The organism is Agrobacterium sp. CG674, assembly GCF_053521645.1.
This window is the reverse complement of the sequence record NZ_JBNWDZ010000002.1, coordinates 515750-631092: the sequence shown is the minus strand read 5'-3', so window position 1 is coordinate 631092 and position 115343 is coordinate 515750. Positions and strand designations below refer to the sequence as shown.

General features: G+C 55.9%; 101 protein-coding genes, 1 tRNA gene and 2 pseudogenes (1 of these 104 cut by a window edge). 56 read left to right on the top strand and 48 right to left on the bottom strand.

What is annotated here, in order from left to right:
• Positions 1-317: 317 nt before the first annotated feature.
• The 5 genes from ACQZ51_RS08155 to ACQZ51_RS08135 form a co-directional block, all read right to left on the bottom strand.
• Positions 318-1463 (bottom strand): iron-containing alcohol dehydrogenase, encoded by a 1146-nt coding sequence (locus ACQZ51_RS08155; RefSeq protein ID WP_448776348.1) that lies wholly within the window; start codon positions 1461-1463, stop codon positions 318-320.
• Positions 1460-2848, bottom strand: coding sequence for an aldehyde dehydrogenase family protein (locus ACQZ51_RS08150; RefSeq protein ID WP_448776347.1), 1389 nt, complete (start codon positions 2846-2848; stop codon positions 1460-1462). Before ACQZ51_RS08150 ends, ACQZ51_RS08155 begins: the two co-directional genes overlap by 4 nt.
• Positions 2849-2943: 95 nt before the next feature.
• On the bottom strand, positions 2944-4314 hold the full coding sequence (locus ACQZ51_RS08145) for a glutamine synthetase family protein (protein WP_448776346.1): 1371 nt from the start codon (positions 4312-4314) through the stop codon (positions 2944-2946).
• Positions 4315-4376: 62 nt separating this feature from the next.
• Positions 4377-5891, bottom strand: a complete 1515-nt coding sequence (locus ACQZ51_RS08140; protein WP_448776345.1) for an amino acid permease — start codon at positions 5889-5891, stop codon at positions 4377-4379.
• Between the two features lie 172 nt (positions 5892-6063).
• A complete protein-coding gene (locus ACQZ51_RS08135; RefSeq protein WP_448776635.1) occupies positions 6064-6837 on the bottom strand; it encodes an N-formylglutamate amidohydrolase in 774 nt (257 codons plus the stop codon).
• Between the two features lie 177 nt (positions 6838-7014).
• On the opposite strand from ACQZ51_RS08135, the gene ACQZ51_RS08130 reads away from it, so the two are divergent.
• From ACQZ51_RS08130 to ACQZ51_RS08105, 6 genes are all read left to right on the top strand, one after another.
• Entirely contained in the window at positions 7015-7899 is an 885-nt protein-coding gene (locus ACQZ51_RS08130; RefSeq protein ID WP_448776344.1) for a MurR/RpiR family transcriptional regulator, read from the top strand.
• A gap of 207 nt (positions 7900-8106) precedes the next feature.
• The gene (locus tag ACQZ51_RS08125) at positions 8107-9213 is read left to right on the top strand and encodes an ABC transporter substrate-binding protein (RefSeq protein ID WP_448776343.1); all 1107 of its coding nucleotides are present in this window, start codon (positions 8107-8109) and stop codon (positions 9211-9213) included.
• A gap of 95 nt (positions 9214-9308) precedes the next feature.
• Positions 9309-10199 (top strand): ABC transporter permease, encoded by an 891-nt coding sequence (locus ACQZ51_RS08120; RefSeq protein WP_448776342.1) that lies wholly within the window; start codon positions 9309-9311, stop codon positions 10197-10199.
• A complete protein-coding gene (locus ACQZ51_RS08115) occupies positions 10196-10978 on the top strand; it encodes an ABC transporter permease (RefSeq protein WP_448776341.1) in 783 nt (260 codons plus the stop codon). The genes ACQZ51_RS08120 and ACQZ51_RS08115 overlap by 4 nt, the downstream gene beginning before the upstream one ends.
• An 11-nt stretch (positions 10979-10989) precedes the next feature.
• A complete protein-coding gene (locus tag ACQZ51_RS08110; RefSeq protein WP_448776340.1) occupies positions 10990-12048 on the top strand; it encodes an ABC transporter ATP-binding protein in 1059 nt (352 codons plus the stop codon).
• Between the two features lie 82 nt (positions 12049-12130).
• The gene (locus ACQZ51_RS08105) at positions 12131-13174 is read left to right on the top strand and encodes a zinc-dependent alcohol dehydrogenase family protein (protein WP_448776339.1); all 1044 of its coding nucleotides are present in this window, start codon (positions 12131-12133) and stop codon (positions 13172-13174) included.
• Positions 13175-13301: 127 nt separating this feature from the next.
• Here the strand turns inward: ACQZ51_RS08105 and metH are convergent, their stop codons facing one another.
• Complete coding sequence (gene metH / locus ACQZ51_RS08100; protein WP_448776338.1) at positions 13302-17072, bottom strand: methionine synthase; 3771 nt, start codon at positions 17070-17072, stop codon at positions 13302-13304.
• A 189-nt stretch (positions 17073-17261) separates the two neighbouring features.
• Here metH and ACQZ51_RS08095 point away from each other — a divergent pair, with 189 nt between their 5' ends.
• The gene (locus ACQZ51_RS08095; protein ID WP_448776337.1) at positions 17262-18509 is read left to right on the top strand and encodes an AGE family epimerase/isomerase; all 1248 of its coding nucleotides are present in this window, start codon (positions 17262-17264) and stop codon (positions 18507-18509) included.
• Between the two features lie 102 nt (positions 18510-18611).
• Here ACQZ51_RS08095 and ACQZ51_RS08090 read toward each other — a convergent pair whose 3' ends face one another.
• From ACQZ51_RS08090 to ACQZ51_RS08080, 3 genes are all read right to left on the bottom strand, one after another.
• Positions 18612-19172: a dual specificity protein phosphatase family protein gene (locus ACQZ51_RS08090; protein WP_448776336.1), complete on the bottom strand. Its 561-nt coding sequence runs from the start codon at positions 19170-19172 to the stop codon at positions 18612-18614.
• A gap of 222 nt (positions 19173-19394) precedes the next feature.
• Positions 19395-19847, bottom strand: coding sequence for a hypothetical protein (locus tag ACQZ51_RS08085; RefSeq protein ID WP_448776335.1), 453 nt, complete (start codon positions 19845-19847; stop codon positions 19395-19397).
• 184 nt (positions 19848-20031) lie between these two features.
• Positions 20032-21099 (bottom strand): hypothetical protein, encoded by a 1068-nt coding sequence (locus ACQZ51_RS08080; RefSeq protein ID WP_448776334.1) that lies wholly within the window; start codon positions 21097-21099, stop codon positions 20032-20034.
• A gap of 154 nt (positions 21100-21253) precedes the next feature.
• On the opposite strand from ACQZ51_RS08080, the pseudogene ACQZ51_RS08075 reads away from it, so the two are divergent.
• Positions 21254-21573: pseudogene (locus ACQZ51_RS08075) on the top strand (low molecular weight protein tyrosine phosphatase family protein).
• Between the two features lie 179 nt (positions 21574-21752).
• Here ACQZ51_RS08075 and ACQZ51_RS08070 read toward each other — a convergent pair.
• The gene (locus tag ACQZ51_RS08070; RefSeq protein WP_448776333.1) at positions 21753-22841 is read right to left on the bottom strand and encodes an MBL fold metallo-hydrolase; all 1089 of its coding nucleotides are present in this window, start codon (positions 22839-22841) and stop codon (positions 21753-21755) included.
• An 81-nt stretch (positions 22842-22922) separates the two neighbouring features.
• Between ACQZ51_RS08070 and ACQZ51_RS08065 the strand changes: the two genes are divergently transcribed.
• The gene (locus tag ACQZ51_RS08065; RefSeq protein WP_448776332.1) at positions 22923-23645 is read left to right on the top strand and encodes a hypothetical protein; all 723 of its coding nucleotides are present in this window, start codon (positions 22923-22925) and stop codon (positions 23643-23645) included.
• A gap of 316 nt (positions 23646-23961) precedes the next feature.
• On the opposite strand, the gene ACQZ51_RS08060 is transcribed toward ACQZ51_RS08065, so the two are convergent.
• Positions 23962-25914: an FRG domain-containing protein gene (locus ACQZ51_RS08060; protein ID WP_448776331.1), complete on the bottom strand. Its 1953-nt coding sequence runs from the start codon at positions 25912-25914 to the stop codon at positions 23962-23964.
• A 402-nt stretch (positions 25915-26316) separates the two neighbouring features.
• Here ACQZ51_RS08060 and ACQZ51_RS08055 point away from each other — a divergent pair, with 402 nt between their 5' ends.
• Complete coding sequence (locus ACQZ51_RS08055; protein ID WP_448776330.1) at positions 26317-26952, top strand: recombinase family protein; 636 nt, start codon at positions 26317-26319, stop codon at positions 26950-26952.
• 1116 nt (positions 26953-28068) lie between these two features.
• Here ACQZ51_RS08055 and ACQZ51_RS08050 read toward each other — a convergent pair.
• From ACQZ51_RS08050 to ACQZ51_RS08030, 5 genes and pseudogenes are all read right to left on the bottom strand, one after another.
• Positions 28069-28497 carry a thermonuclease family protein gene (locus ACQZ51_RS08050; protein ID WP_448776329.1) on the bottom strand — a complete coding sequence of 143 codons (429 nt, stop codon included), beginning with the start codon at positions 28495-28497 and terminating at the stop codon, positions 28069-28071.
• A gap of 22 nt (positions 28498-28519) precedes the next feature.
• Positions 28520-29350 (bottom strand): hypothetical protein, encoded by an 831-nt coding sequence (locus ACQZ51_RS08045; RefSeq protein ID WP_448776328.1) that lies wholly within the window; start codon positions 29348-29350, stop codon positions 28520-28522.
• Between the two features lie 269 nt (positions 29351-29619).
• On the bottom strand, positions 29620-31098 hold the full coding sequence (locus ACQZ51_RS08040; RefSeq protein ID WP_448776634.1) for a site-specific integrase: 1479 nt from the start codon (positions 31096-31098) through the stop codon (positions 29620-29622).
• A gap of 24 nt (positions 31099-31122) precedes the next feature.
• A pseudogene (locus ACQZ51_RS08035) lies at positions 31123-31317 on the bottom strand (DUF6538 domain-containing protein); the annotation flags it as partial.
• A gap of 24 nt (positions 31318-31341) precedes the next feature.
• Positions 31342-31417 (bottom strand) — tRNA-Ile (locus tag ACQZ51_RS08030).
• Between the two features lie 185 nt (positions 31418-31602).
• On the opposite strand from ACQZ51_RS08030, the gene ACQZ51_RS08025 reads away from it, so the two are divergent.
• The gene (locus tag ACQZ51_RS08025; RefSeq protein WP_448776327.1) at positions 31603-32340 is read left to right on the top strand and encodes an SIMPL domain-containing protein; all 738 of its coding nucleotides are present in this window, start codon (positions 31603-31605) and stop codon (positions 32338-32340) included.
• Between the two features lie 101 nt (positions 32341-32441).
• Here the strand turns inward: ACQZ51_RS08025 and ACQZ51_RS08020 are convergent, their stop codons facing one another.
• The 3 genes from ACQZ51_RS08020 to ACQZ51_RS08010 all read right to left on the bottom strand — a co-directional run bounded on the left by ACQZ51_RS08020 (position 32442) and on the right by ACQZ51_RS08010 (position 33955).
• On the bottom strand, positions 32442-32783 hold the full coding sequence (locus tag ACQZ51_RS08020) for a hypothetical protein (RefSeq protein ID WP_448776632.1): 342 nt from the start codon (positions 32781-32783) through the stop codon (positions 32442-32444).
• Positions 32784-32923: 140 nt separating this feature from the next.
• Complete coding sequence (locus ACQZ51_RS08015; RefSeq protein ID WP_448776630.1) at positions 32924-33346, bottom strand: secondary thiamine-phosphate synthase enzyme YjbQ; 423 nt, start codon at positions 33344-33346, stop codon at positions 32924-32926.
• Positions 33347-33430: 84 nt separating this feature from the next.
• A complete protein-coding gene (locus ACQZ51_RS08010; RefSeq protein ID WP_448776326.1) occupies positions 33431-33955 on the bottom strand; it encodes a dTDP-4-dehydrorhamnose 3,5-epimerase family protein in 525 nt (174 codons plus the stop codon).
• A 128-nt stretch (positions 33956-34083) separates the two neighbouring features.
• Between ACQZ51_RS08010 and ACQZ51_RS08005 the strand changes: the two genes are divergently transcribed.
• The 4 genes from ACQZ51_RS08005 to ACQZ51_RS07990 are packed head-to-tail and all read left to right on the top strand — an operon-like array spanning position 34084 to position 37295.
• On the top strand, positions 34084-35217 hold the full coding sequence (locus ACQZ51_RS08005) for a DegT/DnrJ/EryC1/StrS family aminotransferase (RefSeq protein ID WP_448776325.1): 1134 nt from the start codon (positions 34084-34086) through the stop codon (positions 35215-35217).
• Positions 35214-35870: a formyltransferase family protein gene (locus ACQZ51_RS08000; RefSeq protein ID WP_448776324.1), complete on the top strand. Its 657-nt coding sequence runs from the start codon at positions 35214-35216 to the stop codon at positions 35868-35870. Before ACQZ51_RS08005 ends, ACQZ51_RS08000 begins: the two co-directional genes overlap by 4 nt.
• 13 nt (positions 35871-35883) lie before the next feature.
• On the top strand, positions 35884-36627 hold the full coding sequence (locus ACQZ51_RS07995) for a WbqC family protein (RefSeq protein WP_448776323.1): 744 nt from the start codon (positions 35884-35886) through the stop codon (positions 36625-36627).
• Entirely contained in the window at positions 36624-37295 is a 672-nt protein-coding gene (locus ACQZ51_RS07990) for a CatB-related O-acetyltransferase (RefSeq protein ID WP_448776322.1), read from the top strand. The genes ACQZ51_RS07995 and ACQZ51_RS07990 overlap by 4 nt, the downstream gene beginning before the upstream one ends.
• Here the strand turns inward: ACQZ51_RS07990 and ACQZ51_RS07985 are convergent.
• Positions 37288-38532 carry a glycosyltransferase family 2 protein gene (locus ACQZ51_RS07985; protein ID WP_448776321.1) on the bottom strand — a complete coding sequence of 415 codons (1245 nt, stop codon included), beginning with the start codon at positions 38530-38532 and terminating at the stop codon, positions 37288-37290. The genes ACQZ51_RS07990 and ACQZ51_RS07985 overlap by 8 nt on opposite strands.
• A gap of 244 nt (positions 38533-38776) precedes the next feature.
• Between ACQZ51_RS07985 and rfbF the strand changes: the two genes are divergently transcribed.
• The 4 genes from rfbF to ACQZ51_RS07965 all read left to right on the top strand — a co-directional run bounded on the left by rfbF (position 38777) and on the right by ACQZ51_RS07965 (position 44838).
• Entirely contained in the window at positions 38777-39544 is a 768-nt protein-coding gene (gene rfbF, locus ACQZ51_RS07980; RefSeq protein ID WP_448776320.1) for a glucose-1-phosphate cytidylyltransferase, read from the top strand.
• A complete protein-coding gene (gene rfbG, locus ACQZ51_RS07975) occupies positions 39541-40611 on the top strand; it encodes a CDP-glucose 4,6-dehydratase (RefSeq protein ID WP_448776319.1) in 1071 nt (356 codons plus the stop codon). Before rfbF ends, rfbG begins: the two co-directional genes overlap by 4 nt.
• Before the next feature lie 4 nt (positions 40612-40615).
• A complete protein-coding gene (locus ACQZ51_RS07970; protein WP_448776318.1) occupies positions 40616-41845 on the top strand; it encodes a methyltransferase domain-containing protein in 1230 nt (409 codons plus the stop codon).
• Positions 41846-42285: 440 nt separating this feature from the next.
• Complete coding sequence (locus ACQZ51_RS07965) at positions 42286-44838, top strand: HWE histidine kinase domain-containing protein (RefSeq protein ID WP_448776317.1); 2553 nt, start codon at positions 42286-42288, stop codon at positions 44836-44838.
• A gap of 6 nt (positions 44839-44844) precedes the next feature.
• Here the strand turns inward: ACQZ51_RS07965 and ACQZ51_RS07960 are convergent, their stop codons facing one another.
• From ACQZ51_RS07960 to ACQZ51_RS07945, 4 genes are all read right to left on the bottom strand, one after another.
• On the bottom strand, positions 44845-45804 hold the full coding sequence (locus ACQZ51_RS07960) for a DUF930 domain-containing protein (protein ID WP_448776316.1): 960 nt from the start codon (positions 45802-45804) through the stop codon (positions 44845-44847).
• A gap of 123 nt (positions 45805-45927) precedes the next feature.
• Positions 45928-47982 (bottom strand): RNA polymerase sigma factor RpoD, encoded by a 2055-nt coding sequence (gene rpoD, locus ACQZ51_RS07955; protein WP_243255383.1) that lies wholly within the window; start codon positions 47980-47982, stop codon positions 45928-45930.
• Positions 47983-48370: 388 nt separating this feature from the next.
• A complete protein-coding gene (dnaG, locus tag ACQZ51_RS07950) occupies positions 48371-50350 on the bottom strand; it encodes a DNA primase (protein WP_448776315.1) in 1980 nt (659 codons plus the stop codon).
• A 324-nt stretch (positions 50351-50674) separates the two neighbouring features.
• Positions 50675-51127, bottom strand: coding sequence for a GatB/YqeY domain-containing protein (locus ACQZ51_RS07945; protein WP_042617262.1), 453 nt, complete (start codon positions 51125-51127; stop codon positions 50675-50677).
• 324 nt (positions 51128-51451) lie between these two features.
• Between ACQZ51_RS07945 and carA the strand changes: the two genes are divergently transcribed.
• Positions 51452-52657, top strand: coding sequence for a glutamine-hydrolyzing carbamoyl-phosphate synthase small subunit (gene carA, locus ACQZ51_RS07940; protein WP_042617750.1), 1206 nt, complete (start codon positions 51452-51454; stop codon positions 52655-52657).
• 39 nt (positions 52658-52696) lie between these two features.
• Here carA and ACQZ51_RS07935 read toward each other — a convergent pair whose 3' ends face one another.
• Positions 52697-54094 (bottom strand): MATE family efflux transporter, encoded by a 1398-nt coding sequence (locus tag ACQZ51_RS07935; protein ID WP_448776314.1) that lies wholly within the window; start codon positions 54092-54094, stop codon positions 52697-52699.
• 320 nt (positions 54095-54414) lie between these two features.
• Between ACQZ51_RS07935 and mcpU the strand changes: the two genes are divergently transcribed.
• Both mcpU and ACQZ51_RS07925 read left to right on the top strand, forming a co-directional pair.
• Positions 54415-56499 (top strand): methyl-accepting chemotaxis protein McpU, encoded by a 2085-nt coding sequence (gene mcpU, locus ACQZ51_RS07930; protein WP_448776313.1) that lies wholly within the window; start codon positions 54415-54417, stop codon positions 56497-56499.
• Between the two features lie 141 nt (positions 56500-56640).
• The gene (locus tag ACQZ51_RS07925) at positions 56641-57120 is read left to right on the top strand and encodes a DUF2938 domain-containing protein (RefSeq protein WP_448776312.1); all 480 of its coding nucleotides are present in this window, start codon (positions 56641-56643) and stop codon (positions 57118-57120) included.
• Positions 57121-57122: 2 nt separating this feature from the next.
• Here the strand turns inward: ACQZ51_RS07925 and ypfJ are convergent, their stop codons facing one another.
• Positions 57123-58016 carry a KPN_02809 family neutral zinc metallopeptidase gene (gene ypfJ, locus ACQZ51_RS07920; RefSeq protein WP_448776311.1) on the bottom strand — a complete coding sequence of 298 codons (894 nt, stop codon included), beginning with the start codon at positions 58014-58016 and terminating at the stop codon, positions 57123-57125.
• A gap of 59 nt (positions 58017-58075) precedes the next feature.
• Positions 58076-58744: a glutathione S-transferase gene (locus ACQZ51_RS07915; protein ID WP_448776310.1), complete on the bottom strand. Its 669-nt coding sequence runs from the start codon at positions 58742-58744 to the stop codon at positions 58076-58078.
• A gap of 258 nt (positions 58745-59002) precedes the next feature.
• Here ACQZ51_RS07915 and carB point away from each other — a divergent pair, with 258 nt between their 5' ends.
• Together carB and ACQZ51_RS07905 are read left to right on the top strand one after the other, a co-directional pair.
• Complete coding sequence (gene carB, locus ACQZ51_RS07910) at positions 59003-62488, top strand: carbamoyl-phosphate synthase large subunit (protein ID WP_448776309.1); 3486 nt, start codon at positions 59003-59005, stop codon at positions 62486-62488.
• 103 nt (positions 62489-62591) lie between these two features.
• Positions 62592-63032: an SRPBCC domain-containing protein gene (locus ACQZ51_RS07905; RefSeq protein ID WP_448776308.1), complete on the top strand. Its 441-nt coding sequence runs from the start codon at positions 62592-62594 to the stop codon at positions 63030-63032.
• Here ACQZ51_RS07905 and ACQZ51_RS07900 read toward each other — a convergent pair.
• Both ACQZ51_RS07900 and ACQZ51_RS07895 read right to left on the bottom strand, forming a co-directional pair.
• Positions 63029-64513 carry a UdgX family uracil-DNA binding protein gene (locus ACQZ51_RS07900; protein WP_448776307.1) on the bottom strand — a complete coding sequence of 495 codons (1485 nt, stop codon included), beginning with the start codon at positions 64511-64513 and terminating at the stop codon, positions 63029-63031. The genes ACQZ51_RS07905 and ACQZ51_RS07900 overlap by 4 nt on opposite strands.
• A complete protein-coding gene (locus ACQZ51_RS07895; protein ID WP_448776306.1) occupies positions 64513-65745 on the bottom strand; it encodes a putative DNA modification/repair radical SAM protein in 1233 nt (410 codons plus the stop codon). Before ACQZ51_RS07895 ends, ACQZ51_RS07900 begins: the two co-directional genes overlap by 1 nt.
• 222 nt (positions 65746-65967) lie before the next feature.
• Between ACQZ51_RS07895 and greA the strand changes: the two genes are divergently transcribed.
• A complete protein-coding gene (greA, locus tag ACQZ51_RS07890; RefSeq protein WP_042617272.1) occupies positions 65968-66444 on the top strand; it encodes a transcription elongation factor GreA in 477 nt (158 codons plus the stop codon).
• Positions 66445-66475: 31 nt separating this feature from the next.
• Positions 66476-67537, top strand: a complete 1062-nt coding sequence (locus ACQZ51_RS07885; RefSeq protein WP_448776305.1) for a glycosyltransferase family 4 protein — start codon at positions 66476-66478, stop codon at positions 67535-67537.
• On the opposite strand, the gene ACQZ51_RS07880 is transcribed toward ACQZ51_RS07885, so the two are convergent.
• Genes ACQZ51_RS07880 through ACQZ51_RS07870 form a run of 3 tightly spaced genes read right to left on the bottom strand, consistent with a single transcriptional unit; the run spans position 67521 to position 70389 of the window.
• Positions 67521-68543, bottom strand: coding sequence for a glycosyltransferase (locus ACQZ51_RS07880; protein ID WP_448776304.1), 1023 nt, complete (start codon positions 68541-68543; stop codon positions 67521-67523). The genes ACQZ51_RS07885 and ACQZ51_RS07880 overlap by 17 nt on opposite strands.
• A complete protein-coding gene (locus ACQZ51_RS07875; protein ID WP_448776303.1) occupies positions 68540-69568 on the bottom strand; it encodes a glycosyltransferase in 1029 nt (342 codons plus the stop codon). The genes ACQZ51_RS07880 and ACQZ51_RS07875 overlap by 4 nt, the downstream gene beginning before the upstream one ends.
• Positions 69568-70389 (bottom strand): glycosyltransferase family 2 protein, encoded by an 822-nt coding sequence (locus ACQZ51_RS07870; protein ID WP_448776302.1) that lies wholly within the window; start codon positions 70387-70389, stop codon positions 69568-69570. The genes ACQZ51_RS07875 and ACQZ51_RS07870 overlap by 1 nt, the downstream gene beginning before the upstream one ends.
• Before the next feature lie 275 nt (positions 70390-70664).
• Between ACQZ51_RS07870 and ACQZ51_RS07865 the strand changes: the two genes are divergently transcribed.
• Positions 70665-71402, top strand: coding sequence for a hypothetical protein (locus ACQZ51_RS07865; protein ID WP_448776301.1), 738 nt, complete (start codon positions 70665-70667; stop codon positions 71400-71402).
• 128 nt (positions 71403-71530) lie between these two features.
• Positions 71531-72556: a glycosyltransferase family 2 protein gene (locus tag ACQZ51_RS07860; protein WP_448776300.1), complete on the top strand. Its 1026-nt coding sequence runs from the start codon at positions 71531-71533 to the stop codon at positions 72554-72556.
• A gap of 6 nt (positions 72557-72562) precedes the next feature.
• On the opposite strand, the gene ACQZ51_RS07855 is transcribed toward ACQZ51_RS07860, so the two are convergent.
• Positions 72563-73030: an Lrp/AsnC family transcriptional regulator gene (locus ACQZ51_RS07855; RefSeq protein WP_192064174.1), complete on the bottom strand. Its 468-nt coding sequence runs from the start codon at positions 73028-73030 to the stop codon at positions 72563-72565.
• 241 nt (positions 73031-73271) lie between these two features.
• Between ACQZ51_RS07855 and trxB the strand changes: the two genes are divergently transcribed.
• The 4 genes from trxB to ACQZ51_RS07835 all read left to right on the top strand — a co-directional run bounded on the left by trxB (position 73272) and on the right by ACQZ51_RS07835 (position 77200).
• On the top strand, positions 73272-74246 hold the full coding sequence (gene trxB / locus ACQZ51_RS07850) for a thioredoxin-disulfide reductase (protein ID WP_448776299.1): 975 nt from the start codon (positions 73272-73274) through the stop codon (positions 74244-74246).
• A gap of 23 nt (positions 74247-74269) precedes the next feature.
• The gene (locus tag ACQZ51_RS07845) at positions 74270-75166 is read left to right on the top strand and encodes a LysR family transcriptional regulator VtlR (protein ID WP_320198555.1); all 897 of its coding nucleotides are present in this window, start codon (positions 74270-74272) and stop codon (positions 75164-75166) included.
• A gap of 582 nt (positions 75167-75748) precedes the next feature.
• Positions 75749-76039: an ArsR/SmtB family transcription factor gene (locus ACQZ51_RS07840; RefSeq protein ID WP_448776298.1), complete on the top strand. Its 291-nt coding sequence runs from the start codon at positions 75749-75751 to the stop codon at positions 76037-76039.
• 48 nt (positions 76040-76087) lie between these two features.
• Positions 76088-77200, top strand: coding sequence for an alkene reductase (locus tag ACQZ51_RS07835; protein ID WP_448776297.1), 1113 nt, complete (start codon positions 76088-76090; stop codon positions 77198-77200).
• A 98-nt stretch (positions 77201-77298) separates the two neighbouring features.
• Here ACQZ51_RS07835 and ACQZ51_RS07830 read toward each other — a convergent pair whose 3' ends face one another.
• Positions 77299-77550 carry a DUF2188 domain-containing protein gene (locus ACQZ51_RS07830; protein ID WP_448776296.1) on the bottom strand — a complete coding sequence of 84 codons (252 nt, stop codon included), beginning with the start codon at positions 77548-77550 and terminating at the stop codon, positions 77299-77301.
• Between the two features lie 187 nt (positions 77551-77737).
• Between ACQZ51_RS07830 and ACQZ51_RS07825 the strand changes: the two genes are divergently transcribed.
• The gene (locus ACQZ51_RS07825) at positions 77738-78853 is read left to right on the top strand and encodes a calcium:proton antiporter (protein WP_448776295.1); all 1116 of its coding nucleotides are present in this window, start codon (positions 77738-77740) and stop codon (positions 78851-78853) included.
• 49 nt (positions 78854-78902) lie between these two features.
• Here the strand turns inward: ACQZ51_RS07825 and ACQZ51_RS07820 are convergent, their stop codons facing one another.
• A complete protein-coding gene (locus ACQZ51_RS07820; protein WP_042617288.1) occupies positions 78903-80105 on the bottom strand; it encodes a pyridoxal phosphate-dependent aminotransferase in 1203 nt (400 codons plus the stop codon).
• A gap of 205 nt (positions 80106-80310) precedes the next feature.
• Here ACQZ51_RS07820 and ACQZ51_RS07815 point away from each other — a divergent pair, with 205 nt between their 5' ends.
• From ACQZ51_RS07815 to ACQZ51_RS07800, 4 genes are all read left to right on the top strand, one after another.
• Positions 80311-81228 (top strand): EAL domain-containing protein, encoded by a 918-nt coding sequence (locus tag ACQZ51_RS07815; RefSeq protein ID WP_448776294.1) that lies wholly within the window; start codon positions 80311-80313, stop codon positions 81226-81228.
• 234 nt (positions 81229-81462) lie between these two features.
• Positions 81463-81735, top strand: coding sequence for a hypothetical protein (locus tag ACQZ51_RS07810; RefSeq protein WP_155398778.1), 273 nt, complete (start codon positions 81463-81465; stop codon positions 81733-81735).
• A gap of 125 nt (positions 81736-81860) precedes the next feature.
• Complete coding sequence (locus ACQZ51_RS07805) at positions 81861-82757, top strand: DMT family transporter (protein ID WP_448776293.1); 897 nt, start codon at positions 81861-81863, stop codon at positions 82755-82757.
• A 447-nt stretch (positions 82758-83204) separates the two neighbouring features.
• Positions 83205-83420, top strand: a complete 216-nt coding sequence (locus ACQZ51_RS07800) for a cold-shock protein (RefSeq protein ID WP_042617292.1) — start codon at positions 83205-83207, stop codon at positions 83418-83420.
• A gap of 155 nt (positions 83421-83575) precedes the next feature.
• Here ACQZ51_RS07800 and ACQZ51_RS07795 read toward each other — a convergent pair whose 3' ends face one another.
• Positions 83576-84220 carry an MBL fold metallo-hydrolase gene (locus ACQZ51_RS07795; protein WP_448776292.1) on the bottom strand — a complete coding sequence of 215 codons (645 nt, stop codon included), beginning with the start codon at positions 84218-84220 and terminating at the stop codon, positions 83576-83578.
• Between the two features lie 188 nt (positions 84221-84408).
• Here ACQZ51_RS07795 and ACQZ51_RS07790 point away from each other — a divergent pair, with 188 nt between their 5' ends.
• The 4 genes from ACQZ51_RS07790 (at position 84409) to ACQZ51_RS07775 (ending at position 87879) form a co-directional block, all read left to right on the top strand.
• On the top strand, positions 84409-85008 hold the full coding sequence (locus tag ACQZ51_RS07790) for a DUF1236 domain-containing protein (RefSeq protein WP_448776291.1): 600 nt from the start codon (positions 84409-84411) through the stop codon (positions 85006-85008).
• 218 nt (positions 85009-85226) lie between these two features.
• Positions 85227-85745 carry a MarR family winged helix-turn-helix transcriptional regulator gene (locus ACQZ51_RS07785; RefSeq protein WP_311272307.1) on the top strand — a complete coding sequence of 173 codons (519 nt, stop codon included), beginning with the start codon at positions 85227-85229 and terminating at the stop codon, positions 85743-85745.
• 1 nt (position 85746) lies between these two features.
• Positions 85747-86460 (top strand): response regulator, encoded by a 714-nt coding sequence (locus tag ACQZ51_RS07780; protein WP_042617296.1) that lies wholly within the window; start codon positions 85747-85749, stop codon positions 86458-86460.
• A 57-nt stretch (positions 86461-86517) separates the two neighbouring features.
• Positions 86518-87879 carry an ATP-binding protein gene (locus ACQZ51_RS07775; protein ID WP_448776290.1) on the top strand — a complete coding sequence of 454 codons (1362 nt, stop codon included), beginning with the start codon at positions 86518-86520 and terminating at the stop codon, positions 87877-87879.
• A gap of 14 nt (positions 87880-87893) precedes the next feature.
• Here the strand turns inward: ACQZ51_RS07775 and ACQZ51_RS07770 are convergent, their stop codons facing one another.
• The 4 genes from ACQZ51_RS07770 to ACQZ51_RS07755 all read right to left on the bottom strand — a co-directional run bounded on the left by ACQZ51_RS07770 (position 87894) and on the right by ACQZ51_RS07755 (position 90286).
• On the bottom strand, positions 87894-88235 hold the full coding sequence (locus tag ACQZ51_RS07770) for a tRNA-binding protein (protein WP_448776289.1): 342 nt from the start codon (positions 88233-88235) through the stop codon (positions 87894-87896).
• Positions 88236-88246: 11 nt separating this feature from the next.
• Positions 88247-89065 (bottom strand): pyrroline-5-carboxylate reductase, encoded by an 819-nt coding sequence (gene proC, locus ACQZ51_RS07765; protein ID WP_448776288.1) that lies wholly within the window; start codon positions 89063-89065, stop codon positions 88247-88249.
• 4 nt (positions 89066-89069) lie between these two features.
• Entirely contained in the window at positions 89070-89570 is a 501-nt protein-coding gene (locus ACQZ51_RS07760) for a YbjN domain-containing protein (RefSeq protein ID WP_448776287.1), read from the bottom strand.
• Positions 89571-90022: 452 nt separating this feature from the next.
• Positions 90023-90286, bottom strand: a complete 264-nt coding sequence (locus ACQZ51_RS07755; RefSeq protein ID WP_042617301.1) for an accessory factor UbiK family protein — start codon at positions 90284-90286, stop codon at positions 90023-90025.
• Between the two features lie 307 nt (positions 90287-90593).
• Here ACQZ51_RS07755 and lgt point away from each other — a divergent pair, with 307 nt between their 5' ends.
• The 6 genes from lgt (at position 90594) to ACQZ51_RS07725 (ending at position 96582) form a co-directional block, all read left to right on the top strand.
• Entirely contained in the window at positions 90594-91403 is an 810-nt protein-coding gene (gene lgt, locus ACQZ51_RS07750; RefSeq protein ID WP_448776628.1) for a prolipoprotein diacylglyceryl transferase, read from the top strand.
• A 15-nt stretch (positions 91404-91418) separates the two neighbouring features.
• The gene (locus ACQZ51_RS07745) at positions 91419-92519 is read left to right on the top strand and encodes a class I SAM-dependent methyltransferase (protein WP_448776286.1); all 1101 of its coding nucleotides are present in this window, start codon (positions 91419-91421) and stop codon (positions 92517-92519) included.
• Between the two features lie 144 nt (positions 92520-92663).
• On the top strand, positions 92664-93458 hold the full coding sequence (pgeF, locus tag ACQZ51_RS07740) for a peptidoglycan editing factor PgeF (protein ID WP_448776285.1): 795 nt from the start codon (positions 92664-92666) through the stop codon (positions 93456-93458).
• 1 nt (position 93459) lies between these two features.
• The gene (locus ACQZ51_RS07735) at positions 93460-94611 is read left to right on the top strand and encodes a M24 family metallopeptidase (RefSeq protein WP_448776284.1); all 1152 of its coding nucleotides are present in this window, start codon (positions 93460-93462) and stop codon (positions 94609-94611) included.
• 85 nt (positions 94612-94696) lie between these two features.
• Positions 94697-95407, top strand: coding sequence for a hypothetical protein (locus tag ACQZ51_RS07730; RefSeq protein WP_448776283.1), 711 nt, complete (start codon positions 94697-94699; stop codon positions 95405-95407).
• A 242-nt stretch (positions 95408-95649) separates the two neighbouring features.
• Positions 95650-96582, top strand: a complete 933-nt coding sequence (locus ACQZ51_RS07725) for a ribose-phosphate pyrophosphokinase (protein ID WP_042617306.1) — start codon at positions 95650-95652, stop codon at positions 96580-96582.
• 82 nt (positions 96583-96664) lie between these two features.
• On the opposite strand, the gene adh is transcribed toward ACQZ51_RS07725, so the two are convergent.
• On the bottom strand, positions 96665-98182 hold the full coding sequence (gene adh, locus ACQZ51_RS07720) for an aldehyde dehydrogenase (RefSeq protein ID WP_042617307.1): 1518 nt from the start codon (positions 98180-98182) through the stop codon (positions 96665-96667).
• A 135-nt stretch (positions 98183-98317) separates the two neighbouring features.
• Positions 98318-99277, bottom strand: a complete 960-nt coding sequence (locus ACQZ51_RS07715) for a helix-turn-helix domain-containing protein (RefSeq protein WP_448776282.1) — start codon at positions 99275-99277, stop codon at positions 98318-98320.
• A gap of 285 nt (positions 99278-99562) precedes the next feature.
• Here ACQZ51_RS07715 and ACQZ51_RS07710 point away from each other — a divergent pair, with 285 nt between their 5' ends.
• From ACQZ51_RS07710 to ACQZ51_RS07675, 8 genes are all read left to right on the top strand, one after another.
• Positions 99563-100177, top strand: a complete 615-nt coding sequence (locus ACQZ51_RS07710; protein WP_448776281.1) for a 50S ribosomal protein L25/general stress protein Ctc — start codon at positions 99563-99565, stop codon at positions 100175-100177.
• Positions 100178-100488: 311 nt separating this feature from the next.
• The gene (locus tag ACQZ51_RS07705) at positions 100489-102879 is read left to right on the top strand and encodes an EAL domain-containing protein (protein ID WP_448776280.1); all 2391 of its coding nucleotides are present in this window, start codon (positions 100489-100491) and stop codon (positions 102877-102879) included.
• 24 nt (positions 102880-102903) lie between these two features.
• Complete coding sequence (locus tag ACQZ51_RS07700) at positions 102904-103620, top strand: substrate-binding periplasmic protein (protein ID WP_448776279.1); 717 nt, start codon at positions 102904-102906, stop codon at positions 103618-103620.
• Positions 103621-103704: 84 nt separating this feature from the next.
• Positions 103705-104421 carry an aminoacyl-tRNA hydrolase gene (gene pth, locus ACQZ51_RS07695; RefSeq protein ID WP_448776278.1) on the top strand — a complete coding sequence of 239 codons (717 nt, stop codon included), beginning with the start codon at positions 103705-103707 and terminating at the stop codon, positions 104419-104421.
• Positions 104422-104540: 119 nt separating this feature from the next.
• Entirely contained in the window at positions 104541-105167 is a 627-nt protein-coding gene (locus ACQZ51_RS07690) for an exopolysaccharide biosynthesis protein (protein ID WP_448776277.1), read from the top strand.
• 116 nt (positions 105168-105283) lie between these two features.
• Entirely contained in the window at positions 105284-106387 is a 1104-nt protein-coding gene (gene ychF / locus ACQZ51_RS07685; RefSeq protein ID WP_448776276.1) for a redox-regulated ATPase YchF, read from the top strand.
• Positions 106388-106542: 155 nt separating this feature from the next.
• Positions 106543-106998, top strand: a complete 456-nt coding sequence (locus ACQZ51_RS07680; protein ID WP_448776275.1) for a MaoC family dehydratase — start codon at positions 106543-106545, stop codon at positions 106996-106998.
• The gene (locus ACQZ51_RS07675; protein ID WP_448776274.1) at positions 106995-107462 is read left to right on the top strand and encodes a MaoC family dehydratase; all 468 of its coding nucleotides are present in this window, start codon (positions 106995-106997) and stop codon (positions 107460-107462) included. Before ACQZ51_RS07680 ends, ACQZ51_RS07675 begins: the two co-directional genes overlap by 4 nt.
• Before the next feature lie 47 nt (positions 107463-107509).
• On the opposite strand, the gene ACQZ51_RS07670 is transcribed toward ACQZ51_RS07675, so the two are convergent.
• From ACQZ51_RS07670 to petA, 4 genes are all read right to left on the bottom strand, one after another.
• Complete coding sequence (locus ACQZ51_RS07670; protein ID WP_042617317.1) at positions 107510-108052, bottom strand: adenine phosphoribosyltransferase; 543 nt, start codon at positions 108050-108052, stop codon at positions 107510-107512.
• 190 nt (positions 108053-108242) lie between these two features.
• Complete coding sequence (locus ACQZ51_RS07665) at positions 108243-109127, bottom strand: cytochrome c1 (RefSeq protein ID WP_448776273.1); 885 nt, start codon at positions 109125-109127, stop codon at positions 108243-108245.
• A 22-nt stretch (positions 109128-109149) separates the two neighbouring features.
• Positions 109150-110433, bottom strand: coding sequence for a cytochrome b (locus tag ACQZ51_RS07660; RefSeq protein ID WP_448776272.1), 1284 nt, complete (start codon positions 110431-110433; stop codon positions 109150-109152).
• A gap of 12 nt (positions 110434-110445) precedes the next feature.
• Positions 110446-111024 (bottom strand): ubiquinol-cytochrome c reductase iron-sulfur subunit, encoded by a 579-nt coding sequence (gene petA, locus ACQZ51_RS07655; RefSeq protein WP_042617320.1) that lies wholly within the window; start codon positions 111022-111024, stop codon positions 110446-110448.
• Between the two features lie 305 nt (positions 111025-111329).
• Between petA and ACQZ51_RS07650 the strand changes: the two genes are divergently transcribed.
• Positions 111330-112265 carry an endonuclease/exonuclease/phosphatase family protein gene (locus ACQZ51_RS07650; RefSeq protein WP_448776271.1) on the top strand — a complete coding sequence of 312 codons (936 nt, stop codon included), beginning with the start codon at positions 111330-111332 and terminating at the stop codon, positions 112263-112265.
• Here ACQZ51_RS07650 and ACQZ51_RS07645 read toward each other — a convergent pair.
• Positions 112262-114139 carry an ABC transporter ATP-binding protein gene (locus ACQZ51_RS07645; RefSeq protein WP_448776270.1) on the bottom strand — a complete coding sequence of 626 codons (1878 nt, stop codon included), beginning with the start codon at positions 114137-114139 and terminating at the stop codon, positions 112262-112264. The genes ACQZ51_RS07650 and ACQZ51_RS07645 overlap by 4 nt on opposite strands.
• Positions 114140-114269: 130 nt before the next feature.
• Positions 114270-115343, bottom strand: the 3' portion of a protein-coding gene (locus ACQZ51_RS07640; RefSeq protein WP_448776269.1) for an ABC transporter ATP-binding protein. The gene runs 783 nt beyond the window's last position; 1074 of the gene's 1857 nt are visible here — the last part of the coding sequence; the start codon falls outside the window, past its right edge — the gene reads right to left on this strand; its stop codon occupies positions 114270-114272.

Sequence of the window (115343 nt, the reverse complement as noted above, 5' to 3'; positions counted from 1 at the left end):
CCCTGCCGCCTTCCCGCCTTGCTTGCCCGAAACCCGTTAATGGAATTTCAGGCAAGTTAGTCGAGCCGACAGGTCCTATCATCTGATGGATAGCCACACGTCTGCAACCAGCCACCACTCTTCGCCTGCCCGCTCATGTCTCGCGATACATGGCGGACAGCGAAGATGCGCAGATTGTAGGCATGGGTCTTTGGGAGATTGAGAAAACTTTTTTATTTTATTTTTGCTGGGGAGAAGACGTGCCTGACGCCGGTCTCTCTCGCCGCATGGGCATAAGCGCCAGCGGGTGCAAAGCACCCGCCAGCAAGGCTCAACCGTTAGAAGCACTCCAGAAACAATGCCTTGGTGTTTTCAGCCGTCATGGCCACGGGGTTGCCGCCGCAGCTTGGGTCTTTGATGGCTTCTGCCGTCAGTTCGTCCACGCGGTCGGGCTTGATGCCGAGTGCGGTCAGGTTTTCCGGAACGCCGAGTTCGTGGCGCAGCTCCAGCACGTAATTGTAGAAACCATCAAAGCCGCCTTCGATGCCGAGATAAGCAGCGGCGCGGGCGATCTTTTCTTCAATTGCCGGGCGGTTGAAGCGCAGAACGGCGGGCATGACGACGGCGTTGGTCATGCCGTGATGGGTGTTGTAAACAGCGCCGATGGGGTGCGAGAGCGCATGGATGGCGCCGAGCCCCTTCTGGAAGGCCACGGCACCCATGGCGGCGGCGGCCATCATGTTGGAGCGGGCTTCGATATCCGTCCCATCCTTGTGGGCGCGCGGCAGGTATTCCTTGACGAGACGCATGCCCTCAAGCGCGATACCGGCGCTCATCGGGTGGAAGAAGGGCGAGGAATAGGCTTCCAGGCAATGGGCAAAGGCATCCATGCCGGTGCCGACCGTGATGGCCTTGGGCATACCGACCGTCAGCTCCGGATCGCAGATCACGACGCCGGGCAGGAATTTCGGATGGAAGATGATCTTCTTCACATGCGTCTTGGAATTGGTGATGACGCTGGCGCGTCCCACTTCCGAGCCTGTGCCTGCGGTGGTGGGCACGGCAACGATGGGCGCGATGCCATCGGAGTTTGCGCGGGTCCACCAGTCACCAACATCCTCGAAATCCCAGACGGGGCGCGTCTGGCCCGCCATGAAGGCAACGGCTTTGCCCAGATCCAGGCCCGAACCGCCGCCGAACGCGACGACGCCATCATGGCCGCCATCCTTGAAGGCTTTCACGCCGGCTTCGAGATTGATCTCGTTGGGGTTGGGATCGACATCGGAAAAGAGAGCGCGACCAAGGCCTGCCTCTTCCAGAATATCCAGTGCGTGGCCGGTGATGGCCATGGTGGCAAGGCCACGGTCTGTGACCAGCAACGGCTTTTTCATGCCCAGCGTCTTGCAGGCCTCGGCCAGTTCCTTGATGCGGCCGCGTCCCATCTTGATCGGGGTTGGATAGCTCCAGTTTGCGACGATGTTCATTTGGTGACTTTCTTCAGATGGTAGGATTTTGGACGGGTCAGGTTCTGGAAGCCGATGACAGAAAGCGAGCCGCCGCGACCGGTATCCTTGACGCCAGTCCAGCACAGAGCGGGGTCGAGATAGTCAGCGCGGTTCATGAACACGGTACCGGTCTCGATCTCGCGGCCAATGCGGCCTGCCCTTGCCGCGTCCTGCGTCCACAGCGATGCGGTCAGGCCGTATTTGCTGTCGTTCATCAGCGCGATGGCTTCGTCGTCGTTCTTGACCTTCATGATGCCAACGGCAGGGCCGAAGGTTTCTTCGGTCATGAACTCCATGGAGTGATCGACATTGACGAGGATCTGCGGCGCGACATAGGCGCTTTCGCCATCATCTGCGGCAAAGAGTTTGGGATCGACCAGCGCCTTCGCGCCCCTGGAAACGGCATCTGCCACCTGCTGGCGCACCACCTTGGCAAAACGCTTGTTGGCCATCGGCCCCAGCGTCGTTTCCTGCTCTAGCGGATTGCCGAGCTTGTAGTTGGACACCCAGGCCACGGACTTTTCAACGAAAGCGTCATACAGCGATTCATTGACATAGATGCGCTCGATACCGCAGCAGCATTGCCCGGAATTGAACGTCGCGCCATCCATCAGCGTATCGACCGCCGCATCCAGATCGGCATCTTCCATGACATAGCCAGGGTCCTTGCCACCGAGCTCCAGACCAAGGCCGGTAAAGGTACCGGCAGCAGCACGCTCGATGGCGCGACCGCCTTCAACGGAGCCGGTGAAATTGACGAAGTTGAACAGGCTTTCGGAAATCAGCGCCGATGTGGTCTGGTGGTCGAGGAAGAGGTTGATGAACACATCCTCCGGCACGCCCGCTTCCACGAAGGCGCGCACCATGCGCTCGCCCACCAGCAGCGTCTGCGCCGCGTGCTTGATGACGACCGTGTTGCCAGCCATAAGCGCGGGCGCGATGGTGTTGATGGCCGTCATATAGGGGTAGTTCCACGGCGCGATAACGAAGACGACGCCATGCGCTTCACGCTCGATGCGGCGTTCGAAATTACCGCTTTCCTCGATGACCAGCGGCGCAAGTGCATCGGCTGCAATTGTCGCAACATAGTTGGAACGTTCATTGAAGCCCTTGAATTCACCGCCGTAACGCACCGGGCGGCCCATCATATGGGCCAGCTCCGGCACGACCTCTGCGGCCATTTCGTTCAGCCGAGCCACGCCTTTCAGCACCAACTGAACGCGATCTTCCAAGGGGCGACGCGCCCATGACTTTTGCGCGGCGCGCACTTTCGATACGGCAGCCCGTGCCGCGTCCAGCGACATCGCCTCGCGCTCGGCATAAACCGAACCGTCGATCGGCGAGATATTCTGGATCATGACCATGATGGTGGTTCTTTCTGTAACTCTAGATCTGTTTTTTTACGCAATTCCTGACGCAAAACCGGTTCCCACTTTTGCTGGAATTGCTCTCGATGTTGTTATGCCCGTTCAAAACCGCGCGCGACTTCCCAATCGGTGATGCGGCGGTCATATTCTTCCTGCTCCCACTTTGCGGCGCGAACATAGTGGTCGACGACATCATCCCCGAAAGCGCCGCGCAGCATCTTTGAACCATTCAGGTGCTCAGTCGCATCGCGCAGCGTTTTGGGGATCTCCCTGATGTTCTTGCCGCCATAGGCATCGCCTTCAAACTGGGCCTCAAGTTCCAACTTGTTTTCGATGCCGTCAAGACCTGCCGCAATAAGGGCCGCCATGGCAAGATGCGGATTGATATCCGACCCGCCAATGCGGCACTCGATGCGGATGCCCTTGCTGTCGGCACCGCAGAGGCGGTAGCCCGCCGTGCGGTTATCCAGGCTCCACACGGCCTTGGTGGGCGCGAATGTGCCAGCCATATAACGCTTGTAGGAGTTGATATAGGGCGCGAGGAAATAGGTCGTCTCGCTGGCATGGGCCAGAAGCCCCGCCACGTAATGGCGCATCATATCCGACATGCCGTATTCGCCGTTTTTATCGAGGAACACGGGCGTCTTGCCATCCAGGCTCCACAGCGACTGGTGGATATGCGAGGAACTGCCAGCGGCATCATAATTCCACTTGGCAAGGAAAGTGACGGCCTTGCCCTTGGACCAGGCGATTTCCTTGCAGGCATTCTTGATGATGGCGTGGCGGTCGGCCATAACAAGCGCATCGGCATAGCGTACATTCAGCTCGACCTGACCGGCGCAGGCTTCGCCCTTGGAATTTTCAATCGGAATACCAGCGGCTTGCAGATTGTTTCTGATAGCCCGCATCACCTCTTCTTCCTTGGTGGTCTGGAAGATGTGGTAGTCCTCGCTATAGGGGCTGGCTGGCTTCAGATCACGGTAGCCACCGGAGCGGGCATTCTCGAAACTCTGGTCGAAGAGGAAGAATTCAAGTTCTGTCGCCATGAAGGCCTTGAGGCCCATGGCCTCCAGCCGCGCGACCTGCTTTTTCAAAATAGCGCGGGGCGAATGCGCCACTTCGGCATGGGTGTGGTGGTCATAGGCATCGCAAAGAACAAGTGCCGTGCCTTCCAGCCACGGCACCCGCCGCAGGGTGGAGAGGTCAGGCTTCAGCGTATAATCGCCATAGCCCTTGTCCCAACCGGCGGATTTGTAACCGGGAACGGTTTCCATCTCCATATCGGTTGCCAGCAGATAGTTGCAGCAATGGGTTTCCTCATAGGCGCTTTCCACGAAGAACTCAGCCTGAAACCGTTTACCCATCAGACGACCCTGCATATCCACGACGCATGCCAGAACCGTGTCTATGCGCCGCTCAGCGACATCCTTTTTCAATTCGTCGAATGTGTAGGTCGTCGTCATGATTTTCTCGTTTCCTGTTGTTCAAATGGGGCGACCGTTGCCGGTCGCCCTTTGGAGTTGGATCAAGCCTTCGATGCCGCCGCGTTGAGTGCGGCCTGCTTGTGCTCCAGTGCAAATTCCTCTTCCGGTGAAAGAATGAGGCGGTGACGCCCGACCAGCGCGAAATAGGCAATCGCGACGGCAAACCACAGCGCAACCCAGATGACGCCCTTGGTGAAATTCGGGTCCTGTACCTGATAGAGCAAGGTTATGACGGCAATGATGATGGTCAGCACAGCACCGGGAATGCCGAGTGGCGAGCGGAATGGCCGCTCGATATCCGGCAGGTTACGGCGCAGCATGATGAAGGAGATGGCCTGCATGATATAAGAGAACATCGCGCCGAACACGGCCATGTTGAGAAGCACGCTACCGATAATGCTGCCGCCCTCAGTCGCACCCAGCGCAAACCAGATGATCATCATCACAGTAAGACCGACGAGGGCGCCTGTGAGCATGGCCACATGCGGCGTCTTGAACCTGGGGTGCGTGACCGACAGAAGCGTTGGGAAATAACCCGCCCGCGAGAGCGAGTAGATCTGGCGACCCTGCGCATAAAGAATGGTGTGGAAGCTGGCGATGAGGCCCGTAAGCGCCACGAAGCCGAGCAGCACAACGCCACCATCACCATAAACAGCCTTGAAACCATCCAGCAACGGCTCCAGCGATGAGCCGAGATGGAACGCGCCGACGCCGGGCAGCGATGGGTTGAGCAGCACGATCATGAAAGCCGAAACCATCAATGTGATGATGCCGAGAATGATGCCCTTGGGCATATCGCGCTTTGGATCAACCGATTCTTCTGCTGCCAGCGGAAGCTGCTCGATGGCGAGAAACAGCCAGACCGCAAAGGGGAGCGAGGCCAGAACGCCGGAAATGCCGAAGGGGAAGAAGGAGCCATTGCCTTCGGGAAGTTCAACCGCCGCACCATCCGGGCCGACGCCGATGTTGAGCGCCCAGCGCGAGAAATCCATGTTGGGGATGGCGCTGATCCAGAAGAACACGAGAACAGCGAGCGAAATCAGCGTGATAACCAGCGTTACCTTAAACGATAGTTCAAGCCCGTAGACGTTCAGCGCGAGGAAGATCGCGTAGAACAGAACCCATAAGAGCGGAGAATAGACGGGATCCAACCCCAAAATGGAGTTCACATAGGCCGTGATGAAGGTGACGATAACGGCGGGGGTGAGAACATATTCGACGTTTTCACATAGCCCGGTGATGAAGCCGCCCCACGGGCCCATGGCCGTGCGGGCAAAGGAATAGGCAGCACCGGTGTGCGGCAATGCCGGGCTCATTTCCGCGATGGAGAATGTGAGCCCCAGATACATGATGGCGATGATGATGCCCGCAACCAGCATGCCGCCCCAGCCGCCGGTGGCAAAGCCGAAGTTCCAGCCGGAAAAATGGCCTGAAATGACCGCACCGACGCCCAGCGCCCAGAGCGACCAGACGCCCGCGTAACGCGAGAGCCCTCTTTTTTCGAAATAGGATGCATCAGCTTTCTTATAGCTGACGCCTGATGATGAACTGTCCATGCCGTTCTCTCCTGATCAAGAAAAACAGGCTGTCAGCCGGAATGGCCGATTTTGCCCCAGTTTCGGCATGATGGGCAAACCCACCGTGCCCTGCACGTCTGCTGTTCCCACGCTGCATTCCGGGCCTCATGGCCTTCTTGTGGATATGCGGCGGTCTTCATTCACCTTTTCCTCATGGGCTGTGCGCGGCGATTGCCTTTTTCAAAAGACCGCTTAGAAAATCGGCAGCAGCCCGCTGCCCCTCCTCATTCTCGATGAGGTCGTTTCGGACCTCGATCATGACGTTCAACAGCCCGCCGGGGAGCGCATGCAGGCGAAGCGTGTGCGTGACACCATCCTGCGGGCCGTAAGGTTCGTTGCGCTCGACCCGGAAATTGCTGGCTTCCGTGTGCTCCAACATCGCATCCACCAGCCGCGCATCGGCATCATGCAAAAGGCCGATTTCCACCTCGCGGTGCTTGCCGTGATAGACGGGGGTGAAGCTGTGCATGGTGACGAGAATGGTCTCGATGCCCGCCTCGCCCTTGGCGTCAATCAGGTCGCGGACGCCGGACTGGAACGGGATATAGAGTGCCGCCGTGCGGGCGAAACGCTCCGCATCATCAAGGGCCAGATTGCCGGGAATATTGTAGATCTCGCTGATGACAGGCATGGCCGAGGCCGATTCCGGCGGGCGATTGCAATCATAAATCAGGCGGGAATAATTCTGGTAGATCAACGTCGCATCCAGACTTTGCGACAGAAGCCTCGCGACAGCCAGTGCGCCGGGGTCCCAGGCAATATGGCTTTTCAGCACATCCTCGCTCAGGCCAAGGGTGCCGTAGCGGGCTGGCATGGCGCAAGATGCATGTTCGCAAACTAGCAGCACACGGCCTGCGCCGTGCGGATTTTCCACGACAACGGGCGCAGGCTCGTCATGTGTGAAAAACGTCTTCTGCACCGTCATGGTGTACCCCGCTGCCAACATCACTGTCCCCCGACAGTTGGGAAAGAATTCTTCACACACGCCGAAGTGTCAAATGATTTTTGAAATATTCTCTTCATTTTTTTGATTGACTCCGCTCGCCCCCCGTATCTTAATCTGCGCTAACAGACCGGCGAAAAGACCGGCTAGGGGAAAAATTTGCACACTTCAGCCGCGACCGTTTCGGACGTTATCCAGGCTCACTACGAGAGCCTGACGCGTGCCGAAAAGCGCTTAGCGGAAAGTCTTCTCGGCAATTACCCGGTTTCGGGCCTTGGCAGCATGACCGTGGTTGCCGAAAATGCCGGCGTCTCGACGCCAACCGTTGCGCGCATGGTGCAGAAGCTCGGCTTCAAGGGCTATCCTGAATTTCAGGCACGGCTGCACCAGGAACTGGACGCCACCATTTCCAACCCGATTACCAAGCATGACCGGTGGGCAAGCAACGCACCGGGCCTGCATATTCTCAACCGCTTTGCCGATGCCATCACCGGAAACTTGCGCGATACGCTGAGCGATCTCGATACGGCATCCTTCGACAATGCCGCAGCCCTTCTGGCCGACAGAAAACGCAGCATCTACTTCGTCGGCGGGCGCATTACCGGGTCCATTGCGGAATATTTCTTCACCCACATGCAGGTCATCCGCCCAAAGACGGCGCTGATGTCATCCAACTCCAGCTCATGGCCGCAATATATGCTGAACATGAATGCGGGCGATGTTCTGGTGATCTTCGATATCAGGCGCTACGAGCAGGATATGGTGACGCTGGCGCAGGTGGCGCATGACAATGACGTGCGTATTCTGCTCTTCACCGACCAGTGGATCTCCCCCGTTTCGCGCTTTGCGGAACACACATTTCGCGTGCGCATAGAGGCGCCCTCGGCCTGGGACAGCTCGGTGGTGACGCTCTTCGTCGTGGAGGCCTTGATCGAGGCGGTGCAGAACAATGGCTGGGATGAGACCCGCAAGCGCATGAATTCGCTGGAAGGCCTGTTCGAACAGACCCGTCTTTTTCGAAAACCGGAAAAAGGGGAAAGCTGAAGACATCGCCAGACCGACACAACGGCGCAATATGGATCATTTATGTCGTTTTTTAAATATCATGGCGACGAATGGGCGCAATGATGGCAAGAAAACGGCAGGGACCATGATGAGGGCAGGATGCCGCCTGAAAAATCCGTCACATAACATTCATGCAACCCACGTATCAGCGTCGCCAGACGCATCGTACACAGAGGAGAACTAACCGTGATCTCGCACAGCCGCCGACTGCTATCGTTGACCACAGCAATGGTCATCGCATCCACCGCGATTGCCTCTGCCGCACCGAGCGCAGAACTCGTTGCAGCCGCCAAGAAGGAAGGCATGCTGACGACCATCGCCCTGCCACACGACTGGTGCGGTTATGGCGACGTCATCGCCTCGTTCAAGGCCAAGTATCCCGAAATTCAGGTCAACGAACTGAACCCGGACGCTGGCTCTGCCGACGAAGTGGAAGCCATCAAGGCCAACAAGGACAATAAGGGTCCACAGGCTCCTGACGTGATCGACGTTGGTCTGGCATTCGGCCCACAGGCCAAAAAGGAAGGTCTTCTGCAGCCTTACAAGGTATCCACATGGGACGAAATTCCTGACAATGTGAAGGATGCCGACGGCCACTGGTACGGCGACTATTACGGTGTCATGTCCATTCTGGTGAACAAGGATCTGGTATCTAATTCGCCGAAGGAATATGCCGATCTGCTCAAGCCGGAATATTCTGGTCAGGTGGCACTTGCAGGTGACCCGCGCGCTTCCAGCCAGGCAATTCTAAGCGTGCTCGCAGCCGGTCTTTCCACCGGAGCCAAGGACGGCAAGGAAGCCGGTGAAGCTGGACTGAAATATTTCGGCGAGCTGAACAAGGCTGGAAACTTCCTACCTGTCATCGGCAAGGCTGGCACCGTAGCACAGGGTGCGACGCCGATCGTCGTGACCTGGGACTACAATGCCTTGTCTTGGGCGAAGACTTTGAATGGCAACCCGCCAACAGAAGTCGTCGTGCCGACAAAGGGCGCGCTGGCCGGTGTCTATGTGCAGGGCATTTCCGCCTACGCACCGCATCCAAACGCTGCAAAGCTGTGGATGGAACACCTTTATTCCGACGAAGGACAGCTGGGCTGGTTGAAGGGCTTCTGCCACCCAATCCGCTTCAACGCTTTGGCCAAGGCCAACAAGATTCCAAAGGATCTGCTGGATGCCCTGCCACCAGCAGCAGCCTATGAAAAGGCAATCTTCCCGACACTCGAAGACTTGGATGCCAACAAGGCTGCCGTCACCGGCGGTTGGGACAAGGTTGTCGGCGCGAACGTGAAGTAACGACCAATACATCTGCCCCGGACTTTTCAAAGTTCGGGGCAGATGGTTTTATACAATGAAAAGACCGCTGTTACAGCGGCGTTCGGGAACGTGGTATGTCATCAAACACTATGGGCGCGCCCCCGCGACCACCAGGACGGTTTCGCCCGAAGCTGGAATGGCTTGGCGTTTTGCCATTTGCAATTTTCATTCTTCTTTTTTTGATCATGCCGACGATGAAGATCGTTCTTGGCGCTTTTCAGAACCCGGACGGCGATTTCACGCTTGAAAACATCGCGGGCCTGTTCACCGAATCCATTCTTTCGGCCTACTGGATTTCCATCAAGATCAGCGTCGCATCCGCGCTGCTCGGCTGTCTCATCGGCTTCGGTGTGGCAACAGCTGTCGTTCTCGGTGGACTTCCACAGAAAATCCGCGCGCCGCTTCTGACATTCTCGGGTGTCGCATCGCAATTTGCTGGCGTGCCATTGGCCTTTGCCTTTATCGCAACGCTTGGGCCTGTCGGCCTCGTCACCGTGTTTTTGAAAACGCAGCTCGGCCTTGATCTTCGCCTGTTGGGCTTCAACATTCTGTCCTTCTGGGGCCTGACCGTTACCTATCTCTTCTTCCAGATCCCGCTGATGATCCTCATCATCACACCAGCCTTGGATGGCCTGAAGCGCGAATGGCGCGAAGCTGCCGAAATCCTCGGTGCCAGCGGCTTCCAGTATTGGCGCATGGTCGCCTTCCCCATCCTGCTGCCCTCCATTCTCGGCACATTCTCGCTGCTGTTTGCCAATGCCTTCGGTGCTGTCGCAACGGCGATTGCGCTGACGGGCTCCTCGCTCAACATCGTGCCCATTCTGCTGTTTGCGCAAATTCGTGGTGACGTGCTGGGCAACCCACATCTCGGTTATGCGCTTGCCTTCGGCATGATCCTCGTGACCTGCATTGCCAACACGCTCTATATCTGGATGCGCACGCGCAGCGAGAGGTGGCTGAAATGAAGCGTATTTTTGCCTGGGGCGCGCTGCTGTTCGGCCTGCTCTACTTCGCCCTGCCGCTGATCGGCATGACGAATTTTTCGCTCAAAATGCGGCGCGGCGAATATTCCTTCGACGCTTACGGCAAGGTGCTGAGTGACCCGCGCTTTCAGGAGACCTTCACCTTTTCGATCATGATGGCACTCTGCACCATCGTCTTCGGCATTCTGCTGGTGGTGCCAACGGCCTATTGGGTGCGGCTGAAACTGCCAGCCCTTCGGCCCGTCATTGAGTTCATCACGCTTTTGCCGCTCGTCATTCCGGCCATCGTCATCGTCTTCGGCTATATCAGGCTTTACAACACCTCCAGCTGGCTGCCACTGACGGGATCGACATCCGGCACCAACCTGCTGTTGATCTTCGGCTATACGACGCTGGCGCTGCCCTATATGTACCGCGCCGTCGATACCGGGCTTCGCACCATCGACATCGCCACGCTCACGGAAGCAGCGCAAAGTCTGGGCGCAGGATGGACCACCATTCTGGCGCGTATCATTCTGCCGAATGTTCTCGTTGCCGTTCTCTCGGGCGCATTCCTCACCTTTGCCATCGTCATCGGTGAATTCACCATGGCAGCGCTTTTGAACCGCCCGGCCTTTGGTCCCTACATGCAATTGCTGGGCGCCAACCGTGCCTATGAGCCCGCCGCGCTCGCCGTTATTTCCTTCGGCATCACATGGGGCTGCCTGGGCCTTATCCAACTCGTCTCGCGCTATCACAAAGGCGCGCCTCCCAAGGCCTGAGGATTTATTTTATGAGCTTTTTGACACTTCAGAACATTAGAAAATCCTTCGGCGCGGTGCAGGTCGTCCATGATTTCAACATGGCCATTGAGCAGGGAGAATTCGTTTCCTTCCTCGGGCCATCGGGTTGCGGCAAGACCACAATCCTGCGCATGATTGCGGGTTTCGAGACGCCAAGCGAAGGCGCCATCACGATCAACGGCAAGAACCAGACGAGCCTGAAACCCAACCAGCGCAATATCGGCATGGTGTTTCAGGCCTATGCCCTATTTCCCAACATGAATGTCTATGAGAACGTGGCCTTCGGCCTCAAGATCGCGGGCAAGCCCAAGGCCGAGATCGATGCCCGCGTGAAAGAAATGCTGGCGCTGATCCACCTCGATCATCTGGCGGACCGCTACCCCTACCAGATGTCTGGCGGGCAGCAGCAGCGCGTGGCGCTGGCACGGGCGCTCGCACCAAAGCCGCAGGTGCTGCTGCTAGATGAGCCGCTTTCGGCGCTGGATGCCAAAATCCGCGTTTCGCTGCGTGAGGAAATCCGCAGCATTCAGCGCAAACTAGGCATTACCACCATTTTCGTAACGCACGATCAGGAAGAGGCGCTGACTATTTCCGACCGCATCGTGGTGATGAATGCCGGACGGGCCGATCAGATCGGATCGCCTTTCGATATCTACAACAAGCCAGCAACGCGGTTCGTGGCGTCCTTCGTCGGCACGCTGAACCTCATCGACGCGACCGTGGTGGATGCCTCCACCAGCACCATTCGGATTGGCGACCAGCAGGTTTCGCTAAAAAAGCCATTGAACAAGGCCGATGGCGAACAGGTGACGGTGGCACTACGCCCCGAAGCTGGGTCGCTGGGCGAGGCCAGCATCGGCGATGTCGCGATATCGGGCCTTGTGACCTCCAGCCACTTCCTCGGCTCGGTCATTCGCACCCGCATGGATGTGGGCGGCGCGACGCTGTCCTTCGATATGTTCAATGATCCCGGCAAGACACCGCCAGCGATTGGCGAGCGCATCACGCTGAAATTTGCATCAGAAGATTTGATGATTGTAGCAGACTGACGCACTGTTTCGGACTGAGAAATCCGGCTAGATCGTTTCCAGCGAAAAGGACGCGATCTCAAGTCGTCTCAGGAGAAAACTCATGCGTGCATTGTTTTACGAAACCTTCGGTGAGGCACCCCGCATAGCCAACCTGGCGGACCCGGAACCGACAGCGGGCGGTGTGGTGGTCGAGGTGAAGGCGACGGGTCTTTGCCGCAGTGATTGGCACGGCTGGATGGGACATGACACCGATATCCAGCTGCCGCATGTGCCGGGGCATGAATTTGCGGGCGTGATTTCAGCTGTCGGTAAAAACGTCATGCGGTTCAAGGTGGGTGATCGCGTCACCGTTCCCTTCGTGTCCGGCTGTGGCCATTGCCAGGAGTGCCGCTCCGGCAACCAGCAGGTTTGCGAAACGCAGTTCCAGCCGGGCTTCACCCATTGGGGCTCCTACGCGGAATATGTCGCGATAGAATACGCCGACCAAAACCTGGTGCATCTGCCAGAAGACATGGGTTTCGATACGGCCGCGAGCCTCGGTTGCCGCTTTGCCACATCCTTCCGCGCCGTGGTTGATCAGGGCCGCTTGAAGGGCGGCGAGTGGCTGGCGGTGCATGGCTGCGGCGGCGTTGGCCTTTCCGCCATCATGATCGGCGCAGGGCTTGGCGCGCAGGTCATCGCCATCGATATTGCAGAAGACAAGCTGGCGCTGGCACGGCAACTGGGCGCAACCGCCACCATCAACAGCCGTGAGGTCGCCGATGTGAGCGAAGCCGTGCGCGAGATCACCGGCGGCGGCGCGCATGTCTCCGTCGATGCGCTCGGCCATCCCCAGACCTGCTGCAACTCCATCAGCAATCTGCGCCGTCGCGGACGCCACGTGCAGGTGGGTTTGATGCTGGCTGATCATTCCATGCCGCAAATTCCGATGGCGCGGGTCATTGCCCACGAGCTGGAAATCTATGGCAGCCACGGCATGCAGGCCTGGCGCTATGACGACATGCTGGCCATGATCCGAAGCGGCAAGCTGGCACCCGAAAAGCTGATCGGCCGCCACATCTCGCTCACAGACGCCGTAACCGCCCTGCCCGCCATGAACACGTTTACCGATAGCGGCATCAGCATTATCGACCGGTTCGAGTGAGGTCCGGCGATAGGCCTTTGACCAGCTGGAAACAAAAAAGCGCGGAACGAACCGCGCTTTTTTCATTTCAAATCAACAACTAAGGGCCGAAACCGGAATCAGACCAGTAACGACCTCGCGTGGAGTATCAGGCAGGCTCCACCTCTTTGGCAGCCTCGGTCGGCACGTAGTTCAGTACAGGTCCCAGCCAGCGTTCGATCTCGGTGACGGCCATACCCTTGCGCTCAGCATAGTCCTCGACCTGATCGCGCTCCACCTTGGCAACGCCGAAATAGTAGCTTTCCGGGTGGCCGATATAGAGGCCTGAGACGGAGGAGCCGGGCCACATGGCGTAGCTTTCCGTCAGCACCACGCCGGTTTCCTTGGTCGCATCCAGTAGGCGGAACAGCGTTTCCTTCTCGGTGTGGTCCGGCTGGGCGGGATAACCCGGCGCGGGGCGAATGCCGGCGTAGGATTCACCGATCAGCTCATCCGGCGCGAAGCTCTCATCCGCCGCATAACCCCAATATTCCTTGCGCACACGCTCGTGCATCTGCTCGGCAAAGGCTTCGGCGAAGCGGTCTGCCAAGGCCTTGACGAGAATGGAGGAGTAGTCGTCATTGGCGCGCTCGAAGCGTTCGGCAATCGCCACTTCCTCAATGCCTGCCGTGACCACGAAGCCGCCGACATAATCCGTCACGCCGCCATCGCGTGGCGCCACGAAATCTGACAGCGCCACATTGGGGCGGCCATCGCGCTTGGAAAGCTGCTGGCGAAGCGTGAAGAAGGTTGCGAGTTCTTCCGAACGAGTGTCATCCGTAAACAGGCGGATATCATCCCCCACCGCATTGGCGGGCCAGAAGCCGATGACGGCGCGTGGGCGGAACCACTTTTCGTCAATGATCTTCTTCAGCATGGCCTGCGCATCAGCAAAAAGCTGGCGCGCCGCCTCACCCTGTTTTTCGTCCTGCAGAATGGCGGGGTAACGGCCCTTCATTTCCCAGGTCTGGAAGAATGGCGTCCAGTCGATATATTTTGCCAGTTCCTCAAGGTCGTAGGTCTCGAACGTCTTGGTGCCCAGGAACTGCGGCTTGACCGGCTGATAGGCCGTCCAATCCACCTTATGAGCATTGGCACGCGCCCGTGCCAGCGGAAGCCGCAGCTTCTCACGCTCGTTGCGTGCATGGGCTTCCGCCACCTTGGCATATTCCGCGCGGATGCCTTCAATATAGGCTGGCTTCTGATCTTCCGACAGCAAGGCCGAGACCACGCCAACCGCACGCGAGGCATCGGTGACATAGATCGCCTGACCCTTCTCGTAGCGCGGATGGATTTTGACCGCCGTGTGCACGCGGCTCGTCGTCGCGCCACCGATCAGCAGCGGAATGTCGAAGCCCTGCCGTTCCATTTCAGCCGCCATATGCACCATCTCATCCAGAGATGGCGTGATGAGGCCGGACAGGCCGATCACATCGACCTTTTCAGCAATCGCCGTTTCCAGAATCTTGGTGGCTGGCACCATGACGCCCAGATCGACGATCTCATAATTGTTGCAGGCCAGAACGACGCCGACGATGTTCTTGCCGATATCGTGAACGTCGCCCTTCACCGTTGCCATCAGCACCTTGCCAGCGGATTTGCGCTGCTCGCCGCCATTGAGGCGCTTTTCTTCTTCCATGTAGGGCAGAAGAACAGCCACGGCCTGTTTCATGACGCGGGCGGATTTGACGACCTGCGGCAGGAACATCTTGCCGGAGCCGAATAGGTCGCCCACCACATTCATGCCCGCCATCAACGGACCTTCGATAACATGCAGAGGACGGGCGGCCTGAAGGCGCGCTTCTTCCGTATCCGCATCGATATATTCGGTGATGCCGTTGACCAGCGCATGCTCCAGACGCTTTTCAACCGACCAGTCGCGCCAGGCCAGATCCTGAACCCTGGCTTCACGTCCCGGACCGCCCCGGAATTTCTCCGCCACTTCGAGCAGCCGTTCCGTGCCATCGGCACGGCGGTTCAGCACCACGTCTTCGCAGGCTTCCCGCAGTTCCGGGTCGATGCTTTCATAGACCGCGAGCTGGCCCGCATTGACGATGCCCATATCCATGCCCGCCTGAATGGCGTGGTAGAGGAACACGGCATGCATAGCTTCACGCACCGGCTCATTGCCGCGGAAGGAGAATGACAGGTTGGAAACGCCGCCGGAAATATGCACCAGCGGCATGGTTTCACGGATTGTGCGGGTGGCGTTGATGAAATCCACGCCGTAATTGTTGTGTTCTTCAATACCGGTGGCGACCGCAAAGACGTTGGGGTCGAAGATGATATCTTCGGGCAGAATGCCTGCCTTTTCGGTCAAAAGCTTGTAGGCACGGGTGCAGATTTCCACCTTGCGCTCATAGGTATCCGCCTGTCCGACTTCATCGAACGCCATGACGACGACGGCCGCGCCATAATTGCGCACGAGGCTCGCCTGCTCCAGAAACTTCTCCTCACCTTCCTTCAGCGAGATGGAGTTGACGATGGATTTGCCCTGAACGCATTTCAGGCCAGCCTCGATGATCTCCCATTTGGATGAGTCGATCATGACAGGCACACGGGCGATGTCCGGCTCGGCGGCGATAAGATTGAGGAACTCGACCATGGCCTTCTGGCTGTCGATCAGGCCTTCATCCATGTTGATGTCGATGATCTGCGCGCCGTTTTCCACCTGATCGCGGGCGACGGCGAGAGCTGCGGTGTAATCGCCAGCCGTAATCAGCTTGCGGAACTTGGCAGAGCCGGTGACATTGGTGCGCTCTCCCACGTTAACGAAGGGAATGTCCTTGGTCAGCGTGAAGGGCTCGAGGCCAGACAGCGACATGAAGGAGCGATGCTCCGGCACCTTGCGCGGCGCGTGTCCGGCAACGGCATCGGCGATGGCGCGAATATGTTCCGGCGTGGAACCACAGCAGCCGCCGACGATGTTGACGAGACCTTCGCGGGCAAATTCCGCCACCTGGGCTGCCATCATATCAGGCGTTTCGTCGTACTGACCGAACTCGTTGGGCAGGCCCGCATTGGGGTAAGCACAGATGAAAGTGTCAGTGACCTCAGACAATTCCTGAAGGTGCGGACGCATGGCGCTGGCACCCAGCGCACAGTTCAAACCAACGGTGAACGGATTGGAATGGCGTACGGAATTCCAGAAGGCAGTTGGCGTCTGGCCAGACAGCGTGCGGCCTGAAAGATCGGTAATCGTGCCCGAAATCATCACAGGCAGATGAATGCCCTTGGCGGCGAAACGCTCTTCACACGCGAAGATGGCGGCCTTGGCGTTCAGCGTATCGAAAATGGTTTCGATGAGAATGAGATCGGCACCGCCATCGATCAGGCCATCGATCTGCTCGCCATAGGCCAGCCGCAAATCGTCAAAGCTGACGGCGCGGTAGCCGGGATTGTTCACATCTGGCGAAATGGAGGCCGTGCGGTTGGTGGGGCCAATGGCACCGGCCACGAAGCGACGGCGGCCATCTTCCCGCTCAGCGCGCTGGGCGGCACGGCGGACGATGAACGCGCCTTCGCGGTTCAAATCATAGACCGCGCCTTCCATCTCATAATCCGCCTGCGCGATGCGCGTGGAGGAAAACGTGTTGGTTTCCAGAATATCCGCGCCCGCCATGGCATAGCGGTAATGGATGTCCTCAATCGCATCCGGCTGGGAGAGGATCAGAAGGTCGTTGTTGCCCTGCTGGTGACAGGCGCAGCCGATGAACCGGTCGCCACGGAAATGATCCTCATCGAAGCCAAGCCCCTGGATCTGCGTTCCCATCGCGCCATCGAGAATGAGTATGCGCTCCCGCGCCGCCTGCTGAAGCGCCTTCAGGATTTCCGCGCCGTCACGCTTGTTGCCCGTAGGGCCAAACAGATCGTCCAACATCGGCACACTCCTCATTCCCATGTGTTTCGTCTTTTGTCAGTCACATAAAGATATCTTTATGTCAATATATCATTCATTTCCAGGTTTCGCGACCCTTCTACGCTAAGGATACGAAATTTCCGTTATGGATGACACTGTTACGTCCCAAAGATATAGAGAATTGCTGGAGCATATCATACGGAGGAAAACATGACCGAAGCGGATCACGGCAAGTCAAACTGGAGCACCCTGCCCTGGCACCGGCAATGGCTGGCCAAGCAGGCGGAAGGTCTGTTCGATTTCTTCCAGTACAACGCCATCAACCCCAAAGGTGGGTTTTTCGACCTGGACCGGCAGGGTGCGCCGTTGCAGGCGGAAAATCCTGTGCGCGGCATTCACGCCTCGGCCCGCATGGTGCATTGCTTTTCACTCGGCCACCTGCTGGGCCGCCCCGGCTGTGGCGATGTGATCGACCATGGCATGACCTATCTGTGGAACAACCACCGCGATGCCCAGCATGGCGGCTATTTCTGGCAGGTGGATGAGAACGGCCCCGTCGATGCCACCAAGCAGGGTTACGGCCACGCCTTCGTGCTGCTGGCCGCATCCTCTGCCAAGGCTGTTGGCCACCCGCTGGCCGACCAGATGCTGGCGGATATTACCGAGGTTCTCGAAACGCGGTTCTGGGAAGAAAAATACGGCGCGATCGACGAGGAATTCCACCGCGACTGGTCGCCTGTCGAGAATTATCGCGGCCAGAACTCCAACATGCACCTGACCGAAGCACTGATGGCGGCATATGAGGTAACAGATGATACCGAGTATCTGAGCAAGGCCGGACGCATTGCGGATCTCGTCATTCGTCGTGCCGCTGGCGCTCTGGACTTCCGTGTGCCTGAGCATTTTGACGAGAACTGGGTGCTGAACAAGGATTACAGCGGCAACGAAATGTTCCGCCCTTCCGGCACCACCCCCGGCCACTGGCTGGAATGGTCACGCCTCATTCTCCAGCTCTGGGTGCTGGGCGAGCGCAAGCATGAGTGGATGCCAGCCGCGGCCAAGGCGCTGTTCGTTCAATCCATGTCTCTCGGCTGGGACCGCACCAAAGGCGGCTTCTTCTACACACTGGACTGGGACAACACGCCTAAAAAGACCGAAAAGCTGTGGTGGCCGATGTGCGAGGCAGCCGGTGCAGCCCACTTCCTCAACGAGCACCTGCCCGCTGACGAGTTCTACGAGGACAGCTATCGCCGCGTCTGGAGTACCATCGCCAACAGCTTTATCGACCACAAGCATGGCGGCTGGCACGAGGAACTGACGGAAAATCTGGCGCCCGCCAACACGCTTTTCCCCGGCAAAAGTGATATTTACCACGCGCTGCAAGCCTGCCTCATTCCGCTGTTTCCGGCAGATGGCAGCTTGACGAAGGTTATCTCGGAAAAAGGCGGTCGGTTTTAAGACCTCATAGGATTGGAGAGGTTACCCCTCTCCTCCATCACCCTCCGGCTTGTCCCGAGGGTCTCACGCCCCACACTATCGAAGATGAGGGGCGCAACCGGGTCAGAACCCGATCGTCTCTTCAAAATCATCCCAGGACTGGTACATGGCGTAACGGCCCACACCGGGAATGGGCACATGGCCGTAAAAGGGTGAAAGCTGGAACTCGGCATCCGCTTCGCTTTTTTTCGCGACAGCACCGACATAGATGGCCGACGCCAGACCGGTTCGGTTCGCACCATGTTCACAATGAATGAGCACGGGCTTTGGCGCATCCTTCATGATCCGCGCCAGTTCTTCGGCCTGAGCCTGTGGCAGTTCCCGGGCGGAACTCATGGGAAAATCGATCAGCTTGACGTTGTTGCGATCAGCGGCGTTCTTTTCGTCGCTGTACCAGCCATCGGGATTTTCATCGCGCAGATTGATGATGGTTTTGATGCCGAATTGCTGGGCGTATTTCTGGACATCATCACCGCTGGGCTGGCCGGATCTGTAAAGCTCGCCCGGCAGGACCTCGTGGAAGTTACCAGTCAACTGGTTGAACCCCATATGCGCGCCGACTGTTGCCGGCACGGCGATGAGGCAGAGAATGCCAATTTTCAGGACGCGTGATACTGAAACCAACTGAAAACCTTCTTGGTAGTGCAAGACGTGGGGGTTCACATGACACTGCGAGGATGGCCAGACAAGTGTTCTAAAGTTGCAACCCGCTTGCACGCGACGTCACCGGCTAAAGGCATAATGACGCGAAAGCATTGATAGCCAGTTTATATCAGCTGATTTTTTCGACTGATTCAGCCGGCTTCAAAAAACCGTGAACATTGGCGTTTGGACGACGAATCTCGCCTATTCGAACTCTGCAGAGTTGACCGTGACCCGCCACTCCAGACTACGGGGATCGACATTTTCATTGTTGCGCAGCCGGAATGGCCGGCAGGCCGCAAAGGTCTCCTGCGCCTCCAGCCGTCGCTCACTGACCTGATAGGGATCAAACGAAACGGAAGCGCGGAACGCTGCCTCAAAACCCTCCAGCGTATAGGTCAGACGCCGCACGGCGACATCATTGGTGTTGTGAAAAGTCACCCGGATCGGCGCATTCGCCTCCACGCAGGTCGGATCAAAGCTGGCAGTGGCGATGATGGCCTCAACCCGCTCACTCGCCCGCAGCCAATCAAACAGCACATAGGCCGCCGTGGCTGCCCAGATGATGGCAAGCGCGGCAACGATCTTCTTGAGATGTTTGGGATAGGCGATCAACGCGCAGATGAGGATCGCGGAGAGAACAATGCCGAAAATCATGCGCGTGGCACGCCTGTTATCGCTTTGGCCGTTTGTTTCGTCATAGTGCCTCCCTCATCAATCTGCATTTCATCCCATCGATGCGGCGGCCTGCAAGGCGTGTCAAGTTACACGCAGCGCCTGCGATCCACCAAAACGGGAAACACCGGCCACCGCTCCGCAGGCAACACCTTTTCGTGACTGCTCAAGTAGCCTGCGCTGACGGCCTGCGGATGGCATCGACAAGTGCGTAGATGACCGTGACCAGCACAAGCAAAGTGGTGCTGCTGAGAGGGAGCGGCAACAGCATCTGTCTTGTGACAAACCCTCCCCCCAGCAACAAGGCGATCTGTGTTACCGCTACCACGAGCGCGACTGAAACCGGCATGGTGACGCCTGCATTTGAAAAAAAGCGGCGATAACCGAAGACGAAAACGACGATGAGAACGGGCATGATTCCAGATGTGTAGATGTTCAGCAACGTGGCATTTTCGAACAGGAAGGGCGCGATATACGCAAGTGGTGTCAAAAGATAACTACCGGCGATGGCAGCCAGCAGTGGTGGCCACACGACGACATTCAACACATGCACATGTTTTTTGATGCCCGCAAAGTCGGTCCGCTCTCGTGTGATCCGCATAACCGAGTGCGCGGCGAACCAGCTCAGCGCAACACCGATGACGATTACGAGCAAAACTAGTAGCAGTTGCCCACCATCAGCCGCACCTGTGCGCAGAAGATCGAATGAAGAAGAAACTTCGCCGGGCAAGCCAATCAACGCTGGCAGAACCCACACAATCCAAAGGCCCGCAACAAGGCTTGGCAAGGCAACCAGCCGCGCAAGAACCAGCGAGATGGCAACCCCGCCCACCAATGATGCGACGATGACCCAATAGACAAAGGCGCTGTCATCAACCAGAAAACCCATCGTTGAAAGGGATTGGGCGATGCCCGCTGCCTGAGAAAAACCCAGCAACAGCGCAACGACATTTTCGACAATCAGAAGCGCGGTGCTCTTGTCGAGTTGCGGAGCAACCAGTCGAACGATCTGTCCGAGCGCCAGTGCGGTCATAGCGGGACCCACACCCACAGCGAAAATGGCGAGCCGCGACGCATCGCCATTTCCGAACTGCGTTGCCAGGAGAGTTGGATCCAGCCCCGGCAGCAGAATCTTCCCGCCGATCATGGCCACCAGCGAAACCAGCAAGACGCGCATGACAATGCCGAAGACGCCAGTGCTACGATTATTGGGATCCTCAACCATCACACTCACTGGACATTCTCCTGACGCAACCACAGATGATATTTTCACTAAAGTAGCTGTCACACATTTTCGACCGAAAATTCAACCGGCAACTTATATCAGTCGCAATATCACACCACAGCCGTGATAATGTCGCGCAGCAACCAAAAGAAGGCTCATCGGGTTGAAAAACATCCTGTTCATTTGCAGCCAGAATAAACTCCGCAGCCCAACCGCAGAACAGGTATTCTCAACCTGGCCGCACATAGAAGTCTCTTCCGCCGGTACCAACAACGACGCCGAGACCCCGCTTTCTAACGAACTGATAGAATGGGCCGATATAATCTTCGTCATGGAAAGGCTCACCGCACAAAAGTGCAGACCCGATATCGAGCCGCCCTCAAGGGTAAGCGCCTGATATGTATGAATATTCCAGACAATTACACATTCATGGACCCAGCGCTTGTCAAGTTGCTGGAGGAGAAGGTGCCCAGATATCTGTGAGCCAATATAGTCCGAGCAGCAGCGTGAAATGAAAAATGGTGGGCCTGGAGAGAGCGCCCACCATCGCTCACAAGCCTTAGATGCCGGGCTTTCTAGGATGGCTAGGGGGACACGATGTCCCCCTTTTGTGTCTTTGCATCGCATAGGATTAGTGAGCACACAACACTCAAAAGACCCTATCAAGCATCTTCCTGCTCAGGGGGATAATCGGCCGCAACTAAGCTAGTCCACCCATAGCGATCCGGTTTATTAATACCAGCGCAGATGGATCGACCTTCTGTCATGTAAACGTTCCCACCACGATGAATACAGGCGCGGATTACCACCTTCCTTGGGTGGTCTGGATCAGCCTTGGCAGAGCTGATGTAGGCATGAAAGTTCGAAGCTGTAGCTCTTGCCTCCAACTTCGGTCCTAGTAGGCGGTCACAGATTTCCGAGCTTAGATTTCGACGAGAGCCATGATGGGGAACTTGGAACCTGTCGATACCAGGAAAAGATATTCCCGCATGCGGAGCATAATCGAGTGTTTCGGTGAGCCCGTCTCGTCCAGCGTCTGCTGTCAACAGAATTCGCTCATTGCACAACATTGCATACTGTACAACGCTCATTTCATTTTCGCTACTGACAGCCTCAGGAGAGAACGCCTCTAGTCCCCACGAAGCAAGCGTGTAGTTTATCGCTCTTGTTGCAGCTTCCAAAACCAGAGACGTGAATCCCAAAACTGCTGATGTCTTCTGCACCTGATTATTCTCAGGCGTTCGATCAGAAGCCCAAACACATTGAAGGTAGCGGTCGAGCGATGGCGCGAGCACGGTAAACGCACCGATTACAGTGCCTTGTAGCGGCTCGTAGATCGGAATGTTTCGCTCGTTTGCAATATCCTCTAGTGCGGCAAGATTTGGATAGAGTTCTCGTAACTTGTTAATTAATGCTGATCTACTGGTATAACTAGGGAAGCCCGGCAATAAGTAGTCCACGTAGACCCATGGCCGTAACATCCACAGCGCACCCACATCAAACGCTTTCAATACTGCACGTAAACCAACTGTGTGGTCACCATCAGGGTGAGTTGCCACCACATGATCAATGAACGCTGGGTTTCCATAGTGGTCACGGATATGCGTGACCATCCTGTCGCCCGTTTCCGAGAACCCACCATCGACGACATGGATGTATTGCTGTCCGTTGATAGAGTAGCGAACAGAAATTGCATCGCCGCTCTTTTGAGTTTCCACTGCAAGAAAGTCCAACTCGTAAAAATCAGTCATCTATGCCTCACCATTTAAATCCGCTAATAAACGATAATGGCGAGTGCGGAAAATGAAGGCAACCTTTGATGGAGTGTGAAGTTGGAACATTTTGACTTGTACACAATAAAGGCAAGACTAGCTCCGGCCATTATTGCAGTTGCGCCATCAATAGCTTTTTTAATCGCTGTACTTGGAATTGAGTCTTTTGATGCAAGTCAAGTTTGGGCCACTATTGGCTTGGTGGTTATCTTGTTTGCGCTATCGAATGTCTCCCGTGAAGCCGGTAAGAGGGTTCAAGCTCGCGTTTACCGTGACAATGATGGGTGGCCCACATTCGACCCACTGTACTATGAAGACCGGACCTTCAGTGACGAGACTAAACAAAGATATCTACATTTTTTGTCTAGTAAATTGGGTCGCCCGTTCCCCACTATGAAAGACGTACGGTCGAATCCTTTAGGTGCGCGACAATTTTACAATGAAGCTGCTGCTTGGTTACGAGAGGCTACTAGAGACACTACCCAGTTTCGCATCATCTACGATGAAAACATCACGTACGGCTACTTCCGCAATTTGCTGGGACTTAAATGGATTGCGCTAATTCTGAATGTAGCCGTGATGACAATCTGCCTCCTCGTGATTTTCGATTTTGTGTCGTGGTTTAGGGATGCTGCATCATTTCTCCATTACGTTCTCGCGGTAAGCGTCATACATGGTACGTATGTGTTGTTTGGCGTCACCGAAATTCGCATGAAAACCGCTTCAAGCCGATACGCACGACAGCTACTCTTGGGGTGTGAGACTTTCCTTAATAGACCTTGAGCATTTTTAAAGCACGCGATGCAGATACACCGAACGGTGCCGCTTACGTGAGGCATTTCCTAATAAATAAAGCATTGAATACTATAGGCTTTTACGGGAGGGTAGTGAGGCACGATGTCTCACTTTTATGTACTAGCTTTCTATATCAGGACTAGGCACGGAGCACCACCAGACCTCAGCCAACGATTGCTTCTCAACGGTAGATATTGGCGCGTATGTTACTTGGGTAGGACGGAGCGGTTGCCTGCCGCTTGAAGCCTCGAATTACTGGGCAGGTTAGTACCAAAATTATGCAACCTGTCTCCTTTTCTCGTGACTAAAGCTGTTCGCGCCAGTCAAGCATTTTTCTCGCTGTTGCTTCAAGCTTCGCATTTGCTTTGGGGAGTTGTTCGCAGAACTCATCAAAACGGGCTCGTAGTGGAGCTCGATCTGTTTGCTGCATCAGACTTATCAATCCGTTCGCAATCAACCAAATCTCAAATGCCCCTAGCCCGTCAGGATGCGGTCGTTCATCACTAGGTATGGCCGATGGAAAAACTTCTAGTACCGAAATGCCAGCATCTTCCACAATCCATTTGCACTGCTCAATTGAACGAGGAATCTCCCAAATCTCTCTGGCGTCCTGACTATAACCATGAAATTTGACTTGGAATGGCGCGCCGCCGGACAAAACATGTGGAAGACAAGACACGAACAACTCTAGTACATCGCTCCTGTTCATATCAGGCATAATGTATATGCATTTGTTGCAATCGTAATCTACCGCAATTGGAGACTGCCATCTATAGTTTACAACCGTGACGTATCCAAGAAGCAAAGGATTGAAACTTAAGCTCCACAATAATGTAAGTGATATGTCCTCATGATCGATGCACTCTTGAAAATATGCATCCAGTGCTGATGGTATAAATTGTTCGCAAAACATCTTCTTGAACTTGTTGAAATTGAATAGCATCCAAGCGTCTGTGATGAAGTTCATTACGAATATGGGATCTTCTTTGATTTTTATTCGCATGTAAGCTGTTAGGCCTGACTTTGAATTTCCTTCTATGCAGTCAAGCAAATCCGAAAGTTTCACTCCTCCTGCCTCAATGTGCCCACCCACCGGGGCCGTTTCGAGTAATATGTGCTCTCCCCAATATTCAGTTTCCCAGTCAAAATCCGAAGGAGCCATTTGCGCTCGAATGATGAGCAGTGATATTAACAGGCTCAGGCAGTTCAACATTTCCTGTTGATCGTACGGGAGCGAACGAATCCCATCCCAGCATCTGTTGGAAAGTGTAGAGACGGCCCACTCAAAATGTCTCGCATTGGCAGGTAATTTAATATCGAAGGTGATCAAGCGACCTGTAGAGATGCTCTCACGTATTAATGGTCCTATCGCCCCCTCAATCTCGCGCTTTAGCTGTTTAAGCTCGGTGCCGTACGGGGGGCTAATCGTAACAAGCTTGGGATCAACGAGAAGCGTAACGTTCTCCACAGGCGGAACGGCCCATCGGAGGTCGTTGTTGCACCACGATGGATCGAGTTCTGGCGGATTTCTCCATCGAAAGGCCCCCTCATATGTCTGCCGCCGTGTTGCGCCTACAAATTTGATGTCCCCGGCGGAGGTCATTTCTGAAAACAAATCTTCGAGTTGTTTTCGATATATCCACTGGTCAATTACGCATTCCAAAGCGCTTTTCCTTACTGGATATAGTGCTCGTTGCTCCTCAGGGCTTATCTCCGTGAGAGGAAAATGTATTCTAAGTGCGTGTTCGCGGATGGTTGCCGCAGCATCGCCGTTTTGCACCCGCAGAAAAAGCCCGTTCTGAGCCTCTAGGCGCCACAGGTTGTCAACATCTATCTCAATGATTTCAGTGCCTTCAAGTGTTGAAAGGTCATGAGAGTTGAAGCAGTAAATTACGGAGGTTTTTCCATTTGTGTCCGAGTTCGATGGTGCTTTTGAGAAGGTCGCCGCGATATCGGGTGCTCTTGTCAAATCGAGAAATCTTGTGGGAATTCCATAGTGTTGAGCAATAGCCATCGGCGCGCCCGGTTGTTCGCGATAGAAAGCCATTTGAGGAACGATTTCCGCCCATTCAAGAAACTCACTAAGGTTTTGCTCAGCAACAACCAAAGCCTCATCGGCGACCCGGAGCAGGCTAGGTATTAGTTTAGGCCAGTCCCGCGTTTGGCCACGGAAAAGATCGTATTTTCCATCCTCTTTGAGCTTGTTGCACAGTGCAACTGCTTCGGCCACGCTGGTTACACTGATATCCTTGTTCATGTCCCATCCAGTTCAGAACGCCATCTAGCATGTCTAAAGTAATCTCTGATTGTATTCTATAGGGTACTGGGGGCTGTCGAACAACGTTGAGAATGCATCCATTTGGGAAAACTAATAATTTTTACGAAGGGGTATTTAAGCTACTCATTACAGCCACTTCCCCCGTGGCATGCGACCAGTCGGGTAGGCATCTAGTTTCCTTACCAGCCACGTGCGAGAATGGTTGTTTGGGCAGTCACAATCGCGGAAAGGACATAATGCGGGGTCTGGGAGTCGGTGTCCGAAGGGGTATACCGTAACGTACATCCAGAATGATGTACAAAAGTGTGTACGGTAGGGTTGACTGTGATCATCGTACAGGTATATCAACGGACATCACCTTAACGGATGAAGGGATGGGCCATGTCCAAGACCGTACTTTATGCACGCGTATCAACGATAGACCAGACGATTGATCACCAACGTACACAAGCAGAGCAAGCAGGCTTCGTCATCGACGAGGTGATTGCAGACCATGGTGTATCAGGCGTCAGCACAAGACTTGCAGACAGGCCGGAAGGCAAGAGGCTGTACGATAGGCTGCGCCATGGTGACGTGCTGGTTGTCCGCTGGGTCGATAGGCTTGGTCGGAACTACGAGGACGTGACAGACGCAATCCGCTATTTCATGCGGCAAGGCGTGATAGTCAAAACCGTCATCAATGGCATGACGTTCGATGGGGCGACGGCTGATCCAATACAGCAGGCCGTCAGGGACGCACTGATTGCGTTCATGGCCGCGACGGCGCAAGCCCAGGCGGAAGCGACGAAAGCCGCTCAGCGGGCCGGAATAGAGGCAAGCAAGGGTGACGCCGAACGCTACCGGGGTAAGAAGCCCAGCTATGACCGCAAGACGTTCCGGCAGGTAGTGGACATGCTGGCTATAGGCAATGGCGCTTCCGAGATTTCCAAAGCCACCGGATTGACCAGACAGACGGTTCTCAGGATCAGGGCTGATCAGGCCGGGGCGGAAATGGCTTTAGCCAAGTGGGGTATGTGATGTCGCTGCTTGCATCTAAGACTTTTCCTCTGAAAGATTTTCAGTGGTTTCTACCCATCTGGACACTACTAAGAAATAGAACTCGGCATGAATTAGCTTTCGCTGATGCTGTATCGGGATAGTCACCAGTTGAAAGCATAGCTTTAAAGCCTGATGCAAGCTGGCTCCAAGACCAAACAAAGCTGGCCGATAGGATGTTGACGCATGATGGATTAGCAAGCATGACAACCGATAGTCTGGCTACGAAATAGAACGGCTGACGGTCGCGGAAAGCTGACGGACCCTACTAGGATAACAGGCTTGGCTTTAACCAAGCATCCCGTTAAGAAATTATCCTTAGTCAACACTCAACGGCACGAGGTATCAGTTTCATTCCCGTTAGGTATACAGCTTATATATATGGATTATAATAATAATATTGAAATATACAAATAAGTATATATACAGATTATAATATCATAATTATCCCTATTAAATACAATTATCCTAATCTATAAATAGAAATTGGATACGTATTCAAATAAGAATGTCTATAAAGACGCTATCGATTTATCGGAGAATTCGTTTTATATACTAGCATATGATGCGACGGTTGATATACCAGCAGAAACAGCTTTCTACACGGCTCTCAAACCCGGAATGTCTTTGGTTACAATCTATCGGCCTTCCGTTGAAAGCATGTATGCGTCTCAGTACGACGTTGCAGTGATAGTGACCTACGCAGTAGAAACCACAGCCGCAGCATGTCCCGGTATGCGCAACAACATTGTACATGTTGATGATACGACGTTAGCTCTACAAGAGCCAGAAATACGATTAAATTTCCGTTATTAAGACTATCAATCCAGAAATATTATTGCCGATTGGCTTTGTCGGCAGACTTTGCGTTCCAATAGCCGCTCTTCCGGCCAGAGGAGTCCGCCAGAGCGCAAGCAGAGCTTCGGATAGGCAATGAGGCGTCACGACGGAAAGCGCTCACCAGTGGGCAAATACGGGGATTTCAAGATTGGCTAAAATAATTTCAAGCCTTTGATTTGGTTTAATGTTCTCGTACAACCGCCTCGTAGCGTTACCTTGTATTGCGTCCCTATCAGCCTTGGCTGTACAGAAAACCTGTTAGCACCATGGTTGCCTTTTCCCGGTCCATGTCCGCGCCAAACCTTCCGATACAAGCATGTCGCCAATGGATCGGCCTTCCCGTACCAGCATACGAAGCTTGCGCCCATACTTGTCTTCGTTGCGTCCGTGCCATGCCTGCATTTGGAAAGGTCCGGCATTGACCAGTTCCATGAGCCGTAGGGTTGCACGATCTCCTAGCGTCTTTTCGGCTGCACAACGGGGCTGGCTGATTTCCGGCGTGTCGATATCAGCGATACGGATTTTTACACCACTGCTCCATAGCGTGTCACCGTCCACGATGCAGTTAAGCCGTAGTCCGCTTCCGCATCGCTGATAAATTGGTTGTATCGCGCCTACAGAAAACGGGAGAGCGATGAAGAATACGCAGCCAAGCAGCAGACAGGAGCGAGCGGCGATGCGTGGCATACCCGTAACGACATTCAGAGCGTCAGACTGCCAACGTATGCGTTTTCGATTTGTCTGACCTGTTGCGCTTGAATGCCGCTTTGAAGGGTGTGGCTACCAGCGCTGCCCCAACCAACACAATGGCAGCGTCAGGTAGTGCAGCTAAGCTATAGACAAGGAGCTGAGCCAATCCGCCCATACGCTGGATGCGCTTCTGCGCTGATTCACGATCACTGATGTTTTCTGCGATAGCAACAGCCTCGCTCTCAGAGGATGCTCCCATGATAGTCGAGAAGTAATGCGCATCAAGGCTCATTGAATAGCGGTTCTTGTCGATCCATGCAGATGGGTCGAAGCTAGGATCATTCACATGTTTAGTCTTCCGCCCAAGCCCACTGAGAATATCGTAAGCGTAGCTGCCGCCTGATGTGAATTGGTCTACGATACCTTGCTTGAGGGTGATCGTATTTTGGGTTGCCGCTTCCTTCCCCTCCCGAAGCAGGCGTGTGCTGGTAGTTTCGCCACCGATAACGGGTTGCCCGAAACTATTGGTTTCTCGCTCGCTGAGGTCCAGCCCACGGAATATGTACTCGCCATTTGCGATCGCGGACCTGCTGGCATTGTCTGCCGGTATGTTTTCACAATGCTGTTCTTCTTTTGAAATTTTTGCCGCGTCGTTCATCCACGACTGAATTACAGAGTTGTTAGATGAACGTACAACCTCGTTGTTGCATGCCGCGTGTAGGCTGGTGGGCAGATTGATAAGGCCAATCAGAATGAATGCAGTGGCACAGCGTACCCTAGATAATGTACCACAATAAGGAATGTGCCGCTGAACGACGGATATGGTTCTATCAAATACGTTCGATTTCAAGGAATAGCCCCCCCTTATGGAAGGGCGGTAGGCGCGGTACGTCCCCGCGAATTGCCCTTCGATCCTCTGGTGATCGGGGAGTTAGTAACCGCATAGCACGGCCCTACGGCCTTTAGTTCGGAGAACCTGGACATACGCCGCAGGCTCCCCGACCATAAGGTCGAAGAGGTGGTACTTTTTTGGCAGCACCAGCCTAGCTATGAGAGGTTACTACGCCCCTGAGCCGCACGTACGGCTCAAGGGATGTTTCTCGTATTGAGGAATCCGTGTCAATCCTGAATAGCAGTTTCAAGCTTCTGCGCTGGTTGGCTGTAGTCTAGCTTCTGTATCGCCTCACTTAACTGCTGAAGCGTATAGCCTTCCTTGAAATACTGCCGGTGCGTCATGCCTTCCTGCTCGTGCCCGATGATTGATTTCACCAGTGCGGGCGATACCCCTGCTTGCAGAAGCCGGGTGTTGACGGTGTGCCGAAGGCTATGGAAGACGCGCGTCTTGGTCTTCAACCCCAACTCCACAAGAAGCCTGTCGTTGAACCAGCGGCTTTGCTGTCGTCCCCATCCATTTTTCGGATCGTAGGTAAAGTCGGGGAACAGCTTCGTGGCTTTCCTGTCCTTCATGGTCTGCACGTAATTGAGAATACCGGCGTCAATGAGCTTCTGATGGATAGGCACTAGACGGCGAGCTGCTGATGTTTTCAGACTCTTGCGGTCGCCGTCCTCGTTCATGTCGAAAACCCACATCCCATCCTGTTCGCGAATATCTTTCAGGTGCAACTGCGCGATCTCACCAAGGCGGGAGCCCGTATAGATACCAATGAGCGTTGCCCATTTCTGATAGGGTTTCGTGACCAGTCCACGTTCATTGTCCGATACTGCCTGTAGAATCAACCGTATTTGCTCGTCAGTATAGGCATCACGACTATCTTCCTTGTTCCTGTTGGATTGCCTTACAGTAAGACCGGAAAACAGGTTTTCACTGATATGGTGGTTCTGCTTCGCCCATTCGAAAAGTTCGCTGTAGGTTTGCAGGTACTTATTGATTGTAGCAACCTGTATCGTTTCCACGTTGGCAATCCCAAGCACTTCTGCCAATGGCTTGCCTCGTGTCGCAGGGTTCTTGGAACGGTTGCGAGGATAGGCAAGCAGAGTGTCCTTGACCCGCTTTGCTTCCATCGCTGTTAGCGCCCGTACATCGGTACTGCTACCAAGGATTTCCTCAAGCAGCTTGATATGGTCAGCTTTCTCTATGATGGTTTTCGCTGCCCATGCGTTGCCTCGCTGCCTTTCCTTGCTATAGGCGGCGGCAACTTCAGCAATTGTCATGCCTGCCGTAGCATCGGGCTTTGCTGTACCGATGATAGATAACGTTGGGCCATTCTCAAAATCATAACGCTGCAAAGACTTGTCGTAGGCAAGAACCGCCTTTACGAAACCATGGAAGGACAGCTTCATTTCTCGCTCAAGCCAGACGTATTCGGCGCTACCCTTGCTAATACTCAACTCGTACTTCTCAATGAAACGATCAAGAAGGGTGTCGTCCGATTGTACAAGGGAGAGCGGAGTATCTGTTTTTCTCGCTTGCTTCGCTACTAGCTTCTGCGTCTCATAAATCTGTCGATCAAGCTCGCTCAAAGGGCCAGTTTCATGCATCTCAGCCTTAGCCTGCTCAAGCAACTGACGGAAATGATCGATTAGTACGCTTCTCAGTTCCTCGTGCCGCATCCCGTATGCAATTCCATGCTCATTCAATCGTTCTCCTATCTGGCTCAGAGAACGGGACAAGCGCAATGCTTTTCGTGGTTCACGGGTCTGTAGTGAAAATTTGAGCGTAGAAGCCTTTTTCTGTGGATGTAGCTGCTTTGGTATGGGCCAACGCAGATAGAAAACTCCGCATCGCGACTTCACGAGATAGGCCGGATTGAACAAACCAATGTTCCCCTTGGATGTCTCCCCAAGAAAACTGGGCATCTAAGTCATTGATTTTAAACGAAATGGTGGGCCTGGAGAGACTCGAACTCCCAACCAAGCGGTTATGAGCCGCCGGCTCTAACCATTGAGCTACAGGCCCTTTCCGGTGCGTGAAGCCTTGCCGGAATGCGGGGGTTGCAATGGTTCAACCCGACGCGGATTTGGCTTTAACGCAATTTTCTGGACGCGACAAGCCGTTGTAACAGGCGACGTGTGAACTATGCCGTATTCGCTACATAATCTCCTGCGACACACGTATCAGGGACATGATGAAGAGGAAGCCTAATGACATCGATACGAGTACGCTCCATGGCGCTGTGTGCGTTTACCGCGCTGGTTGCCTTGCCGCTTGTTGCTTCGGCACAGGAAAATACGAAACGCGAGCCAGTCATCAGCGTATCCGGTGAAGGCGATGCCGCCGTGGCGCCTGATATGGCGGTTTTGTCGTTCAGCGTAATGAAGCAGGCCGAAACGGCAGCGGCTGCGATGGGTGAATCCAGCAAGGCGATGACCGAGGTGCAGGCCGCGCTGAAGGCTGCGGGCATTGCAGACAGGGATCTGCAGACCAGCAATTTCTCCGTTCAACCTGTGTACAAGCAGTTCGAGCCCAAGGACGGCGTCTATATCGCGCCTGAAATCACTGGTTATCAAGTCAATAACGGGCTGACGGTGCGGGTGCGCGATCTTGCCAAGCTAGGCTCCATTCTGGACAGCTCGGTCAAGCTGGGCATCAACCAGGGCGGGGACATAAGCTTTACCAATGACAAGCCGGAAGCAACGGTAACGGAAGCGCGCAAGGCTGCGGTGGCTGATGCGATTGCCAAGGCTAAAACGCTGAGCGAGGCTGCCGGTGTGAAGCTGGGCCCAATCATTGAGATCACTGAAAACATGCAGCGACCCCTGCCCGTTCCGCAGACGATGATGCGCGCAGCGACAATGGAAAAGTCCGACAGCGTGCCGATTGCAGCGGGTGAAAACAGCTACAAGGTGACGGTCAACGTAACCTTTGCGCTGGAACAGTAACATCTCATGAGGCGCAGTTTTGCGCCTCATCACCCACATACGAAAATCCCCTCGCCACTGATATGACGAGGGGATTTTTGTTTCAAACAGGCTTGGTGCCGTTAGCGACGGATAACCGGGCAACCGCGAACATTGGCGAACACGACGCGATCCCGTCCATGGCGGCTGATGCCGGCAACGACGACGCGGCGCGGGGAAACATCAACCACGCGTGTGCGGCGAAGACCCATGCGGTTGGCCTTTTCTTCAGCCATCCATGCCGAGCAGCGATCGCGGCCACGATCCGGACGACCCCAGCCCTGATGGCCGCCATGGCGATAGCCATCCTGCACATAAATTCCGTAGCGAACATCTGGACCTGCCGACGCGGTGGATGCCGTCGCGGAAATGCCACCGAGGGCGATAAGGGCCGCGACGCCTGCTTTTGCAAATGTGCTGATCATTGTCATACTCCGTTTCCTGTCATTCGCCGGGATGCCAGACGGCCCGGTCGACTGTCATGATGATATCCAGAGCGGTGTGAATGTTCTCAGAACCGGACATTCAGATTGTATTCATGATTGCTAAATTTCGACGCCATCCGTCATGTCGAGAGATGGAGGAATATCTGCCGGTTATGGGGCTGGTCTCTGTGCTCGAAAAGATAGATGCCCTGCCAGGTCCCGAGCACAAGCTCGCCATGGGTGACAGGAATGCTGATGGAGACCTGCGTCAGCGCCGATTTGATATGTGCAGGCATATCGTCAGGACCTTCTGCAGTGTGGACAACCCAATCCATCGATGGATCGCTGGACGGCGGCACCATGCGCGCGAAAAACACCTTGAGATCCCGCTGCACATCCGGATCTGCATTTTCCTGGATGAGAAGCGAACAGGAGGTGTGGCGCACAAACACGGTGAGCAACCCCTCCTCCGGGTCGACAGATCTGACGAAAGCCAGCGCCGCATCCGTAAACTCATAAAACCCCTGCCCGCGCGTGGAGATACCAATCAACTTCTGGGGCATGGCGATGTTCACTTTCAGGTCGGGAATGAGGTGGCAGCGACCCATATCACTGTCTGCGGCAAAAATCCCGTGGCGACGGGACGATCACAACATCGCAAAATTGCTGTCTCGAACGGACATCTGTGAAACGGGCAATGGCCAGGCAATGTTGAGCTTCGGATCCAGCGGATGCGCACCCCCTTCCGCTTCAGGAGCGTGCGGCATGTCATGCACATAGATGAGTTCGCAATTTTCGCTCAAGGTCTGAAAGCCATGCGCAAAGCCCGCCGGAATGAGAAGCGAGCGCGCATTTTCCTCAGTCAGGATTTCTCCGTGCCATTGCAGATATGTGGGCGATTCCGGGCGCAAATCGACAGCGACATCAAAGATTGCGCCCCTGAGACAGGAAACGAACTTTGTTTCCGCATGCGGAGCGCGCTGAAAATGCAGGCCGCGAATGACACCCTTCGCCTGCGTCATGGTGTGGTTTATCTGTGCAACCTGGCCGAAGGCGGATATCTCATCCGCACAGAAAAACCGCGAAAAGTAGCCCCTGTTGTCACCCAACCGTTGACGTTCGATCACGGTGAGATCTTGCAATGCAGTCGGAATAGACGTGAAACGCGACATGGTTGTTTCTCTAAAAAAACGGCATAAGAGCAGATGCCCCAGCACATTCAGAAACGCAAGCGCCACCGGGCCTTGACCTTGCGGCGCAATTGGTTGCAGAAGTTCGTATAATTTGGTGGGACGTCACGATGAAGCAGCGCATATTATACACGAAACCATCCATTACGGACCTGGAAGTCACTTACGCAACCGACGCGGCAGCCAATGGCTGGGGTGAGCGATGCTACGAATATATCGAAAAGTTTGAAGCGGCTTTTGCAGCCCACCTTGGCGTGAAGCACGCCATCGCCACATCAAGCTGCACCGGCTCCCTCCATATGGGACTTGCAGCGCTTGGCGTCGGTCCGGGCGATGAAGTGATCATGGCGGACACGAACTGGATCGCCTCGGCAGCACCGATTGTTCATCTGGGCGCAAAACCCGTTTTCGTCGATGTTTTGGAAGAGAGCTGGTGTCTCGATCCACAAAAGGTTGAAGCCGCAATCACCCCCCGCACGAAAGCGATTCTGGCGGTTCATATCTACGGCAATCTGTGCGACATGGACGCCCTGCTAGACATCGGCGCACGACACGGGTTACCTGTGATAGAAGATGCCGCTGAGGCGATAGGATCCGCCTGGCAGGGAAAACGCGCAGGCTCCATGGGCGCGTTCGGGGCGTTTTCGTTTCACGGAACGAAGACGATTACGACGGGTGAAGGCGGAATGTTCGTGACCAACGACACTGCCCTTTACAACCGCGTAGTTACACTCTCGAACCATGGCCGAGCAAAGGGGCAGACAAAGCAGTTCTGGCCTGACGAGATTGGTTTTAAGTATAAGATTTCAAACCTCCAGGCAGCGGTCGGGTTGGCACAGGTCGAGCGGATCGACACGCTTATCGCTCGCAAGCGGGAGATTTTCTATGCCTATCGGGATGGTCTCAAGGGCATCAATTCGATTTCGATGAACCCGGAACCTGCTGGAACCCAAAATGGCTTCTGGATGCCAACGGTCGTGTTTGATGCCGAGGCAGGTGTAACCCGAGAAATGCTTCAGGCCGCGTTTGCTGCCGAAAACATTGATGCGCGCGTTTTCTTCTGGCCACTGAGTTCGCTACCGTCGTTTGAAATAGTTGAGAACAATTCCGTAGCCTATGACCTTCCAGGAAGAGCTATCAACCTGCCAAGCTATCATGAGATGACAGATGAACAGATCGCCAGGGTCATCGACGTCCTGATAACGATTGTTCAGAAGCCCTCAGTTGGAACCCTCTCCAAATGAAGCTTGGGATCATTGGAAGCAGCGGGGGCAGCGCACTGATCGCCGCAGTCGAGTGCCTGAAAACATCAGGCTTACCCATAGAATTGGTCATTGTCACAGACCGCGCTTGCGGAATGGAAGCATGGGCGAAGAGCAAAGAGATTGCTCACAAGCGGATTGAATATTCTAACGCCGAGCAATTTTCAAAGGATGCACTTTCATATTTTCAAGAAAGCGGGTGTCTTTCTGTCTTGATGTTTTACACGAGAAAAGTAACTTATCCTCTTATCTCGAGGATCGACATCTGGAATATTCACCCAGCACTTCTTCCAAGTTTTCGCGGGCTTCATGGCGTGAAGGACGCAACGGAGGCAGGTGTCAGGATTTTCGGCGCAACATTGCACAAGGTTGACGATGGACTTGATACGGGACCGATCAAAGCGCAGGTCGCCAGCGCTATTGGCGGGGAAACTCTCCCGGCACAGGCGCAACGCCTGAGTTACCTCCACAAAATCTTACTATTCCTGATCTGGTACGAAATTCTTTCCGATACGTACGCGACGGCCAAAATCTACGGCTGGTCGCCAGGCGACATTCTCGCAAGCCCGGGGATAGCGTCTTCAATTTTAGATCGTCATTTTAGAGAATTTCTCGAGAATACTCCAACAGCGTAACGGTGAATTGCATATGCGTGTGGTTATTTCCCAGTCCATGTATTTCCCTTGGGTCGGCTTTCTTGAACAAATCAGGCTTGCTGATGTATTTGTGCACTATGACGACGTACAGTTCTCAAAAGGATCTTTTACAAACAGGGTTCAGATCAAAACAGATGCCGACAGTGTCTGGATGTCTGTTCCCTTGAAAGACCTGCATCTAGGTCAGTCTATAAATGAAGTTAAGCCTGCCCCCACTCCCCTCTGGAGAGAGAAACATTTGAACCTCTTGCGAAGAAGCTTTAAAGGGGCACCCTTTAAAGAAGACGCCGTTGGGTTAGCAGAGAGCGTGCTCAAGTTTGACCATGAACATTTGGGATCTTTGGGAAGAGCATCAACCAAAGCTCTCACCGACTATTTCGGCATTGGCAAAAATTGTAAGTTCATTGATGTCGAATCGCTCAAAGTCTCAGGCAGCGGATCTCAGCGCGTCCATGATATCGTGAAAGCGGTTGGCGGAACTGATTATGTTACGGGTCATGGTGCGAGCAATTATCTTGACCATAGGTTACTAGAGAGCAGCGGAATTTCCGTGAGCTACATGGATTACAAGAAAACACCCTATCCTCAGTTGAATGGCGATTTCACGCCTTATGTGTCAAGCTTGGACCTCATCGCAAACTGCGGTAAGGAAGGCATTTGCTATATATGCTCTGACACAGTCCCTTCCAGGGATTTTCTTGTGTTCGGGACGAATGGCACGGGGACAAAGCCATGACCGAAAAACGGTTTCACCTATCATATGCGGATGACGACATTCTGTGCTCGCCATGGGATCGCTGGATTGCATCGCGTAAATTAGAAGGAAGCAAACTTCGGCGCTTCCGTAAGCAATCCCTCAAAAAGTACGGCAAGCGTGACGATGCTTATCGTTACTACATGAGCAAGCGCTTCGATATACCGGTTGGCAAATACAGCTACGGCTACGAACCGCTTTGCTCAGGCAAATCAACGGTCGCAGCCATCGGTGCGTTTTGCTCGTTGGCTGAAAATATCGGCATATCTTATGGCAATCATCCCCTCAATCTAGTTTCCACAAGCCCAGCATTTTACAGCGCTGGTTTTGGCCTTATCGAGACATCTTGGTTAGATCCGAGCCCTTTTCAAAAAAAAATCGTTATAGGCCACGATGTGTGGATCGGACGTGACACCACACTCTTGAATGGCGTGACGATCGGCACTGGGGCCGTCGTAGCGGCGGGCGCGGTGGTCACCAAAGACGTTCCTCCATTCGCAATCGTCGGCGGCGTCCCAGCCAAAATCCTTCGCTACCGTGCGAGCGAATCGGAGCGAGAACGAATCTTGATGAGCGCTTGGTGGCTATGGTCCGACAATGTCCTAAAGGACAGAGCTTCAGATTTCGCTGCGCCTTTAAGCTCTATTTAGAGCGTTCCTGATCGGCGATATTCTTTCTGTAGTTGTCTGCATCAATCTGCAACGCTGCGATCAGGTCAGATGCTGCATGCCTCGACTGCAAACCAAACATAGCTCCCATGCTTTCCAAAAACAGACGGATCTTGCCGACCATTCGCGCTAGATAGCCTGAAGAGCCAGACCCGCCACGGACGAACATCTTCCACATTCTCGTTACCGAATGGCGACGCTTCTGCACGCTAACGAATTGGAGGTCATGGCTCTCTCGATAACTTTCAAGCGCGGCAAGGGCACGCTCGTTTACGATCCCGTTGCGGGCCAGATTTCCGCAATAATTCATGGCATTCGTATAGAAATCAACTGGAGAGATCGTCGTGAACTCCTCCCCCCGATGCTGCGATGAAACAACGTCATATTCACGGAGAATGACATTCGGCATCAGATAAACGTCGCCCGGTATCGGACCAAACTTTAGCCACTCTCCATAAATCGTACGAATGTTGCTCAACATCCCTTGGCTGTCGGAATTCATTTTGCCAATTTTAAAAGCTCGCCCAGTGCTTCGCTTTTCGCCTTGGGTAACAAGAAGTGGGGCCGTACTCGCTGTGAAGGCAGGTATTTCGCCCATCAATCTGAATGTGAAAATATAGTCAGGCGATATGCTGCAAAAAACACTTCCGTATTTTTCTTCAATTTTTGCAATGACTGACTTGTCGACCAGTGAATTCAGCATACGTGGCGTGTCTTTGGGTAGTTTGCCTTTGGAAAATTCACTGAGCTTGTCCTTCGATAGTACCTCACGGACTTGAAGCGCATTGGATATGCGGCGCACACTCCTGTATCCCGGCAACTCAATGGAGTCTTCACTTGCGAAGCATATCGCCGGAGTTTGAGTGCTCTGGATTGTATTATGGGCAAATTGTAACGCGTAAAGACGCAACGCCATACGATCTGTCAAAAAACCAATGTACCGACCTGCGGTGCGCCGAAGAGCCCATTCCCAATGGTCCACCATAGGCAGATCAGATGGAGGGCGAATGTACTGGAAGCGTTCATGTCCGCGATACGAAGCGATGATGCGCTGGTTCTCGGCTGCGTGTGCTTCATCCGAGTTATCCGAAACGATCAATTCAAAGTCAGAGAACGTCTGTCGCATGACGCTTGCGATAGCATCAGGGAGATATTCTGGTCGATTTCTTGTTGGAATGACAATCGAGAAAAACGGAGCGATGTATTCGTCTGGCTTCATGTTCTAGTTGCCTGCAATTGTCATATAAATTTTCAAGTCGCGAATGGATTTTTTTGCGCTATCCAGTTAGGCATGTCTCCAAAATTCACGACTTGTCAACTCTCCACTTCGGCGATTTCAAATTCAATGGCAACTCACTGCTAAACCAGTAGGATGCCTTGCGTTATTGATCCAAATGATTGAATAGATTTGCAGCTTTTTACGGCTGATTGATAGGTATGCTACATCATGACGAGCGTTTGAAATGAAAATCGTTATTCTCGCTGGCGGCTTCGGTACGCGTATCTCTGAGGAAAGCCACTTGAGGCCAAAGCCGATGATCGAGATCGGCGGTCGGCCGATCCTTTGGCATATCATGAAGACCTACAGCCACCATGGCTTCAATGACTTCGTGATTTGTCTCGGATACCGCGGCTATATGATCAAGGAGTATTTTGCCAATTACATCCTGCACTCGGCGGATGTGACCTTCGATATGAAGCATGGCGAAACGACCTATCATGCGACCAAGGCCGAGCCCTGGCGCGTAACGCTTGTGGAAACGGGTGAAGCGTCGATGACTGGTGGCCGCCTGAAACGGGTTGCCGATTATCTGGGCGACACATTCTGCCTGACCTATGGTGACGGTGTTGCAGACGTCGACATCAAGGCGCTGACGGATTTTCATCGCAGCCACGGCCGCGAGGCGACTGTCACGAGCGTCGTGCCACCCGGCCGCTATGGAGCGCTGGTGACGCATGAACAGGAAGTTCGTAGCTTTACCGAAAAGCCGGCTGGCGATAATGCGCGCATCAACGGCGGGTTCTTCGTCCTCAACCGTTCCGTGTTGGATCGTATTGGCGGTGACGCCGTGTCCTTTGAAGGGGCCCCGCTGGAAGGCCTCGCCCATGACGGTCAGCTCATGGCCTTCAATCACGATGGTTTCTGGCGCCCAATGGATACGCTACGCGACAAGAACCAGCTTGAAGAACTCTGGCAAAGTGGCAATGCGCCTTGGAAAGTCTGGTCATGATCCGTCTGCCGGACGCCGCCTTCTGGCACGGAAAACGGGTTCTGCTCACAGGCCATACCGGGTTCAAGGGTACGTGGGCGCGGCTCTGGCTTTCGCAGATGGGTGCCGAAGTCTTCGGATTTGCGCTTCCTCCTTCAACAACACCCTCGCTTCATAGCCTTGTCGGCGATTTCGGTTTGGGTAGCGAAACCATCGCCGACCTGCGTGATGCCGCGAAGCTTGCAGCAGCGATCGAACATAGCGATGCAGATATCATCCTGCATATGGCGGCTCAACCGCTTGTGCGGCGCAGTTATGTGGAACCGGTTGAGACATTCGACGTGAATGTGATGGGCACGGTGCGCCTGCTGGAGGCTGCTAGGAGACTGGAAAAACTGCGCGCCATTCTCGTCGTGACCACGGACAAGGTCTACAACAATGACGAGAGCGGCCGCCATTTTGTCGAAAGCGACCGGTTGGGTGGGCATGACCCCTATTCAGGCTCCAAGGCAGCTGCCGAAATTGTCACTGCCAGCTATCGCGATTCATTCTACCGCCAGAAAGGCGTGAGTGTCGCGACGGCAAGAGGTGGTAATGTGATTGGCGGCGGAGACTACTCCGAAGACCGATTGATCCCTGATATCGTGCGGGCCGCAATAGCGGGTCACACACTCGATATCAGAAACCCATTCGCGACGCGGCCCTGGCAGCATGTGCTGGACTGCCTGAACGGCTATTTTCTTTTTTGTGAAGATCTTCATGCCGGAAAAAGCCTGCCGGATGCACTCAATTTCGGCCCGTCGCCTGATGAGGCGCAAATCGCAGTTGGAAATGTCGCGTCAGAGGTACAGGCTGCCATGGGAATGGAGCGGCAATGGCACGACGTCTCTCAAGGCGACCAACCGCGTGAAATGCAGACGCTCGGACTAAACCCGGCCAAGGCTCTGGACTATCTGTCTTGGCAAGCAAAGCTCAGCCAGTTGCAAGCCATTGAATGGACTGGACGCTGGTACGACCGTTCGCGTAAAGGCGACGAGGCTTTCACGCTCGTCATGAACCAAATCGATACATTTACGAAAGGCGCCTAACAGCATGCCTCATACCTGCCGCTTCTGTTCAACGCCGCTGGACACCGTTGTCGCGGACCTCGGCTCGACGCCGTGGTCGAATTCATTCCTCGCCAATGAGGCGGCCATTTCTGGCGAGCACTCCTTTCCCCTGAAGGTCATGGTCTGCTCTGAGTGTTTTCTGGTGCAGACGACGGAAAATGTTCCGCCGGATGAGATCTTCAATGCTGAATATGCGTATCTCTCTTCGTTTTCGACAAGCTGGCTGGATCATGCAAAGCGCTACGCGCAGATGATGACGCAGCGATTTGCGCTGGATGGCAATTCGACAGTCATCGAGGTCGCATCCAATGATGGATACCTGCTGCAATATTTCGCGTCGGCTGGTATCAATGTGCTGGGTGTCGAGCCTGCCGCAAATGCTGCCGAACTGGCAGAAGGCAGGGGAGTGAAAACGAAAATCGCATTCTTCGGCACCGAGACGGCCAAGGCAATCCTGGCCGATGCCATCAGCGCCGATGTGACTGCCGCCAACAATGTTCTGGCTCACGTGCCAGATATTGCAGACTTCGTACGCGGCTTTGCCCTCGTGCTGAAGCAGGATGGCGTTGCGACTTTCGAATTCCCGCATCTGTTGCGTATGATCGAGGGAATGCAGTTTGATACGATTTATCATGAGCATTACTCCTATATCTCGCTGCTGGCAGCCGAGCGGATTTTCAACGCCTGCGGCCTCCAGATTTTCGACGTCGAAGAACTGCCGACACATGGCGGCTCGCTGCGGATCTATGCTCAAAGGCAGGATGGCAAGCGTGAACCGACTGAACGCCTTTTTGCGCTGCGCGCAGAAGAAGAGCGGTTCGGCCTGAAGGATCTGGAAACCTATCGGAATTTTGGAACGAAGATAGCCGCCGTTTGTGATGAATTTCGCGCATTCTTGCGTAATGCAAACAGCGAGAACAAGACCGTTGCGGCCTATGGTGCTGCGGCTAAAGGCAATACGTTCCTCAATGTTTGCGGCGTTACAAGCGCCGACATTCGTTTCGTGGTTGATCAAAACGACGTCAAGCAGGGAAAGCTGCTGCCTGGCAGCCACATCCCCGTCTATGCACCGAGCGAACTCAAGCAAGCCAAGCCCGATTACGTGGTGATACTGCCCTGGAACCTCAAAGCAGAAATTGTGGAATATTGTGACTACATCAAGGAGTGGCAGGGCCAGTTTGTCGTCGCTATTCCAAGATTGCAGATCATCTAAGCTCAAGGCCGCTGGAAAGACATGAGCACGGCCAAAGCTGTGCTACAGAGACTGCTCCAGCGGCCTTACGTCGACGCGCATTTAAGGGCGCACGCCTCTTTTTGAGAGCTTTACCGTGAACAGATACGATCAAGCTTGAGCATTGGTCGCAAATCCTTCACGTACTTCAGCGTTTCTGACTGGAACCAAATCCCGAGACTTGTCGTTTTACTGCACAGGTGATGTTGTGCGCACCCGCTTCATATCGAGCGTTGGGTGTGACACCGAGCACAACGGGGAACGGCACGACGCATGTATGACGATCTCCAAGTGCGCAGCCACACCATTCCTCTTGCAGTTTCCACACAAAGGCTCAATGCTTCTTCGACATCGCATATTCGGTTATGGATGAGACGAAACTCGATTAATACGGCCTCTCTCCCAAATCGAAAGACTACTCTATGATGTCGCCAAACCAGCAGGTCGATCTTACCAACTGCGACAGGGAACCCATCCATATTCCCGGTTACATACAGCCGCATGGCTGCCTGATTGCGTGCGATAGCGCCATGCGCACGGTGCTGCGCCAGTCTGTCAATTGCGCTGAGATGTTGGGAATTCCCGCATCGATGACGGGCAAGCCGATTGAGGAGTTTCTCGGCGCCACTGTCGTTCACGATTTGAGAAATGCGCTGACGGTGACCGCAAACCGCAGCCGCCCTGCGCTACTGCCAAGCGTCAAGCTGCCCGCAGGAACGCTGTTCGACATTGCAATCCATCGCTACAAATCCGTGACAATCATCGAGCTGGAACCCGCTAGCGAAGAAGCGCAGCCTCTGCACACAGCGCAATTGATGATCGACCGCATCCGAGAAGCCGATAGCGTGGACAGCCTGATTTCCCGCGCCACGCGGCTCGTCAAGGCGATGCTGGGCTATGACCGCGTGATGGTCTACCGGTTTGAGCAGGACGGCGCCGGAAAGGTTATTTCCGAAGCAAAGCAGCCTGCGCTCGAGAGCTTTCTGGGTCAGTATTTTCCCGCGAGCGACATTCCGCAGCAGGCGCGAACGCTTTATCTCAAGAACACCTTGCGGATCATTTCCAATTCCAACGGCGAGCGCATTGCGGTGGAGCCTGTGCTCGACCTTTCTGGTGAGCCGCTCGATCTGTCCTTTGCGCATCTGCGCAGCGTCTCGCCCATCCATTGCGAATATCTGCGCAATATGGGCGTATCGGCTTCCATGTCGATCTCGATCATCATCGATGGTCAATTGTGGGGGCTGATTGCCTGCCACCATTATTCGCCCCGCATCTTGCCAATGCCCATACGCATTGCAGCGGAGATGTTCGGCGAGTTTTTCTCCCTCCACCTTCAGGCACTTAAGCAGAAGCGAAAACTCATCACAGCGCAGGAAGCGCATGCCTCGCTGGACAAGTTCCTGCGTCTTGCTGCGCACCACAACAATATTGAAGAACTGCTGGTGGAGAACCTTGCCGATTTCCGGTCGCTTCTTCCCTGCGATGGTGTGGCCGTGTGGATGAACGGGCGCTGGTGCAGCCAGGGTCACGCGCCTTCGGAAGATATGGCTCCGCAGCTGGGGCGGCTGGTCAGTTCGATTGCGGAAGGGCGCGTGTGGGCTACCCACTCCCTCATTCACAACCTGCCGAAAGCTGAGCATCTGGCAGGAGATATTGCAGGCGTGCTGGCGGTTCCGCTGTCGCAGGTCAAGGATGACTATCTGTTGTTCTTCCGCCGTGAGCTGGTGCAGACCCTGAACTGGGGTGGAAATCCTGAAAAATCCTACGAGACCGGCCCACTTGGCGACCGCCTAACCCCGCGCAAGAGCTTTGCGCTGTGGAAGGAGACCGTTTACAAACAGGCACAGCCATGGACCGAGGATGACCGGCAGATTGCCGAGGCAGCCCGCGTGGCCCTCGTTGAAGTTGCTTTCCGCCACAGCGAGTTGATGGCGGGTGAACGTGCGCAGGCGGAAGTGCGCCAGCGCATGCTGAATGAAGAGCTGAACCACCGCGTCAAGAACGTGCTCGCTATTATCAAGTCTCTGGTCGGCAACCCCACGCAGGAAGGACGCACGCTTGAGGACTATGTCTCGGCCCTCAAGGGGCGCATTCAGGCCCTGTCCTTTGCGCATGACCAGGTCATTCGCGGTGAAGGCGGCGGCCTGTTTAGGGATTTGCTGGATGCCGAGCTTTCTCCGCACCGGTCTCCGAATGCCGAAGTGGAAGCGCGTGGTCCAAGCGTTCTTCTCGACGCGCGTGCCTTCTCTGTCATGGCTCTCGTTTTGCATGAGCTGGCAACGAATGCTGCAAAATATGGTGCGCTTGCCCCAGCCGGTGGCAAGCTTTCCGTGTTGTGGGAACTTAACGATATCGGTGACTGCGTTGTTTCCTGGCGCGAGACAGTGCCCGGCACTCTGACACCACCGACCAGAACAGGCTTTGGCTCGGCGCTGATCAACCGCAGCGTTCCCTATGATCTCGGCGGAAAAAGCAAGATCACCTACACACCTCACGGCATCGAAGCCGAAATCCTGCTGCCTGCCCGCCACGCAACGCCGGGACCCACGACCTCTCCAGAGGCCGTTGCGGCGTCGGAGCGGCCCTATTCCAGACCCTATTCCCCGGAGGAACCATTGCGGGTATTTCTTGTCGAAGACCAGATGCTGATTGCCATGGACGTCGAGTATATGCTCGAAGCGCACGGCATTACCGATATTGAAACAGCAACGTCATCGACGACCGCGCTGGAGAAATTGAAGAATGTGACGCCTGACGTGGGCATTCTCGACATCAACCTCGGCTCGGATACATCCATACCCGTTGCCCATGAGTTTCTGCGCCGTGGCATTCCGTTCATGTTCGCAACCGGCTATGCCGATGGCATCATGATACCGCCGGAATTTTCCCACGTGCCTGTCATTCACAAGCCCTATGATGAGGATGCTTTGCTGGCATCCATCGGAAAGCTTGTCGGCAAGCAGGTTCCTGCCTGATAGGGGCTAGCGCACGACAAGCTTCAAGCGCTTGACGTCATCAGGCGTTAGCTTTGCGCCGATGTTATAGCGAAAGTCGGTCACGATGTAGTTTTCGATATCGACCTCGCAGCGGTAGTCAATCGGGAACCATTGCGTACCGACGTTGAATGCGCCCTTTGCGCTCAAGACGTTCTCAGTGATAGTTCGTTCCACGTCCTGTTGACCGTCAGGCTGTTGGCCCTGTCTCGCTGCAGTGACTTGCGCGACGACTTCCGCAAAACATAGTTGCCTGACCCTTTGTCGAGGCGGCAGATCTCCAAATATTTGGCGCATCATCGGACCAGGGCGTTTCGCAGCAGCCAATATCTTCTTGGCGGGCTTAAGGTTTGGCCCCTCCTCACCATCGGGTGCTGCCTTTGCTGGATCCGGCGCTGGGTTTGATTCAGGCTTGGGCACAGGCACGGCAACGGTTGCAACGTCAGGCAGCGGCGGTGCTTCAGCCGCAGCAATCTCGCCCTGCTCCGCAGTTGGCTTTTCAGCTGCTGCCGCAGCCTCGGGCTTCTCCTCAGCCACGTCAGGCAGCGTCTGGGCAGGCTGCGCCACATCTGGCTGCTTCTCGGGCTCTTTCTGCTCCTGCCCACCCGCATCCTGCTGGCCGGGCTCATCCCGTTCATCCAATTGGGTCGGGCCGGGCCTGATGGCGACAGGCGCCATTTGGGGCGGCGGAGGCGGTGGTGGCGGCTCCGCTGGTTTTTCCGGCGCAGGCGGCGGCGGTGGCTCCTCGGCCTTCTTTTCCTCAGGCTTTGGTGGCGGCTCTTGCTTTGGGGGCTCCACCATTTCAACGCTCACAGTTTCAGGCTCAGCTGGCGCAGGCGTGAGGTTGGAAGACAGAAGATAGGTCGCGCCGACGAGAACATGCAGCAGAAGCGAAACTGGAATCGTCCAGCTCCCTTGCCACCATTCGTTCTTAGCCGTCGGTTCCATCAGAACATCATGTCCTTAAATCGTGAGAGGAATCGCCCCTCACACATGCAAATATCATCCTGAAAAACAAAAACCCGGCCAGAAAACAACTGACCGGGTTTCAATCTGTCGTATCGCCAGCCCTTAGCTGTCGAGGAACGAGCGCAGCTTGCGCGAACGGCTTGGGTGCTTGAGCTTGCGCAGCGCCTTGGCTTCGATCTGACGGATACGTTCGCGGGTAACCGAGAACTGCTGTCCGACTTCTTCCAGCGTGTGGTCCGTGTTCATGCCAATGCCGAAGCGCATGCGCAGAACACGTTCTTCACGCGGTGTCAGCGAGGCCAGTACGCGCGTGGTTGTTTCGCGAAGGTTCGCCTGAATGGCAGCATCGATTGGCAGAAGCGCGTTCTTGTCTTCGATGAAGTCACCGAGATGCGAATCCTCTTCGTCACCCACAGGGGTTTCGAGAGAGATTGGCTCCTTGGCGATTTTCAGAACCTTGCGCACCTTTTCAAGCGGCATGGCCAGCTTTTCAGCCAGTTCTTCCGGTGTCGGTTCGCGGCCGATTTCGTGCAGCATCTGGCGCGATGTACGAACGATCTTGTTGATCGTTTCGATCATGTGCACCGGAATACGGATCGTGCGCGCCTGGTCGGCAATCGAACGGGTGATAGCCTGACGAATCCACCATGTCGCATAGGTCGAGAACTTGTAACCGCGACGATATTCAAACTTGTCGACCGCCTTCATCAGGCCAATATTGCCTTCCTGAATGAGATCGAGGAACTGCAGACCACGGTTTGTGTATTTCTTGGCAATCGAGATCACCAGACGAAGATTGGCTTCGACCATTTCCTTCTTGGCGATGCGCGCTTCGCGCTCACCCTTCTGGACCATGGACACGATGCGACGGAATTCGGCGATGGAAATGCCGGTTTCCTGGGCGAGATTCTGGATTTCCAGACGGATATCGCGGATCGTGTTGTTTTCTTCGCGTGCGAATTCCTTCCAGCCCTTGGCGGCCAGATTGGCAATCGACTTCATCCAGTTCGGATCAAGTTCCGCACCGTGATACTGCTCAAGGAAGCTGTCGCGCTTGACGCCGTAGGATTCGGCAAGGCGCAACAGACGGCCTTCATTCTGCATCAGACGCTTGGAAATATCGTAGAGCTGCTCAACAAGGCTGTCGACGCGGTTCTGGTTCAGCGACAGCGACTTCACAGCCGTGATCAACTGATCCTTCAGTTCCTTGTAGCGACGTTCCTGACCGGTGGACAGCGTGCCGGTGCAAGCAAGGCGAGCCTCGACCTGCTGATCCTGAAGCTTGCGCAGCTTCTTGTAGGTATCGGCAATCGTATCCAGCGTTTCCATGACCTGCGGGCGCAGTTCAGCTTCCATCGCAGCAAGCGAAAGGTTGGACTCGTCATCGTCCTCCTCTTCCTCTTCATGCGGAAGGCCTTCGCCGCCGACATTGGTCACATCATCTTCGCCACCGGGATTGCGCAGACGGCGGGCTTTTTCTTTCTCTTCGGCAACCTTGCGGTCTGCTTCAATCTTTTCAGGGCTCTGGAACTGCGGCGCAGCCTTGGCTTCAGGGCCGGAATAGGTGGTTTCGAGATCGATGATCTCGCGCAGCAGTGTCGTGCCTTCGTTCAGCTCGTCGCGCCAGATGATGAGCGCCTGGAACGTCAACGGGCTTTCGCACAGGCCGGAGATCATTGTCTCACGGCCAGCCTCGATGCGCTTGGCAATGGCGATTTCGCCTTCACGCGACAGAAGCTCGACAGAGCCCATTTCGCGCAGATACATGCGCACAGGGTCATCCGTGCGGTCCGTCGGCTCTTTCTTCTTGGCGGCGGCCAGAGCAGTGCCAGCGGAAGGCGCAAGTTCGCCACCCTCGGACTCTTCGTCGTCGGCTTCTTTGTCTTCGGTTTCGGTGGTTGCCTCTTCGGCATCCTCGTCTTCGACGACATTGATGCCCATTTCACTGAGCATCGCCATAATGTCTTCAATGCGATCAGGGTCGACCTGATCCGAGGGCAGAACCTCGTTCAGCTCATCCATCGTGACGTAGCCGCGTTTTTTCGCGGCCTTGATCATTTTCTTGACCGCGTCATCCGAAAGATCGAGAAGCGGCCCATCCGTCGCAGCATCGCGTTCGTTTTCAGCTTCTTCGTTTTCTTTGACTTTGGTTGCCATCTATCTCGTCGCTTTCCCTGACGCTAATCCGCTTCGCCGCATGACCGTTTGCCCCTTGGAGCATCCGGCAATGGCCGCGAATCACTGTCAAACACCTAACGGAATGATCTTTAATTGCCGCTTAATCACGGCTCCCACTGGCGGAATATCAAGACAGTGCATCCAAAAATGCTTCTCTACGCAGTTTCGATCCGCCAAGGCCCATTCCACCTTACTTTCCTGGAATGGTGATTCCCGCTATTTCCCTTCACGTCAAGCCTTTATGGCCTGACCGAGGGCCAAAAACCAAAAAAGCCGTCATTGCAGCGACATTTTGCGGGCCTTCACCAACTTAACCCCTATTTAGGTCTATCTGCGCAAAACACAAGCCTGCGCCGCCATCAAACACTTAACCGTGCCCATAGGCCGGCCCCTTGACCCTGCCGGACATGACGCCGAAACCATCGATGATCGCTTCCTGATTTTCCATTCTTCCGATCTCCAGTTGCACTTCCGAGAGGGCGCGCATCAGTTGAACCATATGCTCGCCGTCTCCCGCTTCTGTTGCTTCCGCGATTTCGCGCTCAAGGTCGATCTTCTGCCAGCGCAACGCCTTCGTGCGCTTGTGGAGCGAAAGCGACTGCGTGTAGCCCTCACGCGCATCTTCCGGCGCCGCCTGTTCTGTTGCTGTCCACAGACGCGCATTGCGCACCTGCTGGTTCATCGCTTTCAGCAGCGCATCGAAACCCTGCGCCTCCAGACGTTGAACCAGACCATCGCGGGAAAGTTCCGCCGCGCATTCGCCCGCATAGGTCAAAACCTGCGACCAGAGCTTTTGCAGATCGCGGTTCTCATAATCGATAGCGGCAATCTCGTCATATTCCTCCAGCAAAAGCTGCGGGTGGTTGACGATGGTCAGAGCCAGCACGCTTTCGCGCAAGGCGGGTGCGCCGAGATATCCCTTCACCAGACCGGACTGGCTCAGCCGATCCGAGATGCTTCCCGAACCCGTGGTCGTTCCCCGCGCCGGGGTTCTCTGGCCGGGGCGATTATTGTTGCCATCATTGCGCCGGAAGTTTCCATTCGGGCCGTTGCTGCGCTGGAACTGCGGCTGGAAAAACGAATTCAGCCGGTCGCGCATGTCCTGTTGGTAAAACCGGCGCACCGTTTCATCGCCAATCACAGACACGATCTGCCGCAACCGGTTTTCCAGCTCGGCGCGCTTTTCGGGCGTGTCGAATGTCACAGCCGCCGTCTCGCGGCTCCAGATCATTGCGGCCAGCGGCTTGGCCTCGGCCAGAACCCGGTCGAACGGCGCCCTGCCCTCATGGCGCACCAGATCATCAGGGTCCTTGCCATCAGGCAACAGGGCAAAGCTCACCGAGCGCCCCGGCTTGATATGTGGCAAAGCGAGATCTGCGGCGCGGCTGGCGGCGCGGATGCCCGCGCCATCGCCATCGAAACACAGCACCGGCTGTGTCGACATTTTCCACAACAGGTCGAGTTGGTTTTCCGTCAGCGCCGTGCCAAGCGGTGCCACGGCATTTTCGACGCCCGCCTGATAGAGCGCGATGACGTCCATATAGCCTTCAACGGCAATCACAGTGCCGGAGGATTGCGTGGCACGCCGTGCCCGCGCAAAATTATAGAGTACATTGCCCTTGTGAAAGAGCTCGGTCTCGTTGGAATTCAGATATTTCGCCATCGCATCGGCCGCCATGGCGCGCCCGCCAAAGGCAATCACCTTTTCCCGCGATGACAGAATGGGGAACATGATGCGGTCGCGAAAGCGGTCATAGGACACCGGCACATTTTCATGCACCACCAGACCGCAGGCTTCCATCTGTTCCTTGGCAATGCCCTTGGAGGCCAGATGCTCCTTCAGCGCATTGCGGCTATCGGGCGCAAAGCCCAGGCGAAATGTTTCGATGGTGCGCCCGGTCAAGCCACGGTCGCGAAGATAGGCACGCGCCCGTGCACCGGCTGCGGTCTGCAACTGGTCCTGAAAGAACAGGGTCGCCATTTCCATGACGTCCTGCAGCGTGGCACGCTCGCGCTCGCGGCGCTCCGCCTGCACATCCGGCTGCGGCATGGACACGCCAGCCATATCGGCAATCTGCTGCACGGCTTCGGGAAAGGCCATGCCATCGAGATCGGTCAGGAAGCGGAAATGGTCGCCAGAGACACCGCAACCGAAGCAATGGTAGCGCCCCTTGCGATCCTCGCAATGGAAGCTCGGGCTCTTTTCACCGTGAAAAGGGCAGCATGCCCAATAATCACCCTTGGAGGCGTTGCTCTTCTTCCTGTCCCACGTCACACGTCTGCCGATAACATCAGAGATGTTTACTCGGTCACGTATCTCGTCGAGAAATGAGTTTGAAAAGCGCATTGTTACCTGGGATCAGTGCCTGTTTTGGCCAGTCTGTTATATAAGCCCACCAGCGCGCAATTACCAAGCGCCGAAACGGGTGATACCCGTTATTCACAGGCAGCACGCCCGCGAAACATTACCTATTTGTAAGTTGAAGCGGCGCGAAAAACGGCTCAATCTCTCCTCACCGGCTTAAAGTCGGCGTCGTCGCACGCTGGAAGGTTCGAGCGAAATTCCCCCGTTCCGTCGAACAAGCGCTTTCCCCCGAGCGCGTTTCCCAGCAACAAAAAAGGCAGGGCATCCACATATGCCCTGCCTTTTAATGTTTTAAGAGCGAACGCCTTACTTCAACAATTCCTTGATCAAAGCAGAAGCCTTGCCGAAATCGATCTGGCCGGGATAGCGTTCTTTCAGAACGGCCATCACCTTGCCCATGTCTTTCAGGCCAGAGGCTTCTGTCTCGGCAATGACGCCTTCGAGGATGGCACGCACTTTTTCCTGCGGAATTTCTTCCGGCATGAAGCCCTTGATGATGGCGATTTCCTCACGCTCATGCTCGGCAAGTTCAGCACGTCCGGCCTGATCGTAGATCCCGGCGGATTCTTCGCGCTGCTTGATCATCTTGGCCAGAATCTGCAGGATCTCTTCGTCTGACACCGCATCCTTGCCAACGCCGCGATTGGCGATATCCCGATCCTTGATAGCAGCTTGAACCAAACGGATCGTGGAGAGCCGGCGTGTATCGCGGGCTTTCATAGCGTCTTTCATAGCGTCGGCGAAAGTATCGCGGATCATGTCATTTCTCCTTGGGAAAGCCATCGCAACCGGCAAATCCGGGCCAGGCATTTCCTTCATATTTTCGCCCGCTGCATAAACGAGCAACCGTGCATCGGCAAATCATTTGCATAAGCCATTGATTCAGATGCCTTTAAATTCCTAGGATTTCTCATGGGCGTGGTTGACCCTTCGCCCCCCTTTCGTTATTTTCCGGCACCTGCACAGGATTTTAACGAAGGTTACGACGCGAAGGCTTTCGCGCGCCCTTATCCGCGAAAAAAGATGACCGCTTTACCCCTGCTTTTCAAGAGGCGGGCCGAAGTGGCAGAAACGGGAAACGAGATGACCGAGACAGCACCCTGGACCACCCGCAAACCCACCGCCATGCTCGTTCTGGCCGATGGCACCGTGATCGAGGGAACCGGCATCGGCGCAACCGGCAAGGTTCAGGCGGAAGTCTGCTTCAACACCGCGCTGACCGGCTATCAGGAAATCCTGACAGACCCGTCCTATCTGGGCCAGATCGTCACCTTCACCTTCCCGCACATCGGCAATGTAGGCGCCAATGACGAAGACATCGAAGATCTGACGCCCGCTGCACGCCGCGGCGCTGTCGGCGTTATCTTCAAGGCCGATATTACCGAGCCATCCAACTTCCGCGCCGCCAAGCATCTCGATGCATGGCTCAAAGCTCGCGGCATCATCGGCCTTTGCGGCATCGACACCCGCGCACTCACGGCCTGGATCCGCGAAAATGGCGCACCGAACGCCGTCATCGCCCACGATCCGAACGGCGTTTTCGACATCGACGCGCTGAAGGCAGAAGCCAAAGCCTGGAGCGGTCTTGAAGGTCTCGACCTTGCCATCGAAGCCACATCCGGCCAGTCTTCCGTCTGGAGCGAAACGCCATGGGTCTGGAATGAAGGCTACAGCGAGCTTCAGCAAACCGAAGCCAAGTATCATGTCGTCTGCGTGGATTTCGGCGTGAAGCGCAACATTCTGCGCCTGTTTGCGGGTTTGGACTGCAAGGTCACGATCGTGCCTGCCCAGACCTCTGCTGAAGACATCATGGCGCTGAAGCCCGATGGCGTATTCCTCTCCAACGGTCCGGGAGACCCGGCTGCAACAGGCGTCTATGCCGTTCCGGTCATTCAGGACCTGATCAAGACAGAAGTGCCGATGTTCGGCATCTGCCTTGGCCACCAGATCCTCGGCCTCGCCGTTGGCGCAAAGACCGAGAAGATGCATCAGGGCCACCATGGCGCGAACCATCCGGTCAAGGATTTCACCACAGGCAAGGTGGAAATCGTTTCCATGAACCACGGCTTTGCGGTGGATGCGAAGTCTTTGCCAGAGGGCATTGAAGAGACTCACACATCGCTGTTCGATGGCACCAATTGCGGTCTGCGAATCGTCGGCAAGCCTGTGTTCTCGGTTCAGCACCACCCAGAGGCATCGCCCGGCCCGCAGGACAGCCACTATCTGTTCCGCCGCTTCGTGAACCTGCTGCGGGAGAAAAAGGGCGAAGCAGCGCTGGCAGAGCGCTGATAGTTCTATAAAATTAGATTACGATACAACGGCCCGCTTTTAGCGGGCCGTTTGCATTTGGCGCTTTACCATCAGGTAAAAGCGGGTTGTCAGCAGCAAGGCTGCCGCTGAAAGGCCGACGACAAAGCCGAACCAGACGCCGGGTCCGCCAAAGCCAAGCGGAAATGCGGCGACCCAGGCCAGTGCGAGGCCAATGGGCCAATAGGAAATCAGCGCAAGGATCATCGGCACCCGCGCATCCTTCAAGCCGCGCAGCAGCCCGGCAGCAACCGCCTGCATGCCGTCCACCAGCTGGAACACACCGGCGATGATGACGAGCGTGCTGGCATAGGCCAGAACCTCTGCGGCGCCGGGCAGGCTTGGGTCGAGGAACCAGCTGGCCAGATATTCCGGCGCAATCGCAAACAACAGGCCACCGCAGAGGGCAATCGCGCAGGCCACGCCATAGACAGTGATCGCGGCACGCACGAGGTTGGGATAATCATTCTGCCCGTGTGCCACACCAATGCGCACGGTTGCTGCCTGCGCCAGCCCTAGCGGGATCATGAAGGCAATGGAAGCCAGTTGCAGCGCGATGCCATGGGCTGCAAGCTCAAGCGTACCGATTTGCCCCATGAGGATGGACGCGGCAGAGAACAGCGTAACCTCTGCCAGAATGGTAACGCTGATGGGCAGGCCGAGGCGGATTACCTCCCACAAGGCATGAAAATCCGGTCTCCAGAACCGCACGAACAATTCATATCTGCGCGTTTCATCGCGCGTCTGGATATAGACGATGATGAAGACGAGGCTGAAAGCGTTGACGATAACAGCGGCATAGGCAGCACCGATCATGCCGAAAGCGGGCGCGCCGAAATGACCGAGCACAAGCGCATAGGCCAGGAAACCATTAATCACCAGCATGGCAATGGTGGCATAGAGAATGATGCCCGCACGGCCGATGGCGCTGACCAGGCCACGCATGACGTAAAACAGCAATGCTGGCAAAAGGCCGAATTGCGCGACGGCCAGATATTCACCGGTTTGCGCTGAAACGGCGGGGTTCTGCCCCAGCGACAGCAGAATTTTCTCCGCACTGAGAAACAGCGGCACGGTCAAAAGCCAGTAGACGGCGGCAACCCACATGCCCATGCGCAAGGCGCGCCGCGCCGTTGTGGCATCCCCCTGCCCGTAAGCATTGGCCACCATCGGCACCACGGCAACGGAAAAACCGGAGCCGAAAATGAAGACCACGAAATAAAACTGACCTGCCAGCACCATGGCGGCAAGCTTTTCAGCGCCGAGCTGGCCGACAATCACCATATCGGTGGTGTGAATGCCAAGCTGCGCCAGTTGCGCACCAATCAGGGGAATTCCAAGTGCAAGCGTTGCACGCAGATGTGCGCCCCACGAGTTTAAACCCAGCGGAGCTCGTTCAACCGCAACAGACGAAGACATTTGGCTCACCTCAAAAATGCAAGACCGCTGCCTGCTACAACCTGCATGGGCAGCGCGGGCTCTGATTATGATATTCCCGCCCTTGGCGCAAGAATGATATCGCACGCAAAACTCTGTCACAAAAATATAATAGATTAAAAATTCCAATGACTTGCTGTCTAATCATCATGCAACATTTATGTTTCGCAGAGTTTGTTTACAGTTGGACACTAAGGATTCTTGACGAGAAGCAATTTTCTGGGTGCATGACGCACGCTGTACGCGCCAATGGGCATGTCTCCATCAAACCCGGTCCCACCGGTCCTTTTCGAGGTCCACCAGTGTCTCAAAAATCAAATTTAATGACGCGCATCGTCGCTGCCGCGTCCTGCGTGGTCGTTGCGGCTTTCGTAGGTTTTTCCCTTTATATTGACGGTCTGCAACGCGATGCAGCCAACCATTTCGTCGAAGACAAGATCAATGCTGCCGGTAAACAATCAGCACTCAGCATCGCCAACTGGCTGAACGGACGTGTGATGATGACCGAAATGGTCGGCGCATCGATGGTAACGGCAACAACGAAGGAAAAGCTGGAGCTTGCCCTGCACAACGATGTGCTGGCACGCGAATTCAAGTCCGCATATTTCGGCGACGAAACCGGTGCCTTCAACAACTTCCCATCGACCAAGATGCGCGAAGGTTACGACCCGCGCCAGCGTCCGTGGTACCAGGCTGCCGTCAAGGCCAATGCCACGGTTCTGACCGAGCCTTACACGGATGCCACCACCGGCAAGCTGGTGGTGAGCGCCGCCCTGCCCGTCAAGCGCGATGGCAAGCTGGTTGGCGTTGCCGCAAGCGACTTCATGCTGACAACACTGGTTTCCATGATCGCCTCCGTTGATGCGGGCGACAAAGGCTATGCGTTCCTTGTCAACAAGGATGGCAAGATCCTGATCCATCCAGACGAAGCCATGATCAACAAGACGCTTGCTGACCTCTTCCCCGTCGCAACGCCGAAGATTGCCCAGACCGTTTCGCAGACCAGCATTGGTGATGCTGACAAGATCACCAGTTTTATTGCAGTGCCCGGGCTTCCCGGTGTCGAATGGTCGGTCGGACTTGTCATCGACAGCGACACTGCCTTTGCGTCCATCTCGCAGTTTCGTATCGCCGCCGTCGTCGCCACGATTCTGGCAGTGGCAGGCATGATCGCCTTCCTCGCATTCCTCGTGAACAGCCTTGTCATCAAGCCTGTTTCGCAGATGACGCTGGCGATGGAACAGCTCGCCTCTGGCAATCTGGATGTGACCATTCCCGGCCAGGAGCGCAAAGACCAGATCGGCTCAATGGCCGCAGCCGTTGCCGTCTTCCGCACCAACGCCATGGAGCGCCGCCGTCTGGAAGGCGACGCGGAACAGACCCGTACCCTTTCCGAACGGGAGCGCAATGAGCGCGAACAACACTCCGCAAAGGACGCCGCCGACATTCAGTTCGCCGTCGATTCTCTTGCCACAGGCCTCGCGCATCTTTCGGATGGCGACATGGGTTACCGCATCACAACGCCTTTCGTGGCCCGCATCGATCGTCTGCGTGAAGACTTCAACGCATCCATCAGCAAGCTGAACGGCGCTCTGGTCAATGTTGGCCACAATGCGCGCAACATCGACGCCGGCGCCACCGAAATTCGCCAGTCTGCCGACGACCTTGCAAAGCGCACGGAACAGCAGGCAGCATCGGTTGAAGAAACCGCCGCAGCACTGGAAGAAATCACCACAACGGTGCGGGACTCCGCCAAGCGCGCCGAGGAAGTGGGCCGTCTGGTGGCCCGTGCACGCAGCAATGCCGAACAATCCGGCGTGGTTGTTGGCGATGCGGTGAAGGCCATGGAAGGCATCGAACAGTCTTCATCCGGTATTTCCAAGATCATCGGCGTTATCGATGAAATCGCGTTCCAGACCAACCTTCTCGCACTGAATGCCGGTGTGGAAGCGGCACGCGCTGGCGAAGCTGGCAAGGGCTTTGCCGTCGTGGCACAGGAAGTGCGCGAATTGGCGCAACGCTCTGCCAACGCTGCCAAGGAAATCAAGGTGTTGATCAGCGCCTCTACGACCCAGGTTGAATCCGGCGTGTCGCTGGTTGGCAATGCTGGCAAGGCGCTCGACACCATCGTGGCCGAAGTGCAGGAGATCAACCAGCACATCAACGCCATCGTGTTGGCGTCGCGTGAACAGTCGACTGCCTTGCAGGAGATCAACACCGCCATCAACACGATCGATCAGGGCACGCAGCAAAATGCGGCCATGGTGGAAGAGCAGACGGCGGCGAGCCATGGACTAGCGACAGAAGCCGCCGCGCTCAACGCGCTGCTCGCGCAGTTCCAGCTGGCCAACGCGCAGCGTCAGCAGAGCTATAGCCGCGCCGCGTGATGCGCACCTGACACAACAATGACGTGGCCGCCAAGGCGGCCACGGTTTTCCACATCATGCTGCCAATCCACTGCATTGTTGGCCTTGTCGCAACGGCAAAAAGCCTAGAGGTTGCCACCAACAAAGCAGTGGGGGTCATCGATGTCGGATATCATTTGGGCTGGTATTTTAATGGGTATAGGCGGCACCGCCTTCATGGACATATGGGCCATTATACTCCATCGCTTCTTCCACCAACCCGCCCCCAACTGGGGACCGGTCGGGCGCTGGTTCTGGCACCTGCCCAAAGGCAAAGTCTTCCACGACAGCATTGCGAACGCCGCGCCTTACGCGCATGAAAACGCCCTTGGCTGGGCATCCCACTACGCAATCGGAATTCTTTACGGCGTTGTTCTGGCGCTCATCGTGCCGGAGGGTTGGTTCGCGGCACCCACATTCTTGCTGCCGTGGCTGGTCGGCATCGTGACCGTCGGCGCTGGCTGGTTCCTGCTGCAACCGGGCCTCGGCATCGGTTGGGCGGCATCGAAGACGCCCAACCCGTGGAAGGTGCGCGTCCTCAATCTCGTTGCGCATACCATATTCGCGCTCGGAATGTTCGCGACGGCGCTGCTGTTGAGCTGATTTTAGATATCAGCGGAGAACGTATCGCAATCTTCCACCCGGCCGCTTTCGAAGCCGCGACGGAACCATTCTGCGCGCTGCGCCGATGTGCCGTGGTTGAAGCTATCCGGCACGACATAGCCCTGCGACTTCTTCTGCAGCGTATCGTCACCAATCTGGTGGGCAGCGTTGATCGCCTCCTCCAGATCGCCCGCTTCCAGAATGCCCTTCTGCTGCGTGGACTTGCCCCAGATGCCGGCGTAGCAATCGGCCTGTAGCTCGACCTTGACGGACATCCTGTTGGCTTCCGTCTCGCCCATGGATTGGCGCTGGCGGTTGAACTCCGGCAGAACGCCGGTCAGGTTCTGAATGTGGTGACCCACCTCATGCGCAATAACATAGGCCTGCGCGAAATCGCCTGAGGCGCCGAAGCGGCTATCCAGTTCCCGGAAGAACTGCGTATCCAGATAGACCTTGCGATCGACAGGGCAATAGAACGGGCCACTGGCTGAGGTCGCCGCGCCACATGCCGAGCGAACCTGGCCTGCAAACAACACGAGTGTCGGCTTTTCATAGGTCTCGCCAGAAGCACTAAAGAGCTTGCCCCAGGTGTCTTCCGTTTCTGCCAGAACCGTCCGGACGAAGGCCGTGGTCTCATCGCTGGATTGACCCTGTGGCCGAGTGCCAGTCGTCTGCTGGCTGCTGGTGTCGGAGCCGATATCACCGCCGGACAAAAGCGTGAGCGGGTTGATGCCAAGCGCCCAGCTGATCAAAAGTATGACGACGAGGCCGCCAATACCAATGCCGCCGCCGCGACCACCGGTAGGCAGGCGGAAGCCACCGCCACCAGAGCCGCCGGATGACATTCCGCGCCTGTCTTCAATATTGTCGGATTGGCGACGCCCTCTCCACTGCATAGATGTCTCCCCTTGAATGACCTGCCTAAACGCTGGATAGAGCAAAGCGTTCCGTAAGGTCAGCTCTTGGCATAGACATAAGCGCCGCCTTTTTTAAGCGCGCGCTGATAGGCTGGCCGGGCGCGGATCGTTTCGAGGTATAGCCGAATAGCTGGTTGTGCATCAACGCCATCCACACGGCTCATGGCCGCCTCAACCGGGAAACTCATTGCGATGTCTGCGCCCGTCAGTTCACCGCCGGTAAACAGCCCATCTTTCGAGAGCTCGCTTTCCCAGAAGGCAACATTGTCTTTCAGTTGCGGATTGATGAATTTGCTCGCGACCCCTTTGGAAATGAGAGTTGCAACGGGCCGCAGCAGAAAAGGAACCTGACGGGGAATACGGGAAAACAGCAGCTTCATCACAAGCAATGGCATGGCAGACCCCTCGGCATAATGCAGCCAATAGACATAGCGTCTGTAGGCATCCGTACCCTGCTTTGGCCTGAGCGCGCCTTTTCCGTAGGTATCGATCAGATACTCTATGATCGCACCGCTTTCGGCGTAGATCTTTCCGCCATCCTCGATCACGGGGGATTTGCCGAGTGGATGCACCTCTTTCAGGCTTTTGGGCGCCCGCATGTCAGACCCGCGCGCATAGACCTTTACGTCGTATTCAAGCCCGAGTTCTTCAAGCAGCCAGAGGATGCGGTGTGCGCGGGAATTGTCGAGATAATGGACTGATATCATAATGCCCCGTTCTGTCGTTCTGGAATAAACTTTATTGCATTCTAATATAACTACGGTTTTAAACGCTGAGAGGATCAATCCGCAAGACAGTTCCATGATCATTGCACTTTCCTGTCGGAAAGCGAAGATTCGGGGTTCCGTTCGCCAAAACATTTGCCTATAAGCCGCTTCTAGCCTGAAAAGATTGGAATTGCGCCCCCGGCCGGTGAGTTTCACCTTGGCCGTTTTTTGCGCAACACGAAAAGCGGAACGAGAGCTATGCCGAAGCGCCAAGATATCAAATCCATCCTCATCATCGGCGCTGGTCCGATTGTCATCGGTCAGGCATGTGAGTTCGATTATTCCGGCACCCAGGCGTGCAAGGCGCTGAAAGAGGAAGGCTACCGCGTCATCCTCGTCAATTCCAACCCCGCAACCATCATGACCGACCCCAACCTGGCGGACGCGACCTATGTCGAGCCGATTACGCCGGAAGTGGTGGCCAAGATCATTGCCAAGGAACGTCCTGACGCCCTTCTGCCAACGATGGGTGGCCAGACGGCGCTGAACACCGCGCTGTCCCTCAAGCGCATGGGCGTTCTCGACCGCTACAATGTTGAAATGATCGGTGCAAAGCCTGAAGCCATCGACATGGCGGAAGACCGCGCTCTGTTCCGCGAAGCCATGAAGCGGATCAACTTGGAAACGCCGAAGTCGATGCTGGCCAACGCCACCGACATCAAGGACGCAGACCGCAAGACGCATGAAGCCGCACGCGCAGAGCTGAAAGCAAAGCTTTCCGGCGCAGAGCTGGACAAGGCACTCGACAACCTCGAGAACCAGTGGAACCTTGGCGAGACAGACCGCAAGCAGCGCTACATCAGCCACGCCATGGCCATTGCCGCACAGGCGATTGATGTGGTTGGCCTGCCAGCCATCATCCGACCTTCCTTCACCATGGGCGGCACGGGCGGCGGCATTGCTTACAACCGCTCGGAATTCTTCGAAATCATTGGCGGCGGTCTCGACGCGTCTCCAACCACCGAAGTGCTGATCGAAGAATCGGTTCTCGGCTGGAAGGAATATGAGATGGAAGTGGTTCGCGACAAGGCGGACAACTGCATCATCATCTGCTCCATCGAAAACATCGACCCGATGGGCGTGCACACCGGCGACTCGATCACCGTCGCGCCCGCGCTGACGCTGACCGACAAAGAATACCAGATGATGCGCAACGCATCGATCGCGGTTCTGCGCGAAATCGGCGTTGAAACCGGCGGATCGAACGTGCAGTTCGCGGTTAACCCGAAGGATGGCCGCCTCGTCGTCATCGAGATGAACCCGCGCGTTTCGCGCTCTTCCGCTCTCGCCTCCAAGGCTACGGGCTTCCCGATTGCCAAGGTGGCGGCGAAGCTCGCTGTCGGCTATACATTGGATGAGCTGGACAACGACATCACCGGCGGCGCGACACCTGCCTCGTTCGAACCGTCCATCGACTATGTCGTCACAAAGATCCCGCGCTTTGCCTTCGAAAAGTTCCCAGGCGCATCGCCGATCCTGACCACCGCCATGAAGTCTGTCGGTGAAGTCATGGCGATTGGCCGTACCTTTGCTGAATCCCTGCAGAAGGCGCTTCGCGGTCTCGAAACCGGCCTGACGGGTCTCGATGAAATCGAAATCCCCGGCTACGAAGAGGGCGAAGGCTCCAAGAACGCGATCCGCGCTGCCATCGGCACACCAACGCCAGACCGTCTGCGCATGGTGGCACAGGCTCTGCGCACAGGCATGTCTGAGGCCGAGGTTCACGAAAACAGCAAGATCGATCCATGGTTCATTGCCCAGTTCAAGGCAATCGTGGACATGGAAGCGCGTGTGCGTGAGCACGGCCTGCCAACGGATGCTGAAAACCTGCGCTCCCTGAAGGCCATGGGCTTTTCCGATGCGCGCCTTGCCAGCCTGACGAAAAAGCGTCCGAAGGAAGTGGCGGAACTGCGCAACAGCCTGAATGTGCGCCCTGTGTTCAAGCGCATCGATACTTGCGCTGCCGAATTCGCATCGCCAACGGCCTACATGTACTCCACCTATGAGACGCCTTTCGTCGGCCAACTGCGCTCTGAAGCGCAGGTTTCGGACCGCAAGAAGGTCGTCATTCTCGGCGGTGGCCCGAACCGCATCGGCCAGGGCATCGAGTTCGATTATTGCTGCTGCCACGCCGCCTTCGCGCTGAAGGATGCGGGCTTCGAAGCCATCATGATCAACTGCAACCCGGAAACTGTGTCTACCGATTACGACACATCCGACCGCCTCTATTTCGAGCCGCTGACAGCTGAAGACGTGATCGAAATTCTCCGCGCTGAGCAGGAGAAGGGTGAACTGGTTGGCGTCATCGTGCAGTTTGGTGGCCAGACACCGCTGAAGCTGGCCGAAGCGCTTGAGAAGAACGGTATCCCGATCCTCGGCACAGCGCCTGACATGATCGACCTTGCCGAAGACCGCGACCGGTTCCAGAAGCTTCTGATGAAGCTCGATCTGGCGCAGCCGAACAATGGCATCGCCTACTCGGTTGAGCAGGCGCGCCTCGTTGCGTCGGAAATCGGCTTCCCGCTGGTGGTTCGCCCTTCCTATGTTCTGGGTGGCCGCGCCATGCAGATCATCCATTCCGAGGGCCAGTTGCAGACCTATCTGCTCGACACGGTTCCCGGTCTGGTGCCTGAGGATATCAAGCAGCGTTACCCCAACGACAAGACCGGCCAGATCAACACGCTGCTGGGCAAAAACCCGCTGCTGTTCGATAGCTACCTGACCAATGCTGTCGAAGTGGACGTGGATGCGCTGTGCGATGGTGAGAATGTCTTCGTCTCCGGCATCATGGAGCACATCGAAGAAGCCGGCATTCACTCCGGCGATAGCGCCTGCTCTCTGCCATCGCGCTCGCTTTCTGAGGAGACGCTCGACGAGTTGGAACGCCAGACAACAGCGATGGCCAAGGCGCTGAACGTGGGCGGCCTGATGAACGTGCAATACGCGATCAAGGACGGCACGATCTACGTGCTGGAAGTCAATCCACGTGCATCGCGCACCGTGCCCTTCGTCGCCAAGACCATCGGCGCGCCGATTGCCAAGATTGCAGCCCGCATCATGACCGGTGAAAAGCTGGATGCGGCCATAGCCGCCTATGGCGAGAAGCCTGACCCACGCAACCTGAAGCACATCGCCGTCAAGGAAGCAGTGTTCCCGTTTGCCCGCTTCCCCGGCGTCGATATTCTGCTTGGACCAGAAATGCGCTCGACCGGCGAAGTCATCGGCCTCGACACAGATTTCGCTCTGGCCTTCGCCAAGGCGCAGCTGGGTGCAAGCGTCGACCTGCCACGCTCTGGCGCGGTGTTCGTTTCGGTGCGCGATGATGACAAGGAACGGGTTCTGCCTGCCATCCGCCAGCTGGTGGAGATCGGCTTCCGGGTTCTGGCAACCGGCGGCACGCAGCGCTTCCTGGCCGAACAGGGCATCAATGCCGAGAAGATCAACAAGGTGCAGGAAGGCCGTCCGCATATCGAAGACGCCATCCGCAATCGTCAGGTTCAGCTGGTGATCAACACCACTGATAGCAACAAGGCAATCTCTGACAGCAAGTCGCTTCGCCGCGCCACGCTGATGCAAAAGGTGCCCTATTACACGACGATTTCGGGTGCCGAATCTGCAGCGCTTGCCATCAAGGCGCTGAAGGCTGGTAGCCTCGACGTGCGGCCATTGCAGAGCTATTTCTGATCCAGGCTAGACCGTCCCCATCTTAGCAAAACCGGCCTGCATCTCTGTTGGCCGGTTTTCTTTTGTGCAGCGTTTGCCCTTTAACGAGCCTGTAGAGAGAACCATGACCGAAAAAATGGAAATCCTGAACGAGAGACTGTTTCCGGTTGATCGCGACATGCTGTTTCAAGCATTCGCTGATCCGCGACTTCTGGAAAAATGGTGGGGGCCAGACGGCTTTATCAACGCCATCACCGCATTCGATTTTCGTCCTGATGGAACGTGGAAGCTGACCATGACAGCCTCTGACGGCAACGAGTTTCACAATGTCTCGAAATTTCGCGACATCGTCGTGCCAGCTCGCATTGTCTTTGAGCATCACGAACCCATCCATGTTTACACGATGGCCATGGACTTCATCGAAGAGCCAAACGGAACAACATTGCGCTGGCACATGGTTTTTGATGCGACGGATGAACTGCTGCACCTGAAGCCATTCATTCGTGCCGCCAACGAACAGAATTTCGACCGTCTTGGCTTGCTTCTTGAGGGCTTGGCCTCTTAGCCTGAGACAGCGGTGGCAGACCTCGCGCCCATTTCCATCAGTCTGTGAACAGCCAACATATCGTCACGGAACCGCTGAAACTCCTCTGCTTTCCGCTGCTCATCGGGTATGCGCAAAAGATAAGAAGGGTGGACGGTGACGAACAGCGTTCTGCCGCCGTCCATCGGCATCGGCCTGCCGCGGAGGTCAGACAGCTTCTCTCTCAATTCCGTCAGGGCGAAGACAGCCGTGGCGCCCATGGCGACGATCAGCTTCGGCTGAACAAGATCAATCTCCCGCGTTAGCCACCAGCGGCAACGCTGCACCTCGCCTGCATCCGGGCGCTGGTGAATGCGCTTCTTGCCGCGCGCTTCATATTTGAAATGCTTGACGGCATTGGTCACATAAAGCGCCTCGCGGTCGATGCCCGCCTCGGCGATGACCTGATCGAACACCTTTCCCGCCGGACCGACAAAGGGCCGACCGGCAAGGTCCTCCATGTCACCCGGCTGCTCACCCACAATCATGACATCGGCGTTGGCTGGGCCCTCTCCGAACACTGTCTGGGTGGCCTTGCAGTGCAGCGGGCAAAGGGTGCAGCCTTGCGCCTGATGTTTCAAACCTTCGAGCGTATCGGCATCCGGCAGAACAGGTGCTGGCCTGTTTTCCGCCGCAGCCTGAAGGCGATGGTGGAACAGCTGCGGCTCGGTTGCCGCCTTGGCACCCATTTCCAGAACCCGCCTCTCGGCGTTCAGAATAAGATCAGGAATGAGGTCTGCTTCTGGCAGGTTCTTCCAGTATTTCTTCGGCATTTCGGCTGTCATCGCCTTGATCTTCAATCGCGCCGGATTGAAAATATTGGCGTAATAGGTGCGCCACAGCTCATCTGTTTCGTCGGAAAGATCGGGCTTTGAAGCCGCGAGCCGCGAGGTCTCAAGCGTTTCACCATCCCAACGCGCCGACCCGTTGGGGGTCAGAATCATCCAGTCCATATCCGTGAAACGACGCTGGAAAAAGGATGCCTTTCGCTCGACAATGAAATGATCCGGCTCGAACCAGGCGATAAATCGCCGGCGGCCCGCGACGCCCTCACCCAGCGGCACCTCCTTGAAGCGCACGAAAGCCGTCATCTTGTGGCTGTCGCGCCGCACCGCTTTTTCCATCTTGCGTGCTTCTGCCACATCCTGGTCCGCCTTGAACCCGAGCAAGACCCTGTCCTTCTGGAGCCGCCACAGGAGACGATAGAGCAGAGCGAAACGGGCCGGATCGCTGTGACAGATGATGGTTTGCGCAAGGGGCATGAAGGCCGCAGGAACGTTCACGCTGGCCGTCACATCAACCTCTGGAACGCGGTCGCCCTCTTCAAAACCAAACAGGCCGGTTTCCTCACCCCGAAACCGCCAATCGATTTCGTGTGGTGCGACATTTGCCGACAGGAAACGCCGGGCGGCATCGCGCCACTCGGTAAAATCCCCCCGCCCCTCCAGCGAAATCAAATACATTAAAGCAACGACAATTGTTCTGGCTGCGGCGCAAACATGGCCCGCAGGTCTGGACGCTCCGTCAACTTGCCCGGAGACCACCCAACTGCGACAACGAATGCCTTGACCTTCTTCAACGACACGCCAAACCGCGCGATGTCTTCCAGCCGCAATTGCCGGAACCGGCGCGACGAAAGGATGGATTTCACCGTTTTTGTGCCGAAGCCGGGAACGCGCAGCAGCGTCTCGCGATCCGCCTTGTTCACATCGACAGGAAACTGCTGGCGGTTGGCGAGAGCCCATGCCAGCTTAGGATCAATATCCAGATCCAGCATCCCGTCCTTCTGGGTGGAGGCGATCTCGTCAATATCGAAGCCATAGAAGCGGTAGAGCCAGTCTGCCTGATACAGGCGATGTTCGCGCATTAAGGGCGGCTTGATCAGTGGCAGGTTTTTCGACGAATCCGGGATGGGGCTGAATGCCGAATAATAGACGCGCCGCAAACCGTAGCTGCCATAAAGCCGCGCGCTGGTGGACAGAATGGTGGTGTCATTGGCGCCATCGGCACCAATAATCATCTGCGTACTCTGCCCGGCCGGTGCAAACTTCCTGACCCGTTTGGTCTGAAGCGTCGGCTCACCCGCCTCCTCGATTTTCAAGCGAATATCAGCCATGGACTTGCGGATATTCACTGGCTGTTTTTCCGGCGCGAACTGGCTGATGCCGCTATCGGTCGGCAGCTCGATGTTGATCGACAAGCGGTCCGCATAGAGCCCGGCCTCCTCGATCAGATGAGCCGATGCCTCGGGAATGGACTTGAGGTGAATGTAGCCGCGAAAACCATGGGTGACGCGCAATTCTCTTGCCACCCGAACCAGCTCTTCCATCGTGTGATCTGAAGACCGAATAATGCCCGACGACAGAAACAGCCCCTCGATGTAATTGCGGCGATAAAATTCGAGTGTTAGCCAGACGACCTCCTCCACCGTAAACCGCGCCCGCTCAACATTGCTGGAGGACCGGTTGATGCAATAGGCACAATCATAAATGCAGAAATTCGTGAGCAGAATCTTCAGTAGCGAAATGCATCGCCCATCCGGCGCATAAGCATGGCAAATGCCGGAGCCTTCGGTTGAACCCAACCCGCCGGACGCCGACGAATTGCGCTTCGACGTACCGCTGGAGGCGCAGGATGCATCATATTTTGCAGCATCGGAAAGGACTGCCAAACGCTCTTTTATTGACTTTTTCATAGCAATGTTCACTATATGTTCTTGCGCTCGCAGTCAATATAGGAATATTATTACTTCGTAAATCTGCTAGAAATGGATGACTTCAAATTATCTGGCAAATCACTCCGGTCTTCTGATATAGTGTCGGAAATTGTGATTTTGACATGGTTCCGTAGTTTTGCTCCGGAACCTGTTTCTTTTTGTGTCTGCGGGTACCGTAGATCGAATGCGAAGGAAGAAAAAATGGTAGAAAAAGTGCCAATGACGCAGGGTGGATTCATCAAGTTGCAGGAAGAACTGCGCTTCCGCCAGCAGGAGGAGCGTCCGCGCATCATCGAAGCCATTGCCGAAGCACGCGCCCATGGAGACCTCTCGGAAAATGCCGAGTACCACGCCGCCAAGGAAGCGCAGAGCCACAATGAAGGCCGCGTTGCCGAACTTGAAGACCTGACGGCCCGCGCCGAGGTTATCGACCTGTCGAAAATGTCTGGCACCACCATCAAGTTTGGCGCGACGATCAAGCTCATCGACGAAGAATCCAACGAGCAGAAGACCTATCAGATCGTGGGCGACCAGGAAGCCGACGTGAAGCAGGGCCGCATTTCCATCTCCTCGCCAATCGCCCGCGCGCTGATCGGCAAGGAAGTTGGCGACAGCATCGAGGTGAATGCACCCGGCGGCTCGCGCGGCTATGAGATCCTCTCCGTAAACTGGGGTTGATTAGCGGCCCCCTGCCCCGAGTTATCCAATCTTGCCCCATGTTGACTTGGCCGATGTCCAGGTGCTTGCGCCGAATTTCAAGCGCAGGCTTTCTGGCGTAACCTCCACCATTATTCAGCTTCTGCCTGTTCAGAACAGGCAGGGGCAGAAGGTGGCAGCTATCGGCCCTGGCTTGCCCGGCAGCCTGCCGCATGTTCGCTTTCGTGACCTGTGGAAGCTCTGGCAAATGGGGCCTGAACACAAGCCGCGCGTCTGGCATGCGCGGCGCAATATCGAGATGCTGCCTGCCATTCTCATGCGGGATGTGCTGCGCATGAAGCTGAAAGTTGTCTTCACATCAGCGTCCCAGCGCAAGCATAGCGGCTGGACGAAGTTTCTGATTTCGCGCATGGATACCATCATCGCGACCAGCAACAAGACGGCGTCCTATATGGACCTTCCCAGCACCGTGATCATGCACGGCATCGATACAAACCGCTTCTGCCCACCCGCCGATAAGGCGGAGGCGAAACGCGCCCTCGGCCTCGATGCCAACCAGAAATATGTTGGCTGCTTTGGCCGCGTGCGCCACCAGAAGGGCACGGACCTCTTCGTGGATGCCATGATCGCCACATTGCCAAACCATCAGGGCTGGTCTGCCATCATTGCTGGCCGCGCCACCGGGCCGCATGTGGAATTCGAAAATAGTCTGAAGGAAAAGGTGCGCGCTGCAGGCTTTGCGGACCGCATTCTCTTTGTGGGCGAGCACACCAACATCAATGAATGGTATCGCACCCTCGACCTTTTCATCGCCCCTCAACGCTGGGAAGGCTTTGGCCTGACACCCCTGGAAGCAATGGCAACGGCCGTGCCGGTTATCGCGACCGATGTCGGCGCATTCCCTGAGCTGATTGTGGAGCATGCAACCGGAGCCACCATTCCACGCGACGATCTTCATGCCATGAGCCAAGCCGCAACAAGCTGGATGAGCGACGACAAAAAGCGCGTCGAGGCATCGCTGGCTGCGCGCCAGCACGTGGCGCAGAATTTCACCATCGACGGCGAAGCGGCAAAACTCGGAAGCGTCTACGAAGCTCTTATGGCTTGCGCTTGAAGAGTTCGATATAAGCAGAGGACACGGCTTCCTCTGAAAACTGACGCATCAGGGTCTCATGTCCGCCAGCTGCTACGCGCTGGGACAGCGCCTGATCATTCAAAAGGCTGCTGATGGCAGCTGCAAAACCGGCGTCATCGCCAATATCCGCCAGCAAACCATTTTCTCCATCGCCCATGAACCACATTGGCCCTTCCGATCTGGACGAAACCACCGGCTTTTTCTGAGCCCACGCTTCCAGAATGACATTGCCCAGCGGCTCATGGCTTGATGGCATGACGAAGATGTCTGCAGCCGAAACGTAAGGACGTGTATCGTCCTGCCAGCCAATGAAGCGAACCCGCTCCCGCATGCCGCGCGCATCCACCTGCGCCTCAAGGCTTTCACGCTCCTCGCCATCACCCGCCAGCCAGAGATAGACCCCAGGCAAAGCCGCGACGGCATCGATCAGTGTGTGAAAGCCCTTTCGCTTGACGAAACGGCCCATCGACATGACCACGGGAGCATTTTCCGGCGTATCGAGCAGCGCTCTGGAAATGGGCGCGATCTCTTGCGTGTTGGTAAAATTGGAAATCACTTCGACGCCACGCGTCCAGCCAAGACTGCGAACATGCTCGCCAATACCGGGCGTATTGCAGACGAGGATGTCGGTATTCTTGAAGTAATCCAGCTTGGTTGGATAGTCGCCCAGACGCGAAAGCTTGATGCAGCCCTTATAGGCTGGCATCAATTCACTGGCACGCGGCGCCCAAGCCATGATCGCATCGGGCTTATGAGCCTTTGCCATGGCCTGAACCTTGATGGGGAGCAGGAAACGATCCAACGAAACATTACGGAAATTGCTCTCCGTAATATCTGCTACCGTCTCGATATCCCTTCGCCAAACGCGAATTTTTCGTATCACGCAGCTCTGATCTATCCCACGTCTGGCGAAAGCGTTGACGAGATGGACAAAAAAGCGTTCCGCGCCGCCATCTTTCCCGAAGTGAAAATGGTGGACTCTCATTTGACCGCCGCCTTCTCGAAGAGCTTCAGATAGGCGTCCGTAATGGCTTGCTTGGAGAACCTCTCCCGTGTTGTTGCGTGCCCGCCTTCAACCAGTTTTTGGCGCAATGCCGCGTCGTTTCGAAGCCGGTTGATCGCATCCGCCAGACCTTTCTCGTCTCCACAATCCACCATCAAGGCATCGACCTCATTCGTCATGGCGAAGGACGGGCCTTCTGCACGAAAAGCCACGGTCGGCTTTCCTGCCCCCCAGCCTTCAAAGCACACATTGCCCAAGGGCTCATGCAGAGAGGTGATCGCGAAAACATCTGCCGCAGCAAGGTAAGCGTAGGCATCGCTCTTCCAGCCCGGGAGCTTGACCCTATCCTGTAAACCAAGCCCTTCAACCAGCCTGGACAACTCTTCGCGCTCTGGACCGTCGCCCAGCAACCAAAGATAGGCGCCCTCCATATCTTTGATGGCGCGAATGAGATGTGCAAAACCCTTGCGCTTTACGAACCGTCCCATGGCAACAACGACGAAGGCATCTTCAGGCGTGTCCAGCGCACGCCTAGAGATCGGCGGAATTGAGGTTGCGTTGCTGAAATTCGGAATAACGTCAATGCCTCGCTCCCAACCCAGGCTCTTTACGCGTTCAGCCATGTCAGGTGTTATACAGACAAGCACTTCTGAGTTTCGGTAATAACCAAGATGCTCCGGGTAATCTCCCAGCCGAGAAATTCGAAGCGCTGTTTTGGTATTCGGCATAAAACGGCTCGCGCGCAATTGCCATGTCATGATCACATCTGGTTTGAACTCTTTGACGATCCTTCTCAACCGCCATGACAACAGAAACCGGGACAGCGAAATTCGGCGAAATATGCCTTCATATACGACAGCAGTGTTTTCGATCGCAGCCCGCCAACTCCGCCCCGGACGGATTAAGACGCGCTGTTCGACGCCCCGCTCGCCCAATGCGGTAACCAGGTTTACAAAGAAACGTTCTGCGCCGCCCTCTTTCCCAAAATGAATGTGCAGCACTTTCATCACGTATTCCTTCCGCGCACAGAATCGTCGACATTGGGTCGACGTTTCAGGGCATGACGCTGATAGATTTTTGCCTGGGTGAGGAACGCATAGACACCGCCTGTCGCCGCCTCGATAAAGCCCGGTACGCCGCAACGCCACAGGCCATTTTTGAAATAAAGGCGCAGAAAATACAACCACGGCGACACAAGCAACTTAGACACTCTGGCCTGTCGACCCTCTGCGAACTGCTGATCGGCCTTCAGGCTGGAGTATTTGTTTTCCTTGAGAATTTGCTCGTCAATGATGAGCGGGCGATAGTGCAGGAGACTGCCCTTCTCAGACGAATTGACCGGGCCAGATGGAACGATGCCCTCGTGAACCTTCTGCGACAGATCATAAGCGCCCTTGCCATTGCGGATCAACCGCAGGTTCTTGCGTTCGCGCACACTTTCCGGCGTGTAGCCATAGCCGATGAGGTACGGACGGCGTGCGACTTTCCAGCCGACGATGGTATCGGGTGCTTCAACGAGCTGCGGCAGAGCCTGTTGCAAGGTCGCATCCAGTCGCTCGTCAGCATCAATATTCAGGCACCAAGCTTGCGTACATTGCTCCAGCGCAAACTGCTTTTGGCCGGCATAGCCACGCCAGGGCTCAAACATGAACCTGATAGGCCAACCCCTGTCTATATAGCTCTGCACCAGCGCCTGCGTACCGTCCGTCGACCCGGAATCAACGATCACAATTTCGGCGCAGCCTACGAGGCTTTCTATGCAATTGCCGAGATATGCCTCTTCATTAAGGCATATGATGAAAGCGGAGTAGGACAAAATTAAGCTCATTCCGGTGAAACTCTCCACACTTAACGCAAGAGCACCGGAAATCTCAATGGAGTAGTTTCATTTGTAGGAAAAATCCGTCTGAACCAAGTCTCAGGACCATGAATGCCATAGCAAAGATCAATTTCTCACCGCACGCTGATAGCGAGAGCATCAAGGAATGCGAGCGCCCGGGACACCGCTACAGATTGTTCCGTATGCGGGCAATCCACAAGTTTCCTTTTGGTTGCATCCCTTGAAATTGACTGGTAGGCGTCTTTGACGTTGTGGAGAGAGAGATGACGAATATAGACGTTACTTTGATCTGCGGGAGACGCCCAACCTTACTCGGCCAAACCTTGGAATCCTTTTCAGAAAAACTGTTCAAGAATTTCAAGATAAATCGTGTCGTAGTCAATATCGATCCATTTGGCGGCGATGTTTCAGATCACGCAAAATGTATTAGTTTGATCCGCGCAAAATTTCCGAGCGCCACCATCACTGAACCTCAATCTCCATCGTTCGGAATGGCCGTCAAAACAGCCTGGAGCCAGACGGAAGAGGACATTGTTTTTCATCTCGAAGATGACTGGCTGCTATTGGAGCCGCTTACGCCAGCCGATATATTCCCATTATTTGAAAGCAATACAAAGGCAGTTCAGCTTGTCTCCAAAGAAATGCAGTGGGACGGCGCGATGTTTAAGGTCCATCATAAACCGATGCGTTTTTTGGGTGTCAGATACGGGACCAGAGATCTTAATATATTCGGAACATCTCCTGGCTTCTGGAGTGGCTCAGCGATGAGAGAGTGCGCCACTTTAATGGACCCGACACTTGATCCGGAAAAGCAGATGCGCCCACATTTCAATCCCCCGATGTGGTCTTTTCTGCAAAGTTGCAGATGCCGAGTTTTGCCTAGCAAAGCTGGTGGTGAACTAATAAGAGACATAGGTCGGATTTGGCGAGAGACTGAGGGTATTAAAAAACAAGTTGTGAATGGCAAAAGCATATGGAGTGACATAAAGGGCGAGATCTAAGAAAAATCTCAAGTAGTCGATTGATATTAAAATGACTGAACATCTGTTATAAATCGTATGCTCCTACATCCGGGTCCCTTACTGCAAGAGACAACAAGGCGTCATAACCAAAACGAGATTAAGTACCAATGCCGCTTTTTGCTAATTTCAAAAAAAATATCTCAAGAAATTTTCTTCAGAAATTGCAAACGAACTATGAGAGTTTTCGTATTTCCAAGAGAGAAAAACGGCAACGCAAAAATATACCTTTGATTGCTCTGACGCAGAGAACACAAACTCACTATGCGGGTACTGACGTTGTTTGTATAACGCATAACGATATCCGTCTCATTCCCCAGTTCCTAACTCATTATAGGGCACTCGGCGTGTCTCGCTTTATCGTTGTCGATGATGCATCGACTGACGGAACAAGAGAGTTTCTCTTGACACAGATGGATGTCGATGTGTGGACGTCCCCCGTGCGCTACTCTGAAGCGAGGCGTGGTCGCCAATGGCGTGAGCAATTGTTTGAATTCTACGGCAGAGACAGATGGTACGTAAACGTTGATTCGGATGAGTTTCTGGTATTCGCAGATAGCGAAACCCGCCGCATCTCTGATCTGATCAAGATTTTAGAGGGCGTAGGAGATAAACGACTGGCTGCGCCTATGCTGGATATGTATAGCGGACAAGACTCCAAAGAACTCCACTCAGATGCCCCACCCTGGCTTTTGTCCGATAATTTCGACGGGAATAGTTACCATTTGGCCGTCGAAAAACGGGGGGTAAGCATCAAGGGAGGGCCGCGCGGACGCAAGTTCGGCGAAGTCAACGAATTGATGAAATACCCAGTCATCTACTGGGATAATTCATGCTTTTTCGGCAGCAGCCCACACAGACCCCTCCCCTATAAGCGCAATTTCCCGAAAACCTGGGGCGCCCTTCTACACTTCAAATTTTATTTGGACTATAAAGAGAAAATTGCTGAAGCCGTTCGGGAAAAGCAGCACTTTGGCGGCTCTGTTCACTATGTGACTTTGCTTGACGAAATCGAGCAAAAAGGTGCTATTGATCTTTACGACGAAAATGTCTCGGTTAAATTCACAGGTTCCCAGCAATTGGTCGATCTCGGATTTATCACGCCAATCGAGTGGGAAGACCAGATTAAGGGTTGACGGCCATCACACCCCAACCAGCCCAACGCGCTTGACCTGGCGTATAGTCAGCATGGTGCGCACGGTGTCCACATGCTCGTCCGCAGTCAGCACTTCAATCACGAAGTCCTGGAAACGTGTGAGGTTTTCGGCGACGCAGTGGAGGAGGAAATCGCTTTCGCCTGATACCATCCATGCCTGGCGCACCAGCGGCCAGCGCTCTGTGGCGGCGGCGAAGGCTTTGAGGTTGGTTTCGGACTGGCGCTTCAGCCCCACCATGCAGAAGGCCACGAGGTCGAAGCCGAGTTTGGGGGCGTTCAGCATCGCATGATAACCTTCGATGATCCCGGCTTCTTCCAGCTTGCGCACCCGGCGCAGGCATGGCGGTGCGGAAATGCCGACGCGGTCCGCCAGTTCGACATTCGTCATGCGCCCATCGCGCTGCAATTCGCGCAGTATTTTCAGATCGATGGCATCAAGTTCGACGCTGGCCACGCGGGTCTTCCTTGTTCGGCTTTATGCTTCCTTCTACTCTTCGCGGCGGGATTCGCAATAATAGTTCAATGGCACGACACAAAATTACGTGTAGAGTTCCGTATGGGCTGTTGGAAACGCAAGGCTGCCCTTGAATATCGGCGCAGGACGCCCTTAAATACCAGACAACGAAAAGGTGTATCGCGATAGAGCCAGGAACATGGCTGTCCCCTCTGCCACCTTGTTTTGAAAGGAATGTTCCATGTCTGCCCGTCACGCAAAAGTCCTGATCATCGGCTCCGGTCCCGCAGGCTATACAGCCGCGATCTATGCCGCCCGCGCAATGCTTGAACCCGTTCTTATCGCTGGAATGGAACAGGGTGGGCAATTGATGATCACGACCGATGTCGAGAACTATCCCGGCTATGCCGATCCCATTCAGGGTCCATTTCTGATGGATCAGATGCTGAAGCAGGCAATCCATGTGGGCACAGAGATCGTGAACGACCTCGTGACCGAGGTTGAAACCACCCACCGCCCCTTCACGGTCAGAACCGATTCCGGTGCTCTGTGGACAGCCGATACGCTGATCATCTGCACCGGTGCCAAGGCCAAGTGGCTGGGCATTGAGAGCGAGCAGCATTTCCAGGGCTTTGGCGTTTCTGCATGCGCCACCTGCGATGGCTTCTTCTATCGCAACCGCGATGTGATCGTGGTTGGCGGTGGCAACTCCGCCGTGGAAGAGGCACTCTACCTCTCAAACATCGCCAAGTCGGTCACCGTCGTCCACCGCCGCGACAGCTTCCGTTCCGAGAAGATTTTGCAGGAGCGTCTGTTCGCCAAGGAGAACGTCAACATTCTATGGAACAGCGAGATTGCCGAAATTGTCGGCACGCCTGCCAAGCCACCCATGCCGCCATCGGTCACCGGTGCCAGAATTCGCAATACGCAGACTGGTGATATCACCGAAATGCCGGTTCATGGCGTGTTCGTGGCCATTGGCCATGCGCCAGCAGTTGAGCTGTTCGAAGGCAAGTTGAAGCTGAAGCCAAACGGCTACATGTGGACAGCACCCGATTCGACCGCGACCGATGTGGACGGAATATTCGCCGCTGGCGACGTGACGGATGATACTTACCGCCAAGCCATCACTGCCGCCGGCATGGGTTGCATGGCCGCACTTGAAGCCGAAAGATATCTCGCAGCGCAAGCGCCGCTTGCCGTTGCCGCAGAATAAGAAGGGCGACACACCGCATGCCTATGCCGTTAGACTGGGACAAACTGCGCATATTTCATGCGGCTGCCGAAGCTGGATCTTTCACCCATGCAGCAGACAAGCTGCACCTTTCGCAATCGGCCATCAGCCGTCAGGTCAGCGCGCTTGAGCAGGATGTCGGCGTGAAGCTGTTCCACCGGCATGCGCGCGGGCTTATCCTGACCGAACAGGGCGAATTGCTGTACCGGACGGCGCATGACGTTCTTCTGAAGCTTGAAACAGTCAAGATGCAGCTGACCGAAACGACGGAGAAGCCGAGCGGCAAATTGCGCGTCACCACCACCGTTGGCCTTGGCCAGGGATGGTTGACGGACAAGGTGCAGGAATTCCTGCAGCTTTATCCGGAAATGGCGATCCAGCTCATTCTCGACAATGAAGAGCTGGACGTGAACATGCGCCACGCAGACTGCGCCATTCGTCTGCGCCAGCCGCAACAGTCCGATCTGATCCAGCGCAAGCTGTTTACCGTGCACATGCACGTCTATGCAGCCCCTTCCTACATCAACCGCTACGGCGAGCCTCAGTCCATCGAGGATCTGGATAATCACAAGGTCATCTCGTTCGGAGAGCCCGCGCCAAACTATCTTCTTGATGTGAACTGGCTGGAAAATGCCGGGCGCTCATCGGACAATACCCGCCTTGCGCATTTGCAGATCAATAGCCAGACATCCATAAAGCGCGCCTGCCTTCTGGGCATCGGCATCGCCTGCCTGCCGGACTATATTGTTGGCCGCGACCCCGGCCTCATCCAGCTTTCCCTACCCGCAGATATTCCGTCGTTCGATACCTATTTCTGCTACCCGGACGAATTGAAGAATGCGGCCAAGTTGAAAGTCTTCCGGGATTTTGTTGTTGCCAAGGCGCGCAACTGGAATTTCTGACCCCGGAAATTAGATTTTGTCGTTTTGAAACAGATGATTAGCAAGCGAATTTACCTCGCTGGCTTATGTCATTGTGTAAAGCAATGCGAAATAAATATGACGAAAATCACGAGCAATGCACCATGCGCAGGGCTGGCCTGCACAAAAAACAGTTGAACGATGCCCAAATAAGCATCATATCGCACACAGCTGATGCACACGGCGGCTTTTCCTCCCAGTTCCGCCGCGTCAGCTGTTCCCCTCTGGAGGTTTTTTAACCTTCACACTTATAAGGGCCCTGGAGTAATCCGGTGGCCCTCTTTTTTTACCCGCAACAATTTTCTGATGAACAGCCGTTTGTTGAACAAATGGCCCTTGTTCTTGAACGCTCGTACTTCCATATTCTCTAAAGCTGTAGGAGCTGCTGTTGGCCCTATCAGCTGTTCCCCTCTGGAGGTCTCGACCTTCAAACTGTCAGGCCGCGGAGAAATCCAGCGGCCTTTTTTTTGGCCAGAGTAGTCCGGGGAAAGAAAATCGCCCCCTGCCCTTGATATCGATCATTCTCGATATAAATATCGTTATGGACAGATATACGAGAAAGATATGAACCACGAAGACGCCTTGAAGGCCATTGCTCATCCGGTTCGGTTGAAGTTTCTGGAATGGCTGAAGCAGCCGGAACAGCACTTCAATCAGGCACATCCCTTTACCATGGGCGTGTGCGCGCACCAGTTCGAGATATCAGGCCTATCGCAATCAACAGTCTCGTCCCACCTCGCTGCCTTGCAGGCAGCCGGGCTGATCAGATCGCGAAAGGTTGGGCAGTGGAATTTTTATGAGCGTGACGAGGAGAATATCTCCCAATTTCTCAGCTATCTGAACCATAAGCTTTAAGCGCGCCTATTTCGGCGCTCTCGACCTCCAAGAAGAGAAAGCAATTTCATGACAAAACTGTTCGAACCGGCCCAGGCTGGCGATATTTCCCTGGCAAACCGCGTCGTTATGGCCCCTTTGACGCGCAACCGTTCCCCGGGCGCCATTCCCAACAACCTGAACGCCACCTATTACGAGCAGCGTGCGACGGCGGGCCTGATCGTGACTGAAGGCACGCCCGTTTCCCAGCAGGGACAGGGCTATGCGGATGTTCCCGGCCTTTACAAGCAGGAATCCATCAACGGCTGGAAGGCCGTGACCGAGGGCGTTCACAAGGCTGGCGGCAAGATTGTCGCGCAGATCTGGCACGTTGGCCGCGTCTCGCACACATCGCTCCAGCCCCATGGCGGCCAGCCGGTTGCACCATCTGCCATCAGGGCCAATTCGAAGACTTACATCATCAATGATGATGGAACCGGCACCTTTGCCGAGACGTCCGAACCACGCGAACTGGGCCTCAGCGAAATTCCCGTCGTTCTGGATGATTTCCGCAAGGGCGCCCGCGCGGCCATCGATGCCGGTTTTGATGGCGTCGAAATCCACGCGGCCAATGGCTACCTGATCGATCAGTTCCTGAAATCCGGCACCAACCAGCGCACGGATGAATATGGTGGGTCCATCGAAAACCGCGCGCGCTTCCTGCTCGAAATCGTGGATGTGGTGGCCAAGGAAATCGGCGCAGGCCGCACAGGCGTTCGCCTCTCCCCCGTAACGCCTGCCAACGACATTTTCGAAGCAGAGCCTCAGCCACTGTTCGAATATGTTGCACGCGAACTGGGTGGCCGCGGGCTTGCCTTAATCCACGTGATCGAAGGTGCAACGGGTGGCCCGCGTGATTTCAAGCAGGGCGACAAGCCTTTCGACTATGATGCGCTGAAAGCTGCCTATACCAATGCTGGCGGCAAGGGCCTGTGGATCGCAAACAACGGTTACGACCGGGAAACAGCCATAAGCGCGACGGAAAGCGGCAAGGTTGATGCGGTTGCCTTCGGCAAGGCGTTCATTTCCAACCCGGATCTTGTGCAGCGCCTGAAGGACAATGCACCGCTCAACGAGCCGAACCAGAATACGTTCTATGGCGGCGGCGCAGAAGGTTACACCGACTACCCGGCGCTTGCATAAGCACTGACATCAAACGCCGCGTATTCTCAACGGGATGCGCGGCGTACCGCACCATCGAGAAAACTTGGGCGATGCATGCGCGATTTGACGCCCGGTCATTAGCCTGGACTACGGTCAACCACTTCGGCCTCTGGCCTGTCGCCGCCAAGGCTGTGTTCCACGTGCCAGTGGCCGCGCTCATCCTGATAGTAGATTTCTTCGTCTTCGCCGCCCACCTGCTGTTCGGCAGCGGCAATGCGGGCTGCCTGCACGGCGTCGGAGTGGGATGGAAATGCCTCGGAATAAGCGCCGCTCATCCTGTAGGCCCAGCCTCCATCATGCTCAACAATCTCGTAGACCACTTTGGTCATGCGCACTTCCTCCTGATAGATTGAAGGAGCGTGGCAACCTTTGCCGCTAACGTGCATTTGAAGAACAAGATCGCGGCACAATCGCCATGTCCTTGAAAACCACTATCCTACCAAATCGCCCAATGTGCAAATGTCACATCTTGCCGCAGCATTGTTATTGATCAGTCCATGATACGGAAGGCCGAATATGTCGATTGCCACCAGGCTGAAACAGGAGCGTATGCTGCTTGCAGCCGTGCCTTGCGCCATTGCCGCTTATTTCGCCGAGCATATGGTGATGGAGCAAAGCAAGACGCTGTCCTTTATCGTCGCCGCAGCGCTGATCGGGGTCATTATTCTGGTGTCGATGCGGGTTGCCCATCATGCCGAAATTCTGGCGACCAAGGTAGGAGACCCCTATGGCACGATGATCCTAACGCTCTCTGCCGTGGCCGTAGAGGTGCTGATCCTTGCCATTATCATGCAGGAATCCACCTCCCCAACACTGGTGCGCGATACGATCTATTCCGCTGTCATGATCGACATCAACGGCATTCTCGGCATCGCCGCCCTTCTGGGCGGCCTTCGCCACGGCGAACAGCCTTACAATGACGATTCGGCCCGCACCTATGTCGTGATGATCCTGACCGCCATGGGCATCTCGATGATCGTACCGGAATTCATTCCGCAGGCGAAGTGGCACTATTATTCCATCTTCACCATCGGCGCGATGATTACGCTCTATGCGCTGTTTCTGAAAATGCAGGTTGGTCCTCACAGCTACTTCTTCAGCTACAGCTATCCGCGCAACGAGCGCAAGAAATCCGCAGCGGAGCAGCAGCAGGAAGCGGATGAGCACGATGAAAACGGCCCCGCCTCCTACTCGATTGCGATCATTCTGATCGGCGTCGTCATCATCGGCGCTCTGGCGGAATTCATGTCGGCATTCCTCAGCAACGGGCTGGAAGGCAGCGGCGCGCCGCTGGCATTGATGGCCGTTGTGGTGGCCACCATTTCGGCAGCACCGGAAATCATGACGGCCATGCGCTCTGCCCTTCGCAACCGCATGCAGTCGGTCGTCAACATCGCCATGGGCGCCTCGCTATCGACCGTCATCCTCACCGTGCCGGTCATGGAAGGCATTGCGCTTTATACCGGCCAGCCCTTCATCATGGCCATGACGCCGGTTCAGACTGTGATGGTCTTCATCACCCTGTTCGCCGCCGCTATCAACCTCAACGACGGTGAGACGAACGCCATTGAGGGCATGACGCACTTCATTCTGTTCGCAGCCTTCGTGATGCTGCTGTTTTTGGGGCTATGAATCAAAAAGGCCCGGTCTAGACCGGGCCTTCGATATTAGAAAATCGCGATTAGCGGCAGTTTGCGCAGAAGCGCTGAATGCGGTTGCACGCCTCTTCCAGCAACTTCTCAGATGTCGCGTAGGAAATGCGGAAGTTGGGGCCGAGACCAAAGGCCGAGCCGTGAACGACAGCAACGCCTTCCGTTTCCAGCAGCTCCGTCACGAAATCCTCATCCGTTTCGATGACCTTGCCCGATGGGGCTGTCTTGCCGATGAGGCCAGCGCAGGATGGGTAAACGTAGAACGCACCTTCCGGCATTGGGCAATTGATGCCCTTGGCCTGGTTGAGCATGGAAACAACCAGATCACGACGGCCTTCGAAGATTTTCTTGTTGGCCGGAATGAAGTCCTGCGTGCCGTTGAGCGCTTCCACGGCTGCCCACTGCGCAATGGATGTCGCGCCTGATGTCTGCTGGCCCTGAATCATGTCCATGGCCTTGATGAGCTGCAACGGGCCAGCGGCGTAACCAATACGCCAGCCGGTCATCGCATAGGCCTTGGAAACGCCGTTCATCGTCAATGTGCGGTCATAGAGCGATGGCTCGACTTCGACAGGCGTGACGAATTTGAAATCGCCATAGGTCAGGTGCTCATACATGTCGTCGGTCAGAACCCAGACATGCGGGTGCTTGACGAGAACATCGGTCAGCGCCTTCAACTCATCATGGGTGTAAGCTGCACCCGACGGGTTGGAAGGCGAGTTGAACAAGAACCACTTGGTCTTTGGCGTGATGGCCTTTTCCAGCGCTTCCGCGGTCAGCTTGAAATTGCCTTCCAGCGTGGTTTGAACAAACACCGGCGTGCCACCGCATATCGACACCATTTCCGGGTAGCTGACCCAATAAGGTGTTGGAATAACAACTTCGTCGCCGGGGTTAAGCGTTGCCATGAAGGCATTGAAAAGAATCTGCTTTCCACCCGTGCCGACGATTGTCTGCTCTGGCTTGTAGTCGAGGCCGTTTTCGCGCTTGAACTTTTCAGCGATAGCTTTGCGCAGCTCGGGAATACCCGAAACCGGCGTGTATTTCGTTTTGCCGGCGTTAATCGCGGCAATGGCTGCTTCCTTGATATTGTCGGGCGTATCGAAATCCGGCTCGCCTGCGCCAAGACCAATGACATCGCGACCCTGCGCCTGCAATTCGCGGGCTTTCTGGGAAACGGCGATGGTAGCGGAAGGCTTTACGCGGGAAAGAATGTCGGCAAGGAAGGCCATTTTTATCGGTCCTGTTGAAATTGACATCGGCAGAGGTCTGCGACGGTCGCCCTCTGCGCGACTTGGTATGTAGAAAGACAAGGTCTCTTTCAAGACCAAATGCCATGAAAACGTTACCCCTAAGTCATTTATAAGCTGCTTAACCAGCGCGAAACGCTTTTGCGTTACTGTGTACAGGTTGAAATGATCTTCCGGGTACACCGACATGACACCGAAAAGCATTTTCTCCAATCTTGTGCGCGAAGCTGATGGCTCCTGGTCCACGACCTATGCGCCTTTCACACTCAAATCGGCGCTCCAGCCGATTTTCCGGCGCCTGCCCGATGGGCGTCTCGATATCGATTCCTTCGAGGGTCTTGTTCGCCCCTATCAGGGCCTTGAGCTGGTACCGCCCGCCCAACTGTTCGCTCAAGTGCGACCCGGCGACATCGAAGCGATAGACAGCATTCTACGCACCATCCACATCTTGAATACCGGCGCGCTGGAGCGCACACGCGCCCGCATCTTCGTCAACTTTCATCCCGGCCTGTTTCGCACCCCGGCAAAGATGCGGCAGGAAGTGGAGCGCATGCGGCTTTCGGCCCATCAAGCGGGCATGTCTGCGGATCGCATCGTGTGCGAAATTGCCGAGAACGGCGCCTCAGAGGCGAGCCTTCTTGCAGATTTTGCCGGACACATGCGGGCCATGGGTTTTCGCGTTGCCCTTCCAGGCTTCGTGGCCGGTGATACCGATATTGAGCGCGTGAAGCTGATCAAGCCAGACTACGTGAAATTTGAGGCAGCGTGGGCGCGTGATTTCATGCGCAATTCGGCAGGGGCCGCCTTGTTGCGCGTCATCGTCAAACAGTTCGAGAGCGAAGGTATCGAGCCGATTTTCGAAGCACTCGAGGAGACACGCGAAATCGCCATCTGCAGGGACCTCGGTGTCTCGCTGATGCAGGGCTATGCGCTGGCCCGACCTGAAGTTGCGCCAACGACCTTCGACGACCGGTTCCCGGAGCTTGCCTCTGGAGCGCGATCACCGGCTTATGCCGCTCCGCGCCAGGAGGCTTCACGCCCGAAATCACCGGTTGAGCCGCGTGGTCCAAAACCGGTGCGCACCTTCGGAAAACGCGGAATTTGAACGCTGTTTAAACCCCGTTAACCACTGCCTTGATATGGCCACAATAAATACGCCGGAGAGTCCGATTTCGGTCTCCATGGCGTCCACTTCCAAGCCAATTTTAAAGCCTCGTCGCGCAATTCGATTGCAGCGACGCATGACTTCCATTTCTTAAAAAAATTCGACACGCAACGACGTGCAACAGGGACCGCAACGATGTTTCTCAATGATCGGAAGTCTGCAGACCGGCTGAGAATGCAACGGATACTCTTTACGCTGTGGATGGCGCTGGCCGCCCTCATTGTGATGATCACCATGGCAGCCGGGCTGGCCACATCATCCCATGCCGCTGAAATGGTAGATCCCATCCACACATCCGCCATTGCCGCCGCCCCCATCTCCCAGGCATCCGACCGCATATTCGTGATCGTTCTTCTGGTCACAGGTTTTGCGACCCTGGCCGTTGGTGGCATCATGCTGACAGTGAACAGCATTCGCGAGACATTCCAGCGCCAGCGCCGCGACTGATCGGCCCGCTTCGAACCATCTGCAAAGGCCCCTCGCCTGTTCTTGCCGTGGCAATTCTTAGCTGATAGATCAGCGCCACGTTCAAAAGGGTTATGCGGTCGCACGGCCCCTGCTTTTGGTGACCCATGACCCGCATTCAAGCCAATCTCGTTCTCTTGCTCGCCGCTGCGATCTGGGGTGGCGGCTTCGTGGCGCAATCCACCGCCATGGATACGATCGGCCCGCTCTGGTTTGTAGGGCTGCGCTTTGCCATTGCGGCATTTGCCGTGCTGCCCTTCGCCATGATGGAAACCCGCCGCTTGAAGTCACCGCCGAGCCGGGGCGAGTTTAAGGCGTTCATTCTCGTCGGTCTCGCCTTGTTGATGGGGGCAACCACCCAGCAGGTCGGGTTGTTGACGACATCGGTCACCAATTCCAGCTTCCTCACCGCACTTTACGTCATCTTCGTGCCGGTGATCGCCGTCGTCATTTACCGACGCTACCCGCACTGGGTCGTCTGGCCCGGCGCATTGATGATGTTGTGCGGAATTTTTCTCCTGTCTGGAGGAAGCATGAGCAGCCTGACCACCGGCGACATGCTGAGCATCGTCTGCGCCTTCTTCTGGGCAATCCAAATCACGCTGGCGGGGCGGTTCGTCATGCAAAGCAATCGGCCCCTTGCACTCTCCTGCACGCAGTTTGCCGTCTGTGCGGTGCTGAGCATGCTCGCGGGCGCCTTCGTGGAGCCCATCAACTACACGGCAATCGCATCCTCGATCTATGAGATCCTTTATGTCGGTCTCGTCTCCTCGGGCCTGGCTTTCGTGCTGCAAGTCATCGGTCAACGCTACACGACAGCGCCTCAGGCCGCGATCTTTTTGTCGTCCGAAGCCCTGTTTGGGGCCATGTTTGCGGCAATGTTCCTGCAGGAAAAAATTTCGCCCGCAGGCTATATTGGCTGCGCCATTATTTTCACCGCAATATTGCTGGTTGAACTGGTTCCTGAACTGTCAAAACGCAAAAACGCGCGCGCCATTTCTTGAAATACACAGCTTCACGCGAACCTATACTCTAAAAACTTTTACTCTTTTTGCGCGAAATTTTGTGTAAAATCGTATCGATTGCGATGTTTTCGTTTCACAACTGCTAAAGCACGAGAAAAAATCTGCTATTGGCCGCAAAAACCGCTTTGAAAGAGGTGAACGGCAGCGGAATATGGCCCAAAACTTTTGCTTGCCAATTTAGAATAAACACAGCAATCTGTTGCTGTTCAGGCGAGTTACGAGCATGGGAAGGCCTAAAAAACAAATGCCTCGGGGATAAAAACTTCGAGCGGCGGGGACAAAAATAACGTTGATCAGAACGTCAAAAGCTTTCCACGCAAAGGTCCATATTCTCAACATTCAAAAACTGCCTGCCGTACGCCCTCACGGGCAAAACTGTAATGCTGCCTGGAGCTGAACACGGGCAGAGCGAAAAGGACCTGATGCATGGCCGAGACTGGCACCGTTAAATTCTTTAATACAGACAAGGGCTTCGGCTTCATCAAACCAGACAATGGTGGCGCCGATATCTTTGTTCACATCTCTGCCGTACAGGCTTCTGGCCTGTCCGCTCTTTCGGAAAACCAGAAAGTAAGCTTCGACACAGAACCTGATCGTCGCGGCAAAGGACCAAAAGCAGTCAATCTCCAGATTGATGGCTAACCTCTGACGACTTTCTATTCTCGTTGAAGCCCGGCAGGAATGCCGGGTTTTTTTGATTTTCGGACAGCAGCAGACAATTCACACTGCTGATTGAAACGCACGACACAGTCGCCGCGCGTGTCAGGCTCATGCAATTGCAACCTTGAGGCTGCCGACTAGATGCCCTTAAGATAAGGGTTGGTGCGGCGCTCCTCGCCGATGCGGCCTCCGGGGCCGTGGCCGCAGATAAAGCCAACCTCATCACCCAATGGCAGCACCTTGTCTCGGATCGAGGCGAGCAATTGCTCCTGGTTGCCGCCGGGAAGATCGGTCCGGCCAATCGAGCCGCTGAACAACACATCGCCAAGATGGGCGAAAGCCTGCGCGCGGTTGTAATAGATGACGTGGCCGGGTGCGTGACCGGGGCAATGGTAGACCTCGAACACGTGATCGCCGAAGGAGACGGTGGCCCCATCCTCCAGCCAGCGATCCGGCAACACATTCTGAAGTCCGGGAATACCGTAGGTCTGCGCCTGCGTCTCGATACGCTCCAGAAGCGGCTTGTCATCCTCATGCGGCCCGACGATGGGCAGAGACAGCTTTTCCTTCAGCTCCTTTGCACCGCCAGCATGATCAAGATGACCATGTGTGAGCCAGATTTCTTTCAGCTTGATACCGTTTTCGGTCACAGTCTGGATGATGACATCGACATCGCCACCCGGATCGACAATGACGCCTTCCTTGGTGTCTTCATCGAAAAGGATTGTGCAGTTCTGCTGAAATGGCGTCACGGGAATAACGCCCGCTTGTAGCTTACCCATGGTCTCTCCTTCTCAAAAAACAGCATCTCTATAGACTGCTCGTCACGGTTAAACAACAAAGCGGCGGCGTTTGCGAAGCCTGCCAAATATCCATTGCGTTTGAGCCGATTGTATTTTAGCGATGATGAAATTCGGAACAGACCTGATGTTCGCGCGTTCTTGCCCCGACCTTCAAAGGAGTGAGACCAATGAACAAGAAGCTCAAGATCATGATTGCCGGTGGCGCTTTCGCGTTGCTCGCCGGATATGCCAATGCAGCAATGGTTGCCACGACAGCGTCCGATCTTTCCGTGCGGTCCGGTCCTGGTGAGGACTACCCGGAAGTCGGTCTGGCTACACGCGGCAGCGATGCCGTGCTTGATGGCTGCATCGACGGCAGCGCCTGGTGCCGCGTCGAGGTGAACGGCCTGCGTGGTTGGGCGAATGCCGATTACCTCAACGTGATGTATGAAGGCGCGCCGGTTATTCTTCGTGAGCGCCGCAGCGACATCAACGTTCCAGTCGTGACCTATGAGAAGACATCCAATGTTCAGTCAGAGCCGAACCCGGGCGACCCGAACCTTGGACGTGTCGGTGAGGTGAACCCACCTGAGCAGGTCATGACCTACATTGACCAGCATCCGGGCGAAACGATCACCTATGATGGCGACGTCGTTGTTGGCACGACTGTTCCGGCTGGTGCGCAGATGGTTGCTGTTCCTGATTACGAATACAGCTACGTGCGCATCAACGACCGTGCGGTTCTGGTAGAGCCAAGCACACGTCGTGTTGTTTACGTCTACGAGTAAGCATTCGATTTCAGATTTGAACGACAGAAAGAGCGCGGCATGTCCGCGCTCTTTTGCGTTCACCGGCCTGCGTGCCCATATTGATGTTGATGTCCAACCGACACCATATTATCGATCGCAACACAAAATGATCACGCCTATCCTCCCGTTCGCCGCATTTTCGGGTAGTGTCTCGGCATGTGTACCAACCGGCACCCGTGGCCAGCCAGAATGAAGGAATGACAGTGCCTGCGCAGTCGCTGAAAAAGACCGCTCTCAAGCAAGCCCCTGCGCTTCCGCATGTCGATGACGGAAAGATCGACTTCGATACGATCGAGGCGTTTTTCTTTGCCTATCGAGATTTCGTGTCCGACCCTGATGTGATCCTCTCCAAGCTGGATTATGGCCGGGCGCATCATCGCGTGGTGTATTTCGTCTGCCGCCAGCCGGGCATGACCGTGGCCGACCTGCTGGACACGTTGCAGATCACCAAGCAAAGCCTTGCGCGCGTGCTGAAGCAATTGATCGATGATGGCTATATCCGCCAGATGGCCGGGCCTGAAGATCGCCGCCAGCGCAGGCTTTATCCAACACTGACTGGCCGTGAACTGGCGCTGGCACTCAGCGATCCCCAGTCTCGCCGCATCGACCGGGCGCTGGAAGCCATGCAGCCAGAGGCACGGGCATGCGTGCGCGAATTTCTGGCGCGCATGCGTGATCCCGCCACCGACAGAGTTTTGAACGCAGTGGAGGAATGACATGGTGAGCAATTCGCCCCGGCAGCCATTGGCGGATGACGACGCCCCTCACCTGCTGATCGTTGATGACGACTCGCGTATTCGCGCTTTGCTCCAGCGCTTTCTGGGTGACAAGGGCTACCGCATTACCGCAGCAGCAGATGCCGCCGAAGCACGCCGCAAGATGGAGGGCATACGCTTCGATCTGCTGATCCTGGATGTGATGATGCCCGGCGAAAACGGATTGTCGCTGACCAAGTCGCTCAACGAAAACAAGTCCGTTCCCGTCATTCTTCTCACGGCGCGTTCAGAAGCCGATGCGCGGATTGCGGGTCTGGAAGCCGGTGCCGACGATTATCTGGCAAAGCCGTTTGATCCGCGTGAGCTGGTGCTGCGCATCAACAATATCCTGAGGCGCAACGCCTCGCCCGACACGCCAAAAATCGAACAGATCATCTTCGGGCCCTATAATTTCTCCGTGCCGCGCAAGGAATTGCGGCGCGGTGCGGATATCATAAGGCTGACGGACCGCGAGCAGGACATCATGCTTCTTTTTGCCCTGCGTTCCGGCGAAACCATTCCGCGCCACGAGCTTGTGGATGCCGAGGCAGATGTGGGCGAACGCACCATCGACGTGCAGATCAACCGGCTTCGTCGCAAGATCGAGGACGACCCTGCGAACCCGGTTTACCTCCAGACAGTGCGTGGCATCGGCTATCGTCTGAGTGTCGATTAAAAGCCTGTGCCCCGCGCAGGCGAGTGAGAGTGGGCGAAAATGGCAATCGGCGATTTGATGACCGCAGTTCAAGACAGCGCCCCCATGCGAGCCTGGCGTTCTTCCGCCCGCTGGCTGCGGCACTGGCTGCCGACGGGCCTTTACACGCGTTCGCTTCTCATCATCATCCTGCCCATGGTCTTGTTGCAGGTCGTCGTAGCTGCCGTCTTCATGGAGCGCCACTGGCAGCTGGTGACCGAGCGCCTCTCTGCCGCCGTGACCCGCGATATTGCAGCCGTCATCGAATTGCTGGAAACAGATCCGGAGGAAGATGACTACCAGAGGGTCATCAACATCGCGCGCGAAAAGCTCGATCTCAGTGTCTATATCGAGCCGAAACAGGAGTTGCCGGAGGCGCGGCCTCAACCCCTGTTCTCCATCCTCGATACCATTCTGGCAGACCAGATTCGCCAGCAGATTGGCAAGCCCTTCTGGCTCGACACTTTCGGCAATGGTGCGCTGGTGGAAATACGCATCCAGCTTGATGACAAGACGCTGCGCGTCTTCACGCGTCGCAGTCAGGCCTATGCTTCCAACACGCATATCTTCCTCGTCTGGATGGCGGGCGCTTCGCTGGTCCTGCTTGGAATTTCCATTCTGTTCCTGCGTGGCCAGATCAGACCCATTCTGGCGCTGGCAAAAGCCGCGGAAAGCTTTGGTCGTGGGCAGAAAATGACAGCCTATTCGCCCAGAGGTGCCGATGAGGTACGCCGCGCTGGTCTTGCCTTCATTTTGATGCGGGAGCGCATCGAGCGGCAGATGGAACAGCGCACCGCCATGCTGAACGGCGTCAGCCACGACCTTCGCACCATCCTCACCCGCTTCAAGCTTCAGCTGGCGCTGGCGGCTGACAACCCCGATCTTGAAGGGTTGGACAAGGACGTCGACGATATGCAGTCCATGCTGGAGGCCTATCTGGCCTTCGCACGTGACGACACAGAAGAGACGGTTGGAACGCTGGAACTTGGCCCCCTGTTCGACAGGTTCGCCAGTGATTTCCAGTCCTGCGGAAAGACCTTCAGCTACCAGCTCAACGGTATCCAGGAGCTTTCCGTCCGCCCCACTGCATTCTCTCGTCTGCTCGGAAATCTGGCAGCGAACGCGCATCGCTATGCCACCACGCTCGCCGTTGAAATTCGCAAGGCACCCAGATCGATTACCTTCGTCTTCGATGACGACGGCCCAGGCATTCCGGAACATTCGCGGGAGGATGTGTTCAAGCCGTTTCATCGTCTGGATGAAGCGCGCAATCTCGATGCCTCCGGCACCGGGCTTGGCCTGTCCATTGTGCGAGACATTGCCCGAAGCCATGGTGGCGACGTGACGTTGGATGACAGTCCGCAGGGTGGATTAAGAGTGATCGTCAAAATACCGGTCTGAGATGCAGATTGGCCTCAGCACATCTTCTCGCCGTTGGGAACGGCACGTTCCACACCTGCCAGCACGATGGCACCGTCGGTGTCAGCAAAACCGAGCGTCAGGACCTCAGAGCGGAAAGGACCAATCTGGCGTGGCGGGAAATTGACGACCGCCATAACCTGACGCCCAAGGAGGGTTTCAGGCGTGTAATGCACGGTGATCTGGGCAGAGGATTTCTTGACGCCAATCTCTGGCCCGAAATCGATTTTCAGCTTGAATGCAGGCTTGCGCGCTTCCGGAAAAGCTTCGACCTCGACAACAGTGCCGACACGAATATCGACCTTCTCGAAGTCTGCATAGGTGATCGGCTCACTCATCGAGGACCTCTTTAAACAGCCAGCTCTTCAGCGCGTTTTCTGGCTGCAGCAATAGCCTTATCAAACAGCGGCTGCATGCCATTGTCATCCATCAGAACGGAGAGTGCTGCCGCTGTCGTGCCGCCGGGCGATGTGACGTTCTTGCGCAAGCGTGAAGCGTCCTCGGGGGACTGATGAAGCAATTCACCAGCCCCCGCGACGGTTTCCCGTGCCAGGCGCATGGCGAGGTCCGCCGGCAAGCCGCATTTGCGACCTGCCTCTGCCATGCACTCCACGAGATAAAAGACGTAGGCAGGGCCACTGCCGGATAATGCTGTAACGGCGTCGATATCGCCTTCGGTCTCAACCCATTCCACCGGTCCGCTGACCTTCAGCAGCGTCTCGACGAGGGAACGCTGCTGCTCGCTCACCGCCTCATTGGCGAATGCACCCGTAACGCCGCGTCCGACCATCGCAGGCGTGTTCGGCATTGCGCGGATGGCCGCGGATTTACCGAGAAGCGCTTCGATACCATCCAGCGTCTTGCCCGCTGCGATGGACACAACAACGGTTTGTGGCCCGACCATGGATTTCAACGCAGGCAGAACGACGTCCATCAGTTGCGGCTTGACGGCCAGAAACAGAATGCCAGCAACCGTATCTTCCGGTGGCGCGGTGAGGTGTGTGGCACCTGCATCGGTAATCACGCCCATCATAGCGTCCGATGGACCTGGATCGATCACGATGACCGACGAGCCCGTGACGCCCTTTTTCAGCCAGCCAGAGAGCAAGGCGCCGCCCATATTGCCAGCGCCAATGAGAACAAGCGGACCAGATGCAAGCGACACCATAGGCTCAGGCTTCCCCGACTGTTTCGAACAGCGCGGCTTCCATGGCAGACTTGGCTTCCATCCCGGACCAGACAACGAACTGGAATGCCTGGAAATACTGTTCGCAAGCCTCAAGCGCGCTGGAGAGCAGCACTTCAACCTGCTGGTTTGTTGGCTCCGCGCCACCTGCCAGCAACAAGGACTGACGGAAAATGACGACATCTTCCTGACGCCACAGATCGAAATGCCCCATCAGCGTCTGGCCGTTGACATGTGCCAGAAGGCGAATGACTTCATTCACGCGATGATCGGCGATCTTAAGATCGAATGCGCAGGCCAGATGCAGCGCTTCGAACTGCTCCATCCACGAGAACGAGACGTGATAATCAGCCCACTTGCCCTCGACGGTCATAGCGATTTCATCTTCGCCGGAGCGCTCGAACGACCAGTCGTTGGACGCGGCAACGAACTCGATCATATCGACCGGGTTTGAGTAACGCTCGACTTCAAATTCCATTAGGCTCATACGGCACCTTCTCAGCCGGAAATGAATGTTCTGTCTCGCACGCAAAGGCACAAAAACGCACACGCAAATGCCGGATTTCAATACTTACGGATGATGCCCGACGCCGCCAGAATAACGCTGCAAACATGTCTGGAGCTTACGGGGTTCGTTTCGAATCATCATTGAAAATCAGTGTATAACGAGCGAGTCCCCGCGCCACCCCCGGCATCCCGTTTTTACAATCAGAACTGTGTATATCTCCTCTTACGAAACCTCAGTTGTGAGTCATAACTGACTCTGCCAATTGTGTTTTTTGGACGTTTCCACAGACGTTAAAAAAAACTGAATGAAATTGCTTGCTTGTGGGTCCCGAATCCCCACTGCGGCGCAAACTGCTTCGAAACGGCACAGAAATGAAAAATGCCGGACCTTTGGGAAGGCCCGGCATCAGAATCAACGGTCAAAAAAGTGGCTCAGGAAGCGGTCGTGGAGGACTTCGCTTCCAAGGCTTCGATGCGTGCGCGCAGAGCGTCATTCTCGTCGCGGGCCTGAATGGCCATTTCGCGGACGGCTTCGAACTCCTCGCGCTTGACGAGATCGAGGCTGTTCAGCCAACGCTCGGCCTGCGCATGAAAAGCGGATTCAACTTCCTTGCGCATTCCCTGCGCGGCACCGGCCGCATCAGTCATGATCTTGGCGAATTCATCGAAAATTCGGTTGGTTCCGGTCGTTGTCATGGTGCTGTTTCCTCATGAATATCTGGAAAGGTCATTTGCTCTTCCGGGTCATGTATCTCAGGTAGGCACTCATCTGCCGCCTTGCAAGAAAAATCAGGAAGCGACACCCCTTCAAACGCCACGGGCCCAGCCATCATTGCGCCGAAGAATCGCCTTGACCATACCTCTTTCAATCGCCATTTTCTCGCCGGGTAAAAGAATAGAAGAGGTATCCGGCGCCCAACCGTAGCACTCTTGAGTTCCTTGCTCTCAACGCAATGACAATGGAATACGCGATTTGTTTGCACCGCTGGCCCAGTTCTCGATCATGCCTTTCCCTAATATCGATCCGGTGGCGTTCAACCTGGGACCCCTGCCAATCCATTGGTATGGCATCGCCTATGTATTCGGCATCATGCTGGGCTGGTATTATGCCCGGACATTGAGCCTTACCGATCGCCTGTGGCCGCACGAAAAATCACCTATCACGCCTGTCCACCTCGATGACTTCATCGTCTGGGCCGCCGCCGGCATCGTGCTTGGCGGGCGCATAGGATACATCCTGTTTTACGATATGGGCGCCGTCGTCGCCAATCCGATCCGTGCCTTGCAGATCTGGAATGGCGGCATGTCGTTTCATGGTGGCCTCATCGGTACAACCATCGCCATGGTTCTGTTTGCGCGCCGCAACGGCATTCCCGTCTGGAGCATGTTCGACATCATCGCCGCCGTTGCACCCATCGGCCTGTTTTTCGGCCGTCTCGCCAATTTCGTGAATGGCGAGTTGTGGGGACGATTGAGCGATGCGCCCTGGGCGGTGGTCTTTCCGACTGGTGGCCCGTTTGCGCGCCATCCCAGCCAGCTTTATGAAGCCGCGCTTGAAGGCATCGTCCTGCTGATTATCCTCGCCATTCTGATCTATGGCTTCAAGGCGCTGAAACGCCCCGGCACGGTCACGGGTGTTTTTGTCTGCGGCTACGCGCTGTCGCGAATCTTTGTGGAATTTTTCCGTGAGCCGGATGCGCAGATCGGCTATCTTGCCGGGGACTGGTTGACCATGGGCATGGTTTTATCAACCCCCATGTTCCTGCTGGGCGTCTGGGCAGTTCTACGCGCGCGCCGCGCTTCGGCAGCATAGGGACCAGGTGACACCATGCCGACACCACTTGCACGCCGCATAAAATCCCTCATCCGCCTCAATGGGCCCATGAGCGTGACCGACTTTTTCGCGCTCTGCCTCGCAGATCCGGAGCACGGATACTACAAAACGCGGCAGCCCTTTGGCCGCACCGGTGATTTCGTTACCGCCCCAGAGATCAGCCAACTGTTCGGCGAAATGCTCGGCGTGTTCATCGTCCACGCATGGCAGCGGCACGGTGCGCTCGCCCCTGTTCGACTGGTGGAGATCGGCCCGGGGCGCGGCACGATGATGGCTGACATGCTGCGAGTCATCCAGCGCATCGCACCGCCCCTCTATGACGCCATGACGGTCCATCTGGTGGAAACCAGCCCGAAGCTGAGCGACATTCAACGCCAGACGCTGGCCGCCCATGGCGACAAGATTGCCTGGCATGAAAGTTTCGTGGACGTGCCGCCGGGATTTCTGCTGATTGCCGCCAACGAATTGTTCGACGCCATTCCGATCCGTCAGTTCGTGAAGACGCCGCAGGGCTTTCGCGAACGGGTGGTGGCGATGGATGCCGATGACGAACTGATCTTCACAGCCGGACTTGCCAGCATCGACCCTGACCTGCTGCCACCCCTGCCGGAGCGCCAGCAGATCGGCACCATATTCGAATATTCACCTGCCCGCGAAGCTGTGATGACAACCATTGCGCAGGCTCTCAAAAGTCAGGGCGGCGTGGCGCTTATCATCGATTATGGCTACATCGTCTCAGGCTTTGGCGACACGTTGCAGGCGCTGCGCATGCATGAATATGATCCGGTTCTGGCCCATCCCGGCGAGGCCGATCTGACCAGCCATGTGGACTTTGAAAGCCTCATGAGAACTGCGGAGAGTTTTGGCATTCACGTCAATGGCTGTCTGCCGCAGGGAGATTTCCTCTATGGCCTTGGCCTGAGGGAGCGTGCGCTGGCGCTGGCATCCAAAGCCACCCCCGATCAGGAGATGGAAATTGCCCAGGCCGTCAACCGGTTGGCGGGTGAAGGTGCTGGTAAAATGGGTGAGCTGTTCAAGGTGCTGGCAGTGTCCAGCGCGCCCGTGCATCTGCTGCCATTCCGCCCCCTGGATTGACAGGGGCACTGCCCCTGGGCCACCATTGGATAAATACGAAGCAGAAAAATCTGCCGTCTGCATCGCAAGAGATGCGCTTAACCGGAACACTCGCACGCGAATATTCGTTTCAGAATCAGCGACATCGCCAAGGAATGATACCGTATGCAGGACGAAACTCTGCCGCTGCCCATCCAGAGCCCATTGCTGGCCGCGGGCGCAAACAAGGCCATTCGCCATGGCTTCTTCACCCGTCACGGTGGTGTCTCGCAAGGCATCTATCGTGGTCTGAATGTCGGGCTGGGCTCTCATGATGTCTGCCAGTCGGTTATGGAAAACAGAAGGCGCGTTGCCCAATGGTTCGGGCTGCCAGTGGAAAAACTGGCCACTGTTCACCAGATGCACTCTCCCGATGTGAACGTCATCGACGCGAGCTATAATGGCGAAAGACTGGAAGCTGACGCGATGGTGACGGCCACGCCGGGCATCATCATCGGCGTTCTCAGTGCCGATTGCGGGCCCATTCTGTTTGCAGATGCGCAGGCAGGCGTCGTGGGTGCGGCCCATGCCGGTTGGAAGGGCGCCGTTACAGGCGTTCTGGAAAACACCATCGAGGCGATGATTGGCCTTGGCGCTGAGCGCGAGCGGATCGTGGCAAGCCTTGGCCCCTCCATCAGCCGCCTGAATTACGAGGTCGGGCCGGAGCGTGTCGAAAGCCTCAAAGATATGAACCCTGCCCACGCCACCTACCTTTCCCCCTCACCCAATGAGGGCCACGCGTTTTTCGATCTCAAGCAGCTGACCGTCGACCGGCTGGCTGGCGCTGGCGTGAGGGCAGAAAATCTCGATATCTGCACCTACCCGGATGATGACAGGTTCTTCTCCTACCGCCGAACCACGCATCTCCGAGAGCCGGATTATGGACGGCAGATTTCAGCAATAGCAATTCTGGAGAACTGATATGGCCTTGCACTTCGACGCAGCCGAATTCGAGGCACGCCGCGCCCGCCTGAGCGAGAAGATGGCAGAGGAAAAGCTGGACGCTATCCTGCTGTTTGCGCAGGAAAGCATGTACTGGCTGACGGGCTACGACACATTCGGCTACTGCTTCTTCCAGACGCTGGTTGTGAAAGCCGATGGCACGATGACGCTTTTGACGCGCTCGGCCGATCTGCGCCAGGCACGCCAGACCTCCAACATCGAAAACATCGTCATCTGGGTGGATCGCATCAATGCCGATCCAACGCTCGACCTCAAAGACCTGCTGAGCGATATGGATCTGCTTGGCTGCCGTATCGGCATCGAATTCGATACCCACGGCATGACGGGCAAGGTCGCGCGCCTCCTCGACAATCAACTCGCAAGCTTCTGCCAGATCATCGATGCGTCGGCTGTGGTGAGCGGGCTGAGACTGGTCAAGAGCCCCGCCGAAGTCGCCTATGCGAAACGCGCTGGTGAATTGGCAGATGATGCGCTGGATGCCGCGCTCAAGATCGTGGCCGCAGGGGCAGACGAAGCGGATATTCTCGCCGCCATGCAAGGCGCGGTTTTTGCGGGCGGTGGCGATTACCCCGCCAATGAGTTCATCATCGGTTCCGGCCCGGATGCGCTTCTGTGCCGCTACAAGGCAGGACGCCGCAAACTGGACGCGAAAGACCAGCTGACGCTGGAATGGGCTGGTGTCAGCGCCCATTACCACGCCGCCATGATGCGCACCATCATCATCGGCGAGCCGGATTTCCGTCACAAGGAGCTTTACAACGCCTGTGCCGAGAACATCCGAGCCATTGAGGAGGTTTTGCGCCCCGGCAACACCTTCGGGGATGTCTTCGATGTCCACGCCCGCATCATGGACGAGCGCGGACTGACGCGCCACCGCCTCAATGCCTGCGGCTATTCTCTTGGCGCTCGCTTCTCTCCTTCATGGATGGAACACCAGATGTTCTATGCCGGCAACACACAGGAAATCCTGCCCAACATGACGCTGTTCGTCCACATGATCATCATGGACAGCGACACGGGCGCGGCGATGACGCTTGGCCAGACCTACCTCACCACGGAAGGGGCGCCGGAATCACTCTCGCGCCACAGCCTTGATCTGTTGACGGTCTAAACTCGATTTGACTCGCAACGACCTCAAACCCTACATTACAAAAATATGATGGTTGGGCGGAGGACGTGATGAAGGGACATCTGACATGCGCCGGTTAGGATTGGTCATCGCAATGCCGATCCTGACCCTGGCACTATCGGCCTGCAACACCACCGATACGCTCACCCCGCTTGTGAATGTGGGGGAAAGCAACGTGCAATCGACGCCCGTCAATCAGGGCGATCTCGATCAGGTAGCCGCCGCCGCAGATCGCACGCCGACGGGCATATCATCTCAGGTCCCAGCCTACGCCCCGCAAAACACCCGACAGGCCCAGGCGCAGGCCATGACCAGCGGTGTTCAATACGGCAAGCCGGTGGCAGACCAGCCCATGCCTGCGGCGCAGCCGCAGCCAGAGGTAAAGACGGCTGCCCTCCCCGCTGGTGCATCCACGGGAACGATCCGGTTTCTGCCGATCATCGGCGCACCGGTTCAGGCTGTCACGCCTCTTTCCAGACAATTGGGTGCGGAAGCCCGGGCAAAAGGTCTGACGATCCGCCCCTCTTCGGACACCACGGCTGAAAATATTCTGAAAGGCTATCTCTCTGCCTTTGCCGATGGCGGCAATGTGACCATTGTCTATGTGTGGGATGTGCTGGATGCGAATGGTGCGCGGCTCCATCGCCTGCAGGGCCAGGAAGTTGTGCCCGCACGCGGAGCAGACCCGTGGTCTGGCGCAACAGACGCGGCCATGCAGAAAATCGCGGCCAAAACACTTCATGATTACCAGTCATGGAAAAATGCTCAACGTGGATGAGCAACCTGTGATAGAATCAAGACGGATAAGCTTCGACCGAGTCACAAAGTTTTCATGAAAATTAAGGCTAACACCCTCTGACCTATTGCATTCACGGGCAACACCGCTATTAAAGCGCCCATGGCAAAACGGCATGTCCGGCACCCATTCGGGTCGGGTATTCCTTCCCGTAGAACGACGCGGAGACCACAGCGAGCAACGTTGTAGGATCTTCAGCATTGGCATGGAAACAGGCGGCAACAATGAAGGTTTTCGCAGGCAATTCGAACCGGCATCTGGCCGAAGCGATCTGCAAGTATCTGAATGTCCCTCTTGGAAATGCCACTGTAAAGCGGTTTGCTGACCAGGAAATATTCGTAGAAATCTCAGAAAACGTGCGCGGCGAGGATGTCTTCCTCGTTCAGTCCACGTCTTTCCCGGCCAATGACCACCTGATGGAACTGCTGATCATGATCGACGCCATGCGTCGTTCATCGGCAAGACGCATCACGGCGGTTCTTCCCTATTTCGGTTACGCTCGGCAGGACCGCAAGGCTGGCCCCCGCACACCGATTTCGGCAAAGCTTGTTGCCAACCTGATTACCGAAGCCGGTGCAGACCGCGTTCTGACGCTGGACCTGCATGCTGGACAGATCCAAGGCTTCTTCGACATTCCAACCGACAACCTCTTCGCCGCGCCTATTCTGGCGCGCGACGTGAAGGAACATTACGACACCAAGAACGTCGTGGTCGTTTCGCCTGACGTTGGCGGTGTTGTTCGTGCCCGTTCGCTGGCAAAGCGTCTGGACTGTCTGCTGGCCATCGTCGACAAGCGCCGTGATCGTCCCGGCGAATCTGAAGTCATGAACGTGATTGGTGATGTGACTGGCAAGGACTGCCTGCTGATGGACGATATCGTCGATTCCGGCGGCACGCTCTGCAACGCGGCTGAAGCCCTTCTCAAGAATGGCGCGACCAGCGTTACCGCCTACATCACCCACGGGGTTCTGTCCGGCGGCGCAGTTGCGCGCGTGGCATCCTCCAAGCTGCGTGAACTTGTTATCACAGACAGCATTCAGCCAACGACCGCCGTGCAATCCGCGCACAATATCCGCGTGATCACCACCGCCACCCTGCTCGGCGAAGCGATCAACCGCACGGCCATGGAACAGTCCGTTTCTGGCCTCTTCGACTGATATTTTACGATCATCGTACCAATGAAAAAGCCGGAGCATCTGCCCCGGCTTTTTGCTGTTTGGCGTTTGAAAACGGCTGACCTCAGAAGAAGCCAAGCTTGTTGGGGCTGTAGGACACCAGCAGGTTCTTGGTCTGCTGGTAGTGATCCAGCATCATCTTGTGGGTTTCGCGACCAATGCCCGATTGCTTGTAACCGCCAAACGCTGCACCAGCCGGATAGGCGTGGTAGCAATTTGTCCAGACGCGACCGGCTTCGATGCCACGCCCTGCCCGATAAGCAAGATTGGTGTCGCGGCTCCACACGCCGGCGCCAAGGCCATAGACCGTGTCATTGGCGATTTCGATGGCTTCCTCGACCGTCTTGAAGGTGGTGACGGATACGACGGGGCCGAAGATTTCCTCCTGGAACACCCGCATCTTGTTGTTGCCTTCAAACACCGTCGGCTGGATGTAGAAGCCGTCTTTCAGATTGCCGGATAGCGATTTCTTGTCGCCGCCAGTCAGCACTTTCGCGCCTTCCTTTTTGCCGATCTCCAGATAGCTCATGATCTTGTCGAACTGCTCTTGCGAAGCCTGAGCGCCGATCATGGTGGCGGCGTTCAGCGGGTCATCCTGGCTGATGGCCTCGACGCGCTTGATGGCCTTTTCCATGAAGCGATCATAGATCGATTCGTGCACCAGAGCGCGGGACGGGCATGTGCAAACCTCACCCTGGTTGAGCGCGAACATGGCAAAGCCTTCGAGTGCCTTGTCGAGAAACGCATCATCCTCGTTCATCACATCCGCAAAGAAGATGTTGGGGGACTTACCGCCCAGCTCCAGCGTGATGTTGGTGACGTTATCAGCGGCATAGCGCATGATTTCCTTGCCGACCGAGGTCGAGCCGGTGAAAGCAATCTTGGCAATGCGGTTGCTCTGCGCCAGCGGCTTTCCGGCTTCAAGGCCAAGACCGTTGACGATGTTGACAACGCCTGGCGGCAGCAGGTCCTCGATCAGCTCCATGACGAGCAAAATGGATGCTGGCGTCTGTTCTGCAGGCTTCAGAACCACGCAGTTGCCAGCAGCGAGCGCCGGTGCAAGCTTCCATGTCGCCATCAGAATCGGGAAGTTCCACGGAATGATCTGACCGACGACACCAAGCGGTTCGTGGAAATGGTAAGCGACCGTGTCATTGTCAATCTGACCGATCGAGCCTTCCTGTGCACGGATACAACCGGCGAAATAACGGAAATGGTCAATCGCGAGTGGAATATCGGCATGCGTGGTTTCACGCAGCGGCTTGCCATTGTCCCATGTCTCGGCCCGCGCAATAAGTTCGAGATTGTCCTCGATGCGCTGCGCGATCTTCAACAGTATGTTGGAGCGTTCAGTAGCACTCGTCGTTCCCCAAGCGGCGCGCGCCTTGTGCGCAGCATCCAGTGCAAACTCGATATCGCTGGCGTCGGAACGGGGAACTTCGCAAATCTTCTGGCCCGTCACGGGTGACAGGTTATCCATATAACGTCCGGATTTCGGCTCCACCCACTGGCCGCCAATATAATTTCCGTATTTCAATTTGAATGGGGCTTCGCCGGCTTTTTGCTGGACCTGAATGTTCATGCGTTCATCCTCCCTGATGAAATGCGACCTGTATCGGATCGCCTGGGAAGGATGGTGAACCCAGAATTCTGGCCTTCATAGGGTGCCGTCGCAATACCGCAGTGCACAGTGTTTCACATATGCGACAGATGTACCTTAGTGGACCGCGAGCCTCTTCATCTTCCGGTGAAGCGTGGCGCGGCTAATCCCCAGCAGAGTTGCGGCCTTGCTGATATTGCCCTCGGCACGCGCCAGAACCCGGCGAAGCGCTGCACGCTCGGCCTCAGCCAGCTCTGCCCCCTTGTCGTGGCGCTCTTCCCGCAGGGCATCCGACGCCGGAATACCAGCCGCCAGATGCGCATCATCCAGCTTCAAGGCCAGACGTGCAGCCCGTGTGGCGCCAAGCATGATATCATCCTGATCCACGGCCAGAAGCGACAGCGCAGCCGATTGACCAGATGGCAGCATGAGGATGCGGGCACCGGGGAATGCCGCCCGGAACAGATTGCCCTCGATGCGCTGGGCAGCATCACGCACCGCCTGGGTCAGCATAGAGAATGTGAGATCATTGACGTCATCGCGGCAGGTGGAAATGTCCAGTGCGCCGGTGACATGGCCGAGATGATCGCGAATGGGCGCGGTGGTGCAGGAAAGATTGATATTGGACGAGAAGAAATGCTGGTCGCGGTAGATGGTCACGGACCGCTCATCGGCCAGCGCCGTGCCGATGCCATTGGTGCCGACACTCGCTTCGCTCCAGACGGCACCGGACCACAGGCCAAGCCTGCGAAAATCCCGATCATCCGTTGCCGCACCGCGCCGCTCCAGCGCAACGCCATCCGCATCCGTCAACAAAAGGCAACAACCGGCCTTGCCGACGCTGAGGAAAATGCGGTCCAGCTCGTCGGCACTTTCGGCAATCAGGCGTGCCGAGATTTCCCGGGCCCGGCGAAACTCCGCATCGCCCAGGAAGATGGGCTCGCTGCTTTGTTCAGGTGCCAGATGGTGCATGGTCATGCACCGCCGCCACGATGCAATGATGGGTGAACTTGCCGCAGCCGAAGGCTGGCTGGCGTTTCGATACACGTGGTCAGCATGTGCCGTGCCGTTGGTCATGATCTCCTCCCGATCTCGAACCGATGGTGCACCTGATGCGTGTCGCTTTCAACGAAAAAAAGCGTTATCCGTGTTGATGCGGCGCGGTTGCCGGGCATAAGGTGTGGCTGTGACGCAGGCCGGGGCTGAACGGACTTGCCTTTAAACCGTCTTTATACTATAGCGCCCGCATCCGTGTAGACACCCTTGGAGGCAACGCGGGCGAGACGGCTTTTGAAAGAGCTTTCTCCAGTTTGATCCGGCACGCCGGAATGAACTCTCCAGACAACCTAAAAGGATTATGCCATGAGCAAAGAATCGTATGAGCTCAAGGCCGAGGCGCGCGAACGAGTTGGTAAGGGGTCCTCTCGTGAACTTCGTCGCAACGGTTTGATTCCTGCTGTCATCTACGGTGACAAGCAAGCCCCGGTTTCTATCGCTATCTCGACAAATGAAGTCACCAAGCGCGTTCAGGCCGGTGGTTTCATGACGACTGTCGCAACGATCAACGTTGACGGCCAGATCTACAAGGTCCTGCCAAAGGATTACCAGCGCGACCCGGTCCGCGATTTCATGATGCACGTCGATTTCCTTCGCGTATCTGGCAACGCGCAGGTCACTGTTGAAATTCCAGTTCACTTCATCAACGAAGAGAAGTCTGGCATCAAGACAGGTGGCGTTCTGAACATCGTTCGTCACACAATCGAAGCCCACGTGCCTGCAGATGATATTCCTGAAGCAATCACGGTTGACCTCGATGGCTTCAAGGTCGGCGATAGCATTCACATTTCGCACATCAAGCTGCCAAAGAACGTTTCTCCTGTCATCACTGACCGCGACTTCACAGTTGCGACAATTGCTGCACCAACTGTTGCAGTTGCTGATGAAACGGAAGAAGCAGCAGAAGGCGCTTCCGAGTAATCTGTTCAGCGCATCTGCGCTGTCCATCGCTCTTTCTTTAATGCCTCGCATCGCAAGATGCGGGGCATTTTTTATGGACTTTTTCCACAACGAAACAGCAACACCGGCCGTTTCGGCCCTCTCTTCAGCAAGGGTTAATCATGCCCGGAAACGATAAGTCAAAGCTTTGGGTTTACGACTTTGCGTATTGTCGGTTGTGGAGCCACGCCAAGGCTTTGCACCGACTATCGGACGCGTCGTAATTCGAACATGAAGCTTTTATCGCATCTCTGCGGCAAGGGTTTGAAGGACAAAGGACGATATAGCTGCAGATGACCCATTCCGTTGAAAGTCGCTTTATCGCGATTGTTTCCGGCGCACTTCTTGCGTTGGTCGCGCCGCTGTTCACTATTCTGCTTATGCTTTCTCACCATGAGTCGATTGCCACCCAGCGAGATCGCCTGGAAATCCTGCTTGTCGCCAATTCGCAGGCACTTGGCCGCCCGCTTTGGGACCTTGATGACGAAACGATCAACCAGATCACAGGCACACTCGTCACCGATCCCGCCGTCTACATGGTGAAAGTCCGCGATACGCTTGGTCATCTGGACATTACCCAGACAGCAGGTTCCGTTGCCTCAGGCGATACGTCCTCAATCTCACGCGACATCGCTTACAAGAATCTGGATGGTGAGACAAAGGTCGGCACCATCACCGTTTTCTTTCAAAATGTCGGGCTGTTCAACTCGCTGAGCAACATTGAGCTGGCCTTCATCTCGATTTTCATTCTGGCGATTTTCACCCTGTTCACCGCAGCCATCATCGGCAACCGGTTGATGGTGATGAAACCGTTGCTGCGGCTGACTGCGGCAATCGAGGCGACACGCAGGCTCGGCTCCCGCCACCATGTCGACTGGCGCTCCAAGGACGAAATGGGGCGGCTGGCGCGCAGCTTCAACGAAATGCAGATTCAGCTGGAACGGGAAGAACAGGAAATCAAGAAGGCGCATCTGCGCACGACCGAGATCTACAATCGCACTCCAGCCATGTTGTTCTCCCTCGACCCGGCAGACCGTATCGCCGCCGTCAGCGATTACTGGGTGGAGGCCACTGGCTACCAGCGCGAAGATGTTCTGGGCCGCAGCTTCGCCGAACTGATCGTACCAGAAGATCGGGCACGGTTTGTGTTGCGCAAACACCATGAAGCAACGGCTGACACTAGCGCAGGCAGTTCCGAACTGACGCTCCACTTTCAATGCGGCGATGGCCGCCACATGGACGTGCTGATTGCGGAGAAAACGCTGGACCTTGGGGACGGCCACCATCGCTCCGAGGGCTTGAGCGTCATGACAGACGTGACCGAGCTTCGCCGCTCGGAACAACGCAATCGGTTGCAGGCCATTTCCGACCACCTCACGGGACTTTTCAATCGCCAGGGCTTCGAAGCCATCCTCGATGAGAAGATTCTCGACGCCGATGCGAACAATACCGAGCTTGCGTGTCTGTTCATCGACCTCGACCGCTTCAAGATGATCAACGACAATCTTGGCCATGCGGCGGGTGATGCCGTCCTCCGGACCTTTGTCGACCGCCTAAAGGGGCTTCTCACCCCGCTCGATACGGCATCGAGGCTGGGCGGTGACGAGTTTGCTATCCTGCTGACAGGACCGATGGCTGATGGACGCGCCAGCAAGCTCTGCGATGCCATTTGCTCGATTTTCGATACGCCTTTCGACGCTGTAGGCCACAATGTGCGGCTGAGTGCCAGCATCGGTCTGGCGCTTTACCCAACCCACGCAAAAACGGCGTCCGAACTGCTGCAGAATGCCGATATGGCCATGTACAGCAAGAAACGTGCGGGCAAGAACGGCGCACAGATGTTCGATCCGTCCATCATGTCGCAGGCGCGAGAGCGGGCAGACATTGAGCAGGATGTTGAACAGGCGCTGGAAGGCGACTGGCTGGAGGCGCATTTCCAGCCTATTCGCAACCTGACCAATGGCGAAACTGTTGGCTTTGAGGCATTGATGCGCCTCAACCACCCACGCAAGGGCATTCTTTCGCCCGCAGCCATCATCAATGTTGCTGAGGAAAATGGCACGATAAGACGCATCGGCACCGCGATCCTTGAACACGCCTTGCGTGATCTGGCCGCTATTTCGCATGTCCCCGCCTATTTTAATGCCTATGTTGCCGTGAATTTCTCTGCGCTTCAGTTCGAACCCGGTTTGCCCACACGCATTGCCGGCCTGCTGTACCGTTACGGCATTTTGCCCAACCGGCTGGTGGTGGAGATTACCGAAGCCGTGCTGATGCATGACGACCCGCAAATTCGCGCCGTTCTGAGCGCCATTCGCGAACTGGGATGCCGGATCGCGCTGGATGACTTTGGCACCGGCTATTCATCGCTGAGCTATCTCAACCGCTTCCCGATCGATATCATCAAGATCGACCAGTCGTTTACGCGCTCCATCCGGGATGAAGTGGCGGAGATCAGCCACAGAAGCCGTATGCTTGTGGAAGGCATAAACGCCATTTCGCACAGAATGAACTGCATCGTGATTGCCGAAGGAATTGAGACAGCAGAAGAAGAAGCGATGCTGAAAGATATTGGCGTAGATTGCGGACAGGGATATCTTTACGCAAGACCGCAGCCCATCAGCACCTTCATGGCTGCTTTCGAACAGCAGGGACTACCACGAACGGCAAATGTCAGGACGTAACGTCATCGGGGAGGATGAACGTCAATGTTGCGAACTCTATTAGCACTGCTGTTGTTTGCCGCAGCCCTACCGGCCTCAGCCGAGCGGCTGCACATTTCAACTGAAAACTACCCGCCCTACAATGTAAGGGACAGTCAGGGACGCCCGAGCGGCGTCTATATGGACCAGCTGAAAATCATATTCGAGCGCAGCGGCATTGAATATCAGGCGGAGATATTGCCCTGGGCCAGAGCTTTGGCCTCGGCCCAATCCGAACCCATGCATTGCGTTGCAGCAGCAGCCCGCACGCCAGCACGCCAGCGCCAGTTTAAATGGGTTTTCCCTCTCCATACGGATCGCAACATTCTGGTTGCGCGCAAGGACCACGGCCTGCAGATCAACAGTCTGGAGGATGCCAAGGCCTATGTCGTGGGAACGCAGCGCACAGACTATACCGAGTCGATCCTGAAATCCCTCGATTTCAAGCGGATCGATCTTAGCGCAGATTTTGACACGACATTGCTGAAGCTGGCGGCGGGGCGGATTGATCTGATGCCCATGTCAGAAAGCTCTTTAAACAAACTTACGCCCGGCGAGTTTGTCGAAGTGGCTGTTCTGACCCATCAGAGCCTCGGCATGGCTTGTAATCTCTCTGTTCCTGACCCTCTCATCGCCAAAATGCAGGATGTCCTCAACACCATGATTTCGGACGGAACCCAGTGGCAGATCTTTGAAAAACACGGCCTCATAACGCGTCCCTAGCCAAATGCCGCGACAAAAGCGTTGACTTCCGCTCCATTTTTCGATGGTGAAGGCATCGGTCCAACGAACGAAGCGGAAGCGTCCATGATCATCATTGCAGGCCTCGGCAATCCCGGCACGCAATATGCGGGCAATCGACACAATATCGGTTTCATGGCTGTCGATGCGCTACAGCGCCTGCCCTCTTTTGCGCCATGGTCGAAAAAGTTCAAGGCCGAGATTTCCGAAGGCGAGATCGCAGGGGAAAAGGTGCTTCTCCTCAAGCCTTTGACGTTCATGAACCTCTCGGGCGAGTCCGTCGGGGAAGCGATGCGCTTCTACAAGGTCAAGATCGGCGACATCATTGCCATCCATGATGAGCTGGATCTGGTCGCAGGTCGCGCCCGCATCAAGGTTGGTGGCGGACATGGCGGTCACAATGGCCTCAAATCCATCGACGCCCATTGCGGCAAGGAGTATCGCCGCCTGCGGCTGGGCATCGGCCATCCCGGCGACAAGGAGCGTGTGAACGGCCACGTGCTGGGAGACTTCGCCAAGGCTGACAAGGTGTGGCTGGAGCCTCTAATCGATGCCATCGCCGAGAATGCAGAAATGCTGGTAAAGGGCGAGGATTCCCAACTGATGAACAAGCTGGCGCTGGCCGCTGGCGTGAAGTCCGAGGAAAAGAAAGCCGCAGGCCCCGCAAAGCCCGCCGCGCAATCGCATATCCACGCAGCGCGCAATTTTGCCCAACCGAAGAAGCTGCCGGAAACCGGGCCAATGGCCGAAATGCTGAAACGGATGTTTGCTAAGAAGGACTGAGATAGTGGGCCGCAAGTACGTCGCCGCTTGAAACTTTTTGCAGCATACCCATTTCACGCTGATGAAAACATCAGACGCCAATCCCCGCATCTTTCCTGCCCGACGCGAATATCCCATCCATGCGTGAGGATATTCCCCACCAGACCATGGCGCAGCTGTTGCATCGGCTGCCGCAGGAGCTGCCGGAAAAGGTTACGCTGGCCGGGCTGCTGGATAAACTCGGAGACAAGGCGATTGCCTTTGTCTTGCTGGTGTTCGCAATCCCCGCAATCATTCCAACGCCGGGCATTCCAGCGGGCATGATTTTCGGTACCGCGCTTGCCATTTTATCGCTGCAGATCATTTTTGGCGCGAAGAGCATGAAGCTACCGGCCTTTCTCGGTCGCCTTTCCGTGTCGCGGTCCATCATTGAAGTGACGGCGGAAAAAGCCGCGCCGCGTCTGGCGAAGCTGGAAAGCCTGTTGCGCCCACGCGGCCATGTGCTGACCCGAATGCTGGGCTCGGCCGGGCTTGGCGTAGTCGTCTTCATCATGGCGGTGCTGATAGCACTGCCCATTCCCTTCGGTAACGTCCTGCCGGGTCTTGCGGTTCTCGCCATCGCCTTGGGGTTAGCACAGCGTGATGATGTGGCCGTGCTGGCAGGCCTTGTTCTCGCAGTTTTCTCCGTGTTGACAAGTGTCGCGCTTATCTATGGCGGTTGGGCACTGATTTCGGGATGGTTGGGCATGGGGCAACCTGCTGTCTAAGCTGCTTTTGCGGGGAATCCTTGAGGTTTGCGGCTTCAAGGCTTGACCTTGCCCTGCCCTTTCCGCAAAAGGCTCGACTAACGGAATTTTCAAGAGAACAGAGGCAGGTTCAAGCCATGGGCTTCAAATGCGGTATCGTCGGTCTGCCCAATGTGGGCAAATCCACACTTTTCAATGCGCTGACGAAAACAGCGGCTGCACAGGCGGCAAACTATCCCTTCTGCACAATCGAGCCCAACACGGGTGAAGTGGCCGTGCCGGACCCACGCATGCGGGTTTTGGCTGATATTGCAGGCTCCAAGGAACTCATACCCACACGCATCTCCTTCGTGGATATTGCCGGCCTGGTGCGTGGCGCATCCAAGGGCGAAGGTCTGGGCAACAAGTTCCTTGCCAACATTCGCGAAGTCGATGCCGTAGTTCACGTTCTGCGCTGCTTCGAAGATGATGACATCACCCATGTCGAGGGCCGCATCAACCCTGTTGGCGATGCCGACACGATTGAAACCGAGCTGATGCTGGCCGATCTGGAAAGCCTTGAACGTCGCGTTGAGCAGACCCGCAAGCGCGCCTCCTCCAAGGACAAGGATTCGCTGGCGCAATTGCCCGTCATGGAAGCGGTTATCAAGCTGCTCAACGACGGCAAGCCTGCCCGCCTTTTGCTGAAGACACTGGCAGACGACGAGATCGAAGTGCTGAGGGGTCTCAACCTTCTGACATCGCACCCGGTGCTTTATGTTTGCAACGTGGCGGAAGGCGACGCTGTTGATGGCAACGAGCACACCAAGGCCGTGGCTGAAATGGCCAAGGCGCAGGGTGCGGAATGCGTCATCATCTCTGCTGCCATCGAGTCTGAAGTGGCGCAGCTGCCCGAAGAAGAATCCAAAGAATTCCTCTCGGCTCTGGGCCTTGAAGAAGCCGGTCTCGACCGCCTGATTCGCGCTGGTTACCAGCTGCTGGACCTCATCACCTATTTCACCGTAGGCCCCAAGGAAACCCGCGCTTGGACCATCGTGCGCGGCACCAAGGCACCCGGCGCTGCCGGTGTGATCCACACCGATTTCGAACGCGGCTTCATCCGCGCCTTCACCATTGCCTATGACGATTACGTCGCCTTCAAGGGTGAAGTCGGCGCCAAGGAAGCAGGCAAGGGTCGCGATGAAGGCAAGGAATATGTGGTGCATGACGGCGACGTGATCCACTTCCGCTTCAACACCTGATTTGACCATCTATTGAAACAAACGGCCCGCGCTTCGTCGCGGGCCGTTTACGTTTTGGCACTCAAAATTCTGCATGCGTGCGCCTATTTTACCTTTACGTAAACCGCGAAGCTAGTTTACGTTCTGGTCGAAGTCAGCGAAGGAGGAGCTCGCGAGTGAAATATGCCTTTGAAGATTTTACGCCCGGTCGGAGTTTTCCGCTGGGGCCGAAAACAGTGACCGCAGACGAAATTATTGAATTTGCGATGGAATTCGATCCGCAGCCGATGCACCTCTCTGAAGAAGCAGGCAAAGCCAGTATTCTCGGCGGGCTTGCAGCCTCTGGCTGGCACACATGCGGCATGGTGATGCGCATGACGGTGGACAGCTACATGAAGGACGCGCCATCACAGGCGGGGCTTGGCGTCGATTTTGTCGAATGGAAAAAACCGGTTCTGGCCGATGACACGCTCAGCGGCACATCGACCGTTGTCGAACAGCGCGTCTCCCGCTCTCGCCCCGACATGGGCGTTATCAAATTGCGCCATGAATTGCAGAACCAGCGCGGCGAGACCGTCTGCGTGGCAGAAGTGAACGCCATGCTGGCCACGGCAGGGAAAGCGACATCATGAAATTTATCGAGCTTTACCCGACGGATGTGAAACTTGAACTTGGTACGGTCCATTTTTCCGCCGAATCCATCATTCGCTACGCGACGAAGTTTGATCCGCAGCCGTTCCATCTCGACGCTGACGCGGCAAAGAACTCAGTCTTCGAAGGTCTCTGCGCATCCGGTTGGCAAACCAGCGCGTCGTGGATGAAGTGCTTTCTAGCCTATTGGGGCAAAGAGGTTAGACGCCTGACCTCGGAAGGTATCGAACCACCCAAGCTTGGCCCCTCCCCGGGCTTTCGCAATCTAAAATGGCTACGCCCCGTCTATGCCGGCGACGACGTGACCTATTTCGCGACGATGATCGCATCACGCCCTCTGGCCTCCCGGCCCGGCGTGCTTTTGAACACGACCCTCAACGAAGGCGTCAACCAGCACGGTGAGACGGTTGTGACATTCCAGAGCAATGTTCTGGAATTCGAATAGGGCGACACAATTTCGGCGTCGCCCTTGCCGTTCAAGGGCGATCCGGATCAGTGACCGGAAAATTCCACCAGCGTCCGCACGTCGACACCAAGATCCTCAAGCTTTTTACGACCGCCCAGATCCGGTAGGTCGATGACGAAGCAGGCGGATACGATCTCGGCACCCATCTGACGCAGAAGCTTGACCGCACCTTCAGCCGTGCCACCGGTCGCGATCAGATCATCCACCAGAATGACCTTCTCCCCGGGCTGTACGGCGTCCACATGCATCTCCATCTCATCGACGCCGTATTCCAGGCTATAGGCCACACGGACCGTGGTGTGCGGAAGCTTGCCCTTCTTGCGGATCGGCACGAAGCCAGCGGACAACTGATGCGCCACAGCACCGCCCAGAATGAAGCCGCGTGCTTCCATGCCAGCGATCTTGTCGATCTTCATTCCGGCATAGGGCTGCACCAACTCATCGACAGCACGGCGAAATGCACGCGGATTGCCGAGCAGCGTGGTGATGTCACGGAAGATGATCCCGGGCTTGGGATAATCGTTGATGGAACGAATGGCAGCAGCAAGTTCCGAGGCAATAGCGGTCATGAAAATTCCGATGGTTTCAGGAGGGGTCGAATGTCCTGCGACTTTACCTATTCGGACGCGGCAGACCAATAGACAACAACCGAAAATTCATCGTTGTGACCACGGGTTTAACAGCTTCTGATATCCCACAAAGAGAAAAGCCCTCCCGGTCTTAACCGAAAGGGCTTCCAACTCATCAATGCAGAAACAATCAGTGCTCTGTTCTGGAATAGACCGACTTTTTGGTCAGGTAAATCAGTGCGGTGAAGATCAGCAGGAAGATGATGACCATGAAACCGGTGCGCTTGCGCTCTTCCAGATGCGGCTCTGCAGCCCACATCAGGAACGCGGAAACGTCCTGCGAATACTGGTCCAGCGTCTGCGGTGTGCCATCGTCATAGGTCACCTGGTCGCTGCTGATCGGGGGCGCCATCTTCAGCGCAATCGCGCTGTTGAAGTAAGGATTGAAGTGCGTGCCTTCGGCAACTTCGATACCGGCAGGAGCGTCCTGATAGCCGGTGAGCAGAGCATGGATATAATCCGGTCCGCCTTCCTGATATCCACCAACAACGGGGATCATGTCGATAAGAAACTGCGGAAAGCCACGCTCGATACCGCGTGCCTTGGCAAGCAGCGACATATCCGGTGGTGCAGCGCCGCCGTTGGATGCTGCAGCCGCTTCCTTGTTCGCATAAGGCGACGGGAAGTGATCGGATGGAACGGCCTTGCGGGTGAACATTTCACCATCGGCGTTCGGGCCATCCTGCACTTCATATTCGGCAGCGAATGCTTTGACCTGGTCTTCCGAATATCCAAGACCTTCCAACGTGCGGAAGGATACGAGGCTCATGGAATGGCAGGCGGAACAGACTTCCTTGTAGACCTTCAATCCACGCTGAAGCTGTGCCTTGTCATACTTTCCGAATGGACCGGCGAAAGACCATTTTTCTTCATGCGGCTTGAGGATGGGGAAGTGCCCACCCGCAATCGCATGCTCTGTCTGCGCCTTGAGATCGTGACCCTCTTCTGCGGATACCGCAGAACCGAAGCCACCCATGAGAGCGATAAGCGCGATGCTCGTTACAAGCTTTTTCATTGTAATCGTCCTTCTTTCGCGCTCATATCTTGACAGCAGCAGCAGGCGCCGCGGCAGTCTTGCCGTTCTTTTCCAGAACAGCCTCAGTGATGGAATTCGGGATGCGTCTTGGCGTCTCGAACAGGCCGAGAAGCGGCATGATGACGAGGAAGAAGCCGAAGTAGTAAACCGTTCCGATCTGCGAAAGCGTAACGTAGGTGCCTTCTGCAGGGCGCGAGCCGAGCCAGCCGAGCATGATGGAGTTCACCACGAAGACCCAGAAGAACATCTTGTACCATGGGCGGTAGACAGCGGAGCGAACCTTGGATGTATCAAGCCATGGCAGGAAGAACAGAACAACGATCGCACCAAACATCACCAGAACGCCACCAAGCTTGGAGTCGATCGGGCCGACATTGAAGGTGATGGCGCGCAGCATGGCGTAGAACGGCAGGAAGTACCATTCCGGCACGATATGCGCAGGTGTCTTCAGCGCATCAGCCATGATGTAGTTATCAGCGTGGCCGAGGAAGTTTGGCATGTAGAAGACGAAATATGCGTAGACGAGCAGGAAGATGGAAATGCCCAGCGCATCTTTCAGTGTTGCGTAAGGCGTAAACGGAACCGTGTCCGTCTTCGTCTTGACCTCAACGCCTGTCGGGTTCGTCTGGCCTGTCACGTGCAGCGCCCAGATGTGGAGGATAACCACACCGACGATCATGAAGGGCAGAAGATAGTGAAGCGCAAAGAAGCGGTTCAGCGTTGGCTGGTCAACGGCAAAGCCACCGAGCAGGAACTGCTGGATCCACTCGCCCACGCCAGGAAAGGCGGTGAAGAAGCCTGTGATAACCGTTGCACCCCAGAAGGACATCTGACCCCAAGGCAGAACGTAACCCATGAAGCCGGTCGCCATCATCAGAAGGAAGATGATGCAGCCGAGAATCCAGAGGATTTCACGCGGCGCCTTGTAGGAGCCGTAGTAAAGGCCACGGGCAATATGAAGGTAAACCGCGATGAAGAAGAAGGAAGCACCGTTGGCGTGCATGTAACGCAACAGCCAGCCATGGTTCACGTCACGCATGATCTTTTCAACGGAGTTGAAAGCGACCGTCGTTTCTGCGGCATAATGCATGGCCAGCACGACGCCGGTCAGGATCTGCACGATCAGCATGACGGCGAGCATGGCGCCGAATGTGTAGGCGTAATTGAGGTTACGCGGAACCGGATAGGCTATGAAACTATCATAGACCATACGTGGTAGCGGCAGGCGCGAATCGACCCATCTTTCGATACCGGTCGAGGGCTGATAACTGGAATGACCACTCATTTAAATGTCCCCTTATCCGATCTTGATCACGGTATCGGATGTAAATGCGAAGGTCGGAATGTGCAGGTTTTCCGGCGCCGGACCTTTGCGAATGCGGCCCGCCGTATCGTAGTGCGAGCCATGGCAGGGACAGAACCACCCGCCAAAATCACCGGCCTGACCCAGCGGAACACAGCCCAGATGCGTGCAGGAACCGACCATGACGATCCAGTTTTCCTTGCCGGCACCGGCGGAACGATCCACATCGGTCGCCTGCGCTGCGGCGTCGAGGTTGGCGTTGCGCGCAACCGGATCTTTCAGCTCGGCCAGCTGGACGGCGTTTGCTTCTTCGATCTCTTTCGGCGTGCGGTTACGAATGAAGATCGGCTTGCCGCGCCATTTGACAGTCAACGACATGCCCGGCTCGACGCTCGCCACATTCACTTCGATAGATGCAAGCGCCAGGGTGGACGCATCAGGACGCATCTGGTCGATAAATGGCCACACAGCAGCGCCAACGCCGACAGCGCCCGCCATGCCAGTTACCAAATAGAGAAAATCGCGACGGGTGGGTTCACCCGCAGCGTCATGATCATTTACGTGCTCACTCACCGCTACACCATCCTCTGCGCTGATTTCGTTGAAAGTCGCATGAGTCCTCCAGCTCTGTTTTGATCCAGGACAAACTCGATCCCCCGCGCCCTGGTTCATGCGCGACAATAAATCGCGCCTATTCTGCTTGATCGCAAAATATCGGCGACCTTGGCAAGAGCAAAGCACATAAAGCTGCCGTAATTCTACGTTCCGCCCCATTTTTTTCACCCTTTTCCGCCGTGGCTGTCCATCCTGCAACATTGTGCGGAGATAAGGCCCATGCTAATCAGAATCAGGGAGAGCCGACACACGAGGTTTTTGAATTGAAATCGAGGCTCACTTGCGTCACCGCCTGCGTGCTAGTTCTTGCGCTGGGCGTGATAAGTATCCGTTATATCGTTGATTTCTGGCTCCTGGGCTTCGTCAACAGCTTCCAGCTTCACATCGCAATCGTCACAGCACTTTTTGCTGCGCTTTGCCTTGTCGTGCTGCGGTCCCGCGTCTTTGTCATTCTGCTTGTCTGGGCGCTCACGCTCAGCGCACACGCGGCTTACATGCACACGGAATTCGTCACAGAAGCCTTTGCTCCTGAAGGTTCGAAACCCTTCCGCCTGCTCTCCTTCAACGTGTTGATGGACAACAGCGCTAACGCCGAATCAATCGCCGACACGATCCTCGCCTCGAACGCGGATGCCGTTTACGTGATGGAGGCAGCGGCTTTGACGAACGTTCTGCCGCGCCTTCAACAGACCTATCCCTACCGTCTCGGTTGCGGCGAAGGCACGCAGTCCTGCGATCTTCTGATGCTCTCGAAACGCCCGCTGGAAAATGCCCGCGTGAGATCGTCCAGCTATATCAGCCGCGACCGGTTTGCCACGGCGATGGTCGATATCGATGGCATCAAGCTCACGCTTGCGGCAGCGCATCTGGCAAAGCCGTATTTCGATCAGTATCACCGAAATGAACTGGGCCGCATCCGCGCCAGGCTGACTGCCATGAAAGGCCCGCTCATTCTCGCCGGTGATTTCAACTCGGCCAGCATTGCCCCTGACATGCAGGAATTTCTTCTGACAACCGATCTGAAAAAAGCGCCGTGGGAGCCTCCGACATGGCCAATTTCGGCGGGCGATTTCGGCATCGCCATCGACCACATCTTCGCACGCAAACCGGCAACCCTGATGAAGCTCGAACGCCTGGCCAACAATCATGGCTCCAACCATTACGGGCTGGTTGCTGATTTCGCGATATCAGCGCCTTAGATCGTTTGCGGCACAGTTGCGTCAGCCGGCAGAAAACCGCCGGACTGGCGCGCCCATAGCTCGGAATAAAGACCGCCACTGCCCACAAGCTCGTTGTGCGTGCCCTGCTCCACGATTCGCCCGGCATCCATGATGATCAGGCGATCAAGTGCGGCAATCGTGGACAGGCGGTGAGCAATGGCAAGCACCGTCTTGCCGCGCATCAACTCATCCAGATTGCTCTGAATGGCAGCCTCGACCTCCGAATCCAGCGCCGATGTCGCCTCGTCCAGCACAAGGATCGGCGCGTCTTTCAGCATCACGCGCGCAATGGCTATGCGCTGGCGCTGGCCGCCGGAAAGTTTCACCCCGCGCTCGCCCACATGGGCGTCAAGCCCCTTGCGGCCGCGCTGATCCTCCAGCCGTTCGATGAAATCATCCGCCTTGGCGCGCCGGATGGCCGCAAGCAGTTGCTCTTCAGTGGCATCCATGCGCCCGAACATGATGTTATCTCGGATGGAGCGGTGCAGCAGCGATGTATCCTGCGTGACCATGCCGATATGGGCGCGCAGCGTTTCCTGGCTCACCTTGGCAATATCCTGCCCGTCGATAAGGATGCGACCCTTCTCCACATCGTAGAAACGTAGAAGCAGATTGACGAGCGTGGACTTGCCAGCACCAGACCGGCCCACAATGCCGACCTTCTCACCCGGCTGAACATCGAGGCTCAAATGATCGATGACGCCCTTGGCGCGGCCATAATGGAAGCTGACGTCCTCATAGCGAATGCCGGGCTTAGAGACGACAAGCGCCGGGGCTGCGGGCGCATCAACCAGACTGATAGGCTGGGAAATCAGTTCGGCAGCATTCTGCACCGTGCCGAAATTGCGCATGATGCCGTTAAACTGCGTCATCAACCGACCCAACAGGAAGTTCAGCCGCAAGACGAGCGCGAGCGTGAAGGCAACAGCACCAGAGCTGATCTTGCCGGATAGCCAGAGATCGATGCAAAGAGCCGCCATCGAGGTAATCATGATGCCGGACAGCAGCGCCATGGAGGCGCGCACGCCGGTGATGAAGCGGGTGAACATCATGGTCTTGTTCTGGAACGTATCGAAGCCATCGCGCATATAGCGATCATTGGCATCGTCACGACCAAAAAGGCGCAGCGTCTGGATGTTGCTATAGGCATCCACCATGCGGCCTGAGAGCATTGAGGCCGCTTCGGCGGTTTCCTTGGAATGCAGGCGGATACGTGGCACGAAATAGCGCGCCAGAAGCGAGAATATTCCGACCCACAGCACAACGACAACGGCCAGCCGCCAATCCAGCCCGCCGATCAGAAACAGCATCGACACCGAATAAATACCGACGAACCAGACGCTTTCCATCAGCGACGTGACGAGATCCCCCGCCGCCTGCCCGCCAGACCAGACCTTGGTGACGATGCGGCCCGAAAAATCATTCTGGAAGAACGTCAGCGATTGCCGGGCAACATGCCTGTAGGATTGCCAGCGCACAAGATTATAAAAACCGGGGGTAATGATCTGTTGATCTACAAGCGCCGTCAGCATGGTCACGACGAAGCGGACAACGGCAATCAGAACCAGCATGCCAACGAGTTCATAGCCATGGCTGGCAATCAACCCGGCCCAGCCCGCCCCCGGCTGAATGCCCGAGAGAATATCCACCAGCCGCCCGACAAACCAGAACAAGGCTGCCTCGATGGCCGCCGTCATGCCGCCCAGAACGAGCATGGCAAAGAACGGTGCCTTGGCTTGCCGCAGATAGAACCAGATGAACGGCAGCGTATCCTTCGGCGGCCGCAGATCATCCTTGCGATCGAAGGGTTTGATCCAGTTCTCGAAAAATCGGAAAATGCGGGTAATGACCATAATCTGGATATAGGCGGAATCGCTTAAACGGCAAAGCGCAAGGCAGATTATATTTTTGTAATATGGGTATTGGCTATGCTCGGACCTGTCCCCAAGCATAGCCCATGCCGCAACCGTTTAGAGGCCTAACCTACTCCCCTGCCGCCTTCATGTCGGGTTCCTCGTCAGCAATGAAGCCACCGGACTGGCGCAGCCACAGATCGGCGTAGATGCCGCCATGCTGCACAAGCTCCATATGCGTTCCAGCCTCGACGATCTTGCCCGCGTCAAGAACGATCACGCGGTCCATTTCTGTCAGCGTCGACAGGCGGTGCGCGATGGCGATGACGGTTTTGCCTTCCATCAGCGCAAACAGGTTTTCCTGAATGGCCGCTTCAACCTCCGAATCCAGTGCCGATGTCGCCTCGTCAAGAATGAGGATCGGCGCGTTTTTCAGGAACACACGGGCAATCGAGATGCGCTGGCGCTGGCCACCGGAGAGTTTCACGCCGCGTTCGCCAACCTGCGCGTCGAGCCCCTGGCGACCGTGCATATCGACAAGCGTTTCGATGAAGTCCCACGCATTGGCGCGCTTTGCCGCTGCGATGATCTCCTCATCGGAGGCGCCGGGATGACCATAGGCAATGTTCTCGCGGATGGTGCGGTGGAGCAGCGACGTATCCTGCGTCACCACGCCAATCAGCGCCCGCAAGCTATCCTGCGAGACGGTGGAAATATCCTGCCCGTCGATGAGGATCTTGCCCGATTCCAGATCGTAGAACCGCAGCAAAAGGTTCATCAGCGTCGTCTTGCCAGCGCCGGAACGGCCAACCAGCCCCACCTTTTCGCCGGGCTTGATATCCAGAGACAGGCCTTCGATGACACCCTTGTTCTTGCCGTAGTGGAAGCGAATGTTGTCGAAATGGATTTCGCCCTTTGATGCAGACAGAGCAGGCGCATCGGCCTCGTCGACGATATCGTGCGGCTTGGACATCATGCTCATGCCATCATAGACCGTGCCGATGTTTTCAAACAGCGATGTGACTTCCCACATGATCCACTGCGACATGCCGTTGACGCGCATGGAAAGGCCAATGGCAACGGCCAACGCGCCAACGGTAACCGATCCAGTCAGCCAGAAATAAAGGCCAAGCGATGTCGTCGTGAACATCACAAACGCATTGTTGATATCGATGGCGATGTTGAAGGCCGAAATCTTGCGCAT

Excerpts from the sequence above, each read along its gene's own strand:
- ACQZ51_RS08155 (WP_448776348.1), bottom strand. The coding sequence starts at position 1,463 with ATGAACATCGTCGCAAACTGGAGCTATCCAACCCCGATCAAGATGGGA.
- ACQZ51_RS08150 (WP_448776347.1), bottom strand. The coding sequence starts at position 2,848 with ATGGTCATGATCCAGAATATCTCGCCGATCGACGGTTCGGTTTATGCC.
- ACQZ51_RS08145 (WP_448776346.1), bottom strand. The coding sequence starts at position 4,314 with ATGACGACGACCTACACATTCGACGAATTGAAAAAGGATGTCGCTGAG.
- ACQZ51_RS08140 (WP_448776345.1), bottom strand. The coding sequence starts at position 5,891 with ATGGACAGTTCATCATCAGGCGTCAGCTATAAGAAAGCTGATGCATCC.
- ACQZ51_RS08135 (WP_448776635.1), bottom strand. The coding sequence starts at position 6,837 with ATGACGGTGCAGAAGACGTTTTTCACACATGACGAGCCTGCGCCCGTT.
- ACQZ51_RS08120 (WP_448776342.1), top strand. The coding sequence starts at position 9,309 with ATGTCATCAAACACTATGGGCGCGCCCCCGCGACCACCAGGACGGTTT.
- ACQZ51_RS08115 (WP_448776341.1), top strand. The coding sequence starts at position 10,196 with ATGAAGCGTATTTTTGCCTGGGGCGCGCTGCTGTTCGGCCTGCTCTAC.
- ACQZ51_RS08110 (WP_448776340.1), top strand. The coding sequence starts at position 10,990 with ATGAGCTTTTTGACACTTCAGAACATTAGAAAATCCTTCGGCGCGGTG.
- ACQZ51_RS08105 (WP_448776339.1), top strand. The coding sequence starts at position 12,131 with ATGCGTGCATTGTTTTACGAAACCTTCGGTGAGGCACCCCGCATAGCC.
- metH (WP_448776338.1), bottom strand. The coding sequence starts at position 17,072 with ATGTTGGACGATCTGTTTGGCCCTACGGGCAACAAGCGTGACGGCGCG.
- ACQZ51_RS08095 (WP_448776337.1), top strand. The coding sequence starts at position 17,262 with ATGACCGAAGCGGATCACGGCAAGTCAAACTGGAGCACCCTGCCCTGG.
- ACQZ51_RS08085 (WP_448776335.1), bottom strand. The coding sequence starts at position 19,847 with ATGATTTTCGGCATTGTTCTCTCCGCGATCCTCATCTGCGCGTTGATC.
- ACQZ51_RS08070 (WP_448776333.1), bottom strand. The coding sequence starts at position 22,841 with ATGACTGATTTTTACGAGTTGGACTTTCTTGCAGTGGAAACTCAAAAG.
- ACQZ51_RS08060 (WP_448776331.1), bottom strand. The coding sequence starts at position 25,914 with ATGAACAAGGATATCAGTGTAACCAGCGTGGCCGAAGCAGTTGCACTG.
- ACQZ51_RS08055 (WP_448776330.1), top strand. The coding sequence starts at position 26,317 with ATGTCCAAGACCGTACTTTATGCACGCGTATCAACGATAGACCAGACG.
- ACQZ51_RS08050 (WP_448776329.1), bottom strand. The coding sequence starts at position 28,497 with ATGCCACGCATCGCCGCTCGCTCCTGTCTGCTGCTTGGCTGCGTATTC.
- ACQZ51_RS08025 (WP_448776327.1), top strand. The coding sequence starts at position 31,603 with ATGACATCGATACGAGTACGCTCCATGGCGCTGTGTGCGTTTACCGCG.
- ACQZ51_RS08020 (WP_448776632.1), bottom strand. The coding sequence starts at position 32,783 with ATGATCAGCACATTTGCAAAAGCAGGCGTCGCGGCCCTTATCGCCCTC.
- ACQZ51_RS08015 (WP_448776630.1), bottom strand. The coding sequence starts at position 33,346 with ATGCCCCAGAAGTTGATTGGTATCTCCACGCGCGGGCAGGGGTTTTAT.
- ACQZ51_RS08010 (WP_448776326.1), bottom strand. The coding sequence starts at position 33,955 with ATGTCGCGTTTCACGTCTATTCCGACTGCATTGCAAGATCTCACCGTG.
- ACQZ51_RS08005 (WP_448776325.1), top strand. The coding sequence starts at position 34,084 with ATGAAGCAGCGCATATTATACACGAAACCATCCATTACGGACCTGGAA.
- ACQZ51_RS08000 (WP_448776324.1), top strand. The coding sequence starts at position 35,214 with ATGAAGCTTGGGATCATTGGAAGCAGCGGGGGCAGCGCACTGATCGCC.
- ACQZ51_RS07995 (WP_448776323.1), top strand. The coding sequence starts at position 35,884 with ATGCGTGTGGTTATTTCCCAGTCCATGTATTTCCCTTGGGTCGGCTTT.
- ACQZ51_RS07990 (WP_448776322.1), top strand. The coding sequence starts at position 36,624 with ATGACCGAAAAACGGTTTCACCTATCATATGCGGATGACGACATTCTG.
- ACQZ51_RS07985 (WP_448776321.1), bottom strand. The coding sequence starts at position 38,532 with ATGAAGCCAGACGAATACATCGCTCCGTTTTTCTCGATTGTCATTCCA.
- rfbF (WP_448776320.1), top strand. The coding sequence starts at position 38,777 with ATGAAAATCGTTATTCTCGCTGGCGGCTTCGGTACGCGTATCTCTGAG.
- rfbG (WP_448776319.1), top strand. The coding sequence starts at position 39,541 with ATGATCCGTCTGCCGGACGCCGCCTTCTGGCACGGAAAACGGGTTCTG.
- ACQZ51_RS07970 (WP_448776318.1), top strand. The coding sequence starts at position 40,616 with ATGCCTCATACCTGCCGCTTCTGTTCAACGCCGCTGGACACCGTTGTC.
- ACQZ51_RS07965 (WP_448776317.1), top strand. The coding sequence starts at position 42,286 with ATGATGTCGCCAAACCAGCAGGTCGATCTTACCAACTGCGACAGGGAA.
- ACQZ51_RS07960 (WP_448776316.1), bottom strand. The coding sequence starts at position 45,804 with ATGGAACCGACGGCTAAGAACGAATGGTGGCAAGGGAGCTGGACGATT.
- rpoD (WP_243255383.1), bottom strand. The coding sequence starts at position 47,982 with ATGGCAACCAAAGTCAAAGAAAACGAAGAAGCTGAAAACGAACGCGAT.
- dnaG (WP_448776315.1), bottom strand. The coding sequence starts at position 50,350 with ATGCGCTTTTCAAACTCATTTCTCGACGAGATACGTGACCGAGTAAAC.
- ACQZ51_RS07945 (WP_042617262.1), bottom strand. The coding sequence starts at position 51,127 with ATGATCCGCGATACTTTCGCCGACGCTATGAAAGACGCTATGAAAGCC.
- carA (WP_042617750.1), top strand. The coding sequence starts at position 51,452 with ATGACCGAGACAGCACCCTGGACCACCCGCAAACCCACCGCCATGCTC.
- ACQZ51_RS07935 (WP_448776314.1), bottom strand. The coding sequence starts at position 54,094 with ATGTCTTCGTCTGTTGCGGTTGAACGAGCTCCGCTGGGTTTAAACTCG.
- ACQZ51_RS07925 (WP_448776312.1), top strand. The coding sequence starts at position 56,641 with ATGTCGGATATCATTTGGGCTGGTATTTTAATGGGTATAGGCGGCACC.
- ypfJ (WP_448776311.1), bottom strand. The coding sequence starts at position 58,016 with ATGCAGTGGAGAGGGCGTCGCCAATCCGACAATATTGAAGACAGGCGC.
- ACQZ51_RS07915 (WP_448776310.1), bottom strand. The coding sequence starts at position 58,744 with ATGATATCAGTCCATTATCTCGACAATTCCCGCGCACACCGCATCCTC.
- carB (WP_448776309.1), top strand. The coding sequence starts at position 59,003 with ATGCCGAAGCGCCAAGATATCAAATCCATCCTCATCATCGGCGCTGGT.
- ACQZ51_RS07905 (WP_448776308.1), top strand. The coding sequence starts at position 62,592 with ATGACCGAAAAAATGGAAATCCTGAACGAGAGACTGTTTCCGGTTGAT.
- ACQZ51_RS07900 (WP_448776307.1), bottom strand. The coding sequence starts at position 64,513 with ATGTATTTGATTTCGCTGGAGGGGCGGGGGGATTTTACCGAGTGGCGC.
- ACQZ51_RS07895 (WP_448776306.1), bottom strand. The coding sequence starts at position 65,745 with ATGAAAAAGTCAATAAAAGAGCGTTTGGCAGTCCTTTCCGATGCTGCA.
- greA (WP_042617272.1), top strand. The coding sequence starts at position 65,968 with ATGGTAGAAAAAGTGCCAATGACGCAGGGTGGATTCATCAAGTTGCAG.
- ACQZ51_RS07880 (WP_448776304.1), bottom strand. The coding sequence starts at position 68,543 with ATGAGAGTCCACCATTTTCACTTCGGGAAAGATGGCGGCGCGGAACGC.
- ACQZ51_RS07875 (WP_448776303.1), bottom strand. The coding sequence starts at position 69,568 with ATGAAAGTGCTGCACATTCATTTTGGGAAAGAGGGCGGCGCAGAACGT.
- ACQZ51_RS07870 (WP_448776302.1), bottom strand. The coding sequence starts at position 70,389 with ATGAGCTTAATTTTGTCCTACTCCGCTTTCATCATATGCCTTAATGAA.
- ACQZ51_RS07865 (WP_448776301.1), top strand. The coding sequence starts at position 70,665 with ATGACGAATATAGACGTTACTTTGATCTGCGGGAGACGCCCAACCTTA.
- ACQZ51_RS07860 (WP_448776300.1), top strand. The coding sequence starts at position 71,531 with ATGCCGCTTTTTGCTAATTTCAAAAAAAATATCTCAAGAAATTTTCTT.
- trxB (WP_448776299.1), top strand. The coding sequence starts at position 73,272 with ATGTCTGCCCGTCACGCAAAAGTCCTGATCATCGGCTCCGGTCCCGCA.
- ACQZ51_RS07845 (WP_320198555.1), top strand. The coding sequence starts at position 74,270 with ATGCCGTTAGACTGGGACAAACTGCGCATATTTCATGCGGCTGCCGAA.
- ACQZ51_RS07840 (WP_448776298.1), top strand. The coding sequence starts at position 75,749 with ATGAACCACGAAGACGCCTTGAAGGCCATTGCTCATCCGGTTCGGTTG.
- ACQZ51_RS07835 (WP_448776297.1), top strand. The coding sequence starts at position 76,088 with ATGACAAAACTGTTCGAACCGGCCCAGGCTGGCGATATTTCCCTGGCA.
- ACQZ51_RS07830 (WP_448776296.1), bottom strand. The coding sequence starts at position 77,550 with ATGACCAAAGTGGTCTACGAGATTGTTGAGCATGATGGAGGCTGGGCC.
- ACQZ51_RS07825 (WP_448776295.1), top strand. The coding sequence starts at position 77,738 with ATGTCGATTGCCACCAGGCTGAAACAGGAGCGTATGCTGCTTGCAGCC.
- ACQZ51_RS07820 (WP_042617288.1), bottom strand. The coding sequence starts at position 80,105 with ATGGCCTTCCTTGCCGACATTCTTTCCCGCGTAAAGCCTTCCGCTACC.
- ACQZ51_RS07815 (WP_448776294.1), top strand. The coding sequence starts at position 80,311 with ATGACACCGAAAAGCATTTTCTCCAATCTTGTGCGCGAAGCTGATGGC.
- ACQZ51_RS07810 (WP_155398778.1), top strand. The coding sequence starts at position 81,463 with ATGCAACGGATACTCTTTACGCTGTGGATGGCGCTGGCCGCCCTCATT.
- ACQZ51_RS07805 (WP_448776293.1), top strand. The coding sequence starts at position 81,861 with ATGACCCGCATTCAAGCCAATCTCGTTCTCTTGCTCGCCGCTGCGATC.
- ACQZ51_RS07800 (WP_042617292.1), top strand. The coding sequence starts at position 83,205 with ATGGCCGAGACTGGCACCGTTAAATTCTTTAATACAGACAAGGGCTTC.
- ACQZ51_RS07795 (WP_448776292.1), bottom strand. The coding sequence starts at position 84,220 with ATGGGTAAGCTACAAGCGGGCGTTATTCCCGTGACGCCATTTCAGCAG.
- ACQZ51_RS07790 (WP_448776291.1), top strand. The coding sequence starts at position 84,409 with ATGAACAAGAAGCTCAAGATCATGATTGCCGGTGGCGCTTTCGCGTTG.
- ACQZ51_RS07785 (WP_311272307.1), top strand. The coding sequence starts at position 85,227 with ATGACAGTGCCTGCGCAGTCGCTGAAAAAGACCGCTCTCAAGCAAGCC.
- ACQZ51_RS07780 (WP_042617296.1), top strand. The coding sequence starts at position 85,747 with ATGGTGAGCAATTCGCCCCGGCAGCCATTGGCGGATGACGACGCCCCT.
- ACQZ51_RS07775 (WP_448776290.1), top strand. The coding sequence starts at position 86,518 with ATGACCGCAGTTCAAGACAGCGCCCCCATGCGAGCCTGGCGTTCTTCC.
- ACQZ51_RS07770 (WP_448776289.1), bottom strand. The coding sequence starts at position 88,235 with ATGAGTGAGCCGATCACCTATGCAGACTTCGAGAAGGTCGATATTCGT.
- proC (WP_448776288.1), bottom strand. The coding sequence starts at position 89,065 with ATGGTGTCGCTTGCATCTGGTCCGCTTGTTCTCATTGGCGCTGGCAAT.
- ACQZ51_RS07760 (WP_448776287.1), bottom strand. The coding sequence starts at position 89,570 with ATGAGCCTAATGGAATTTGAAGTCGAGCGTTACTCAAACCCGGTCGAT.
- ACQZ51_RS07755 (WP_042617301.1), bottom strand. The coding sequence starts at position 90,286 with ATGACAACGACCGGAACCAACCGAATTTTCGATGAATTCGCCAAGATC.
- lgt (WP_448776628.1), top strand. The coding sequence starts at position 90,594 with ATGCCTTTCCCTAATATCGATCCGGTGGCGTTCAACCTGGGACCCCTG.
- ACQZ51_RS07745 (WP_448776286.1), top strand. The coding sequence starts at position 91,419 with ATGCCGACACCACTTGCACGCCGCATAAAATCCCTCATCCGCCTCAAT.
- pgeF (WP_448776285.1), top strand. The coding sequence starts at position 92,664 with ATGCAGGACGAAACTCTGCCGCTGCCCATCCAGAGCCCATTGCTGGCC.
- ACQZ51_RS07735 (WP_448776284.1), top strand. The coding sequence starts at position 93,460 with ATGGCCTTGCACTTCGACGCAGCCGAATTCGAGGCACGCCGCGCCCGC.
- ACQZ51_RS07730 (WP_448776283.1), top strand. The coding sequence starts at position 94,697 with ATGCGCCGGTTAGGATTGGTCATCGCAATGCCGATCCTGACCCTGGCA.
- ACQZ51_RS07725 (WP_042617306.1), top strand. The coding sequence starts at position 95,650 with ATGAAGGTTTTCGCAGGCAATTCGAACCGGCATCTGGCCGAAGCGATC.
- adh (WP_042617307.1), bottom strand. The coding sequence starts at position 98,182 with ATGAACATTCAGGTCCAGCAAAAAGCCGGCGAAGCCCCATTCAAATTG.
- ACQZ51_RS07715 (WP_448776282.1), bottom strand. The coding sequence starts at position 99,277 with ATGACCAACGGCACGGCACATGCTGACCACGTGTATCGAAACGCCAGC.
- ACQZ51_RS07710 (WP_448776281.1), top strand. The coding sequence starts at position 99,563 with ATGAGCAAAGAATCGTATGAGCTCAAGGCCGAGGCGCGCGAACGAGTT.
- ACQZ51_RS07705 (WP_448776280.1), top strand. The coding sequence starts at position 100,489 with ATGACCCATTCCGTTGAAAGTCGCTTTATCGCGATTGTTTCCGGCGCA.
- ACQZ51_RS07700 (WP_448776279.1), top strand. The coding sequence starts at position 102,904 with ATGTTGCGAACTCTATTAGCACTGCTGTTGTTTGCCGCAGCCCTACCG.
- pth (WP_448776278.1), top strand. The coding sequence starts at position 103,705 with ATGATCATCATTGCAGGCCTCGGCAATCCCGGCACGCAATATGCGGGC.
- ACQZ51_RS07690 (WP_448776277.1), top strand. The coding sequence starts at position 104,541 with ATGCGTGAGGATATTCCCCACCAGACCATGGCGCAGCTGTTGCATCGG.
- ychF (WP_448776276.1), top strand. The coding sequence starts at position 105,284 with ATGGGCTTCAAATGCGGTATCGTCGGTCTGCCCAATGTGGGCAAATCC.
- ACQZ51_RS07675 (WP_448776274.1), top strand. The coding sequence starts at position 106,995 with ATGAAATTTATCGAGCTTTACCCGACGGATGTGAAACTTGAACTTGGT.
- ACQZ51_RS07670 (WP_042617317.1), bottom strand. The coding sequence starts at position 108,052 with ATGACCGCTATTGCCTCGGAACTTGCTGCTGCCATTCGTTCCATCAAC.
- ACQZ51_RS07665 (WP_448776273.1), bottom strand. The coding sequence starts at position 109,127 with ATGAAAAAGCTTGTAACGAGCATCGCGCTTATCGCTCTCATGGGTGGC.
- ACQZ51_RS07660 (WP_448776272.1), bottom strand. The coding sequence starts at position 110,433 with ATGAGTGGTCATTCCAGTTATCAGCCCTCGACCGGTATCGAAAGATGG.
- ACQZ51_RS07645 (WP_448776270.1), bottom strand. The coding sequence starts at position 114,139 with ATGGTCATTACCCGCATTTTCCGATTTTTCGAGAACTGGATCAAACCC.